Source organism: Cryobacterium sp. Sr8, from assembly GCF_004403225.1.
In the GTDB taxonomy this organism is placed as follows: Bacteria; Actinomycetota; Actinomycetes; order Actinomycetales; family Microbacteriaceae; genus Cryobacterium; species Cryobacterium psychrotolerans.
In genome coordinates this window covers 1-115,343 of sequence record NZ_SOHO01000051.1, presented here as the reverse complement: position 1 = coordinate 115,343, position 115,343 = coordinate 1, and the positions used below count along the sequence as shown (strand labels likewise).

The window sequence follows — 115,343 nt, the reverse complement described above, 5'->3', positions numbered from 1 at the left end:
CGGCAAGTGGACCACCTGGTACTTCGGCCCGTACATCATGATCTGGGGCTTCGTCTACGGCGCCACGGCGATGTCTTCGGCCGCGCTGCCCCTGGCCGCCCTGTTCCCCGCGGTGCCGCTGACCGTCTGGGCCGTCATCATGGGCGTGCTCGGATTCGTCATGGTCTGGTTCGGCCGGTACAGCTTCTTCGAGAAGATCACCGCCGTGCTGGTCGGCCTCATGTTCGTGACGGTCGTCGGCCTCGCGATCATCGCGGCGCCGAACATCCCGGAGATGGTCACCGGCCTGGTCCCGATGATCCCGGACGGCGGCATCCTCTACACCCTGGCGCTCGCCGGCGGCGTGGGCGGCACGATCACCCTGGCCGCGTACGGCTACTGGTTGCGCGAGAAGGGCTGGTACACGCCCAAGTGGATGAAGGTCATGCGGATCGACAACTCCATGGCCTACGTGCTGACCGGCATCTTCGTCATCGCGATGCTGATCGTGGGCGCGGAGGTCGTTCGCGCCGCCGGAATCTCCCTCAGCGCCGACGACACCGGCCTGCTCGAGCTGACGACCGTGCTGCGCGAGAAGTACGGTGACGTGGTCGGCGTCGGCTTCCTGGTCGGCTTCTGGGCCGCATCCTTCTCCTCGATCATCGGGGTGTGGAACGGCGTCTCGCTCATGTTCGCCGACTTCTGGGGCAACATGCGCGGCAAGGCATCCGGACACCCGGACACCCGCATCGGCGGCAAGTACTTCCGGTTCTACGTGCTCTGGCTGACCTTCCCGCCGATGCTCCTGCTGCTCCTCGGCAAGCCGATCGGCCTGATCCTGGCCTACGGCGTGCTCGGCTCGCTGTTCATGCCGTTCCTGGCGATCACCCTGCTGGGACTGCTGAACGGCAAGCGCATCTCGGCCCAGTGGGCCAACAAGCTGCCGACCAACATCGCGCTCGGCGTCTGCGCGCTGCTGTTCGGCATCCTCGGCGTGCAGCAGCTGGTTGTGGCGATCGCCCCGGCGTTCGCGGGGTAGTCCTAGAGTGTGGGCATGACCAGGCCCGCTGGCAGAGAATCGTCGAAGGACCGCTGAACCTGGCGGCGCTGGTCTTCTTGATCGCCTACTCCTGGCGCGTGATCGGGAACCTGCAGGGGGCCGGAGCGGCCATCGCGAACGCGGTCATCTTCGCCACCTGGCTGGCCTTCCTGACGAACTACCTGGCCAATCTCGCCCTCACAACCGATCGCAAACGCTGGTTCGGCAGCCATATTTTCGAACTGCTGGTTGTCGCCCTGCCCGTGCTCCGTCCGTTGCGCCTGCTCAGGTACCTGCGCCTGCGACGGTTCGAGCGCACGGTGGGCGGCGCCTTCCGTTCCCGGAATCGGTCTACCTGGCCGCGTCGATCGTGCTCTTGGTCTACATGGCCACGCTGTCGGTGCTGGACATGGAGCGAGCGGCCACCGATGCGACCATCACCACCTTCGGGCCCGACTAGCTCGACCCGGATCAGTGCTCGACCGGATCAGTGCTCGACCCGCATCAGTCTCGGTGCGAGCGCGTCTTGCAGGGCGGGGTTGGGCTTCGCCGCGGGGAGCACCTCGATGATGTCGGCGAGCGCCTGCTCCAGCGGAATCCGGCAGTGCCGCGAGGCGTAGAGCGCCGCAACGGCGGGCGTGCGACTGATCGCCTGAACACAGTGCACAAACACGATGTGCCCCTCCGCACGCAGCGCTGCGATCTCGTCGACGGTGTCCACGAGCACGAAGTCCAGGTTGGGGTTCATCTCGGGGCGCGGGTCGTCGACGAGCCACACCGCGATGTGGTCGCGGATGCGGGCGGGCACCTGCGCCGTGCCCACGCGGCAGAGTGAGACGACGGCGTCAACCTGGGCCGGGAGTCGGTCCAGCGCTCCCACCCCGCCGAGCCACACACCACTGTCGTGCGGATGCCGCACCAGCGCCGCGGTACCGCCGTACCTCTCGTACTCGATGCGCTGGTCGCTCGGCCAGCCGTGTGCGTCGGGCGCGCCTTTTCGGGCAGCGAGCACGGCGAGCCGCACGAGGTCGGGGGCGCGGAGTCCCGGGCGGCCGTGCAGGATGCGCCGCCACTCTGCGGGCACGGCCGACGCGCCCCAGCGGGCGCCGGCCAGCGCGCCGGTGATCGCGGCCACGTGGGTGGCCCCGCGGCCGGCGCGAACCGCGTTCTCGATCGACTGGCGGAGGAAGTCGGCATCCGTCTGTCCGATCTCGGCGATCACGACCAGGTGCGCGAGGGAGGACCAGGCTCCCTGCAGCGCCTCCACGACCCCGTTGTTGCGGTCGAAGGCCGACGGCGGAAGGCGGTCCGCATCGTCCAGCCGTCGCCACCACGGCGTTTGACGCTCCCGGGGCAGGGCGGTGAGCCCGACACGCACGTTCAGTGCGCCGTGCAGGACGGCATGGCGCACGGCCAGCGCCCAGAGCACGCAGGCGTCCTGGGCATCCGTCTGGTCGTGGGTGAGTGCGCTGATCGCCCGTGCGGCCTCGGCGAGCGCCACCGGATCGTCGAGGTAGGCGAGCGCGACGCCGGCGCTGCGCAGGAGCGAGCTGTTGTCGACGCGGCCGGAGCGCTGCTCGCTGTGCTTGTGCACGGCGGCGCCCGGCTGCGGGACGAGCCCGCGCTGGACGCCCTCGTTCCGAAGGTCCTCGGCCGCGGCCGCGGCTCCGACGACGTCGATCGCCGCCGCGGTGTCGTCAGACCACTCGCCGGGGGCAAGGCCGAGGCTCGCCATGCCCCCCATGGTCACGAACGCGGCGTCCGGCATGGGCTCGAGGCAGTCGTAGCCGGCGCCCAGCGCGTCGCCGCAGGCAAGACCGAGCAGCGTTCCCGCTGCTCTGTCGTGTTGAGCGGAGGTGAGATTCATCTGCGGACTCCTTCGGGTTGAGTACACGGTGTTGCGCGCCCCTCGAAAAGGGACGAAAAACGGAAAGTGCCGGGGGTAAGTCGTCACTGCCGTGGCGAGCCATAGGGGCTCGCAATGTTTCAGCACCTCGTTTCGGAGCATCGTGCGCGGCGTCGGAGCTGCAACCGGGGCCCCTGCGGGCGACCAGTGAAGACAGACTTGTCCCATCGGGACGCGCACGTAACCCCCAGTTGAGGGGCATTGCGCCCTGCACCGGCCCGTGTCGGAGAGGGAAAGCGGACCGGTCATCGGCAGCCCGCATCTCTTTGTTCGTCTGGTAAGGCGTGACACACAAAAGAAAAGCGCAGCTACAGTCGTTGGAGCGCAGAGCCAGCACCTGCATCACTCAGCCGAAGACTCCGCCCTCTTCCCCGGCTGGATTCCCACCCCGGATGCTTCGCCCCAAGAATCGAGGACGTTCCATGCAGGTCTTCCCAGGAGTCGGCGTCAGCCCCGGCCGGATCATCGGATCCGTCCGGCAGATGCCCAAACCGGTCGGCGAGCCCGCCCAGGGCGAACGACTGGCCGAGTCGAGCACGCCGGACGACGCCTCGGCGCTGCTGCTCACCGCCTCGAAGGCCGTGCACGCCGAGCTGAAACGCCGCTCGGAGGGAGCGCAGGGCGCCGGCAAGGCCGTGTTGGAGTCGACGGCCCTGATGGCGACCGACCCACTGCTGATCGAGGGCGCGGTCACGCTCATCAACGCCGGCACCTCGGCGGAGCGGGCGATCTGGGATTCCGGGGCATCCGTGGCGGAAATGCTGCACAACCTCGGCGGCTACATGGCCGAACGGGCCGCGGACGTCCTGGACGTGCGCGCTCGGATCGTGGCCGAGCTGCGCGGGGTACCGGCGCCCGGGATCCCACACTCCGACACCCCGTTCATCCTCGTGGGCGAAGATCTTGCACCGGCCGACACGGCGACGCTCGACCCGTCGACGGTGATGGCGCTGGTGACCTCGCTCGGGGGCCCACAGTCGCACACGGCCATCCTCGCGAGGGCGCTCGGCCTGCCGGCCGTGGTCGCGGCGGTCGGCGTCGACGAACTCGACGACGGCACGGAGGTCTATGTCGACGGGGTCGCCGGGACCCTCACGGTGGGCCCCGGCCCGGCCGAGGTCGCCGCGGCAGAGGCGTGGGTGGCCCTGGCTGCCACGCTCACCGTCTTCGACGGCAACGGCGGCACCGCGGACGGCCACCAGGTTCCCCTGCTGGCCAACGTGGGCGGCGCCGGCGACGCGGTCGCCGCGGCCGACGCCGGCGCCGAGGGCGTCGGCCTGCTGCGCACCGAGTTCTGCTTCCTCGGCCGCGACACCGAGCCCTCCATTGATGAGCAGGTGGCCGCCTACCGCGGCGTCTTCGACGCCTTCCCCGGCAAGAAGGTCGTCGTGCGCACGCTCGACGCCGGCGCCGACAAGTCGTTGCCCTTCCTGACCGACGCCACCGGACCCACTCCCGCCCTCGGCGTGCGCGGGTACCGCACGGACACGTCCAGCCCGGGAGTGCTGGAGCGCCAGCTGGCAGCCATCCTTGCCGCGGCGGAATTTTCCGCGGCCGAGGTGTGGGTCATGGCCCCGATGATCGCCACGGCCGAGGAGGCCCGGCGCTTCGCCGCCCAGTGCGCCGCCGCCGGGTTGAAGACGCCCGGCGTGATGGTGGAGGTACCGTCGGCCGCTCTGACCGCCGAGGCGATCCTGAGAGAAGTGGACTTCGTCAGCCTGGGCACCAACGACCTCACCCAGTACGCGATGGCCGCCGACCGCCAGCTCGGCCCCCTCGCCGCGCTGAACAACCCGTGGCAGCCTGCCGTGCTCCAGCTGATCCGGCTCACCGTCGTCGGCGCCCGGGCCGAGGGACACCACACCGGCCGGGTCAAACCGGTCGGCGTGTGCGGTGAGGCCGCAGCCGACCCGGCCCTGGCCGTCGTGTTGGTGGGCCTCGGCGTCTCCACCCTGTCGATGACCGCCCGGTCGTTGTCGGCCGTCCATGCGGTGCTGAGCCGGGTCACGCTCGACCAGGCGAGGGAGCTGGCCCAGCTCGCCCTCTCCGCATCCAGCGCGACGGATGCCCGGGCCGCCGTCCGCGCCCACCTGCCCATACTCGAAGACCTCGGCCTGTAACCGCACTCACACCGCGAGCCCGCCCATACCCAGGAGCAAACACCATCCACGAACGCAAAGCCGTCATCGCCAGCCGCGTCGGCCTGCACGCCCGCCCCGCCGGCATCTTCGCGGAGGCGGTGGGCGAATTGACCATCGAGGTTCCCATCGCCCTGGAAGACGACGCGGCCGAAGACGCCATGGATGCCTCGAGCATCCTGTCGCTGATGAGCCTGGGTGCCGCCAACAGCGACATCGTCATCCTGCGCGCCGAGGGCGAGGGCGCGGTTGCGGCGCTTGAGGCGCTCATCACGCTGCTCGAAACCGACCTCGACGCCGAGTAGTCGGAGCCCCGGGACGGGCCCTTCCCCTCAGCAGGTAGCTTGGCTACTCTGGCCACAACACACGGGCACTGACTGGGAGGAGACATCGTGGCTGAAGAGCAGGACACCGCAACCACAGCGAGCGGACCGGAGGGCCGGAGCATTCGCGACTGGACGGATCTCGGCAAGGAGATGTGGTCGTACCTGACCGGCAGGAGCGCGGTCATCGATTACAGCTTCGTCGACATGACCGTTGAGGTGCCCCGCGATATCGGTCCGGATGCGCCGCGGGCGACCTGGAAGCTGAACGGCACGCTCCGGGTGACCACGAGCGAGGGCCAGCCCACCGTCACCGACACGCCCCGCAGCTAGTCATGACAGCGCTCACCCGGCTGGACATCGACCTGACCTTCTCGCTGACCGAGCCGGGCACGCCCGATTCGGCCGCCGAGGCGATGCAGGGCACGATCAGAGCCAGCGGAACCGAGGTGGAGATTTTCACCAGCAACTCCGACCTGCTCGTGCAGGGCAGTGCGGCGATGCTCCGGCATGTGCGCGAAATCGCGGCCGAGCTCGCCGAGCGCGGGCTCACCGTGTCGCTGTCCGGACCGGAGGGCCTGATCGTGCGTATCGGCGCGGTCAGCGCGCCGCTCGTCCAGCGAATCGTGACCCGCTCGCCGAACATCTCGCTGGGCAGCAGCGCCGTGCTGGCCCCGCTGCTGCTGCTGCGTCGCAATCGGCTCTCGGCCCCGCCGGCGCTGCCGCTGCCGCCGCCGACCCTGTTTCCGCTGGTTCCGACCTTCAACCGCAGGATCAAGCGCCGCGTCACCACAACTCACTACGCGCCGGGTGCCGGCCGGCCGCGGCTCATCTTCGTCATCGGCTCAGAGAACTGGCATGGGCAAATGCCCCGCGAATTCGATCTGCTGCCCACCGTCACGACCATCGGAGGCGCTCCCACGGCGGACCTCCACCTGGATGGCCTGCGGCTGCAGCACGCCGAGATCCGCCACGACGAGAACGACGAGTATGTCCTGTACCCGCTCGGACCCGTTGGCGGGATTATCCGTCCGGGCAGCGCGCCCGGGCAGCCCGCCGCCGGGACCGTGCTGCGAACCGGGGCACGGATAGAAATGGGACCCTGGCGGATGGCGTTCTTCCGTGAGGAATACGCCGATCACGGTCGGCCGTTCGGTGGCCGCGCCGGCGGCGAGCTGGCCCATCAGAAGCCGCAGCCGAGCCGCCGCACCGGGCAGCTCGAGGGCCGGGACTGAGCTGAGACGAAGCGGCGACCGAGCCGAGACCGCGCTCGAGCTACCGCGTCTCGCCGGTCGTGGCGGGCTCCGCTCGCGAGGCGGAACGCACGCGGAGCACCACGGTGACGGCGACGACGACCAGGACGGCGACGATCGCCGCGATCGCGGTGGGCGTGGAGAACAACTCGCCGCTCAGCCGGGCGACGGCCACCCAGGCCAGGCCCCAGCACAGCGACGCGGCGGGGGCGAGCCGACCGCAGCCGGCGACCGCGAGCAGCACGCCGACGAGCCCGGCCACGGCGATCACGCCAACCGCCCAGACATCGCGGTCGATGCCGAACCCGTCGAAGCCGGCGTCGACGAGCACCGCGGTCACATTGGCGGCTGTCGCGACGCAGACCCAGCCGAGGTACAGGCCGATCGTGCCGTCGACGACGACCGTTTCGGACAGGCTCCTCGGCCGTGATGCGAGGCTGATCCGGAACGCCCGGACGAGCACGGCGAGCAGCAGCACGATCAGGGGAACGCTCAGCCAGAGGAGGTCGAACTGGACGCTGAGGATCCACGCGGCATTCAGCAGCAGGGATGCGGCCACCGGGTAGCCGAGGCGGCGCTGGCGGGCATCCGTCTTCTGCGCCGGCAAAAACTGCCAGATCGCGTACGCGACGAGGCCGAGGTAGATGACCGTCCAGATGCCGAAGGCCGGCCCGGCCGGGGCGATCGGCGTCGCGTCGGCGGACAGCGCCCCGCCGGAGGCCATCTGGATGGGCGTGCCGCCGGCCGCCCCCGACCCGATGAACGACCCGATGATGGCGATGACGGCGCTCCCCGCCACGACGGCCTGGCGCAGCGAATCACGGTGCTCTGTCACGAGAATCTCCTCATCCTGCGCGCCGAGGGCGAGGGCGGGCGCCGTCTGCCGTCTCCCGCAAGGCGAGTTGCGGAGAAAGGCGTTTCCGCGACCCGCTCCTCGAGCCACTCGCCGGCCTCCGTCGTGAGGGGCACCGACACGAGCGCCGCGAGGGCGATGAGCGGCGTCACGATGCCGAGCCTGCAGCGGCCGGCCATGCCACGGCCAGCAGGGCGCACAGTGCGGCGAGGGGCACGACGATCACCACGAAGTGGATCAGCAGCACATGCGCCGGCAGGCCATTGATCTCGCCCATTTTCTTCTCCATCCCGGGCGGCCGAGGGCTCGCCGTCGGCTCCCAGAATAGGCCAACCCGCGCCATTGAGTTGCGGAAAAAGTCCCTTCCCAGCCCCCGGGGAGGGACTTTTTCCGCAACTCGACCGCCAGAAACGGCGCGTCACGCGGCCCCGCGTCGACCGCTGGTAGGCTCGGCGAACCGGGGGTAATGACGAGGGCAGAGGGGGCGTTGCGTGGAACGACCTTTTCGCACACCCGAGCTGCTCACTCCCGTCCGCACGGCGAGCCCGCGCCTTTCCTGGTCGCTGTGGGGCATGGGGCTGTTGCTCGGCGCCTACCTCATCGGCTTGTCCCTCCACGGCACCGGGTTCAGTCTTCTGGTTGACGGATGGCTGGGGCTGGCGACGCAGTACGCTCCGGCAGTCGTGTGCTGGATTGTCGCGGTCCGCACCCGATTCAGACGGGGCACGGTGGTCCTGGCTGCGGTCGCGGTCACCTCCTTCGCCCTGGGCAACACCTACTACATCGTCGCGTCCGCGGCAGGGGCCACGGAGGTCCCGTTCCCCTCCCTCGCCGATGTCGGCTACCTGCTGTTCTATCCGCTGATGCTGGTCGCCCTCGCTGTGCTCATCCGTGGCCGCCTGCGTGCCCTCAGCTGGCCGGTGCTGCTCGACAGCGCCGTGGGCGCCCTGGGCGCGGCCGCGGTGCTGGCGGTCCTGCTCAGCCCGGTCCTCGATTCGGCCGTCGCCGATCCGCTCTCACTCGGCACCATCGTGGCAGTCGCCTATCCACTCTTCGATCTGCTGCTGGTCGCGACCGTGATCGGCATTGCCGCCACCCGGATCTTCCAGAGCGGCCGTCGCTGGGTGCTGTTGACGTTCGGGCTGCTCGTGCTCGCCGCCTTCGACGTCGTCTATGCGCTGCGCGTGTCGGCGGGCACCTACGAGGTCGGCACCCCCCTGGACGCCGGCTGGGCCATCGGTCTCGCCCTGGTGGCGGTCTGGGTCGACGGCGCCGAGCGCTCCCCCGCCGGGGCCGAGCGGTCGCAGGCCGGCGCGTGGACCCTGGTGGTGCCCGCGGCCGCCACCGCGGCGGGGCTGACGGTGCTGATCCTGAGCAGCCGGATACAGGAATCCGTGCTCGCGGTCGCCCTGGCCGCCCTCACCCTGATTTTCGCCGCGGTGCGCACACAGCTCGCCTTTCGCGAGCTGATGAAGATGAATGACCTGCGCCGGCAGGTCTTCACCGACGACCTGACCGGGTTGCCGAACCGGCGTGCCCTGTCCGCCTATATCCCCGATCGCCTGACGAATGCCGCGGGCGGGAGAAGCGCGCTCCTGCTGCTTGACCTCGACCGGTTCAAGGAGGTCAACGACAGCCTCGGCCACGATATCGGGGACCGGCTGCTGGTACAGGTCGGTCAGCGGTTGTCCGGGCACCTGGGCACCGGGGACCTGCTGGCGAGGCTGGGCGGAGACGAGTTCGCCATCCTTCTCGACGACGCAGGCTCCGACCGGGCGGTCGCCGTCGCCACCACTCTCCACGGGCTTCTCGCTGCGCCCTTCACCCTCGCCGGCATCGCGGTTCAGACGGACGTGAGCATCGGGATCGCGCTGTATCCCGACCAGGGCAAGGATGTCCGCGCGCTGCTGCGCAGGGCGGACATGGCCATGTACAAGGCGAAGGGAGCGCGCACCGGGCACCACGTGTTCGTCAGCGCGGACGATCGCCACGGAGACGACCGGCTGCGCACGCTGCAGGAGCTGCGAACCGCCCTGTCCCGCGATGAGCTGGTGCTGCACTACCAGCCCAAGGTCGACCTCGACACCGGCGAGGTGCACGGCGTCGAGGCGCTCGTGCGCTGGCATCACCCGGTGCGCGGCCTGCTCTATCCCGACGCGTTCCTCGAGCTCGTCGAAGAGGCCGGGCTCATGCGCGAGATGACGAACCTCGTGCTGCGAAAGGCCCTAGACCAGGCAGCGATATGGCAGGTCCGGGAGACGCCCCTGACCGTCGCCGTGAACCTCTCCGCCAGTTCGCTGATGGACGCCGACCTGCCCGAACGGGTTGCCTCCATGGTCGACGAGCGCGGCCTGGACACCTCCGCCCTGGCGCTGGAGATCACCGAGGACTTCCTGATGGCCGACCGAGGCCGGGGCAAGGCGATCCTGACCAGGCTGCGAGACGCCGGCATCCAGATCGCCATCGACGATTTCGGCACCGGCTACAGCTCGCTGGCCTACCTGCGCGACCTGCCCATCGACGAGCTGAAGCTCGACCGCTCCTTCGTCATGCCGATGGCCGGCGATCCCCGGGCCGCCGCCCTGGTCGCCTCGACAATCCACCTCGCCCACAGCCTCGGCCTGCGCATGGTGGCCGAAGGCGTTGAGGATGCCGCAACCTACGACCGACTGGTCGGTTTCGGTTGCGACCACGCCCAGGGTTTCCACCTGTCCCGACCCATCCCCGCCGCCGATCTGGAGCGCTGGCTGGCTGGCCGCGTCGAGGCCGCGCTCGCCATCTAGCCGCGATCCGGTTTGTCCGATATTCGCCGATTCCCGCACGGTGTCGCGCCCCGGTTCCGCCCTCAAGCCGAGATAGGCTCGGGCGAACCAGGGGGCTGGACGCGGGGCGTAACACAAGGATCTTCAGTGCTCTCTACCTTCCGCCTCACCCACCCCCGCGCACGGGCACGCGCTGCCGCCCACGTGAACACCGGGCTGGTCTGGGCCATGGGCATCTTGCTCGGGGCGTACCTCGGCGGACTCGTGCTGCACGGCGGGGGATTCAACTTTCTCGTCGACGGCGTTCTGGCGTTGCTCACCCAGTGGGTGCCCGTTGCCATCTTCTGGCTGGCCTCGCTCCGCACCCGATTCCGGCGGCCGGAGATCCTCCTCGCCGCGGCGGCCGTCACCTCGTCGGCGCTCGGCGAGACGTATTACGTGCTCGCGCTCGACGGCGCCGCAGCGGCCCCGTTCCCCTCCTGGGCCGATGTCGGCTACCTGCTGTTCTACCCGCTGATGTTGGCCGCCCTGGCCTCGCTGGTGCGGCGTGAGGCACGCGGGCTGGCGTGGCCGGTCGTCCTGGACGGAGCCGTCGGTTCTCTCGGCGCGGCCGCGGTGCTGGCCGTGCTGCTTGGCCCGATCCTGGATTCCGCCGCGGCCGGCCCGTCTGCCCTGGCCGTCGCCGTCGCGGTCGCCTATCCCCTGTTCGACCTGCTCCTCGTGGCCGCGGTCGTCGGGATTGCCGCGACCCACGCCTTGGATATCGGCCGCCGGTGGGGCCTCCTGGTGTTGGGCCTGTTCGTCTACGCGGCCGCCGACGTCGCCTATGCCCTCCTCGAGCTCGAGGGGCGCTACGCCGTCGGGACCCTGCTGGACGCAAGCTGGCCGATCGGGCTCGCGCTGATCACCCTGTGGGTGGAGGGCACGGTTCGCCGGGGAAGCCACGGCCGCACGACCGCATCCACCCCGGCCCTCGCCGTGCCCGCCGTCGCGGTGCTCGCCGCACTGGGCGTTCTCATCCTGGGCAGCCGAATCCCCCTGTCGGTGCTCGCCCTGGTGCTGGCCAGCGGCACGATGGGCCTGGCTGCGGTGCCGCTGATCTTCCGGCAACGGCTGTTGCGGCGTCAGGCCGGAACCGACGAGCTGACCGGGCTGCCGAACCGACGCCGGCTCTATGCGGAGGTGCCGGTACGCCTGGCCGCGGCACCGGACCGTCCCCGCGCGCTGCTGCTGCTGGACCTCGACCGGTTCAAGGAGGTCAACGACAGCCTCGGCCACGACGTCGGCGACGAGCTGCTCGTGCAGGTCGGCCAGCGGTTGTCCAGCCACCTGCGCGGCAGCGACCTGCTCGCGCGCCTGGGCGGAGACGAGTTTGCGATCCTGCTCGACGACACCGGGTACCTCCGCTCGGTGGCCGTCGCCGTCGGGCTGCAGGAGGCGCTCGCGGAGCCGTTCACCCTCGCCGGAATCGCCCTCACCGTCGACGTCAGCATCGGGGTTGCCCTGTTCCCCGACCAGGGCACCGATCTCGGCACCCTGCTGCGCCGGGCCGACCTGGCGATGTACCGAGCCAAGGATGCCCGCAGCGGGCACCACGTCTACGTCAGCGACGATGACACCCACGGCGACAACCGGCTGCGCACCCTCGAGGACCTGCGCACCGCCCTGAGCACCGACGAACTGATCCTGCACTACCAGCCCAAGGTCGACCTCGCCACCGGCGCCGTGCACGGCGCCGAGGCCCTCGTGCGGTGGAACCACCCCACCCGCGGTCTGCTCTACCCGGATGCTTTCCTCGGCCTGGTCGAGGAGGCCGGGCTCATGCCCGAGCTGACCTGCCTCGTGCTCGGGCAGGCACTGGACCAGGCCGCACGCTGGCAGGAACAGGGCACCCCGCTCACGGTCTCGGTCAACCTCTCCGCCAGCTCCCTGAAAAACGCCGAGCTCCCCGAGCGGATCATCGCGATGGTCGAGGCGCGCGCCCTGCCGCCGCAAGCCCTGATGCTCGAGATCACCGAGGAGTTCCTCATGGCCGACCGGGACAAGGCCCGCACGATCCTGACCAGGCTTCGAGGCGGCGGCATCCGGATCGCCATCGACGATTTCGGCACCGGCTACAGCTCGCTGGCCTACCTGCGGGAACTTCCGATCGACGAGCTCAAGCTCGACCGGTCCTTCGTCATGCCGATGTCCGGCGATCCCCGGGCCGCCGCCCTGGTCGCCGGGGCGATCAACCTCGCCCACAGCCTCGGCCTGCGCATGGTCGCGGAGGGGGTCGAGGATGCCGCCGCCTACGACGAGCTGGTCGGCTACGGTTGCGACCACGCCCAGGGCTTCCACCTGTCGAGGCCGGCGCCCGCGGCCGAACTCGACCTCTGGCTGGCCGGGCGCCCGGTGCCGGCTACTGCGCTCCGGGCTGCGGAGGGCGCCGGGCGCTGATTGCCCGCCTTGTGCGGCGCTCGTGCCGGGGCCAGACTGCGATTGAGGGGTCGGGACGCAATCGATTGGGGACCTGATGAGACTCGGTTGTGCCCACCGTTCGGCAGGCCGCGCCGCCCAGGCGGCGCCCCGCCGGCTGGCACCGCTGGTGCTGCTGCCGCTGGTTTTCCTCGTCACCGCCTGCACGACGCCGGCGCCGATTCCCGGGCAGAGCACCTCCCCATCGACGGCCACCGCCACCCCGTCGCCTTCGCCTTCGCCGTCCCCGTCCCCGTCGGGCTCGTCCGCGCCGACGCCGACGACCACTCCCCCGCCGGACGACGAGCCGGCGCCTCCGAACTCGGGCGACCGCGTGATCAGCTCACGCATCGTGCAGGACTGGGGCTGGCCCGGTCCCGGCGAGCCCTACCGGGTGGAGCACGAGTTCCCGGTGCCGATCGCGGGGCCGCCCGCGCCGCCGCTGCCGTACCTGTATTCGATCGCCGCGGGCACGCATCCGTCGGACAACCCGCCGTATGACCAAATGAGTTTCCGGTTCCAGAGCGGCTTCCCGAGCTACGACATCGAGTACGTGCCGAAGCTCATCGCCGACGGCAGCGGGGCGAACATCCCGATGCCGGGCACCCAGTCGATCCTCCGGGTGGTCTTCCGGACGGCCCAGGCCCACCTCGAAAACGGCGCCTCGAGCATCGTCTCGGCGCCGGCGCCCGTCATCGGTTACCCGGCGATCACCCGGTACGCCTCGGCCGGCGACTTCGAGGGATACGTCAGCTACGGCATCGGCGTCGGCAGGCCGGCCGACACGAACCCGCAGACCCGGGTGCGGGTGTACGAGGTGGAGAAGATCGAGCTTGGCCGGCACCTCTACGTCGTGGCGATCCAGGTCGACGCGACGCCCTGGCGGTAGCAGCCCGACACCCCCGTGGGCCTCGGCGACGTACGCTGGGGCTCATGAACATTCCTCCTGCCGCCGCGAAAAAGCCCCAGCCGCGTACCCACCACAATGACGTGTACGTGGACAACTACGAGTGGCTGCGCGAGAAGGAGAGCCCGGAGGTGGTGGCGCACCTCGAGTCGGAGAATGCCTTCACGGATGCCCGCACCGCTCACCTCGCACTGCTGCAGGAGCAGATCTTCGAGGAGATCAAGGGCCGCACGCTGGAAACCGACCTCAGCGTTCCCGTGCGCCGCGGCGACTGGTGGTACTACACGCGCACGGTGGAGGGGCAGGAGTACGGCATCCACTGCCGGGCGCCGATCTCGAACCCGGACGACTGGGCTCCGCCGGTGCTGGCGGGGGTCGGGGCAAGCTCGGGCGGCATGGTTGGCTCGGCCGGCGACGTTGGCTCGGGCGGCGAGGCGGGCTCGGCCGGCGTGGTTGGCTCGGCCGGGGCGGGGCTGCCCGGCGAGCAGGTGCTCCTCGACGACAACGTGGAGGCGGCCGGCCACGACTTCTTCGCGATCGGCAGCTTCGACATCAGCACCGACGGCACCCTGCTGCTCTACGCCGTCGACACCGAGGGCGACGAGCGGTACACGATCCGGGTGCGGGCGATCGCCGCGGGGGCGGCGGGCGGCGCCGCGACGGGCGAGACCGCGGTGGGCGCGAACCTGCCCGACGAGATCCCGAACACGTCAGAGGGCGCCATGTTCGACCCGAGCGGGCGCTACCTGTTCTACACGACGGTCGACGATGCCTGGCGGCCGGACACGGTGTGGCGGCACGAGCTCGGCACCGCGGCATCCGCCGACGTGAACGTCTTCCATGAGCCCGACGAGCGCTTCTGGGTGGGCGTCGGGCGCACCCGCAGCCGCAAGTATCTCGTCATCGAAGCCGGCTCGAGCGTGACCAGCGAGACCCGGCTGCTCGACGCCGCCGACCCGACCGGCGAGTTCGTCGTGGTCTGGCCGCGGCAGGAGGGCGTCGAATACGACGTGGAGCACGCAGTGCTCGGCGGCACCGACCGGCTGCTGATCGTGCACAACGACGGCCCGGAAGGTCACAAGGCGGTCAACTTCGAACTCGTCAGCGTCGCGGCATCCGACCCGCAGGGGGCGAGGAGGGTGGTGCTTCCGCACAGCGAGCGGATCCGCCTCGAGGGCGTCGACGCGTTCCGCGATTTCATCGTGATCGAGTACCGCAAGGAGGGGCTCGCCCGGGTGGCGGTTGCCCGGCACGACGAGCACGACCACGACGACGGCGGCCTGACCGAGCTCAAGTTCACCGAGCCGCTGTACACGGTGGGCGTGGCCGGCAACCCGGAGTGGGACCAGCCGACGATCCGCCTGGTCTACACGAGCTTCGTGACGCCGTCGACGGTGTACGACCACGTCGTCGCCACGGGCGAGCTGCGCCTGCTCAAGCAGCAGCCGGTGCTCGGACTCTACGACCCGACCCTGTTCGAGCAACGCCGGGAGTGGGCCGTCGCGGACGACGGCACGCGCATCCCGATCTCCCTCGTCTACCGCAAGGACCTCGTGACCCCGGGCGAACCGGCGCCGACGGTGCTCTACGGCTACGGCTCGTACGAGCACAGCATCGACCCCGGCTTCAGCATCTCCCGGCTCAGCCTCCTCGACCGCGGGATGATCTTCGCGGTCGCCCATGTGCGCGGCGGCGGTGAGCTCGGCCGGCTCTGGTACGAGCACGGCAAGAAGCTGCGCAAGCGCAACTCCTTCACGGACTTTATCGAGTGCGCGACGCACCTGATCGACTGCGGGTACAGCTCGCCCGACCGGCTCGTCGCCGAGGGCCACAGCGCGGGCGGCCTGCTGATGGGCGCGGTGGCGAACATGGCGCCGAAACTGTTTTCGGGCATCCTCGCCGGCGTGCCGTTCGTCGACCCGGTCACGTCGATCCTCGACCCGTCGCTGCCGCTGACGGTGATCGAATGGGACGAGTGGGGCGACCCGCTGCACGACCCGGAGGTATATGCCTATATGGGCACGTATTCCCCGGTGGAGAACGTGCACGCGACGCACTACCCGCGCATCCTCGCCGTCACCAGCCTCAACGACACGAGGGTGCTCTACGTCGAGCCCGCTAAGTGGGTGGCCAGGCTGCGCGAGGTGGGGGCGGATGCCCTGCTCAAGACCGAGATGTCGGCGGGGCACGGCGGCGTCTCCGGGCGGTACAATGCCTGGCGCGAGGCCGCGTTCAACTACGCCTGGATGATCGACGCGGCCGGCGCGCATCCGTCGGGGGAAGGCGCGCTGCCCGACGAAGCCGCTGGGGCTGCTGGGGCTGCCGGGTAGCCTCAGCTGCTCCTGGCGCCCCGCTGCGCCGCTGCGCCCGCTGAGTTGCGGACAAAGTACCTTCAATTCGAAAACGAAGGTATTTTCTCCGCGACTCAGTGCGGACTCGAGCGTGCGCGCTGGTCAGAGCCTGCGTGCGGGTCAGAACGTGCGGGCAAGCCGCACGATTCGGCGCACCGAAGCGTCAAGGTCCGCGGACGGCGCGCCGAGCTCCCTCGACGAGCGCGCGGTGAGCATCCCGTAGACGAAGGTCTCCTCGCCCGCCTCGTTGGCGCTCGCGGAGGCGAACTCGAGCTGCCCCGCGAAGAGCACCAGGTCGTGCCGCTCGCCGAGGGACGTCTCGATCGGCTTGGCCGCGGCCGAGATACGGCGGAGGGCGCGGCGTTTCTTCGCGCCGAGCACGGCGGCCGCCTCGGGCCGGATTGCATCGACGGCATTACGCAGGCGCCGCACGGCCTTGCGCACGTCGTGCAGGGCTGCTTCACGGTCGACCGGCCCGGCCGCCGCTGCCCTCCGCGCTCGGGCGCGCAGCCGGGCGATGTCCCGGCGCAGCTGCCGCCGGAGTTCCTTGACCGCGGGATGGGACGCCCGCGTGGTCACCGGCGGGCGCGCGGCGAAGTCGTCGAGGGCGTCGAGCAGCCGGTAGTACCCCGGGCTCGACATCAGCCGGCGCACGCGCTGGTGCGCCTCGGTGTATTCGCGGCGGGCATCGGCCACGAGGCGGGCCTGCACGGCGGCGTCGGAGGGGTGCGCCGGGACGGCGTCAAGTTCCCGCACGGCCCGCTTGCCGCTCACCTCGGCGTCGCGCGCCTCCCCGAGCGAGCCGCCGAGCCAGGCGAGGCCGCCCCGCAGCGCCCGGACCGCCTCACCGTCGAACAGGCGGCTGTTGCCGGCCAGCACGCTACGGAGCCGGCGCACGGCCCGGCGCATCTGGTGCACGGCATCGGGCTGGTCCGCACGCACGGCGGGATCGGCGATCTCGAGCGCGGCGGTCAGCCCGCGCACGGCGGCGACGACGACGGATGCCGCGGTCCCGGCAATTGCGTCGGCCACCGCGCCGACCCCGGGCACGACGTCGGTGAGCGACTCGACCCCGAGTGCCTGCGCGACCTTGGCGACGCTGGACGAGGGGGTCGCCCCGGCCTCGAGCAGGACCCGTTCGATCGCGTCGAGGAGCCTGCTGCGTGCCTTCTTCGTATCGGGGGCGGCCGGGAGCAGTTCCACCTCCCACTCGCGCCAACTGCGGAGCGTCCCGCCGCGGGCATCCGACGCCGACACGACGTCATCGGCCAGCTCGGCCACGGCCTCGCCCCGCTCGTTCAGCAGGTGCACTGCGGTGCGCACGGTGCTGATGCGTGCCAGCGGGGACAGCACCCGGTCGCGCACGATGGCGCGCACGGGTTCGAGCACCTCGTCGGGGATGGCAGTGCCGGCAGCCTTGCCTGCAGGGCGGCCGGCGGCGGCCTTACCGCGAGAGTTCCCGGCCGTGCCGCTGCCCAGCGGCCAGTGCAGCTCGGTGCGGCCCTCCTTCGCGGGCTTCTTGATGTGCCAGCCCTCGTCGGGGCCGCCCTCACGCCGGCGCAGGATCATCCGGTGCGCGGCCAGGTCGAGGTTCGCGGTGTCGAAGTACACCGCCGTGAGCGTGACCGGTTCGAGGTGACGGGCCGCGGCGATGCCGTCCGCGGCGGTCAGGTCGGGCACGGAGGCCGCGGCATCCACGTCGTATTTTCGCTCGATCTCCGCCTGTGTGTGCGCAGCCATGGCATCCCTGCCTCGTCGCCGGTTTGAGTTGCGGAGAAAGTACGTTCATTCTCGAAACGAAGGTACGTTGTCCGCAATTCACCCCTGTGGGAAGTCTTGCATGAGAGCAGTCGACGTCGAGCTCTGCCAGAGTGGGCCTGTGACCTACACTCCCGCGAACTCCTTCACCACCCGTCCAACCCTGCAGGGCACGTTCGGCATGACCGCCTCAACCCACTGGCTGGCGACGGCCTCGGCGCAGGCCGTGCTCGAGCGCGGCGGCAACGCCTTCGACGCGGCGGTCGCCGGAGCGTTCGTGCTGCACGTCGTCGAGCCGCACCTGAACGGACCGGGCGGCGATATGACCGGGATCTTTGCGACCGCCGAGCATCCGGATGCCCCGATCGTGCTGATGGGGCAGGGCCCGGCCCCCTCCGCCGCGACCCCGGAGCACTACCTGGCGGAGGGCCTCGAACTGGTTCCCGGGGCGGGGGCGCTGGCCGCCGCTGTTCCGGCGGCCGTCGACGCCTGGCTGCTCCTGCTGCGCGACCACGGCACCTGGGAACTCGAGCCGGTGCTGGAGTTCGCCATCGGCTACGCCCGGCGGGGGCATCCGATGCTGCCCCGCGTCTCGGCCACAATCGGCGCTGTCGCCGAACTGTTCACCGAGCACTGGCCGAGCTCCGCCGAGCGGTGGATGCCGGGCGGGCGCGTGCCGGCGGCGGGCGAGCTGGTCAGGAACGAGGCGTGGGCGCGCACCCTCGAGCGACTCGTCGCGGCAGCGGCGGCCGGCGCTGCCGGCGGGTCGGCTGACCCTGCGGCGGGCACTGCGACGGGCACCCCGGCGGGCTCCGCGGGCGGCTCCCGCGAGGCCCGGATCGACGCGGCGCGCACCGAGTGGAGCGAGGGGTTCGTCGCCCGGGCGATCGTGGACTTCATCCGGACGCCGCACCGGCACTCCTCCGGAACCGACCACGCCGGGGTGATGACCGGGCAGGACCTGGCCGGCTTCGCGGCATCCGTCGAGCCGGCCGTCACGGCGACCTTCCGCGGCTTCACGATCGCCAAGACCGGGGCCTGGGGCCAGGGGCCGGCCCTGCTGCAGATGCTCGCCATCCTCGACGGGTTCGACGACCCGCACCTCGACCCGTCGACCGCGCTCGGCGCGCACACGATCCTCGAGGCCGAGAAGCTGGCGCTGGCCGACCGCGAGGCCTGGTACGGCGACGCGGATGTCCCCCTCGACTACCTGCTCTCGGCGGAGTACGCGGCCGAGCGGCGGGCGTTGATCGCCGAGACGGCCTCGCACGAGTTCCGGCCGGGGGCGGTGCCGGGACGCGAGCCATTCCTGCCGCCGCTCCGCACCGAATACGCCCCGCCCGTGCCCGGCGGGCACGCCGCCGACGCGGTCGGGGCCGGCGCCGGGAACCGGGCCTTCGCGGGCGTGGGCGAACCGACCGTCGCGCCGCCGCGTGCGGGCGAGCCGGCCGCGCCCCGGGACGCGGGCGAGCCCACCGTCGCGCCCACCGGCGAGACGCGCGGCGACACCTGCCACATCGACGTCGTCGACCGGTGGGGCAACATGGTCTCGGCCACCCCCTCCGGCGGCTGGCTGCAGTCCTCCCCCACCATTCCGGAACTCGGCTTCTGCCTCGGCACCCGGCTGCAGATGACCTGGCTCGAAGCCGGGGCACCGTCGACGCTGGCCCCGGGCAAGCGCCCGCGCACGACCCTGACCCCCACCCTCGTGCTCCGGGACGGAAAGCCCGTCGCGGCCGTCGGGTCCCCCGGCGGAGACCAGCAGGACCAGTGGCAGCTGCTGTACCTGCTGCGCACGATCGTCGGAGGCTACTCGCCGCAGCAGGCAATCGATGCGCCCGCGTTCCACACGACATCCATGCCGGAGTCGTTCTGGCCGCGCACCTGGACTCCCGGCGGCGCCGTGGTCGAGGACCGCCTCGGCGACGAGATCATCGCCGACCTCGAGCGACGCGGTCACCGCGTCACCCGGGCCGGCGACTGGTCGCTCGGCCGCCTGTCCGCGGTCACCAGCGACCCATACACGGGCCTGCTCGGTGCCGCCGCCAACCCGCGCGGCGCGCAGGGCTATGCGGCCGGCCGGTAGCGTGGCATCCGTGACCTCAATCCTGCTGACCGGGTTCGAGCCGTTCGACGGCGAGACCGTCAACCCCTCCTGGCAGGCGGTGCTGCGCGCGCAGGCGCTCTGGGACGGGCCCGAAGACGTGCACATCGCCGAGATCCCGGTCGACTTCGAGGCCTGCGACCGGGCACTGACGGATGCGCTCGACCGGTTCCGGCCCGACCTCGTGATCGCGGTCGGCCAGGCCGGCGGGCGCCCCGGGATCTCGGTCGAACGCGTCGCCATCAACGTCGACGACGCCCGGATCCCCGACAACGCCGGCTTCCAGCCCGTCGACGCCCCGATCGTGCCGGACGGGCCCGCCGCGTACTTCAGCACGCTGCCGATCAAGGCCTGCGTCGAGGCACTCACCCAGGCGGGCATCCCGGCATCCGTGTCCCAGACCGCGGGCACCTACACCTGCAACCACGTCTTCTACCGGCTGATGCACACGCTGCAGGCCGACCGCCCGGATGCCCGGGGCGGCTTCGTGCACATCCCCTACGCCCCCGAGCAGGCTGCCGCCCGCGACCAGCCGAGCATGTCCGTGGAGATGGCGGCCCTCGCGCTGCTGGCCATCGTGCGCACCAGCCTCGATGTGGCAGTGGACACGCGCGCGCCCGGCGGGGCGCTGCACTGACCCTGGTCTGCCCTGCCCTGCCCTGCCCTGCCCTGCCCTGCCCACACCACGCCTGGGTTGAGTCGCGGACAAAGTACCTTCCCGCGCGAAACGAAGGGTGTTTGTCCGCAACTCAGCGGCGCCGGCACGCGTGAGCCCGCGCGCGTGAGGCGGCACGCACGCCCCAGGGCTGCAGCGCCCGGCTCGCGAGTGCGACAGACTGATCTCATGGCCACGGACAAATCTCACTGAGCATGGGAGCAGAAACACCCGACTCCTCGCTCGCCGACCCCTCCCTCGCCGACGCCGACGACATCGCCCGCGGGCTCGAGGTCGACCCCGCCGTCGGCCTGAGCGACGCCGAGGCCGCCCGGCGCCTGGCCCGCGACGGCCCGAACGAGCTCCGCGGGATCCCGCCCGTGCCGACCTGGCGCAAGATCCTGGCCCAGTTCCACGACCCGCTGATCTACCTGCTGCTCGTGGCCGTCCTGGTCTCCATCGGCGCGTGGATCTTCGAGCGGGCCGCCGGATCCGACGCCTGGCCGATCGACGCGATCGTCATCGCCGCGATCGTTGTGCTGAACGCCGTGCTCGGCTTCGTGCAGGAGGCCCGCGCCGGCGACGCGGTCGCCGCCCTGTCGACGATGACCGCAGCATCCTCTACCGTGCTGCGCGCCGGCGAACTCGCCACCGTTCCGAGCGCCGACCTCGTGCGCGGCGATGTGCTCGCGCTCGGCGAGGGCGACCACGTGGGTGCGGATGCCCGGCTCCTGTCCGCGAGCGCGCTGCGGGTGGCCGAGGCCTCCCTGACCGGCGAAAGCGAGGCCGTGGGCAAGAGAGCCGACACCCTGCCCGCCGCGGCGCAGCTGGCCGACCGGCTGAACATGGTCTTCAAGGGAACGGCCGTCGTGGAGGGCGTCGGCCGGGCCGTCGTGACCGGCACCGGCATGGACACCGAGGTCGGCGCCATCGCCACCATGCTCGACGCCACGCCCGCCCACGTGACGCCGCTGCAGAAGGAGATCGAGCGCATCAGCCGCACCCTCGGGGCGATCGTCATCGGAATCGCCCTCGTCGTGATGCTGACGATCGTGCTCGTGCAGGGCGTCTCCACCCCCGCCGACTACGTGACCGTGTTCCTGCTCGGCATCTCCCTCGCCGTCGCGGCCGTGCCCGAGGGCCTGCCGGCCATCCTGTCGGTCGTGCTCTCGATCGGGGTGCAGCGGATGGCCAGGCGCAACGCGGTCGTCAAGAACCTCAAGTCCGTGGAGACGCTGGGGTCGGCATCCGTCATCTGCGCCGACAAGACAGGCACGCTGACGAAGAACGAGATGACGATCGAACGGGTGCTGACAGCGTCCGGCGCGGCCCGGGTGACCGGCGTGGGCTACCGGCCCGAGGGCGCGGTGCTGGATGCCGACAGCCGGCCACTCGAGGACCCGCGCCTGCACGCCGAGGTGCTGCGGACGCTCGGCATCGGGTCGCTGGCCGGGAACGCCCAGCTGCTCGAGCACGACAACACGTGGGAGATCCAGGGGGATCCCACCGAGGCCGCGTTCCTCGTCGCCGCGGGCAAGCTCGTCGGCACGAACGGCCACGTCGCCCGGTTCGACCGCCTGGACGAGGTGCCGTTCACCTCCGACCGCAAGATGATGTCGACCCTGCACGAGGAGAAGGCGGACGGCAGCCTCCGGATCTTCAGCAAGGGCGCGCCCGATGTGCTGCTCGAGCGTTGCAACCGCATCCAGCTCGGCGAGGAGGTCGTCCCCCTCGACGAGGAGCGCCGGCGGCGAGCACAGGAGGACGTGCGGGCGCTTTCCGCGCAGGCGTTCCGCACCCTCGGCGTCGCGTACAGCCACGTCGATCCGGACAGCACACCGATCGACGAGTCCCACGAGCACGACCTGATCTACACGGGCGTCGTCGGCATTATCGACCCGCCGCGCGACGAGGCCACCGCCGCGATCGCCGAGGCCCACCGCGCCGGCGTGCGCGTGATCATGATCACGGGCGACCACCCGGGCACGGCCGCACGCATCGCGAGCGACCTCGGCATCGTGCCGCCCGGATCGACGGCCATCTCGGGGCTGGAACTCGACCGCCTCGACGAGCCGGCGCTGGCGGATGCCGTGCTCCGGGCATCCGTCTTCGCCCGCGTTTCGCCACGGCACAAGCTGCGCATCGTCGACGCCCTGCAGTCGAACGGGCAGATCGTAGCGATGACCGGGGACGGAGTGAATGATGCCCCGGCGCTGAAATCGGCGGACATCGGCGTCGCCATGGGGATCACCGGCACGGCGGTGACCAGGGAGGCCGCCACGATGATCCTCGCCGACGACAACTTCGCCACGATCGTCATGGCCGTGCGACAGGGCCGGGTGATCTTCGACAACATCCGGAAGTTCCTGCGCTACCTGCTCTCCTCGAACATGGGCGAGGTGCTGACCGTGTTCCTCGGCGTGCTGTTCGCCGGGGTGCTCGGCCTGTCCGGCGCGAGCAACGAGGCCGTGGTGCTGCCACTTCTGGTCACCCAGATCCTCTGGATCAACCTCGTCACCGACTCGGGCCCGGCACTGGCGATGGGCATCGACCCGGAGATCGACGATGTGATGGCACGCCCGCCCCGGGCGCTCACCGACCGGGCCGTCGACCGGCGCATGTGGTTCGGCATCCTGTCGACCGGCATCGTGATGGCCGTCGTGACGCTCGCGACGATCGACCTGTTCCTGCCCGGCGGGCTGCTGCCGGGAGAGGACACGCTCGACGTGGCCCGCACGGCCGGCTTCACCACCCTCGTCTTCGCGCAGCTCTTCAACGCGTTCAACGCGCGCTCCGAAACGAGCAGCGCGTTCCGCCGCCTCTTCGTCAACCGGTGGCTGTGGGGCGCAATCGCGCTGACCGTGCTGCTCCAGGTGGCCGTGGTGCAGCTCCCGTTCCTGCAGGTCGCGTTCGGCACCGCGCCCCTGGATGCCGAGCACTGGCTGATCTGCGTCGCCCTGGCATCCGGCGTCCTCTGGGTTGAGGAGTTGCGGAAGGTCGTGCTGCGCGCGCTGGATCGGGCCTGAGGGTGTGTGGCCCGGGTTGACTTGCGGAGAAAGTACCTTCGTGCGCGCGAGGAAGGTACTTTCTCCGCAACTCAACCGGGGCTGAGCGACTACGCGGCGGGCTCGACCAGAGTGATGAACGCGCTGAGCTCCGCGACGCCGGCCGGGGTCACCGGCAGGTAGTCGGTGAGCGCCGGCGAATAGACGAGGAAGGCCGCCCACTTGGCCCGCGAAATCGCGACGTTCAGCCGGTTCTTCATGATCAGGAAGGACATCCCGCGGGGCACGTCGTTGGCCGAGGATGCCGCCAGGGTCACGATCGCGATCGCCGCCTCCTTGCCCTGGAACTTGTCCACGGTGCCCACGCGCACGTGCGAGTAGCCGGCCGCCGCGAGGGCGTTCCGCACGGTGCCGAGCTGCGCGTTGTACGGGGTCACGACGATCATGTCGTCCTCGCAGAGGGGCTCGCCGAAGCGGTCCTTGGTCGGGTCGGTCCAGCTCGTGCCGAGCAGCCGGCGGACCAGCGAGACCACTTCGGCGGCTTCCTCCGGAGATTCGACCGCGTTGCCGACGTGCCGCACCGGCAGCACGTGCAGGCCCGGCTCCACGCCCGCCAGCGAGCGCGTGGCGGCGACCGGATGCGACCGCAATCGTCCCTCATAGGACAGGCGCGACACCGGCGCGGTTACCGCGGGGTGCATCCGGCGGCTCTCGGCGAGGAAGTAGCCCAGCTCCTCGGGCAGCACGTCGTGCCCGGCGCTCACCCAGCCGAGCGCGGACTGGTCGATCGGCTCGGGGTGCGTGCCCTGGCTGACCTGCGGCAGCTGCTGCGGGTCACCGAGCAGCATCAGGTTGCTCGCGCCGACGCTCGCTGCGATCGTCGAGGCGAGACTGAACTGGCCGGCCTCGTCGACGACGAGAAGGTCGAGGCTGCGGCGGGGAATCCGGGCCGGATTGCTCAGGTCCCAGGCCGTGCCGCCGACGACGAAGCCCGTGGCGGCGTTGTCCAGGCCGAAGTGGAGCTGTCCGTCCTTGGCCAGCACGGTGAAGGCGGCATCCGCGGCGGCGTCGGGCGAGCTGCCGACCTGGGCGACCTTGCCGACCAGGCTCGGGTCGAGGCCGGCCTTGACGATGGCGTCGAGCAGGGTTTCGACGACGGCGTGCGACTGGGCGACGACGCCGACCTTCCAGCGGTGCCTGCGCACGAGGTCGGCGATGACGTGCGCGCCGAGGTAGGTCTTGCCTGTGCCGGGCGGTCCCTGCACGGCGAGGTAGGACCGGTCGAGGTCGAGCAGGCTCCGCACGACCGCTTCGATCCGGTCCCGGCCGTGCTCATCGGACGGGGCCAGGGACGCCAGCGCGCCGGAACGGGTGCGCGGCGGGACACGGCGCAGGATGTCGACCATCGGGTCGTTCGGCCACCCCGGCTGGGCGTCGACGATGGCCTGGGCCCACTCGTCGATTGCGGGCTTCTGGCTGCCCGCTTTGGGCGGAGCGGACGGGGCGAGGGCCATCGGCCGGTGGGCATAGGGCGGGACGTCCTTGCCCAGGGTTTCCTCGACGAGCACGCTGCCGTCGTCGTCGACCGCGAGAATCTTGACCGGCTTGGCGCAGCGGGATCCCGCCTCGGCCTTCGGGTCGAGGAACGGCCCCGGGTAGTCGTAGAGCAGGTACGGCCCGGCCTGCTCGCCCGGTTTGACGCTGCTGCCCGGCGCCCACTGCCCGCGCAGCCACAGCTCGCGTCGGTCGACGCGCTGGCCGCCCTCCCGGTACCAGTCGCGTTCCAGGCGCACGTCGTGGATCTCGAGCACGTCCCGGGTGTCGCGCCAGACCTCGATCGGCTGCGCGAGGCGGGCGAAGTGGCCCCACCAGAAGCTCTTCTGTTCCCGGCGGTGGTAGTCGATCGCGGCGGCCGCGAACGCCGCCGCCGTCTGCTCGGGGCCGCGGTCCGGGTCGAGCGGGTCGCCGGCGAGCGCGAGCAGCGCCTCGCGGAGCGGAGACGGCTCGAGCTCCGCGACGTCCTTCTCGGGCTGCATCGCCCCGATCGGGATGCCGCGCTCGGCCGCCCGGGCGAGCAGCCAGTCGCGCAGGCGGAGCGTGGACACGCAGTCGTAACGGTTGTAGTCGGCAATGGCGTCGAGCATCCGTTGCCCCTCGGCGGCATCGCCGGTGACCTGCTCGTCGCGCGCGGCGACGTACGCGGTGATCGAGTCGGCCGCGTTCGTGACGCCCTCCTTGTCGCGGATTTCGTCGCCCATGTAGAGCGGCTCGAGCTTCTTGATCGAGTACGAGTGCGACCCCACGCGCATGGCCTTCTTCACGACCGGGTACAGGTCGACAAGCACATTGTCGCGCAGCAGCTGGTCGACCTCGTCTTCGCCGACGCCGTGCCGGGCGGCGATGGTCAGCAGGTGCGTGCGCTCGTAGGAGGCGTAGTGGTAGACGTGCATGCCCGGGAACTCGGCGCGGCGGGCGCCGAGGTAGTCGAGGAAGTCGCGAAGCGCCACCCGTTCCTCGGCCCAGGTATGAGCCCAGAAGGCGCGGAACGTTTCGTCGGGCTCGACGAGTCCGAACAGGTAGTCGAGGCCCCAGCTCTCGCCGGTGCCCTCGGTGTAGAGCGGGTCGCCCTCGAAGTCGAAGAAGATGTCGCCCGGGTTGGGTTCGGGCAGCACGGCCAGCGCCGACGGGTTGTAGAGCTCGACCGGCGGCGGCTGGTTCTCGACGGCGCTGACCTGCAGGCGCGCCTGGGCCCGCAGCGCGGCGAGCGTGCTGTCGGCGATGCCGGGGATCTCGCTCGTCGGGCTGGGCTGGTCGGGCTGGCTGGGCTGGTCGGGCGTGGCTGGGGTGGCTGGCGTGGCTGCTGTGCCTGTCGTGACTGCCGTGGCAGGCGTGTCTGCTGTGCCGAGCGTGGCGCCCGACGCCGCGAGCGCGTCGATCGTGAGGATCCCGGCCTCCGCGAGCCGCGCCCGCTGCGTCACGCGCATGCCGGCGACGAGCAGCACGTCGCGGTGACTCTGCACCTCCCCCTCGCACACAGCGCAGCGGCCGCAGACCGCGTAGCGCGCGTCGCCCCAGGCCACGGGCGCGGTATCCGCCATACGCTCGGCGATGATCTGCAGCAGTCGGGCCCGGCGTTTGCGGTACACGGGCAGGATGTCGACCAACCGGTGCTCGCTCACGGTTCCGTCGCCGAGCAGCAGCTGCACGGTGTCGGCGGTCTCGAAGCCCAGGGACTCGAGCTGGTCCGCGTAGGCGGCGAGCTGGAGCAGCGCGGTGACCCGGGCGCTGCGGGCGAGCTTAGTGTCCTGCACGAGGTACCGTCCGTCGGGCTGGCGCACGATGAAGTCGGCGAAGCCGAGGAAGTTGTCGCGGAAGAAGGTCGCCTGGAAGACGATGTCGGCACCGCCCCGGAAGGCCGCTTCGGTGGCCGCCACCGCTGCCTCCAGGGCGCCGTCCGCGCGGGTGTCGGGCCGTTCGATTTCGACGACTCCCTCGCCGAACCTGGCCCGGTAGCCCTCGAGCACGCGGAGTTCGTGTTCGTCGCCGAGCACGCCGGTGCGCTCGAGCATGGCGTCGGCCTTCTTTTCTGCCGCGGCGATCCGGCCGAGCTTCGCGTCGAGGGAGCGCAGGAAGGCAAACTCGCACTTGGATGCCGTGGTCAGGTCGCTCGCGCTGGTGACCACACCGCCGTTCAGCAGGTACATCGCTCCCCCTCCGGTCGCTCTCTGTCGAGAGTATCGGGAGGGTCTGACATCCGTTGCCCGGCCGTCTCGCTCTTGCCTGCGCTCCCTCCGTTGAGGTGCGGACAAAGTACCTTCCCGCCGCTCGGGAAGGTACTTTTTCCGCAACTCAGCGGGGTTGGTGGGCGAGCGAGCAGGCCGAGTCAGCGGGCCGAGTCAGCGAGGCGGACGTCGCGTTCCGGTCCACCCGCGGGCTCGCAATCGCAGCTCGATGAGCGCGATGAGCGCGGACGGATCCTGCAGGTCATCGTCGGTGAATTGCAGCATCTGCCAGCCGTGGTCCTCCAGGTTTCCGACCCGGCGGATGTCCCGGCGCCACTGCGCCCGATCCGTGCGGTGGTGATCTCCCTGATATTCGAGCAGCAGCCTGAACTCGGGGTAGGCGAGGTCTGCCCGGGCCAGGAGGCGCCCGCGCGGGTCGTAGATGTTGAGGTTGCATTCGGGTTCGGGCAGTCCGCCGAGCACAATCAGCACGCGCAGCTTCGTCTCGCGCCGCGACTCGGACCGGGTGCGGATGAGCGGGAGGGCCTCGCGCGGGAGGGCGAGGCCGCGGCGACTCGGGTAGCGGGCGACGGCATCCGCCAGCTCGTCCAGCGTGGCCAGCGGCTGCCGCAACTGCACGACGTGGTCGCCCGCCGCGACGAGGTCCACGAGGGCGAGCCGGGCCGCGAGGTCGAGCCAGGTGCGCGCGGGGCCGGTGAAGCGGAGGCCCCGCCAGAGCACGATCTCCTCCGGCCGGATGCGCATGCTGTGCCCGACCACGCCCCGCGCGTCCATGGCCCGGGCGGGCGCGGCGATCCCGACGTGCACCGGGGGCGCCGACTCGAACGCCCGCGGCAGCGGAAGCCGCAGCAGCCGGGCCGCGGTTTCGTGCGTGAAGAAGGCGTGCGGGGGCATCCGCAGGGCGAGCGCCCGGCAGAGCGCCTCGAGAGCGGTGAGGCCGGCGGAGGATGCGGCGGCGTGGGCTGCGGGCGCGGGCGCATCGGCTGCGTCGCCGGGCGGGGCCGGTGAACGGATGCCCCAGAACGGCCGATGCAGGTCGGCTCCCCTCAGCCGCGACGCGCCAACCCCGGCGCTTCGGGCAGCTGCGATGAGGAAGGGGCGATCGGCGAAATCGTCGGGGAGCGGAACCCGTGCTGTCATGTCATGGAGGATGCCGTTTTCGCGCCCCCGGCGTGCGAATTGTCCACAGGCCACGCGCCCACCCGGTTGAGATGCGGAGAAAGTACCTTCCCGCGCCCGACGAAGGGTCTTTGTCCGCAACTCAAACTCGGATCGGGGAGGGTCGTCGAAGGCTGATGTGGTGCTGATGGATTCGCCACGCCGGCGCTCGCCAGGCCCGCGAGGCCCGCCAGTCCCGCCACGCCAGCCAGGCCCGCCACGCCCGCCACGCCCGCCACGCCCGCCACGCCCGCGAAGCCCACGAAGCCCACGAAGCCCGCGAAGCCCGCTGAGTGCGCCACTCCCGCCGAGTACGTACGCTGAAGCCATGGCCCACGAATTCGCGCACGAACCGGATGACCGTCGCTACACCCTGCGCGTTGACGGCCAGCTGGCGTGCATCGTCGACTACGCCATCAACGGCAACATCATCGCACTCACGCGCACCTACACGCAGCCGCCCCAGCGAGGGCACGGCTACGCAGCCGAGCTCGTGGAATTCGCCGTGACCGACATCGAGGCCACGACGGACTATCGAATCGTGTCGAGCTGCTGGTACGTCAGCGCATGGTTCGAACGGCACCCCGAACGCACCGGGCTCCTGGCCCGATAGCGCGCGCCGCGGGCCCACGAGCCCGCGACATCCGCCGCGCGGCGCTGAGTTGCGGACAAAGTACCTTCCCGCGCCCGACGAAGGTTGTTTGCCCGCAATTCAGTTGGAAGCTGCCGCGCGTGGGAGGAGCTGCCGCGCGAACTACTCCGCGGACTCTTCCGCGGGCTGGAACCACGGCGGGTACACGGCGACCTTCGGCCGGTGCGACGACGCCGCGAGGATGGGCTTGACCAGGTCGCGAACCTTGTCGTTGGCCACGCCGATGAGCGTCACCAGCTCGAACGGGAACGTCTCCTCGATGAGGAACTCTGCCTCGAGGATCGCCGGGGACTCCGGGTCGGCGCGCAGCTTGCGCAGCACACCCTCGGTATCCGCTCGGGTCGTGCCGAACCGGGTCAGCACGCCCGCGGCGTCGCCGTCGGCGGCAACCACGCCGGCCGAGGCGGCGACGGCTGCCGACTCGGGAGCCGATGCTGCCGATTCCGCAGCCGACCCAGGCGCCGACTCAGCGGCTGCGGCCTGCGCGTCGAGCGCCTTCCTGACCGTGCTCACGAGGATGACGAAGTCGAAGGGGGCCGAGCCGTGGGGATCGAGCGCGAGGCGCGGGTCGTCGCTGCGCGCACGGATGCTGTCCCAGACGCTGGCGTCCGGCGAGAGGAAGAACGGCACGTACTTCGCGACGCTCAGGCTGCCCTGGCCCGACACGAGGATGGACCGGCGTGATTCGCGGGTCTCGGCCGAGGAGATGTCGACGGCCGGACGGCCTTCCCAGGCCTTGCTGGCATCGGCCAGGAGGGCGCCGCTGCTCAGGACGCCGGTCAGGTTGCTGATGTGAGTGACGTGGTAGATCCGCTGCTCACCGACGTCGGCCGGCATTTTGGCGGATGCCCGCGGCACGGCAGCAGTCTTCGTCGCCCGGGTGGGCTTCGGCTCGGCCCGCGGGGTGCGCAGCGCCGTGGGAGCGGATGCTTCGCGTGCGCGGCTGGCCCGCTTGGAGACCCCGGAGGCCGAGGAGGCCCGCGAAACGGGTGCCGAAACGGAAGCCGTGGGGGCCGCCTTCGGGAAGCACTGATCGCAGAGGTTGCCTTCGAGCCCGTGAATGCATTCGTCGTTCAAGTAATGACCTTTCGTAGCGTGGCGCCCCTGCCCCACCTGTCAACGTTACGTTCATTTCGAGCTCAGCGGGGACAGAACGTGGTCAGAACGACCCGACCTGGCGGCCCGGGGGGAGCAAATAGTTCGGTGGATGACGCTGAGGGCGGCGCGCCGGACACTGCGCCACCGGAGGTCGGCGCAGGGGCGTGGACTGGCTTTCGTCCCCTTTCGACCGCCCCGGGCGCGGACTACATTGGCCACCGTCGGCCTCGCTCGGGGCCAGGCATCCGCTATCGCAGCCAGGGAGCCAGAATGAATGCCGAGAAAGTCGATCTCGAGCCGCGCACCATGATGGGGGTGCACGAGGTCATTCCGATCACCGCCATGGTCGACTACTTCGGCCGGGCATTCACGACGTCGGCGGCGGAACTGGGCAAGCAGGGCGCGTATCCGGCCGGGCCGGCGATTGCCCTGTACCACGGCAAACCCACGGACATCGTGGATGTGACCGCGGGTTTCCCGGTCGAGCAGCCGGTCACGAGCACGCCGGAGGCGAGCGTCGTCACTCTGCCCGGCGGTCCGGCGATCCAGACCGTGCACACCGGGTCGTACGACAGTATGACCGGCACCTACGACGAGCTGATGGCCTGGGTGACGGAGAAGGACCTGACGATGTCGGAGGACATGTGGGAGGAATACCTCACCGGCCCCGAGAGCGATCCCGACCCGTCGACCTGGACCACCCGCATCGTCCGGCCGCTGGCATGAAGGCCGAACGAGTCGAACTCGAGCCGCGCACCATCCTGNCCCCCCCCCCCCCCCCCCCCCCCCCCCCCCCCCCCCCCCCCCCCCCCCCCCCCCCCCCCCCCCCCCCCCCCCCCCCCCCCCCCCCCCCCCCCCCCCCCCCCCCCCCCCCCCCCCCCCGCTCGCGCTGTACCACGGCATGCCGACCGACACGGTCGACGTGACCGTGGGATTCCCGGTTGCCGAGCCCGTCACAAGCACCGCGGATGTCGTCGTCGTCACGCTCCCCGGCGGTCCGGCGATCCAGACCATCCACACCGGGTCGTACGACGGCCTGGCCGGCACCTACGGGGAGCTGATGGCCTGGGTGGCGGAGCAGAAGCTCGAGCTGGGCGAGGACATGTGGGAGGAATACCTGACCGACCCGGACAGCAGCCCGGACCCGTCCACCTGGCAGACGCGGATCGTCTGGCCGCTGGCCTGAGCGGCGTTCGCCCGGATGCCGCCCGGGCCCGATCCCCGGGCCGGAACCCGGGGCGACCGGCGAGCCGTAATTGGGCGAGAATGGTGCACTCCGCGGAACGCGCCCTCGGTTGCACCAACTGCGCCCCCGTACTCGCCAACCAGTCAGGTCAGGAAATCATGTCCATCGTTGTCACAGCCGTATTCACCCCCAAAGCCGGCGCCTTCGACCAGGTCGTCGCCGCCCTGGCCCCGGCCATCGCCGAGGTCCACGAGGAGCCCGGCTGCCTGCTCTACGCGATCCACGAGGCCCCGAACGGCCAGGTCATCATGATCGAGTCCTGGGAATCCGCCGAGCTGCTCGACGCCCACGGCGCGGGCGACGCGGTCAAGCGCCTGAACGCAGCGCTCGTCGGGCTACTCGAGGGCCCCGTCGAGGTCACCCGCCTGGCGCCGATCCCCGCGGGGAACGAGCTCCAGGGCGCGCTCTGAATTAGTCGCCCGGTCTCGATCGGCTCGACCAGCGGGGCGGGGCTCGACCAGCGGGGCGGGGCTCGACCAGCGGGGCGGGGCGCGGCCATCGGGGTCACCGGTGCCGGGCCAGGACCCGGTCCAGGCGGCGCCCGACCACTGTTCCGTCGGCCCAGGACGCGGCCAGGTCGATCAGCTCGTCGACGATGTCCGGCACCGACCGGTTCAGGCAGCACGGGCACCAGCCTTGGGCTTCGAAGCAGGACCGAAGCGCCATCTCGTAGTCGCCGCGGCTGAAACCCGGGATGTCGCGCACCACGGCCGTCGTCGTGTACCCGTCGGTGCTCATCCCGGAGAACGAGCGCCCGCAGCCGCACGGGCCGTCCGGATGGCGCCTGCTCAACGGGCAGGGGTCGATCATCCAGACGAGTTCCCCGTCGATGCAGTGGCTGAAATCGCTCGGGCGCTTGCCCTGGGTCACCCTCGTGGCCACAAATGCCTTCATCATCTCTCCTTCGTCTCGTGGCACGAGCGTTAGCGAGTAGATGCTGGTGACGATATCGGCAGCCACCGACACTCCTAGACTCGTCGCATGACACGCACTAACACCGTCTCCCTGATCCGGCACGGGCAGACCCTGTGGAGCGTCACCGGCCAGCACACCGGACGCACGAACATCCCCCTGACCGAGCTCGGACGCCGACAGGCGGATGCCCTCGGCGAGATGCTCGACGGCCAGGCGTTCTCCCTCGTGCTGTCGAGCCCGCTCGCGCGCGCGTGGGAGACCATGGAACGGGCAGGGTACGCCGGGCAGGGCGTCGCGAGCGACGACATCCTGGAGTGGGACTACGGCGTGTACGAGGGGCGCACGACCGACGACATCCGCCGGGACATCCCGGGCTGGTCAATTTGGACCCACCCGGTCGAGGCGGGCGAATCCGTGGACGAGGTGGCCGCACGCGCCGACCGCACCATCGAGGCCTGCCTGGCCGCCGACGGACCGGTGGCCGTCTTCGCACACGGGCATTTCCTGCGCATCATGGCCGCCCGCTGGATGGGCCTGCCGCCGACGGCCGGCCGGAACCTGAGCCTCGGCACCGCGACCGTGTCAACCCTCGGCTGGGAGCGCGAGAACCGGGTGCTGCGGATGTGGAACGACGCCTGTCACCTCGACTCGATGGATCCCGTGCTCTAAGGGCGGACCTGGTTGCGCCCGGAGCGCGGGCGTGCGGGCTGGGGCGCTGGGCTCGAGCGTGGGCTGGTGCGTGGGCTGGTGCGTGGGCTGGACCCCTTGGCCACCTATTTGAGTTGCGGACAAAGTACCTTCCCCACGCGCGCGAAGGTACTTTGTCCGCAACTCAACCCGGGCCGGCGGCTGGGGCCACGACCGGCCCGCGGGCGTCAGTCAGTTGCACGGTCACGTCGGCGCGAGACCCGGATGCTCCGCCCCGGCGCCGCCCCCGGCGCAATGTCCTGCGCATCGAGGAAGCCGAGCACGTCCGAGACGAGGTCGCGGCTCGTCGACGTGCCCATGTGGCTCTGGCCTTCGTAGAGGAGCAACTGGCTATTCGGGATCAGCGCGGCGGTCTGCGTGAACAGGTGCTCACTGTAGAACGCGTCGCGTTCCCCGCCGATGACCAGGGTCGGGGCGGAGATCTCGTGCAGCCGATCCCTGAGGTCCAGCTGGTCTTCGGCGCGGATGGTGGCGATCATGTCGGGCGTGGCCTTGCCGTACATCGAGCGGCCGAGCAGCCAGCCCAGCACCCCCAGCAGCCTCCGCGACGCGGGCCCGGCTCCGAGCATCGCGAACGCCGCGGCGCCTGCCCGCCTCGGCCGCTCCGCCTGCACCTCCTGGGCGACGCGTCGCTGCGCATTCCTCCCCCGCTCACCGAGCCGGTAGGCGGCCGAGACGATGATGAGCCGTTTGACCACGTCGGGGTGGTCCACCGCCAGCTGCAGCGCGACGCTGCCGCCGGTTGACATTCCCAGCACGTCGACCGGACGACCGAACTGGCGACGCAGCGCGCCGGCGAGTTCGCCGGCCAGGTCGGCGATCGTGGCATCCGGCGCGAGCCCGGGCCGTCGGTTCACCCACCAGACACGACGACTGTGGGCATAGGGCTCCAGCATCAGTGCCTGCGCCCAGCGCTCCATGCCGACGGGGCCCTCGTTGTGCGCCCCGATCCCCGGCAGGAAGACCAGCGGCTCACCCGCCCCGAGGCTGAGGAAGGGCAGCCCGCCGGGCAGTCTGCCGTACATGCGCGTGCCCGGGGCCCGCTTGCCGTTGCGGGCGCCGAATGGGCCGGATCGCGTGTTGCTGGCTGTGTGGTCGAACATCGGATCACCCATTCGCTCGGCGTGACGGTTCCGGATGCCGCGCGCGGCTCCGAGAGGAATCGAGGGGGACAATACCCGCGGCCCGATCCCCCCGCAAAGGGATGGACGACGACGTTCCCCGGGGCCCGGGATGCGCCGTCGACTCCGGGCAGGGCCGCGCACGCCGAGCCGCCCAGTCGCCACGCCCCGTCGCCCAGTCGCCCGGCCCGTCGCCGGGTCGCCCGGAAGGCCGCCTCCCGCGGTCTTACCCGCCCGCCCGGTCCGCTCACGGAGCCAGGCCAACCAGGCGCAGCCAGGCGCCGAGCTGGTCCTGGTCCACGTCTGCGGCGCGGAATCCGACGTAGCCGTCCGGCCGGATCACGGCCACGCCGCGTCCCGGACGGTCGCTCAGCCGGTGCACGTGGGTCATCGGGCCGAGCAGCCCGGTGTCGATCACGGCAGCATCCTTCTGCAGCAGGATGTGCACGCCGGGCTTGGCGATCAGCTCATGCAGCCGAACCCGCCGGCCCTCGCACCGCACGAGCGCATCCGGCAGGCGCGAGCCGACGCGCGCGCGACGGACCGACCCCGGCCGCGATCCGGGTGCGGCAACGCCCTCGACCGACAGCCGGCTGCCCCGATAGTGCAGCCCGAACTGGGACATCAGGCGGGCGCCCTCGGCCACCAGCCGCCGTCGTCGCATCAGCCACGGAGCGAGGGGCGCGCCGAGCGGCACGACGACCGAGCGCAGGAGCTGCGCGAGCGGATGCAGGCTGGCCTCGGCCCAGAAGATGACGTGCGTCACCCGGAGCACGCGCCGATCCGCCGGACGCCGCTCCCGCTCGTAGGAGGCGAGCAACTCGGTGCGCGGGGCCGCACCGGAGGCGTCGGCCCCGGCCGCGAAGGCAAGTTTCCAGCCGAGGTTGAGGGCATCCTGGATGCCGGTGTTCATGCCCTGCCCCGCGGCCGGGGAGTGCACGTGCGCGGCGTCGCCGGCGATGAAGAGTGCGCCGCGGCGAAAGTGCGTGGCGAGGCGGTACTGCAGCCGCACCTGCGCCGACCAGGCCACCTCGGTGATCCGCGCGGGGAGGCCGGCGTCATCGACGAGCGCCTGGAGTTGGTCGCGCGGAACGGGCGGACCGGGCTGGCCGAACGGATGCCGCGACTCCCCCGCCGCGCGCGTGGCGAGCATCCGCCAGGTGGCGCGTTCGCCGATCGCGAAGAGGAACAGCAGCCCGCGCCGGCCGGCCACGACGTGTGCGACGCCCGGCTCGAGGTCGCCGGCGGGGGCGTCGGCTGCGGCGCGGTCGGCGGCGTGGGCGCGGGAGCGGTCGCCGGCGGGGGCGTCGGCTGCGGCGCGGTCGGCGGACGTGCCGGTGCCGCTCAGCTCCAGGTCGGCGAGCACGACTTCCTCGGCGTAGTCGCCGCCGTGCCAGGCGCCGATCCGGTCCCGCACGACGCTCGCCGCACCATCGCAGCCAGCGAGGTACCGATATGGAACTTCCTCGAGTTCCTCGTCGTGATCGTTGTGCCGGAGGATCGCCCGGTGGCTCTTGCCCGGGCGGATGCCCACCAGCTCGGCGCCGCGCTCGACCGTGACCCCGCGTGCGGTGAGCGCCTCGACCAGCACCGCCTCCACGTCGGCCTGGCGGATCAGCAGCAGGTGCGGGAAGGCGGTGCGGGGAAGGTCGAGCCGCTCGATCCCGACCGGCACCACCCGGGAGCCCACGTGCAGACGGACGGCGGCGGCCGTGTCCCCTCTCGCGAGGAGGGCATCCGTCACCCCCAGCGGCCGGAGCAGCTCGAGCGTGCGCGGGTGCATGATCATCGCCCGCGACGGGCGGAACAGGTCGAGCCGGCGCTCCACGATACGCACGTGCGCTCCGTGGTCGTGCGCCTGCAGGGCCAGGGCGAGGCCGGTCGTGCCGGCCCCGACCACCAGGACGTCGACGGGCGGGGTGGTCACGTGCGCGCCGGCCCCGGCGTGGTCTGCTGCGGCGCTGCCGGTCCCGGCTCGGTCGCCCCTGTCGCCCCTGTCGCCCCCGTCGCCCCCGGCACGGTCGGCCCCGGCACGGTCGGCCCCGGCACGGTCGGACCCGGCACGGCCGGCACGGCCTCGCTCAACACGGGCTGGGCAGGCAGCCACCAGGCTCGGTCGCCGGCTGCTCCCACGGCCTCGGCCACGGCATCCGGGTTGCGCAGGAAGTCGTCGCGTCGGATCCCGGGCAGCACCCGGTAGTGGATCGAGCCGCGCACGCAGACGAGCGCCAGGACCCGCCAGAGGGTGCGCGCGTAATTCTCGGCCAGCGCCGGGCCGTCCCATTCGTAGATGCCGCGGTAGGTGCCGCGGGAGTCGTGCGTCATCCACAGCTTCGACACGTACCCCGGGAACCCGACGAACAGCGGGGTGTTGAGGATGCTCTCCAACCGGAACAGGGCGTGCCCCCTGCCGCGCACGAGCACGAGCCGGAAGCAGACCACGAGTACGGCGGGGTCACCCGTCGGGCCACGGTCGACCACGGTTTCGCGGTAGACGGATGCCGTGGTCCCGTCGGCGAAGCGGATCCGTCGGCCGGTCATCGCCCGGGGCAGGTGGATGCGGCGTTGCGCGAGCAGCACTGCGGTCGTGACGGCGCAGGTGGCGAGCGATTTCGCGGCGGGCCAGACGGCGGCCGGCGGTTTCTCGATCACGATGTTGTCCATGACTGACCTCCCGAAACGAGGTAGCGTGCTGCTGAGCTGGTGGTGCGAATCGTTGCCAGCCTAGGCAGGCGGTGGTCGCCTGCCAAGGCCCTCCGGCGATCGAGCCACCCCGGTCGTGAGGGGTCGCAAATCGACCTTCAATCGACCAACGAAGGTCGATATGCGACCCCTCACGCGGAGGAGGCGGTCGACCCAGACCGGCGGCGAGCCTGTCGAGACCGGGATCTCGACAGGCTCGGCCGCCTACTCGCGCTGCCTACTCGCGCCGCCTCAGAGCACGCTCTTCGGAAGGCGGTGCACCGTGACCGCACCGACGGCCGTAAACGGATGCAGCGGGTCGGGCGCCGTGGAGCCGGTGGGCCCACCGAGGCGTGAGTGCCCGACGGCGCTCATGACGGCGAAGGCATCCCCTTCGTCCCACCCGTGGTCGTCGACCAGGAAGTGGAACATGTCCTCGTAGCCGCGGGTGATGCTCTCCTGCACGGGATCTCCCAGGCCGACGAAGATCCACTCCTCCGCCGTCTCGACGCGTGGAGCCCGCAGGGTCATGCCCTTGACCAGATCGATGCTGACCACGGCAATGCCTTCCGCCTCGATCGCGATGAAGGATGACTCGCCCTCCGCCATGATCGCGTGGATGTCGCCGATCGACAGGTAGGCACCGTCGATCATGACCGGAAGGTACACCGTCGAGCCCGGGCGGCAATCCGTGACGTCCATGTTCCCGCCCTGTGGGTAGGACGGCATGATCGTCGAATTCGTTCCCACGGCTGGTGCCGTGCCAATGCACCCGATCATCGGGAGCGGTTGGAACACGTGGCGATCCGTGACATGCACGCCGGCCGCGTCGATGGGCACCCGCCGGGTGAACATTTCCTCGCCCATGACGTTCTGCAAGGCGCCGGAGCCGGGGAGGCTCACCGACCAGCCGCAGTCCTTCAGCCGGATCTCGTGGATGGTGACGGCGAGCGCATCGCCCGGTTCGGCGCCTTCGACGTAGACCGGACCGGTGACCGGGTTGATCTGCGCCGTCAGCTTGCCCATGTCGTGGTGCTCGTGCAGTTGCGCGTACACCTCGTCGCTGGTTTCGAATCCGATCCGCTCTCCCGTACCGGGAACAATGCGGAGGGCCGGGGCGCTATCGGCCGAGAAGCCGGGCTGGCCGTGGCTTTTGTCCAGGAAGTGGTCCATGGTCTAGAGGCCGGCCCGCTCTCCGGTCGCCGGAACCGCGAGCGGCTGCTCGAGGTCCTCGCCGGACAGTGCGGTCTTTCGACCGGTGACGCGGTAGTACAGGAAGACTCCGGCGCCGAGCACGAGCCAGACCAGACCGCCGATCTTGGCCAGGTCGCTGGCGTTGAGAAGGACGTAGCCGATGATGAGGAACCCGACGACCGGCACGATGAGGTGCAGCAGGTAGTTCGTCGACTTCTTGCGCACGATGTAGAACACGATGACCGACAGGTGCAGGAGCATGAACCCGAAGAGCGCGCCGAAGTTGACCAGGGCCGCAATCAGGTCGATCTGGCCGACGAAGAAGAGCACGAGTACGGCGGAGAGCGCCGACACCAGGAGGATCGCATTCTTCGGCACCTGGCGGGTGCTGATCTTGCTCAGGAACTTCGGCAACTGACGGTCCCGGCTCATCGAGAAGAGCAGCCTGGATGTGGCGGCCTGCGCTGCCATGGCGTTTGCGATTCCGATCGCCAGGACGTTGACCACGAAGAACGTGGTCGCCCAACCGCTGTTGGATGCGGCTTCGACGACGGTGAAGAAGGCATTGCCCACCTCATTGTCGCTGAATGTGCCGCGTCCAGCGGAAAGCGCGCTGGCGAGCCAGGTCTGCAGGATGAAGAAGAAGGCCACGATGAACAGGGCGATGATCATTGCCTTGCCGGCGGAGTTGCGGCCGCCGGTGGATTCTTCGGCCATGGTGGAAATGCCATCGAAACCGAGGAAGCTCAGGACGGCGATGGAGAGCGCTGCTGCGATCAGCGGCCCGGATACCTTGCTTGCGTCCCAGAGCGGGGTGATCGTGAACTCCGCACCGGGCACCGAGCCGCTGGCCAGCGCGTTGACCGCGATGATCACGAAGATGACGACAAAGACCAGCTCGATGGCGAGGAAGACCCGGTTCATCAGCTTGATCGACGTGATTCCCAGCAGGTTGATCGCGGTGTTGATCGCCACGAAGATGAGCGCCCACATCCACCGCGGGGAATCGGGGAAGATGCCGATCATCGACTCCGCTGCGAACACGTAGAGCAGCGTCGGCACGAGGAGGTAGTCGAGCAGGATGGCCCAGCCGGCGAAGAATCCGGCCGTGGGGTGGATGCCTCGGCCGACGTAGGAGAAGACGGAGCCGGCCAGGGGAATCGACTTCGCCATCTGCGCGTAGGCGAGGGCCGTGAAGATCATGGCGATGAGGCCGATCAGGTAGACCAGTGGAACCATGCCCTCGGCAGCGTTGTACACGGTGCCGAAGATGGCCCACGGGGCAATGGGGACCATGAAGATCAGCCCGTAGATGAGCAGATCCGTGGTGGAGACGGAACGCTTCAGTTCCTGCTTGTAGCCGAAGGACTCAAGCTGCTGCTGCGCGTTGAGCTCCGGCGAACTCGGTGATGCGGTCATCGGTGTGTTCTTTCGTTAGTGGTGTGGGTGATGGCGCGGTTCAGGAATCATGGCGAGCAAGGAAGTCGCCAATGACGGCCCGAAACGCCTGGGGGTGTTCCAGGTGCACACAGTGGCTCGCGTCGGGGAAGACGTGACTGGTCACTGTGGGAATGTGGTCGACGAAGGGCTGCCAGGTGCCGGCAGTTGCTTCGTCGAATTCGCCGGCCGCCACGAGCGTCGGCGCCTCGATCAGGTCGAGCCGGTCGATGACGCTCCAGGAGCGCAGGGTGCCGACGACATGGAACTCGTTCGGCCCGTTCATCGTGTGGTAGACGGTGGGTTCCGCCTCCATCTGGGCGACGCTCTCCTGGAAGTCGTCCGGGGTCGGCACAGTGCGGCAGACATGGCGCTCGTAGAAGACGTCGGCCGCCCGCAGGTAGTCCGGATGCGTGATCGCGCCGGTGAGTTCGTGCCGGGTCAGGGTCTCCTGCACGTCGTCAGGCAATTCGGCCCGGAGCTCGGCGGCGCCCTCGGCCCACAACGCCATGGATGCGGGCGAATTGCAGATGGCCAGGCTGCGGAGGCCGGCGGGGCGGCGCGTGGCGATCTCGGCGCCCAGCATTCCGCCCCAGGACTGGCCGAGCAGGTGGTAGTCGGACAGGCCCAGCTCTGCAACCAGGTTGGTGAACTCGTCCACGAAGAGCTGGGGATTCCAGAACTCGTCCGGAGCGTCAGGCAGATGGGTGCTGTTGCCGCAGCCGAGCTGGTCGTAATGGATCACGGTACGTCCGGTGTCGGCGAGTTCGCCGAGGTTGCGCACATAGTTGTGGGCCATGCCCGGACCGCCGTGGAGCACGATCAGGGGAAGCGCACCAGCTCGGGCGTCATCCGGCTCGGTGATGCGAACCCACGTCTGCCAGGCCCGGAAGGGAATGGTCCTCGTGGTTACTGTGGGCACTGCACTCCCTTGTGTGATCGCTTGTGTGATTGGCCGTGTGATCGCTTGTGTGATTGGACCGACGAACCGTGAGAATCAGCATGACGCAAGAATGGTCTCGTGACAAGACCAATCTTTCGGGTTTAATATGGCGTAGTACCCGCAGCACCTGCCTGCGAGGCCAACCGCAGATGGAGGATGCCGATGACCGGCAGTGTTCGCTCGCGGCTGGAGCCGGTTGGCGCTCCGTCCGTGGACTCCGCGGGCACCCTGGGCACGCTGCTGGCACCCGTGTCACGCGCGGATGAGATCACGGATCGCCTCATTACCGCGATCGCCATCGGCGAGTACCTTCCCGGGTCAAAGCTGCCTGCCGAACGCGAACTGGCGGCATCCCTCGGAGTGGGCCGCATGACGGTTCGGTCGGCGATCGCGCGGCTTGTGGAACAGGGCCTGCTTGAAACCCAGCGAGGTCGCGGCGGCGGCTCGTTCGTGCGCGAGCAGTGGACCTCGACATCCAACGCCTCTGTGCGCCGCACGCTGTCTGTTCGCTGGGAGAGCATCCGCGACACCTGCGACGCGGTCAGTCGCCTGCAGGGTGCGATCGCGGGGGCGGCCGCGGAGAAGCGCACCGAGGCGGACGCCACCCTGTTGCGCGAGCGCCTCGAAGCCTTCCGCACGGCCGATTCGGGACCCCAGTCGCAGCGCGCGGACGAGCTGCTGCATCTCGCCATCTGCGCGGCAGCGCACAACGAAACGCTTCAGTCCGTGCTGTTCGAGCTTGAATCCCAGGTCAGCATCGCGGCTCCTGCTCACCTGTGGGGGTCGACGACGGGAATGCGGGCCATGGAACTGCGCGCCCTGGCCGACCACGACAGGCTCGTGAATGCGATCTGTGACCAGCGGGCCTCTGACGCGAGCGAGATCGCACTCGAGCACGCCCGAATCGACCTGGAATTGCTTGAGGAAGCACTGCACCGGGCCGGTGCACCCGAGGCCTAGGCGATCCAGCTCTGGCCGTGAGGGGTCGCAAATCGACCTTCAATCGGCCAACGAAGGTCGATATGCGACCCCTCACGCGGAGGAGGTTCTTGCGTTCCGATGTCGTCGGGGTCAGGGTGGGCTGTAGCTGCGCGCCGACGATGACGCGTACAGTTTTGCGCCGAGAGTGACGCGCGTACAGTTTCGTGCTGACAGTGACGCGCGTACAGTGTCGTGCCGAGAGGGACGCGCGTACAGTTTCGCGCCGACGATGCCGGCGATGCCGACGATGAGGGAGCCGCAGATGACCGAGACCGTGCGATCAGCCGACGGAAGCACCATCGCCTACGTGACGAGGGGCACGGGTCCTGCCCTGATCCTCGTGGGCGGCGCCTTCAGCACGCGACAGTCGGCCGGCGCGATCGCCTCCCTGCTCGCCGCCAACTACCGCGTCTACGCCTACGACCGGCGCGGCCGGGGCGACAGCACCGACATCCAGCCGTATGCCATCGAGCGCGAGATCGAGGACCTCGCCGCGCTCATCGAGGCGGCCGGCGGCTCGGCGTTCGTCTATGGTCACTCCTCCGGAGCCGTGCTCGCCCTCGAGGCGGCGGCGGCCGGCCTGCCGATCACGAAGCTCGCCGCCTACGAGCCGCCGTACACCTCCGCGGAGCCCGGAAGTCCCACCCTCGACGGCTGGGGCCACAGCGTTCAGGCCGCTCTGGATGCCGGCGATCGCGATCGCGCCGCCGTGCTGTTCATGCGGGGAACGGGCGCCGACCCCGCCGTAGTCGAGGGCATGACGCAGCTAGCCTTTTGGCCGGGCATGCTGGCCATTGCCCACACGTTGCCGTACGACCTCGCCCTGGTCGGCAGCGGTTCGGTTCCTACCGAACGCTTCCATCGAATCGCCGCGCCCACCCTGCTCCTGCACGGCGGGAACAGTCCGGCGTGGGCGGGGATCGCGACGTCCGTGATCGCGGAGGCGATCCCGGGCGCCCGGCACGTCACCGTCGAGGGCCAGGATCACGCCGCAGACCCCGCCGTGCTCGCCCCGGTGCTGGTGGAGTTCTTCGGCGCCCCGTGATCGACGGCCCCGTGTTCGACGCCCCGCGAGCGACTGCCCCGCGGTGATCGAGCTTGTCGAGCCCGGGGTCCCCGCCCAGAGTCGCCGTTCCCGTCCAGAGTCGCCGTTCCTGCCGAGAGTCGCCGTTGCATCGGCGATTCTCGGGGCATTCGGCGACTCTCGGCGGGCGGGCATCCGGGCCTCGGCTGAGGATCTCGACAGGATCGACGACCGGGGCCGGGGTCGAGCCCCGGGCGTGACGAACGGGCCGCGACATCCGTCTCAGTAGTGAGTTCGATAGAATTCCCTCACCCAAACCCGGACGGACGGACGGCCCCATGACGATCACCGAAAAGCCCGCAGCCGCGACCCCGGCAGACTCCGCTCCGCGCAAGGGCCTCGCCGCCGTCGTCTACAACCCGATCAAGGTCGACCTCGACATGCTCAAGCGGCTCGTCGGCGGCGAGCAGACCGCGGCCGGCTGGCCGGAGACGCTCTGGCTCGAGACCTCGGAGGACGACCCCGGACAGGGGCAGGCCAGGGAGGCCATCGAGGCCGGGGCATCCGTCATTCTCGTGGCGGGCGGCGACGGAACGGTGCGCGCGGTCGGCGAGGTCGTGCACGGCACGGACTGCGCGCTGGCCCTACTGCCGTCGGGCACCGGCAACCTGCTCGCCCGCAACCTCAAGTTGGTGCTCGACGACCTCGAGCTCTCCGTCCGCTCGGCGTTCACCGGCCGCGACCGCACCATCGACGTCGTGCTGATCGACATCGAGCGCGAGGACAAGTCGGTCGACCGGCACACCTACCTCGTGATGGCCGGGCTCGGCCTCGACGCCAAGATGCTCGCCAACACCGACGACGACCTCAAGAAGAAGGCCGGCTGGCTGGCCTACGTCAAGGCGCTGCTCGCGGTCGGCAAGGACAGCCGGGACCTGCATTTCCGGTACCGCCTGAACAAGAAGCCCGAACAGTCCCTGCGCGCGCACACCATCATGATCGGCAACTGCGGCTCGCTGCCGGCGAAGATCGAGCTGCTGCCGGACGCGGCGCTCGACGACGGCCTCTTCGACATCGTAGTGCTCAAGCCGAAGGGCGTCTGGGGCTGGCTTCAGATCCTGAGCAAGGTGATCTGGGAGAACGGGGTGCTTAGCCGAATCCGGCACGGTCACAAGCTCCGCACCCGGGAGGTCGACGCGCTCAACTACGCCACCGGCACCGAGCTCGTGCTGCGCCTGCACCACCCCGAGGAGATCGAACTCGACGGCGACGGCTTCGGCAAGGCCATCGCCCTGAAGGCCTGGATCGAGCCCGGAAGCCTGATCATCCGCGTTCCGCAGGACGCGTAGCCCAGCGGATGCCTGCGCCCACGCCCCGCACGCCCGCGGCCGCCGGCCGGCAGTCGCGAACCGCCTCGGGGCGGGGTTCCGGAGCACGCAGCTCCGGCCCCGGCACCTACCTCGCGATCCTGGCGTTCCTGATCGGCTTCATCGCGATCAGCCTGACCTGGCCACTCCCGTACTGGGTTGCCGGGCTCTACCTGGCCGTGAGCATCCTGTGCTTCATCGTGTACGCGGTCGATAAGTCCGCTGCCGGCGCGGGCCGCCGTCGCGTGCCGGAACGCACGCTTCTGCTGCTTGGCTTCGCCGGCGGCTGGCCGGGCGCGGTCGTCGCCCAGCAGGTGCTCCGCCACAAGACCCAGAAGGCGAGCTTCCGCAGGGCGTTCTGGGTGAGCGTGCTGGCGAATGTCGCCGTCTTCGTCGCGCTGGCTACGCCGCTGGTCGCCGAGCTCGCGTCGTTCGTGGCCTGAACCACGCGCGCGCTGTCGTGAGGGGTCGCAAATCGACCTTCCCGAGGCCCGGGAAGGTCGATTTGCGACCCCTCACGGAGGAAGGATGCGGCACTAGCACCGGACACCCCCCAGCGAGAGGGACGCTCCGGCGACCCCTCAGCGCGCGAGAGCGCGCGAGGGACGCGGGTTTAGTACCAGTTGTTTGCCTCCGAGTGCGACCAGGCGGCGCACGGAGTCCCGTACGACGACGCGCTGATGTACTCGAGGCCCCAGGCGATCTGCGTGGTCGCGTTGGTCGCCCAGTCGGAACCGGCCGTGGCCATCTTGCTGCCCGGCAGCGATTGCGGGATGCCGGTGGCACCGCTGGGGTTATAGGCCTGGTAGTTCCAGCCCGACTCCTTCTCCCAGAGCTGGCTGAGGCAGGAGAACTCGCCGCTCCCCCAGCCGTACTTCGACTGTGCCATCGCCCGGGCGGTCGCCTTCGCGCCTTCCGGAGTGTTGGATGTCGCCAGCGACTTTGCGACCTCGGCGGCGGCGGCCTGGGCGGCAGCGACCTTGGCGGCAGCGGCAGCAGCCGCGGCGCGGTCGGCCTCGGCGGCAGCCAGGGTCACGGACGCGGTCTCGGCCTTCGTCTCGGCGGTCAGCGAGACGACCTTGTCGAGGGGCATGGTCTCGAAGCTGGCCAGCGAGCTGGCGACCTCGGTGAGGTCGGACGCATCCACCTTGTGCTTGTTGGCTGCGATGACCTTGTTGGCGGCGGCGAGGGCGACAGAGGCATCCTGCTCGGTGTGCGCCTTGGCGACGCCGGCGTAGGAGCCGAGCTGGGCGCGGTCGAAGCCGGTGCTTTCGGCCAGCGCCGTGGTCGCTGCGACGCGTTCCTGCGTCGCAGCCGACGACTGGGCCGCGAAGGCGCCGCCGGTGACGAGGCCGACGATCGCGAGGGACGCGGCGCCGAACATAATGATGCGGTGTGATCGTTCCTTGCGGGTCTTCTTGCTCTGCCTGCGGGTGGTTTCGGGTGTTTCTGAGCGCATAAATGTATTCCAGATTGCGTGCCCGCGCATCGTGGCGTCGGGCTCGCTGAGCATCGGGCCTGCACGCTCGGGATCGGCGCAGGCGAAACCGCTACCATGCCAGCGGTTTCTGACCGGACGATCTGTTTAACCTCCGAAAGTCCTGTGCAGAGGTCGCTGAGGCGTGTTGTGGCGCGGATTTCGCGCGTGGCGAACGGTCAGGCCGTTTCGCCCCGAGGCGTCCTCAGCCCCCAACCGGATCAGCGCAATCCCCGTGGCGATGAACCAGGCCCAGAGGAGCACCCCGTAGCCCAGGTAGCGTGATCCGTGAGGGGTCGCATATCGACCTTCCCGAGGCCCCGGAAGGTCGATTTGCGACCCCTCACGCCGGCAGTGCAGCAGGGGTGGTGCCAGGTGGTGCTAAACGGTGCGTGTTGCCGTGCTGTCCTCGACTGAGACCGTCTCCGGCACCTTGTAGTCGTGGTGGGCCTGCGCCACGGCGGCGTCGAACTCGGCGTCGATCTCAGCGGACGGCTTGTACGTCAGCAGCGAGACCACGACGGCAACCAGCAGGCTGGCGATGAAGCCGGGGACGATCTCGTACATGGTGTCGCTCAGCGGGGAGTTGCCCCAGACGAAGACGACGACGGCACCGGTGACCATCGAGGCCAGCGCACCCCAGGTGGAGAGCTTCTTCCAGTACAGGGAGAGCAGCACCACGGGTCCGAAGGCAGCGCCGAAACCGGCCCAGGCGAAGCCGACCAGTTCCAGGATGGTCGCATCGCGGTTGAGCGCGATCACTCCGGCGACGATCGCGACGAGCAGCACACCGAGTCGTCCGAGCATGATCATCTGCTTGGGCGAGGCATCCTTCTTGCCCACGATCTTGTACAGGTCCTCAACCAGCGCCGAGGAGCAGACGATCAGCTGCGAGGAGATGGTGCTCATGATGGCGGCGAGCACGGCCGCCAGCACCAGGCCGGCGACGAACGGGTGGAACAGGATCTGCGAGAGCAGCAGGAAGACCGTTTCCGGGTTCTCCAGGGTCACCTCGGGGTGCTGCTGGAAGTAGGCGATGCCGATCAGCCCGGTGGCGACGGCGCCGCCGGCGGTGGCGATCATCCAGCCGATGCCGATCCGGCGTCCGGCCCTGGCGTCCTGCGGGGTGCGCAGGGCCATGAAACGCACGATGATGTGCGGCTGGCCCACGTAGCCCAGGCCCCAGGCCGCGGCCGAGATGACGCCCAGCACGGATCCGCCGGCGGTCAGGGAGAGCAGGTCGGGGTTCACCTCGCGAAGGGAGTCGAGGGTTGCGGTGATGCCGCCGGTGGCGTTGAGGGCCACCACGGGGACGACGACGAGCGCGACGAGCATGAGGATGCCCTGGGCCACGTCGGTGAGGGTGGCGCCGAGGAACCCGCCGAACAGCGTGTACAGCAGGGTGACTCCGGCGACGATCAGCATGCCGGTCAGGAAGGTGGAGCCGAACGAGTTCTCGAAGAACACGCCGCCGGCAACCATGCCGGACGACACATAGAAGGTGAAGAACACCAGGATGATCAGGCCCGAGACAATGCGCAGCAGTCGGGTCGTGTCCTTGAGCCGGTTCTCGAAGAAGCTCGGGATGGTGATGGAGTCGTTGGCGACGTGCGTGTAAGAGCGCAGCCGCGGGGCCACGAACTTCCAGTTCAGCCAGGCTCCGATGGTCAGGCCGATGGCGATCCACGCCTCCACCAGGCCCGACACGTAGATCGCGCCGGGGAGGCCCAGCAGGAGCCAGCCGGACATGTCTGACGCGCCCGCGCTCAGCGCCGCGACGCCGGGCTTCAGGCCGCGGCCGGCAAGCATGTAGTCGTCGAGATCGTTGGTCTGCCGGTAGGCAAACCAGCCGATCGCGAGCATGGCGGCGAGATACAAAGCAATGGCTACGAGCTGAAAGAACTGATCCGTCACTGGATTCCTTTATTCGGATGCCCGGCATTCGGGCATTCGGATGCCCGGAGTACGGGCGAGAGCAAACCTCCAGTCTCTCAGAAATACGCGGGCTCCCTAATCGAACGCGGTCTTGCGCAACACTTTAGCAAGTGCTTTACTTTAGTACATGCTTAAGGAATCACCCGACCTCAACCTCATGTTCCAGGCGCTGGCCGACCCCACCCGACGCGCGATGGTCGACCGGATGACGCGCGGGCCGGCATCCGTCTCTGACCTGGCCCGGCCGTTCGCGATGACGCTGGCCGCCGTGATGCAGCACCTCAAGGTGCTCGAGCAGAGCGGGCTCGTGCGCACGCAGAAGGAGGGCCGGGTGCGCACCTGCCGGATCGACCCGGTCGCGCTGCGCACCGCCGAGGACTGGATCGCCAAGCGCCGCACGACCTGGGAGAGCCGGCTCGACCGGCTCGGGGCGCTGCTCGACGAGGACTGACCGACAATCGCAACACACGACAAGGAGAGAAAAATGACCATGCCATCCGAACGCGCCGTGACCGAGCGCAAGCTGACCCACTCGACCTTCGAACTCGAGCGCGAGTACAGGGCGCCTGTCGCGAAGGTGTTCCAGGCCTTCGCCGACCCGGCGATCAAGGCGAAGTGGTTCGACGGGCCCGAGCCGTGGCGTCTGATCGGCTCGGCGCTGGACATCCGAGAGGGAGGCCGCGAGTTCAACGAGGGCTAGTTCGGCGAGGGAGGCCCGGTTTCCCGCTTTGACGGCACCTACCACGAGATCGTTGAGAACCTGCGGCTCGTGTACAGCTACGAGATGCGCGTCGACGGCGCCCGGCTGTCGGTGTCGCTCACCTCGATCGTGCTGACGCCGACGGATGCCGGCACCCGCCTCACCCTCACCGAGCAGGGCGTCTACTTCGACGACCTAGAAGACCCCGAGCTGCGGATCGAGGGGATGCGGGAGGCGCTGGAGTTGATCGCGCCGGTGGTGGAGTAGCCGCCGGTCGAGCCCGCGAAACCGCAGTTGTGCGCGCTAAAACGCCCGAATGACGCGCACAACTGCGGTTTCGCGGGCTAGAGCGAGACGTCGATCAGCACCTTCCCGACGGCGGCGCTCTCGACCAGGGCATGGGCATCCGCCGTGTGCGCCAGGTCCACCCGGTGCAGGGGCAGCCCCGCCTCCTCCCCCACGGTCAGGGCACCATCGCGGAGGGCAGCGTTGATGTCCTCGGCCGCAGCCCGGATCACGTCGGCGCCCACCGTGTAGAGCAGCAGGAACTGGTAGCGCACGTTGAGGCTGAAGTGCTTGCGCACGTCGAGCGTCATTTGGTCGCCGCCGTTGTTGGCGTAGACGGCGATGGACCCGCGATTGCGGATGACGGCGAGGTCGAGCTGCGAATTCTGGGCGGGGGCGACTTCGACAACGAGATCAACGCCATCCGGGGCAATCTGCCGGATCTGGGCGACGATGTCCGAGTCGGTGTAGTTCAGAACGTGCTGCGCGCCGGCGGCCGTGGCGAGCGCCGCCTTCGCCGGTCCGCTCACGGTCGTGATGACGGATGCCCCCGCCCACCGGGCGAGCTGGATCGCGGCGTGCCCGACCGCGCCTGCCCCGCCGGCCACGAGCACGACCTTGCCGGCCAGGGCGCCCGGGTGAAGCCGGCGCGAACCGTCCTCGGCCACGGTCAACGCGCGGTACGCCGTGATCGCCGGCACACCGAGGCTCGCGCCCTGGTCGAAGCTCGCATTCGCCGGCAGCGCGAAGACCCGGTCGGCGGGAAGCACCGCGAACTCCTGGGCCGTGCCGCTGTGCGCGCGCTGGTACGCGGCGAGCGCCAGCCAGACCCGGTCGCCCACCGTGACGTGCTGCACTCCGGCGCCGACCGCCTCCACGATGCCGGCGCCGTCCTGGCCGGGCACGACCTCGTCGAACGGCAAGGCCTCGCCCGGCGCTAAGCCTCGGCGCGACTTCCAGTCGGTGGGGTTCACGCCGCTGACCACCATCCGCACCCGCACCTCGCCGGCTCCGGGTTCGGTCACCGGCCGATCGACGAGTTCAAGCACGGACGGGTCACCGGTCTGGCTGTACACAATGGCTTTCATGTCAGGGTCAACGCGCACAGGGGTGGAATGTTCCCAGAACTCCAGCAAGTGCAAGGGAGTCCCCCGGGGATCAGGCGAGGAGCAACCGCGAAAGCGCGAACTCCCAGGCGATCCGCTCCTGCTCGAGCCGGATGTTTCCCTCCGAACGGATGCGGTCCAGCGTCTGCTGCTCCCCCGCGGTCAGCGTCGAGTAGGTGCCGGCGGCGGCCTTCGGCTCTGGCACCCAGAGGTCGCGATACGCCAGGAGCGTCTCCTCGTCCATGAGCACGCTCGTCACGTCCGCGCAGCTTGAGCGCAGCGCGTGCAGGATCGCGAAGCCGTCCGAGTCGAGGTCGCCCCAGTAGACGACGCGGCCGGTCTGGATCCAGGGGATCGCGCCGAGCCGTGGGGCCGCGTAGCCGCCGCCGTGCACGACGACGGCGCCGGGAAGGTCGGGCATCGCGAACATGGTTTCGAGGTTCTCGAACACGAACACGACGCTCGGCGAGACATCCAGCGTCGCCAGCTCCTCGACCGGCGCGATCACGTCGCACAGCCCCCCGGGCCGCAGCGCCGGATCGAGAAATCGCACGCGCACCAGGTTCGGCGCGCCCTGCAGCCCGAGGGACACCCTCCCGCTGACCGCGGCGTGCAGGCTCTCGACGACCGGGCGGTGCCGTTCGAGCCATTTGGTGTCGATCCCGCGAATCGGCAACTGACGAATGCGCCAGCCTGATGCCGGATGCTCGGCCAACCACGCGACCACCAGCAGCAGGGTCGTGAAGTCGGCCTCGGCCAGCAGCTGAAGCGTGCGCCCGTGCGTGCGGATCGCCGCGGCGAGGGCGTCCGCGGATGAGGCCTGTTCAGCGAATGCGTCACGGAGATGCACCGCACGATCGCGCATGAGCCGCCACTCGCGCCCGGGTGCCGCGCCGGCGAACGCCGCGATCGCATCCGCTCCCCGGAGCACGCACCGCTCCGGCACCGATTGCGCCCCGAGGCGCGACCACTGGCGCCCGCCCCAGGTGACCTCGACCGTGGAGTCGGCGGCATCCGCCGCCTGCCAGGCGCGCACCCAGGCGATCGCGGCTGACTGGTCGTCGAGGGCGGCCCGCTCGGTCGGCGGGTGCAGCACGATCTCGAGCACGGCACCCTCACCGCCGACGGCAGCCCAGCCGCGTTGGTCGGCAGCGACCCGCTTCAGAGCGCGCGCCCGCACCTCGGCGACGGTCACCATGCCGCGCGGCAACGCCATCAGGCCTTCTCGTCGACTCGGAAGGTCACGCCGGCGGTGCGCGAGTCCTTCCGGGAGGCGTTGGTGATCGACGTGATCCCGCCCACGTACGGCTCGATCGTCTGCAGCAGCTTCTCCGGCGTGGCCAGGATCATGTGGAAACCGAACTCGATGAAGACATCCATCGCCATCCGGGTGTACCGGCTGTCGGCCTTGTCGAACGCCTCATCGAGGATGATCGTCGCGTACGAGGGCAGCTCGTCCTCGTCGGCGGCGAGCTGGTAGCGCAGCGCCGCGGCCAGGCAGAATATCACCAGCTTCTGCCGCTGCCCGCCGGAGAGCCCGGCGCTCGAATCGTGCACGTTGACCGTGCGCCCGGCGGGGTCGACCTCGTGTGCCATGAACGTGACGTGCTCGCGAGTGTCGAGGCAGCGCCGCTGCCACGCCCGGTCGGCATGGTCGCTGGACGCGAGGCGTTTCATGATCTGGTTCAGCACGGCGAAGCGCCGTTCGGCCGCGGCGAGGTCCTCGTCGCTCCACGCTCCGTCGACCACGGTCTTCAGGTCGGCCATGAACTGCATGACCTCGGGGGTGCGCCGGGTCTTCACCTCGATGCGCAGGTACCGCTCCACATCAAAGCGCGAGCGGCCCAGCGACGCATTGACGGGATCGATGCGGTCCACGACCAGTTTCGGCGCATCGCGGATGTCCGAGGCCAGGTGTCCGATCAGGTCGCGTGACTTGTCCCGCAGCAGCTTGAGGAAGTTCGTCTCGTGCTCGGGCAGACCACGGGCGACGATTCCCTCGAGCAGCGCCCGGTAGCCGGCCCGGTCCTCGATGGTCGCGGTCAGGTCGCCGGATGCCGCGGGCCACTTGGCCCGGAACAGCTCGGCGGCCGAGACGAACGACGATTGCGCCGCACGGAGCAGCGCCTGCGCGGCGCTGGATTCCCGGTGCAGGGCGTCGCTGACCTTGCGGCCGACCTCTCCGATGTTGCCGCGATCGATCTTGCGCAGCACGGCGCGGTACCTGGATTCGAGCAAGGTTGCGTCGGCATCCGTCAGCACGGCCTGCCGTCCCTGCGTGCGCGCCTGCAGTTCGGCGATAAGAGCGTCGACGACGGCCAGGGTCGCGGTGACCTGGCGGAGGTTCAGCGCGGCTTCCCGCGCTCGGGAATCCGCCGCCCGGTGCGCCTCGCCGGCCTGCCTCTCGGCGGCGATGGCGTCCTGGAGTTCGGCGTTGCCGGTGGTCAGCGCGTCTAGCTGCCGGCGGCGGGCGCGCACGAGTTCGTCGGCCGCGGCGCGATCGAGTTCGGACCAGTCCAGGCTGAGCACGCGTTCGAGCACGGTGCGGCGCCGGGTGGCGGCGTCCCGCTCGGATTGCGCCTGATGCAGCCGGGCGCCGGCCTCGCCCTTACGGCGCTCGGCGTCGCGGAGCTGCGCGAGCAGCAGTTCGATCTTGGCGTCGTTGTCGGCTCCGAGGATCCACTGGCTGCGGTCGTCGACCTCGTGCCGGTCGTTCTTCTCGTAGCGGCGGGCTGACTTCTTCACCTGCCCGCCGAGGGTGACACCCCGGTCGACGTCGTCGAGTTCATCGGGGTGGTCGACGCAGGCGAAGTCGAATTCGGCGGCCGTGCGGGTCTGCAGCCAGTCGTGGAAGGGTCCGTCGCTCACCCGGATTCGGTGGAGCAGGGACCGGCCGGTACGGGCCGCCTTGGGCGGCCCGGTGATGGCCGGCACCGCTTCGAAGACGAGCCGGGCGCCCAGGTTGCGGGCCTCCACGCGGCGGCGCACCTCGGGCAGGTATTCGTCGCGCACGAGCAGGGCGCTGGCGAGCGGGAAGAGCACCCGTTCGATCGCGCCGCTCCACGCGGCGAATTCCGGGAGCACCTCGATCAGTTCGCCTGCGAACGGCAACGCGGCTTCGGTGACGCCGAGCTCCTGGGCAAGTCGCTTGCGAGCGAGCAGGAGCGCGGCCGGCAGGTTGCTCTTGCGGGTGCGCAGCTCCCTCAGCTCGCGGTCGATCGTGGCGAGTTCCCTGGTGGCGGTGAAGTACTCCTCGTTGTCGTCGTGATCGTGCGCCGCGGCCGGGGCGGACTCTTCGAGTGCCCGGCGGGATGACTCGAGCAGCTCGGCGAATTCCTCGCCGTTCCGCGGAGCATTCTCGACGTCCACGCTGGTGAGCTCCTCGGCGAACCGGGTCCAGCGCACGGCGGTGGCCGCGGCATCCTTCACCGCGTCGCCCACGCGCTCCTGCATTTGCGCGGCGTCCGACCCACCGAGCTGCAGGGCCTGTCGTTCGGCGGTGCGCAGCAGTTCGGCGGTTTCGGCCAGCGCGGCATCCGTTTTGCGGGCATCTTCTGCGGCTCGCGCCTGTTGGGAGCGCAGCAGGCCGCGCTCGTCACCGGCGAGGCGCAGGGTGAGCTGGTCCTGGAAGGGGTCGATCAGATCGCTGAGCCGGTCGGCCTTCGCGCCCGCCGTCGCGGCACTCTCATACGCGACGATCGACGTTTCGAGTCGCTGGAGATGCTCGGCCTGCCGGCGCAACTCGACCACGTGCTGGTGGGCCTGGTTGAGCTCGCCGAACTGTTCGACGGCGGTCTTCGCCCGGGCGAAGGTGGGCGGCTCGTCGAGCATGAACGTGCGGAACAGCTGGTCGAGGCTGCCGAGATTCTTCGCCGACTGGGTCTTGTGCAGCAGGTGCAGGGCGTTCGGGTTGCTGATGCCGAGCAGCCGGCCCAGCCGCGAATAGAACCTCGCGTGGGATCCGGTGGTCGTGATGATCGCGTCGGGCCAGGCCTTCTGCATCCGGCGGGCATCGATGCCGGATGCCACGAACTCGCGGAAGTCGAGCAGGCCCACGTCGACCCGGTCGATGAAACAGGCGTCCTTGAGGTCGCCCTTGTCGACGCTGGACCCGCGCAGGTGGAACATTCGCGCCAGGGTGACCGGGGCATCCCGTTCGTTCTCGAAGCGCAGCAGGATGCCGCTCCAGGTCGCGCCCTTGCGCAGGTAGGTGCTCACCGCACGATCGAGGCCCTCGTCGGCCTCCTTGCTCCACGCCCCGCGCACGTAGCTGACCAGGCTGCGGTCGTCGTTGCGGGCAGTGGCTTCCTGGGCGGCCGAGTTGAAGCGCAACCATTTGTCTGGCGTGAGCACGGTCGCGATCGCGTCGAGCAGCGAGGACTTGCCCGAGCCGGACGCACCGGTGAAAAGCTGGCCCTTGCGGGCGACATCGATGGAGTGGTGCCCGTCGAAGGTGCCCCAGTTGAGCAGCTCGACCCGGGCCAGGCGCCACTGGCCCACGTGGATGGGGCCGGTCTGGCCCGGCTCACCCTTGGTGCCCGGCGCGTCGTCGAGGCCGGTCATCTCGAGCATCGTCATGAGGTCCTCTCCTCGGTGCCGTCGGTGGTGCCGGTGCCGTCGGTGGTGCCGGTGCCGTCGGTGTCGCTGTCGCTGGCCTCAGTATCGACGGCACCACCGACATCCGCCCCGACATCCGCCCCGCCGCCCTCGGCGATGCGCCGGTACTCGGCGCCGATCGCCTGGATCTGCTCGGCGTCGACGATCAGCCGCAGCACGGGCGAGATCTCGGCGCGGTCCTCGGCGCCGGCCTGGTGAATCACGCGCAGGGTGTTCTTCATCTTCAGCCAGGTGGAGCTGAGCCGCTTGTTGAAGTCGGCCTCGTCGCGATCGGCCGTGCGGTACACGCGCAGCTGTTCGAAGACGTCCTCCTGCCCCACGATCACCCGGCCGTCGCCCTCCCCGGCGAGCAGCATCTGGCGCAGCACCAGCAGCATCGCGGTGTCGAGGAACGTCAGGGAGGCCGTGCGCACGGTGCTCGGCACCTTGAGCTCGGCGGTGCTCACATTGCGCACGAACGCGAACTCGCCCTCCCGGTCGACGACCAGCTCCAGGAACAGTTCGTGCAGGCGCGAACGGATGCCGGCCTCGTCGGCCAGCAGCGCCGACCACAGGGCGGGCGCCTTCACGCCCGACAGGTAGGGACCCTTGATCAGTTCGAGCATGGCGCGGCGGGGCTGCTCGCCGAGCACGCCGGTGTCTCCCGGCCAGAGGGCGGTCGCCGGTGCGGCATCCGTCTCGGGAATGTCGGTCGTGAAGTCGGACTCGTCGGTCACAGCAGTCTCCCCGTGAAGCGGTAAATCGGAATGTCGGCGGCGCGCGCCAGCTCGTCGGCGCCCTGCCACCGCACGGTTTCGATGCCGTCGGCGGTGGTGCCCTGGTTCGCGGCGAGGGTGAGCAGCCCCACGACGCTCGCCACGCCTTGGCTGGCCGGATGCCGCTCGAGCACCTCGCGCACGGTGCACTGCTCCACCTGGGAGAGCACGTCGTTCACGTTGTCTACGAGCTCGGCAAAGTCGATCTCTGTCGCGCGGGCGAGGGCGCGCAGGGCCTCGAGGTCGGCGGTGCCGGCCACGTGTTCGGTGATCGGCGCGCTGGCATCGAGGTCAGCTGGGTCGTGCAGACGGATGGCGCCGACGCTGCTGAGCGCCACCGCCGAGAGCTCGAGCTGCAGCGCCGTCGGCTGGTACGGCTTGCTCTTCGTTGACGTCTCGACCCCGGCGGCCAGCGCCGTGCGGAGCAGGCCGCGGAGCACGCGGTCGCGCTGGTAGTCCTGGGACTGAACGTAGCGGCGCAGCCCGCGGGCGAAGGCGGTGATGACCTCGTGGATCTCGCCGCTGTGTTCCTTCAGGGTGCCGATGAAGCGGCGCAGATAGCGGCGCTGGGCAGGGCTGAGGTCGCCGGCGAAATCGCGGGCCAGCACCCGCGCGATGTCGTCATCGAAGGCGCTGCCGACCGCGGGGTCGAGCACGAGAGCGGAGAAGCCGGCGAAACTGCGGCCCTCGTCGGACTCGCCAATGAGGTCGACGCCGCGGAACACCTCGTCGAGCACGGTGCGCTGGGTATCGTCGGACTCGACGATACGGGCCCGCAGGTCCCGGTTGAGGGTCTCGAATTCGGCGCGCACGCGGGCGAAGTCGGAGGGGATTTCTTCGGCCTGGGCGAGGATGTCCCGCACCCGTTCGAGCGCCCGGGCCGCGTCGAGCGTGTCGAGGTCGCCGGCGTGGATGCGCTCGATCTGCCCGTCGATGCGGTCGCGTTGGGCGTGCAGCTGCTCGAGTCGCCGGGTCGCATCCGGGTCGGTCTCGATCGCCAGTTGCCCCAGCTGCACGCCGATGCTGGCCAGCCGGGATTCCGTGACGGTCTGCCGGGGAGCGGCGAGCTGCTCCAGGAACCGGATCGCGCCCAGCGCCCCCGGCGCAAGCTCGAAGGTCTCGCCGCGCGCTTCCTCGGCGGGGCGGCGCGTGAGGAATCCGGCCTTGCGCCACTCTGCGCAGTAGCCCTGCCCGCTCAGCGGCAGGATGAGTCCGTGCGCGCGCAGCGCGTCGAGGTCGTGGTCGATGCGCTCGTGCAGTTCGTCGGTGGGCAGGCGCCGGTCTTCGCCGCCGAGATGCTCGCTGAGCAGGGCCGCGATGACGGGGGCGTTGTCGGCCCGCAGGAGCCGCCAGGTGGCATCCGTTTCGACCAGGTGGGCGAGCGCATGCGTCTGACTGAGAGCGGACACGCGGCTGGGCCTCCTTCGGCTCGGTGTGGGGACGGCGCAGGAAACGAAGCCCCCCGATAAATCATGCCGCATGGGCCTGACAACGGTGAGCGGATCGCTCCCTTCCGCCCGGCCAGCGCGGTCCATGCTTATTTGTGTCCTACACAAATTCGTCCATAGAGCGCACACTTGAATAGTCGGTCTCATCTGGGCGACGTCGGCAGCCAAACATGGCGTCGCCCGAGAGGATGCCCTACACGCGATGCTGAATGCCGTCGACGTTGTGGAGTCCTTCGACGAGCCGAGAATGCCAAAACACAGTCGCCCCGATCTGTACATCGGCCCGTTGCGAGATCGGAGCCGAATGCTCGAAGTGATGGTGGAGGTCACACCTCCGTCGGATGTGTCGGTCTTCCACGTGATGGAAGCCCGGAGAAAGATCTTGAATCTAGTTGAGGAGTCGAGAGGGAAATGACCAAGAGAGACGAACGCAGCGACTGGGCCGAGGGCATCGAGTCATTTGGCCCCGATGCGCACCTCACCTCCGGGGATGATGCTGCCGCCAAGGGACGTGCAACCCTCGAGGCCGCGCTCGGCGGCCCAGCGGAGGTCGAGAAGGCCCTCCGCGGCCGACCGACCCTCACTTCTGGACAAAAAGCCCGTGGCTATCAATCGCCCAAGCGGTCATTCCGCTTGACGGAACAACTCGACCAACAACTGGTGACGTTCATCACCGTGCAGAAGAGGCCCCAGAGCGAAGTGATGCGGGCTGCCCTCGCAGAGTACTTCGAGCGCCACAGGGTCTAGCCGGCCCTACAGCGCTTCGCACTCGTTTTTGGAGCCACACACTCGTACTGGCCATAGCGAGGGCCGCCGCCGGTTAACCGCGACCAGCTACGCCTAACCTGCGAGCGGACGAACCTCCGGCCGTGGCTTCTGCCGTTCATTCCACAGATCGTAAGCACCCTGCATTCCCAGCCAGAGTTCCGCGCTCGTTCCCAGAAGCAAGCTCAGGCGCACCGCCATGTCCGCCGTCACGGCAGAGTGGCCGTGGCGGATGCGAGACAGCGTCGCCCGGGTAACGCCGAGGCGCCGTGCGGCCTCGGCCAGGCTAACCTCCCCGAGATAATCCTCAAGGAGCAGACCCGGGTGCGAAGGGTTGTGCATTCCGGTCATTCTCGTGATCATCGACCCAGCGTAACTTCCGGATATACGTATAGCCAGAGCATACGGTGCGCGAGAGCACCTTCGTTCGACAAGACGGCGTGGACCTGCCGCGTGAGGGGTCGCATATCGACCCTCCCGTCGCTCAGGAAGGTCGATATGCGACCCCTCAGGGCAACCTCAACGCGGCCAGAGACCCTCGACGCCAACGGACCGCAACGGCGAGGAACGGCTCGTACTCTACTGATAGCGGAGCTTCTACTCTGCCGATAGCAGGATCGTCGCCGCCTTACGCCCGCCAGGCCTCCACATCCACCTGCCGCAGCCACGCCACAAACTGGCGGTTACGCAGGGCCGCCGACCCCCGGCGCCCCCCTCAAGCGTGTGGGTGGCCATCGGGATGTCCTTTCGCCAAATGCGCACTGGATCAGCAGCACGTCTGCGCCAGCTCCCGGTTTCACTCGATCTTGCTGTGCCCCTGGTCGGTGACGACGATGCTGAGCTTGGCCGGGATCTGCTCCTTCATCGAGTCGACGTGGCTGATCAGGCCGATCGTTCGGCCACCGGCGCGGAGCGTGTCCAGCGTGCTCATCGCCGTCTCGAGGGTCTCGCTGTCGAGGGAGCCGAAGCCCTCGTCGACGAAGAGGGTGTCCAGGGTGATGCCGCCGGCCTGGCTCGTGACCACCTCGGCCAGACCGAGCGCGAGGGCAAGGGAGGCCAGGAACGTCTCACCTCCGGAGAGGGAGTTGGTCGCCCGAGCGCGGCCTGTGAACTCGTCAGAAATGACGAGGCCGAGGCCCGACTGGGCGCCGCGGAACTCCGCCGAGTCGTCGTGCTTGAGCGTGTACCGCCCGCTCGTCATCGTGCGCAGGCGGGTGTTCGCGGCGGCGACGATTTCTTCGAGTTGGGCGGCGAGCACGTAGGTTTCCAGCCGGATCCGTTTCGTGTTCGGCTCGTCGCCGTGCACGACGTCGGCGAGCTGGCGCACCTGCGTCTGCGTCAGCAGCAGCGCAGCGGATGCCGCGAACTGCGCGGTGACCTCCGTCACGAGGGCACTGAGCTGGGTGACCCGCTCCCCCACCGAGCTACGGGCGCTGATGGCATCGTCACGCGCCGCGCTCGCAAGGTCGAAGGCCTCGCGCGCCGGTTCCCGGTCGACCGGATCGGCGGGCAGGTCGGCGAGCTCCGGATCGACCAAGGCTGACCGCGCCGAGGCGATCTGGTCGTCGTGGGTGCGCAGGGCCGATTCCCGACGCTGGGCGTCGGCATCGCCAACACGCGCCGCTTCGGCGGTCGCCTCGTCGGCGAAGTCCTCTTGCAACAGCTGCATGGTCATGGCTGCGATCGCGGCGACGCGCACGGTGCCGCGCTCCCGGCTGACGCCCAGGGCTTCGTCGAGGGCACGTGCGGCCTCGAGCTCTTCATTCAGTCGGTCAACGTGTTCGGTGACCGAGTCGAAGTCGCCGCTCTGGGCTGCCACGCGCTGGACGAGTGCTTCGCGGTGAGCGGCCCGTTCGGTGTGCTCGGCGGCAGATGCATCGCGAGTCGCACGGAAACCGATGAGACCTGTGTTCGCGTCTGCCAGCTCCCGACGCAGGTTGACCAGATCCTGCGCCAGTCGGGCCAGGAGCCCGGCTGCGGATTCGGAGTCCTCGAGTGCAGTTCGGGCGGTTGCTCGCTCGGCCGTGAGGTCCTCGACGGAGCGGTTCCCGGCCCGGGCCTCGGCCTGCGCCAGGCGCGTACGTGCGTCCTGCACGGCGGTGCCGCCATCGGCCAACGCCTGCTGCCGCAGGGTCACGGCCTTCCGTGCGGAGGTCACGTCGGCCTCGGTGACCGGATCGGCCTCGCCGACGCTGGGGGCGGGGTGGCTCTCCGAACCGCAGACGGAGCACGGGGCACCCTCGACCAACTGGGACGCGAGCTCGGCGGCGTAGCCGGCGAAGCGCCGGTTCAGAAGAGCGTCAAGGTGGGCCGCGGCGGCGGCATTCTCTCCGCTCGCGACGAGTTCAGCCTGGGAAGCTTCGAGCACCTCAGCAGCGTGAACCACGACGGATTCCGCGGCCAACAGAGCACTCTCGACACGCTCGAGGGCTGCGGCGGCCTCGTCCTTCCGCGCGGCACCGAGGACGGCCGTGGCATGCTCGACACCGACGGACTCGATCTGCTGCGGGAGGGCATCGATCACGAGCTGGGCATCGTCCAGAGCCGTCGAATGCTCCTCGACCAGGCCCCGCAGCCGGGCTATCTCGAGGTCGAGTCCGGGGAGCTTCTGTTCGTCGCCGAGCGCATCGGCGAGGGTGCCGAGTCGACCGAGCAGCGCTTCAGTGACGAGCTTGAGCGACGTGTGGGTCTCGGGCTCGGCGCCGGCCGGGCGGAAGTGCTGCCAAGCGGCGCGGGCATCCGTTTCGTCGGTCAGTGCGCTCTCGAGGGCGACGGTCGCCTGCTGCCCGGCGCGGATCTGCGGCCAGACGCGGGCGGCCCGGGCAGCGGCGTACAGGGCCGTTCGCTCGGCGGCTATGGTCTCTTCGCGATTGGCCAGCGCGGCAAGCTGGGCCGCGGCGGCGTCCCGCCGGGCCTGTCGTCGCGCGACCTCGCCCAGCGCCCGATGATGGTCGGCCGCTGCGGTGAATTCGACGGCGGCCTCCTCGGCGCGCGACGTCGCCGAGGCGAGCTGTCGCTCGAGGTCGGCCAGGCCGGAGGTGAACCAGTCGAGGCCCGGGTTCTGGGGCACGTCGTCGTCGCCCAGCCGCAGCTGGTTCGCCGCGATGCGGGCCCGGTCGGTGATGGCTCGCTGCACGTCGCCGAGCCGGGAGTCCAGCTCCTTGCGTCGCGCGATCAGGGATTGTTCGACCTGGTCGAAGCGGGAGGTGCCGAAGAGCGTGCGCAGCACGGCACGACGTTCGTCGGTCTTGGCGAGCAGAAACTTCTGGAACCGGTTCTGCGCCAGCAGGATGACCTGGAGGAACTGGTCCTCCTTCAACGGGAAGATGCGGGCCAGCTCGTGGGCGACATCCACAGGCTTCGCCGCGACGCCCTCCCAGTCGTTGCCGTTTTTCATCAACAGCCTGGCCTCGGGCAGCGACGTGGTGGCGCCCTGGCCGCGTTTCTTCGGGCGTTCGAACTTGGGCGTACGGTAGATGCGGTAGTCGCGCTCATTCATGCTGAAGTCGAGCTCGACGAAGCTCGGGTCATCCGGTTCGCAATGATCGCTGCGCAGTTGCAGCTCGCTGCCGTCGTAGCGCGGCACATGGCCGTAGAGGGCGAAGCAGATGGCGTCGAGGATGCTCGACTTGCCGGCGCCGGTCTTGCCGGTGATCAGGAAGATGCCGTCGCCGTCGAACTTCTCGAAGTCGATCTCCTGCTTGTTCTTGTAGGGCCCGAAGCCGGCCAGTGTGAGGCGTTTGATCTTCATACGTTGGCCTGCCGGATTCCCTGTTCGTTCAGAACTTCGGCGATGAGTTCGCGCTCGAACTCGGTGGGGCCTTCCCCGTTGCGCACGTATTCGAGGAAGCCGGCGATGATGTCGGGATCGCTCTTCGCCTTGATGCGCTCGGCGTAGGTGGCGACGCCCGCGTCGACGACGATGGCCGGCCGGTGCTCGAGCATCACGCAGTGCGGGAAACGGCCCTGCAGCTTCTTCATGCTGTCGAGCGGGCGCACCTGGTCGGTCACGATGGCCTTCACCCAGTCGCCCTCGTTCTGGGCGAAGCGCTCGTCGTCGAGCAGCTCGGCCATCTCGCCCTTGAGCTCGCTCAGCCGCCGCGGCACGGGGAGGTCGATCCACTCGAGCGGGCCGAGCCCGGCGGCATCCAGCTCCACGAGCCACCCTCCCCGGGGCTTGCCGGCCTCGCCGAACGAGTAGTGCAGCGGCGCGCCGGAGTAGCGGGCGCGCTCGGACAGCGTCGACCGGCCGTGGATGTGCCCGAGGGCGACGTAGTCCGGCCCTTCGAACACGCTGAGCGGGACGACGTCGAGGCCGCCGGCGGTGATGTCCCGTTCCACGTCAGTGGCCTCGGCGGCCGGGGCGATGCCGGCGGCGAAGCAGTGGGAGAGCACGACGCTCCGCCCGCCGCGGGCGGCCAGGTCCTCCCGCACCTGGTCCATCACGAAACCGAGCACCTGCTCGTGCGTCTTCAGCATCACGTCGGGGTAGTGGTGACGGATGAGCACCGGCTCCAGGTACGGGATGCCGTAGAAGTGAACCGGGCCATGGGCATCCGTTAGCGTGACCGGCTCGCGGTACTGGTCGTGCCGGGTGATGACGTGGATGCCGGCGAGGCTCGCCCACTCGGCCTGGAAGCCGAGACGCGCGGCCGAGTCGTGGTTGCCGCTGGTCATCACGACCGCGGCGCCCGCGGCCTTGATGTCTCGCAGCGTCGACGCCAGCAGGGTGAAGGCCTCCTTGGACGGCATGGCCGAGTCGAAGACGTCCCCGGCGACGGCGACGACGTCGATCTGGCGCTCCCGCACGACCTCGACGAGCGCGGCGAGAACCTGGCCGAGGTGCTCCAGCGTCGAGTGCGTGTGGAACGTGCGCCCGATGTGCCAGTCCGAGGTGTGCAGGATCTTCATGTCTTCACGGTAGTGGGGACCGGTGACAGGGCGTCCACCGAGCGCAATCTGACCCGTCTGGTCGATAGTTCGCAGCTGTGGGGCATCGCAACCCCCCGGGTCCGACGGATGCCGCCACCGCTGGGAATTGTCGGCCGAACATTCGCGCACGCCGGCCGCCTCGGCGGAGGGTGAGACAGGGCATCAGTGCAGCCGAATCCTTGACACACTGGTGTCAATAATGACACCATGAGTGATGGCTTCGGTTAAGGACCTGGTCGACCAGATGCGGTCGAATCCAAAGAACGTTGGCTATGCGGACGTGCGCAAGGTGTGCGAACACTACTTTGGCTCGGCCCGCCAGTCCGTCACCAGCCACGCGGTCTTCAAGATGCCCTGGCACGGAGACCCTCGCGTGAACATCCAAAATGATCACGGCAAAGCAAAGGCCTACCAGGTGCGGCAGGTTCTGCAGGCGATTGACAAGCAAAAAGGAGACGAGCGATGAACAACGTTGATCACTACACCTATCGAGTGACCTGGTCGGCCGAGGACAGCGAATTCGTCGGCCTTGTCGCAGAGTTCCCGTCGTTGTCGTGGTTGGCCGCCGTACAGGTCGACGCGCTGTTGGGCATCCGAAACCTGACGGCCGATGTCGTGGCCGACCTCGAGTCATCGGGCGAGCGCGTACCCACCCCCCTCGCCGACCGGACCTACAGCGGGGAATTCAAGCTGCGCATCCCGCCTGAGCTTCACCGCGCACTTGCGATCGAAGCTGCGGAGGAAAAGGTCAGCCTGAACCGGCTCGTGAGCTCGAGGCTCTCCCGATAGCCCGCACGGATTCGGGGCGAAGGCGAGGCGCCCTCTGCATGCGGCAAGCCGAGGCTCACCGGGCCTCCCGCCTCCCTCTGTCGACTACCGTCGGTGGGCTTCCAGGATCCCCGCCAGGGTCGTGTCGAGCAGCCGTGCCGACTCCTCGTACTTCGCCGTGAGCCTGAGACAATGGGACCAATCAGGAAGACCCTCCTCAACGTTATCTGGCTCGTGCTTTCGGGCTTCTGGCTCCTCCGGGCTACACGCTGGCGGCGCTCATCATGTTCGCGCTCATCATCACGATCCCCTCGGAAATCGCGGCGGCGCGGATCGGCATCTACGCGCTCCGGCCGTTCGGCAAGGCCGTGGCTGCCACGCCGAACGCGGGCGTCGGGTCCTTCCTCGGCAACGTCGTCTGGGTGGTGCTGGCCGGCTGGTGGATCGCCTTCGAGCACCTCCTCTCGAGCACCTCCTCTCGGGCATCGCGCATCGCGCATCGCGCATCGCCCAGTACCGGGCCGGCACCGCGACGGCACGTCCACTCGCCGAGTGATCATCGCCTTCAGCGACGCCGGCTGGAGCGACTACCAGTACTGGGTGCCACCGACCGGGCCATGGTGAAACGCATCAACAAGCTCATCGCCGACGTGCAGCGAACCCCGTTCACCGGCATCGGCAAACCCGAGGCGCTCGAGCACCAGCTCACCGGCTACTTGTCCCGCCGCATCACCGACTGATCTACGTCGTCGAGGAGAACCAACTCGTCATCATCGCCGCCAGATACCACTACTAAGTGAGGCTGCGGCCGCGGCCGTCCGCATCCTGAACCGGAGCCGTCGATGCCGTGGAATTGCGCCCGCGGAAGCAAAGCCGAAACTGACCGCCAGGGGGACGCGAGCCCCGTCGCCCCCGCGCGTCTCAGAACGCAAGCCCGTGCCGCTCCACCAGTGAGTGGGTGGCCTCGACGTCGACCTCGCAGCCATACTCGGCCGCCAGCGTCGGAAGCGCATCCGCGTCGTACTCGCCACCCGGTTCGGCCAGCCGGTGCAAGAGCTGCTCGATTCCGCCCGGTGCGATCAGCTCCAGGACCCGAACCGGTTCGTCTCCAGCATTCTAGAAGGTGTGCCAGTGGCCTCTCGGTTTGAACACCAGCTGACCCGGCTCGGCGACGACCTCGTCGCCGTCCTGGACGACGCCGAGCCGCCCGTCAAGCACGAGACTGTATTCGTCTTCCCTGCTGTGCTTGTGGATCGGGGCCGCGAGGACACGCGGCGCCAGTGCGTGTTCGACCACCGCGATCAGTCCACCGGAGTCGCTGCTGTCAATGACGTAGCGGTCCACCGCCGTGGGGTCTCCGGTGGCCTCGACATCGCGGACAGTTATCACGCGAATGCCGGGCATCTTGGCTGGGTTCGTGCTCATTGTTCCTCCTCCGAGCCTGGACAGCGAGCATGACCCGACAGTATGCCGACCCCAGACGCTTTGGAATGCCCGGCCCCGCGCCAGCGCGAAGGGCGCCCGCGCAGCCGCCCGGCATGCCCTGAGACCGCTGGAGAGCATCCGTCGCGTCGATAATTCCCAGCTGTGGGGCATCGCAACCCTTCGGTGGGCGACGGATGCCGCCACAGCTGGGAATTATCGCCCGGCAGTGCGCGCGGGGCCGCCTCGTTCGAGGGGGCCCCGCGGCATCCGGTGCAGCCGAATCCTTGACACTTTGGTGTCAATAGTGACACCATTGATTATGGCTTCGGTTAAGGATCTGGTCGAGCAGATGCGGTCGAATCCAAAGAACGTTGGCTATACGGAAAGGAGATCAGCGATGAAGAACGTGGATCACTACACCTATCGAGTGACCTGGTCAGCAGAAGACGACGAGTTCGTTGGACTCGTCGCCGAGTTCCCTTCCTTGTCGTGGCTGGCCGCCGCGCAGGTCGACGCTCTGCTGGGCATCCGAAATCTGGTTTCCGATGTCGTGGCCGACCTCGAGTCATCAGGCGAGCGCGTACCCACCCCAATCGCCGACCGGACCTACAGCGGCGAGTTTAAGCTCCGCATCCCGCCCGAGCTTCATCGCGCCCTCGCGATCGAAGAGGCCGAGGAGAAGGTCAGCCTGAACCGCCTGGTGAGCTCGAGGCTCTCTCGATAAAGCCGGCCCAGCAGCGGCGGGTGCGGCAGAATTGTCGGAGACAATGGTGAGCATGGATTCCCGCAACCTCGTCGATCGCGCCGCCACTCTCAAGAGCGAGCTGGTGGGCTACGCGGTCGGGCCGGAATTCAAACCCCAGCTGGGCGTGGCGGTGTCGGCGGCGTTTGAGCACACCGACGATGACTACGATGCGGTGGTATATGCCGTTGAGAGCATCCTGTTTGAACGCGCGGAACCGGGCGGCGCGACCGTGCTTGAAACCTATCTCCTGGCCGAAACGCACCTCGCGCCGGCAGACCGCGAGGTCTTGGAGAGCTGGCGCGATCGCGCCGTTTTCGGAGTCTTCCAGGTGGTCTCGAGAAAAGGCGACACGCTGACGCTCGTCAACCTCGTCGATGGCCTCACCTACGTCACGTACTCCACCATGGGGGCGGCCGCGATTCGATCGGCGACGCGGGGGAGCTACGTTGTGTCGCGCGTGGTCCCGATCGGTGACGACTGGGTCCTCAGCGGCATCCAGCAGCTCTACCCCAAAAGGGACCGCCTGGTCGTCGGGGCGATTGTCGCCCGGTTGATCCAGAGCGATCCCACCGGGCCATACCGCAGCCCGGCGAAGCGCCGGCGCGCACTCGAGATCGTGGGCAACTATCACGACGTCTTCCTGTCGCTCTTCGGTTCCGATGCCGTCGCGGGCACCGGACAGGAGATCGCGAGCGCCTACCGTCGCTACCTGCGGGACTGCGCCGCCCTGGCGCTGGTCGCGTCGCCCGGAGCGACGAATCCGGCCGAGATCGACGCGGTCGCGGAACGCGCCTACCAGACGTTCCCGGCCGAGCTCCTCGACGCCGACGATGTGGCGCTGCTGCACCACCCGGTCAAGGGCGCCTCCTTCTACCGCGAGCATGGCCTGGTCGAGGATGCCCACCGCAGGCCGCCCGCCCGCGCCAGCGCGAAGGGTGTGATCGTCGTGCGCGACTATCTTGCCGACGAGTCGATACCGGCTTTCGTGCTGTCACGTCTCGCATCCGCGTACCCGGACACGGTCGACCGCCTCTACCGTCTCGTGCTGAAGCGGCCGGCGTTTCGGTGGGCAACGGATGGCGACGCCCTTCTGAGCGCGCGCAAGCCGCTGTGGTTCGCGACGGCCGACCTGCCCGACCTGACGCTGATGCCCCGGATCGCCATCGACGCGATGAAGCGCGCGACGACGTCGTGATCGCGGAACAGACACGTCCGTCCGGGGCCTTTCTGGAGGTGCGGCGTCCTGCTGCCGCGGCGGACGGATCCGCTACTTGCCGGTGAGGATGTATCGCTCGGTTCCAAAGGTGGCCTCGATCGTGAGTTCGCCGCCGAGGGCCTCGATGTATCTGCGAAGTGTTTCAACTTGAGTTCGGTCGATGTCGCCGCGCTCGATACGCGACACGCGATTCTGGCTGACATGCAGCTGCTGGGCCAGGGCCGTCTGGGTGATGGCGTGCGCGCTGCGTATCTCTTTGAGGCGCGCCGTGCGCACCGCCTGGCGGAGCTCGCCTGCGATCACAGATACGCGGGTCTCGTCTACCGGGCGGCGCTTCAGCTGCTCTTCACGAGTTCTACTCATGTCGCAAGTCCTTCCAGGTGCTCGGCGTATCGCGCGTCTGCGACTGATCAGTCTAAACCCTGTGTGTTCTAAACCTCACGTGGCTTTCTGGTCACGGACCTGCTGGGGCAAGCGACCGGGCCATGGCATCCGTCGCTTCGCCGCCGAGGTTACGGCACTTCCGGACCGGACCGTTTCGGGGCAGGTGCTGCGGGCGATGGCGTGCCCAATCTGGGCATGAGGATCGGGGGCATCGGGGTGTCGAGGCGCGCCGGCTTTCCCGCTGCCAGATTCTGCGCCTGGCCGCGAATGTGGCCCGGGACGTGTGTCGAGATCGACTCATGTGCGGGAAGCTGCCTCGTCGCTTCGATCACGGCATTCAGGGTCTGGGCAATGACCTCGCGGGCCCGCGATGACTCGACACCCCAGGTGCGGGCCTCGTCGACGAGGTGATCGACGGTGACCCGCGTGATGAAGCGTTCGCCGCTGATCGACATGGCCAGGTCCAGCGGCGCCTCAAAACCGAGGGCGAGCGGTGCGGCATCGTAGAAAGGCGCCAGCCGTGAACGGCCATCGTCGAATCGGAGAAGGGAGAAATTCTTCGCATGGGCGTCGGTGTTTCCCGCTGCGACATTGAGCACCGTGTATCGAAGCAGCTTCTCGCGGTCCGGCTCGCCGCGGTCGAAAATACTGCGGTCGCGATCGAGGGCGGCGGCAACCGCCGCCAGGCTGGCTCCGGGGTTGCCTCGTTCGAACTTGTCGTCCCCGCCCCAGGGAAGCGCAAGCGCCTGCGCCAGATCCTCCTGGTGAATGCGTTCAATGCCCGTAGCCGTCACGCGCCGGTCGTATCGCTCGATGACCAGCACCGGCGACCTGCCGATGGTCTCCACCCACGAATCGAAGTGGAGGAGCCGCAGCGAGCGAGCGATGCCCAGCACGTAATTCTCACCCTCGACGAGATGGCGATCCGCTTCGGCGACAGGCTTGAGGATATGGGTCGACGCCAGCGTTCCGTTCCCCGCGATCCAGCCGCCGGCGGCATGCGTCAAGGTGAGTTTTCGCTGGGAGCCGGGCAGTGCGGAGCCACCCCCGCCGAGGACGTACCCAGCCGCCTGGCTGAGCAACTCCACGAGTTCGGCTTCGCCGAGCATCCGGGGTTCGCCGGCCGTGCGGCCCGCACCTATCGTCAGTGCGCCGGCGAGGTCGGCCCCGACTGCGTCGAAAATGCCGACCAGGTCGTTACTCCCAACGTGCAGGGCGTTGGCCAGTCGGTCGAGCCATCGGCCCTCAGGCAGCAAGGCGCCGAAGAACGACTCCGTGGTTTCGACGCTCGAGGTGCCGACCGGGAGGGACGCCGACAGGGGCGTCGATCGCAGGGGCCAGCGTGCAATGGCATCGTTGCTCCAGGCGAACAGTGCCCGCCCCCGGGATGCACGCGTGAGTTCGCCCACGTGGGTGCCATAGAGCTCGACGCGCAGCGCGGGATCAGTCATGGTCGCCTGGCGACGTCGACTCCGCCGTGAGGGCAATTCCGAGCCGTGCCAGAATCTCGAAGTACCGCTCGTCGGCTCTCTTGGGCCTTCCGGCTTCGAGTTCTGAGACGTACCGCTGGGTCGTGCCGAGCGCCGCCGCCAGCTGTTCCTGCGTCATGCCGTGCTGAAGACGGATGCGGCGAATGAAGTCGCCGAGGTCGGCCGCCGACCTGATTTGAGCGATCATCGCGCCTCCCGTCGTTATTACCGAACGGTAGTAGCCTAGCGTACTATTACCGAAAGGTAATGAGCGATACCGGATTACCCTGCGGTAATAGCTCCTTGCACCGCGGATACGCCCACAATCCAGGAACGACCTGGCAGCGGCGCCCGGAGTCACCACGATTCCGCCCCGTATTGGGGCCCTGACCGGGAGGCCCGTTGGCCTGTAGCGCTGCGCTGCGCGCCTAGGTTTGAGACGCACGCCGTGTCAGCCAGAGGAGCCCCTTGCCCAACCCCGCATCGCCCCGTGATTCAGCCAGCCCTCACCGCTTCCGACCACGCCCGGGCACCGTGATTGTCATCTCCATCATCGCGTTCTTCGTTCTTGTTGGCAGCGCCTCCGCAGGCTTCCCCGGGATGCTGATGATGGCCGGTCTGGCCGGCCTCGGCACAGCCCTGTATTCACTGGTCACCGGTCGCAAGTCCTGGGCGAGGATCCCGTCCCGGGGCATCGCCGCGGCCGCACTGGTCGTCGCCCTCGTCACGACGAGCATTGGCGCCTCCGCCTACGACGCTCCCGTTGACCTCGCCGGCAGTGACGCTGACGCGACAACGTCCCTCACTTTGCAGAGCGCCCCCAAGCCGACGGCGACGAAGAAACCGGGACCTCAGGCCGCGTTCACGCTCGAAGCGCCGGTCGATCCGGACGTCACTGCGGCATCCGCCCAGCCGGCATCCGTCGTCATCACCGATCGCACCGCCACCCGCACAACCGCGCAGGCCTTGCTCGCGACACTCCTGGTGAAAGGCAGAGCCCCCAAGACGGGCTACGCGCGGACGGCCCAATTCGGCAGCGCGTGGCTGGACGTCGACCGCAACGGATGCGACACCCGCAACGACATCCTCACCCGCGACCTGACCAGGACCCTTCGCTCCGACCCCTGCAAGGTGCTGAGCGGCGCCCTCGCCGAGCCGTACACGGGCAAGGCCATCAGCTTCGTGCGCGGGAACACGACCTCGATGCTGGTGCAGATCGACCACGTCGTCGCGCTCTCGAACGCATGGCAGACCGGCGCGCAGCGCCTCACCCCCGCGCAACGCATCTCGCTCGCGAACGATCCCCTCAACCTTCTCGCCGTTGACGGCAGGACGAACGCCCAGAAGGGCGACGGGGACGCGGCCACGTGGCTGCCCCCGGTCAAGTCCTATCGCTGCCAGTACGTCGCGCGACAGATCTCGGTCAAGGCAACGTATGGCCTGTGGGTCGTCCCAGCCGAATTCGCCGCCATGACGCGCATCCTGTCGACCTGCCCGAATCAGCCGGCGCTGACGTCGGGATTCGCGCCTGCGCCCAAGCCGGTGGCCAAGCCCGCGCCCAAGCCGGTCGCGACGGTTGCCCCTGCGCCGGTCGTGGTAGTCCCCGTGCCGGTTCCGGTGCCGGCTCCGGCCCCGAAGCCCGTCGCACCGGCCCCAGCGCCTGCGCCTGCTCCGGCTCCCGCCCCGGCGCCCGCGCCCAATGTCGTCCACCCCGGGGCATTCTGCGCGCCGGCAGGCGCAACCGGTGTGACGTCCATCGGGACGCCCATGATCTGCGGCACCACTGCGAATAGCCCGGACCGGGCTCGCTGGCACAAGCGGTAGCGCTGAGGGAAAGCGCCAGGGCCGCGCGCCGTGGTACGACTGCTCCGGCGAGGATCAGCTGGCCGGAGATGCGCCCACGATCGGCTTGGTGCGGCGACTCGAACGCGAGGTCTCGGAAGCGGCGTGTGGCCAACTCAGGAGAATCCGTGGGAACCCGCGCGACCACCCGCAGGATTCCGCGGCCGCGGCAGCCGCCGACACCAGATCTCCTGAGTACGCCACAGGGCGGCACCGGCGCGCGCTCCGCACGGGGCTGCGCGGATGCCTGCGGCCGCCGGCCCGCCGCCGCTGAGCGCCCGCCGCCGGCCGCGACCTGAGAGAATAGGAGTAATTATGAAGACCATCCTCAACGTCATCTGGCTCCTGCTCTCGGGCATCTGGCTCTTCCTCGGCTACATGCTGGCGGCGCTGATCATGTTCGCGCTCATCATCACCATTCCCTGGGGAATCGCGGCGGCGCGGATCGGCGTCTACGCACTCTGGCCGTTCGGCAAGACCGTGGTCGACAAGCGAAGCGCCGGCGTCGGCTCCCTCCTCGGCAACGTCGTCTGGGTGGTGCTGGCCGGCTGGTGGATCGCCCTCGGGCACCTCGTCTCGGGCATCGCGCTCTGCATCACGATCATCGGCATCCCGTTCGGGATCGCCAACTTCAAGCTAATCCCGGTCGCGCTCATGCCGCTCGGCAAGCAGATCGTGGACATGCCGTAAGCGATCGGCCGGATGCCTCCCGTGGGCGGGCGGCGCCGGCGCGTTCTGGTTCAGCCGGAAGAAGTTCTCCGGGTCGCAGGTGCGCTCGGATCAACCGGCGTTGGACGCACTCCGCCGGCCCCGGCGCCGCGTGGCAGGTGCATCAGCACCAGCACCAGCACCAGCACCAGCACCAGCACCAGCACCAGCATCAGCACCAGCACCAGGCGCAATAGGAGCAGTTGCAGTGCCAGCCGGCCTCTTCCGCAGCTGCACGCCGAGCATGACGAACCAGAACGGCCAGGCGAGCCAGACTCCGCCGGCGATGAAGACGCCGAGGCCGAGGGTCAGCACCTGAGGCACGGTCAACCACGGAAACAGCGCGCTGACGCCCACGATGAGCAGCCCGATCAACAGTCCGGCTCCCACCAGCTCACCGCACCGGCTGAGCAGCCTGGTGAAGATTCCCAGTTGGTACAGGCTCGTGTTCGCCCACAGCATCCAGACAGCCTGGAGGAGGAGCGCGATGATCGCGATGACGGTGGGGGCCTCGAACGCGAGCAGGCCGAGGGCGAGCATGACCGAGGAGACCGCCGCGACGACCGACGCGGCAGCGACGAGGCGCACGAAGACGCGTGACCCCAGCGAGCCCTCGGCCGGCCGACTCACGTGCCACACCAGCACCGCGACCATGACGTTGCCGACCGCGGAGAGAGCGTCGTTGACTCTGCCGTAGTTGTAGGGCCCGGTGAAGGGCACCTCGACGACGAACATGGCGATGAAAAACGCACCGGCTGTGAGGGTGACGACCGCCGTCGCGAACGCGACCCAGGACATCCGTGCATTCGTTTCCGTGGTGCTCATGCTCAAGGGTCTCACCCCGAAGCTGGCAAAGGCGCGATGTTCTGGTTGAGCCGGAAGAAGTTATCCGGGTCCCAGGTGCGCTTGAGAGCGCGGAGCCGCGTGTATTTCGCCTCGCCATAGGCCTGCCGCACGCGCTCCTCGCCTTCGTCCATCAGGAAGTTCACGTAGACGCCGGTGTGGAACGGAGCGAGGTCTGACCAGAAACTGCGCACCCAGTCGCGTTCCCGCTCGAAGCCGTCGGCGCCCTCGGTGGCGGCGGTGATGTTGAACGTATGGCCGGCCGCGCGCCCGTGGAAGGCGGTGTCGTCTTCGCCCACCCTCGCCGCCGCTCCCCCGCCGTGCCAGATCGGGAATGCGGTCAGCGGGGACGTGATCCGTGCCGCGTGTTCGGCGGTGATGTCGATGACCTCGTCGGTGAGTTCGGCGACATCGCAGGAGCGCATGTAGTACCACCAGCCGGGCGGGTAGCCGGGGTCGAACATGGCCTGGTGCTCCAGAAACGGCTTCGGCCGGCACAGGTCCAGCACCGGGGACCCGAACGCCTTCAGCGGCCGGATCACCTTTTCGCCGTCATCCACCGGCCCCGCGTAGCAGCTGACCACGGCGACCACGGGCTGCCCGCGCAGCTCGGCCGGAATATAGGAGACATCGGCAGCGCGGCGGTGCACGACCATCGTCATCAGCTCGTCGGGCGCATCGGCAATCCAGTCGCGGTAGAAACGCAGCACCTTCGCCGAATCGGCCCCGGGCCAGAAGACCGGCCCGGCCATCACGATCGGGCCGACCCGGCTCAGCGCGAACTCGAACTCGGTGACGATGCCGAAGTTGCCGCCGCCCCCGCGTACTCCCCAGAACAGCTCCGGGTTCTCGGTGGCACTCGCCCGCACGAACCCACCGTCGGCGGTGACCATCTCCACCGACAGCAGCTGGTCGATGGACAGTCCGTACTTGCGCATCAGCCAGCCCAGCCCGCCGCCGAGGGTCAGCCCGGCGACACCGGTGTGCGTCACGATCCCCGACGGCGCGGCGAGCCCGAACTCCTGCGTGGCGCGGTCCAGATCGCCGAGCAGCGCGCCGGCCTCCACGCGCGCCGTGCGCGTTTCGGGATCAACCCGGATGCCGTTCATCGGCGACAGGTCGATGACCAGTCCGTCGTCGCAGGCGGAGTATCCGGGAAAACTATGCCCGCCGCCGCGCACGGCGACCAGGACATTGCTGCTCCGTGCGAAGCGAACCGCCGCGATCACGTCCTCCCGCGAAGCACAGCGCGCGATCAGGCCCGGGAACCGGCTGATCGAGCCGTTCCACACCCGTCGAGCCTGATCGTAGGCCGCGTCGCCCGGTCGAACCAGCTCGCCGTTCAGGTGCGTCGACAGGTCGGCGACCGCGCGCTCATCGACGTCGACGCGGCCGCTGCTGATGGTCGCCAACATGGTCATGGAGTCCTCATCCTCGCGTCCCCGTGACCATGGTAGAACCGAGCTGGGCCCCGCAACAGGGGCCGGGTGCGAAAGACCGCGCGCGGATGCCTCAGCCGGGCTGGTCCGCCGAGTCGCCCGCGGGCTGGTCCGCCGAGTCGTCGCCGCCATCCTCCTGCGCCATCGCCCGCGCCGACGCTTCGGGCATCCACTTCACGTCGCCGAGGTCGGCATTGGCCCCTCGGGCCAGCACGAAAAGAAGTGACGACAGCCGGTTCAGGTACGCTGCCCCCAGCGGGTTGACGGACGTCGGGTGCTCCTCGACGGCCGCCCAGACCCCACGCTCCGCCCGGCGCACGACGCCCCGCGCCTGGTAGAGCAGCGCGGCGGCGACCGTGCCCCCCGGCAGCACGAAGCCGCTCAAGTCGGCGGCCTGCTGCGCAAAGTGATCGACGGCACGCTCGAGCCGGGCGAGGTGCGACTCGCGGATGCGCGCAGCCGCCGACTCGGGGTCGTCGAGCGGAACCGACAGGTCGGCCACCAGATCGAATAGGTCGTTCTGCACGCTGGCGAGGGTCGACGTCACCTCGAGGGGCAGACCACCGACCGCCATGGCGACGCCCACTGCCGCGTTGGCCTCGTCGCAGTCTTCGTAGGCGGCGACCCGTGCGCCGGTCTTGGCAACGTCACCGTGCCGGCCGAAGCTGGTGCGGCCGGAATCGCCCTTGCCGGTGTATGAGGCCGGTTGAGCCGGTTCGAATTCATCGAGGTCAGCCATAGCGCCACTATAGTAATCTCCCCGGCATCCGCGTAGCGTCTCGCGTAGAGATCAAGGAAGAGTTTTCGTTCAGCGAGGAGCGATATGTCCAGGGTTCCATCGGGCGGCGGCATCGAGTCCGCACTCGGGGACGCGGTGAGTGAACCGCGCCGAACGGGCTGGGCCACCGTCGACAAAACGGTCTTCTTCGTTTCCGCCGGCATTATTCTGGTGATCTGCCTGCTCGGGGTGCTGTTCACCGAGACGGTGGGCGAGGTTTCGACATCCGTTCTCGGCTGGGTCACCGGCAACGTCGGCTGGCTGTTCATTCTCGCGGCGTCGGGCTTCGTCATCTTCGCCCTGGTGCTGGCGTTCGGGAGGTACGGGAGCATTCCGCTCTCCCGCGAGGGGCAGGGCACCGAGTTCTCGACGCTCTCGTGGGTGTCGATGATGTTCAGCGCCGGCATGGGGATCGGGCTGATGTTCTTCGGCGTTTACGAGCCGGTCACCCACCTGGCGACGCCGCCCCCGTTCGTCGACGCGGCGTCGAACAGTCCGGAGGCCGCCAACGCGGCGATGGCGTACACGTTCTTCCACTGGGGACTTCATCCGTGGGCGATCTACTCGGTGGTCGGCCTCGCCCTGGCCTACTCGACCTACCGAATGGGCCGCGGCAACCTCATGAGCGCCCCGTTCCAGGCCTTGTTCGGCAAGGAGCGGATCGAGGGCAAGGGCTGGGGCAAGCCGATCGACATGCTGGCGATCATTTGCACCCAGTTCGGTTCGGCTACCTCGCTCGGGCTCGGCGCACTGCAGATCGCGGCGGGTGTGTCGCTGCTGCGCACGGGGCAATTCGAGGAAGAGCCCGCGGCGGCCCTGCCGATCATCATTATCTGCGTGCTCACCGTGGGCGTCGTGTTCTCCGCGGCGAGCGGCGTCGCGAAAGGCATCAAGTGGCTGAGCAACACGAACATGGTGCTGTCTGCCGTGCTCGTGGTGTTCGTCTTCGTGGTCGGCCCGACGGTGTTCATCCTGAACCTGCTGCCGTCGTCGATCGGGGCGTACCTGACCGATATCGTTCCGATGAGCTTCCACTCCGCGGTATTCGGCGGCGGCGACTGGCTGGCGAGCTGGACCATCTTCTACTGGGCGTGGTGGATCTCCTGGACCCCGTTCGTGGGCACCTTCATCGCCCGGATCTCCCGCGGCCGCACCATTCGCGAGTTCGTGCTCGGCGTGCTGCTGGTGCCAACGGCGGTCAGCATCCTGTGGTTCGTCGTCTTCGGCGGCATGGGCCTGGATCTGCAGCTGAACGGCACCGACATCGCCGGCACGGGCAGCGCGGCGGCCGGGTTCTTCGCGGCGTTGCAGCAGTATCCGTTCTTCATCGGCTCGGCCCTGGTGGTGATGGTGCTGACGGCCGTCTTCTTCGTCAGCGGGGCGGATGCCGGCGCGCTCGTGCTCGGGACGCTGTCGAGTCGCGGCCGCAAGGAGCCGTGGAAGCCGCTCGTGATCTTCTGGGCCGTGCTCTCCGGCGCCGTCGCCGCGGTGCTGCTGTTCGTAGGCGGGTTGCCTGCGCTGCAGACGTTCACCATCCTGGCGGCGACCCCGTTCGTGCTGATCATCATCGGCCTGTGTGTGTCGCTCTACGTCGACCTGCGCCGCGACCCGTTGCGCCAGCGCACCATGGGGCCGGTGCGCACCTCCTCGGAGGCGCTCGGCACGGTCCCGTTCACGAATCCGGCCGCGGAGAGCGCCGACGTCGAGGCGCCACCGGAGGCCGCGTCCCCCCTCGACACCGAGCCTCCCCGGCATTCTGAGGGCACGTAGGCGATCGGCTCCCAGCCGACCCGACATCAATCCGACCCAGGGCGCCTACTCAGTTCTCCCCGGGCGACCGCGGTCACGGATGCTCCGCTCCAGCGCATCCAGGATCGCCACCTGCCCCCGCACCACGTTCGCCCTCGCCTCCTCGACCGGGAACCACCGGGCGTCATCGACCTCCGGGAAGTCGCGCCTCGTGCCGGATCCCTTCGGCCACTCCAGCGAGAACGTGTTGCTCTCGATGTGCTCCGGACGGAAGTCGGACTCGGCCGCGAAGACCGTCACGATCTTGCCCGCAGACTGCCGGAACGAGCCCAGGCCGACCATCGGGACGTCGGGGGCGGGAACGCCCACTTCCTCCTCGAACTCCCGGCGGGCAACGGCCAGGATGTCCTCACCCTTGTCGTACTCGCCCTTCGGCACGGTCCAGGCGCCCGCGCCCTTCCGCGCCCAGAACGGTCCGCCCATGTGGACGAGCCAGACCTCCAGGGCCGGGGCGCCCGGGGCCGGAACATCGTCGGTCACGACATCCGCAGCCCCGGCATCCGCCACCGAGGCGACCGGGACCGGGGCATCCGCGAATCGATAGAGCAGGATTCCCGCGCTCTGTTTGGGCATCCGCTACCTCCGTTCGTCACCGCCGTCACGCCCAGTTTGCCCATTCCGGTCGAGTTTGGCAGGCACACCAGGCAAACTCGACCGCAACCGGCAATCTCGGCGCACGGGACAGTTACGCGGGGGCCAGGCTGACGCGGTCGCGACCGGTGCGCTTGGCCTCGTAGAGTGCGGCATCCGATCGGGCGAGCCATTCCGACACGACCTCGAACGGCTTGAGCTGGGACACGCCGGCGCTCACCGTGCAGGTCAGCCCGGGCGCGATGGTCTCCCACGGGTAGGTGCGCACCGAGGCGAGCAGCCGCTCGCAGACGAGCTCGGCCTGCTCGAGGCTGGTGTGCGCGAAGATGAGCAGGAACTCCTCGCCGCCCACCCGCACGGCCAGGTCGGTGTCGCGGGTGACCGCGCGCAGCAGGTTGGACATCGCGGTCAGCACCTGGTCGCCCGTGGCGTGGCCGTACTCGTCATTGACCCGCTTGAAGCGGTCCAGGTCGATCATCGCCGCACAGAGCGGCTTCGCGCGCTCGTCGCCCATCAGCGGCGGCAGCTCGCGGTCGAGGGCTCGCCGGTTGGGCAGTCGGGTGAGCGGGTCGGTGTGCGCCTCGTGGTCCAGCTCCTCGGCACGGATGCGTTCCATCTGCGCTTCGATCCGCGACCGCTCCGCCTCGTGGTGGGCGTGTTCGATCTCGATGGTGTTGATCAGCATCTGGGACTGCAGCCCGGCCGTCTGGATGGTCATGTCGAGCATCCGGGCATCCATTTGCTCGTGATGCGCGAGCGCCTGCTCGAAACGCCCGCTCGCCTTGTGCATCTCGAACAGCGACTTGTGCAGCTCGATGATCAGGGCCGGGTTCTGCTCGGCGTCCGGGTCCGCCAGCTGGGCCTCCATCATGGTCACGGCCTCATCGAGGTTGCCCTCGGCCCGGACGATTTCGGCCAGCTGGGCGTCGTTGCTCAGCTCCATGTAGCGGGAACTTTGGCTCTGGGCCAGGCCCTTGACCAGGCCGGCGTGCTCGCGGGCCTCCACGTAGCGTTTGAGCTCGATCAGGATGCTGACCATGTTGGTGCGCGCGATCATCTCCCAGAAGGAGTGGGTTTGCTCGTGGGCCATCTGCACCGACTCCTCCACGAGCGTCAGCGCTTCCTGCAGAGCCGCCGACGCGCTCTGGCCCAGGGCGGCCTGGGCCCTGGCCACGGTCAGGCAGGCGTCGCCGAGGTTGTTCAGCCCGGCGAAGCGCGCCTCGGGGTCATCGAGTGTGCGGGCCAGGACGAGTGCCTGGCGGCCGAGCTCGAGTCCGTACTGGGGGTCGCCCAGCGCCTCGTGCACCATGCCGGCGCGGCTCAGCGCCCAAAACTCCAGGGTCGCGCTGTCGCAGGCCCGCGCCGCCTCGAGCGCGGAGACCGCGTGGCGGAGCGCGGTCTCGTTCAGGTTCGTCTCGGTGAACGCCAGCGCGAGGATGCAGTGCAGCTTCGACTGCCTGACCAGGTCGCCGCTGGCGGTGAGGAACTCCAGCGCGAGCAGGCCCTCCTTCACCGACGCTTCGTGCTCGCCGAGGCGCAGCCGGTGCAGCGACAAGAGGTGCCGGGCGTACGCCTGCTCGGTGGGGGTGACGCCGGGCCTGAGCAGCACTTCCTCGGCCTGTTCTGCGCCTTCGCGGTGCCGGCCGTCCACACTGGCCACCTCACAGGCGGCGAGCAGTTCGTCGATGCTCGGCTTCGGGGCGAGGGCGACGGATGCCGCGGCATCCGCCGGGTTCGACTCGGGGTTCATGATGGTGCAACCTCTCCCCAGCTGACCTGGTCACGTCCGCCGTGCTTGGCCGCGTAGAGGGCGGCGTCGGCGCGCGCGAGCCAGGTCGAGACGCTTTCGGAGGGTTCGAGTTCGGCCAGGCCCGCGCTGACCGTGCAGGTCAGGCCGGGGGCCAGGGTGTCCCAGGGGTGGCTACGCACCGAGGCCAGCAGGCGCTCGCAGACCACCGCCGCGCCTTCCAGGGTGGTGTCGCCGAAGACGAGGAGGAACTCCTCGCCGCCGACGCGGACGGCCAGGTCGCTGTCGCGGGTGACGGCGCGCAGCATGGTGGCCATCACGGTCAGCACCTCGTCGCCCTTCGCGTGGCCGTGCACGTCGTTGATCCGCTTGAAGTGGTCGAAGTCGATCATCGCCGCGCAGAGGGGCTTCACGCTGTCGTGGGCGCGTCCCATCATCGGCGGCAGCTGGCGGTCGAGGGCGCGCCGGTTGGGCAGCCGGGTGAGCGAGTCGGTGTGCGCCTGCAGGTCCATTTCCTCGGCGCGGAGGCGCTCCATCTGCACCTCGAGCTGGGACCGCTCGGCCTCGTGGTGGGCCTGCTCGATCTCGATGGTGTTGATCAGCATCTGCGACTGCAGGCCGGCCGTCTGCACGGTCGAGCGCAGCGCCAGGGCGTGCAGCTCCTCGTGGTGCAGCAGGGCCTGCTCGAACCGCCCGCGTTCCTTGTGCATCTCGAACAGCGCCTTGTGCAGCCGGGTGAGCAGGGCAGGGTCGTCCTCGACGTCGTGGTTGGTCAGCTGCGAGGTCATCATCGTGGTCGCCTCTTCGAGGCGACCCTCGGCCCGGACCACATCGGCCAGCTGGGCGTCGATGTCGACCTCGAGGTTGCGGAATCCGTGGGTCTTGGCCAGGGCCTTGGCCAGCCAGCCCTGCTCGCGCGCCTCGCCGTGCTGCCCGAGCCCGATCAGCACGCTGACGAGGTTGGTGCGGGCGATCGTCTCGTAGAAGTAGTGCCCCTGCGCCGCGGCGACGGCCACGGATTCGCGCACGAGGACGAGCGCCTCTTCCAACGCAGCCGTCGCATCCAGGCCCTGCGCGAGCTGGCCCCGGGCGATCTGCAGGAAGCTATCGCCGAGGTTGTTCAGCCCGACGAAGGCGGACTCGGGGTCGTCCAGTGTCTGCGCGAGGGCGAGCGCCTGCCGGCCCAGGTCAATGTCGCGCGTCCAGTCGCCCATGGCGCCGTGCACCATGGAGGAGCGGCTGAGCGCCCAGAATTCCGCGACCGGATCCCCGGATTCTCGCGCCGCCGAGAGCGCCCCGAGCACGTGGTGGAGCGCGGTCTCGTGCAGGGCGGTATCGGCGAACGCCAGCGCGAGGGTGCAGTGCACCCTCGACTGGCTCAGGAAATCGCCGCTGGCCGTGAGGTATTCCAGCGCGAGGAGGCCCTGCGCGACGGATGCTTCGAAGTCGCCCAGCCGCAGCCGGTGCAGGGACAGGAGCCGGCGGGCATGGGCCCGCTGCCGGGGCGTCACGTCCGGCCTGGTCAGGATTTCTTCGGCCTGCTCGGCGCCCTGGCGGTGCCGCCCGCCACTGTTCGAGAGTTCAGAGTCCGCGAGCAGATCGTCGATGGTGGGCATGGCCGCGGCGATCACCACATCATGTGCGTTCACGGTTGAGCCCCCCGGCTGCTATCTGTACGTAGAACCTAGCAGCGGTTTTGCGGGGTCGTCCGCAACCACGCAGCCTGGCCGCACCCCCGTGCAAGGGGTGGACAGGCTGACGCGAAATCGGCTCGGGGACGGGGACGGGGACGGGGACTGTGGCTGCGTTCGCGGCCTCGGTGGCCCGGGAAGATCCGGATTTGTCCGGCGGCGCTCCCAGGGAAACAGTAAATGCATACACATAAGATCGATGCATGACCGATCTCGCCGCCCCCGCTGTCCCCGCTGCATCCGCCGAGCGCATCACCCTGTTCGGTGCGGAGTGGTGCGGCGACTGCCGCCGCTCGAAGCGACTGCTCGACACGCTCGGCGTCGACTACGACTACGTCGACCTCCTGGCGGTCGAGGACGGCGCAGACCGTGCCGCCGCGATCAGCGGCCGCACCCAGATCCCCGTTGTCGTGTTCCCGGACGGAACCCACGTCGTGGAGCCGAGCGACGCGACCCTGCACGCGAAGCTGACGGAGCTCGGCACGATTTAGAGCCTCCTCCGGGAGATCGCCCGCCCGGACCGGCGGCTACCGGCTGCTCGTGCGCATGTGCTGCCGACCGGATGCGCGGCCCGGGCCGAGGGCTAACGTGAAGCCATGGAGACTCCCGCGGCACCGATCACCTTCGTTCCCGACGTTCGCGCCGGCACCACCATCGGCCCGAGCGGCCTCGGCCACTCGACCGTGCTCACCTCACCGGACGTGCGCGTGGTCGTGCTCACGTTCGACGCCGGGCACGTGATGAAGGAGCACAGGGCGCCGAAGACCCTGCTCCTGCAGGCGCTCGACGGACACCTGCGAATCACCGCCGGCGGCGAGGTCACCGAACTGGTGCCCGGGTCGCTGCTCCGGCTGGAGCCGGCACTCACGCACGAGGTCGAGGCGCTCGAGGCATCCCGGCTGATGCTCACCCTGATCGGCTAGCGCGGGCTCGGCGTCACGCCGACCTTGACACTTGCGGTCGAGTTTGCCCGGCACACCCGGGCAACTCGACCGGAACGGCCAAACTCGGCGAGCATCCGCGCACTACGACAGCCGCTGCAGCGACTCCTCGCCCACCAACGACTGCTCGCTCACCGCCGGCGTCCCCGCCCCTGCGCCCTCGGCCGCGAGCAGCGCGGCGCGGAAGCTCTCGATCGGGTGCGCATGCGGGAGCACCCGCTGGATCTCGGCCAGAGCCTCGTCCGCCGGAACGCCCAGGTGCCGCACGGCGTACAGCGCGCCGACCGCGGGGGTGCGGCTGATCGCCTGCACACAGTGAAGCAGCACGGTCTTGCCCTCGGCGCGGAGCGCGGCCACGGCATCCGCCGCGTCGGCGAGCACGAAGTCGAGATTGGGGTTGTCGCCGTCGCGGTCGACCAGCCGCACCTCGATGTGGTCCGAGGGCGGGATCGCGGCGGCCGGAGCGCCGACCCGGCAGAGCGACACGACCGCGTCGATGCCGTCGGGCAGCCTCTCAAAGCGTGCGACCCCGCCGAGCCAGACGCCCGGATCGCGCGGGTGGGCGGCGAGCGGGCTCACATCACCGTGTGCGGAGTAGTCGACCACGGGCGCGGCCGGCCAGCCGGAGGCATCCGATCGGCCGCCCGCCACGGCCAGCGCGGCCAGGCGCACCAGCTCGCCGGACCGCTCGCCCGGCCAGCCGTGCATCACGCGGCGCCAGCGCGCCGGCACGGCGGATGCTCCCCAGCGCGCCCCGAGGAGCCCGCCGGCGATCGCCGCCACGGTGTCGGTGTCGCGTCCGCCGCGCACCGCGGCCTCCAGGGCGGCCGCGAAGTGGCCGCACGGGTACTGGTCGATGACCGGGTCCAGCTCGGGAACGGGCGTGCGGGTGATCGCCGACCAGGCGCCCTGCAGCGCCTCGACCACCCAGCCGTTGTGGTTGAAGCGGGTCGGCGGGTTCCGTTCGGCCTCGTCGAGCCGCTCGGCCCAGACGGCGGCGCGGTCGGCGGGCAGGCGGCCCAGGGCCGCGCGCACGCCGTCGAATGTGCCGTGCAGCACCGCGTGACGGATGCCGAGGCTCCAGATCACGCAGGCCTCCACGGCATCCGGATGCGTGTGGGTGAGCTGCGAGAGCGCCGTCGCGGCCTCGACCAGGGCGTCGGGGTCGTCGAGGTAGGCGAGGGCGACCGGGGCGACGCGCATGAGCGACCCGTTGCCGGAGGAGCGGTGGCTGCGGGCGCTGTAGGCGACGGCGGCCTCGCGGAGGCCCGCGGCGGTGGGCGAGGACGCGCGCCGGATCACGGCGCCAATCTGGATGCCGACGTCTTTCGCGTCGTAGGCCCAGTCGGCCCAGGTCGCGGCGATCCGGTCGAGCACGGCCTCGTCGCGGAGGTCGAGGCCGGCTGCGGCGGCGCGGGCGATCGGGATGGCCATGGCCGTGTCGTCGGTCCACTCGCCCGGTTCCCAGCCGAGCTGGCCGCCGCCGAACATGCCCACCGCGATCTCGTCGGGAAGCGGCGGCTGGAACTCGTAGCGCGCGCCGAGCGCGTCCCCCGTGGCCAGGCCCAACAGAATCCCGGTCGCGCGATCGTTCTGTGCGGACGTGAGTTTCATGTCGACCTCCTTGAGGGTGTGCCAGTGCGACCGGGTCGGGTACCAGGGGGCCGTTGGCACTACTCCTGCTTTTCGACACTATGCGTGCTGCGAAGAAGTTTCTCGGCCGCTTTCGGGGGTCAGCGGGCGTGGTTGGGGGGCGTGCGTGGGGGCGTGCTCGAGACGCGAGAGTGCGCGGGGCGCGAGGGCCGCACTGAGTTGCGGAAAAGGAACCTTCCCGCGCGAATTGAAGGTACTTTGTCCGCAACTCAATGTGATTGGCTTCTGGGGCGTGCGCGGGGGCGCGAGGGCAAGGACGTAAGGACGTAAGGACGTAAGGGCGCAAGAGGGCGAGGGCGGCGCTGAGTTGCGGAAAAGGAACCTTCCCGCGCGAATTGAAGGTACTTTGTCCGCAACTCAATGTGATCTGCCGCCCATTGTGGGGCGCGGTGGTCGTTCGTAGCCTGAACGTATGAGCAATCACAGCGACCCCAAGGACAGGGACCCGAAGAGCGCCGACCCAAAGGACACGGAACCGAAGGGCGCCGAACCGAAGGGCGCAGACCCGAAGGGCGCCGCCCCGAAGCCGCCCGTCCGCCAGCTGCGCCTGGTCGTGGAGGCGGCCGATTACGACGCCGCGGTGCGCTTCTACCGCGATGCGCTCGGCCTCACCGAGGAGGAGTCGTTCGACGACGACGACGACGAGGGCGAGGGCAGGACCCGCGGGATGGTCCTCGACGCCGGCCGGGCGACCCTGGAACTGCACAACCCGGCGCAGCGGCGGATGATCGACGGGCTTGAGACCGACGGCGTTCCGAGCGGGCACATCCGTGTGGCGTTCGAGGTCGCCGACGCCGCCGAGACGACCCAGGCGCTGACGGATGCCGGCGCCGCGCTGATCGCGGCCCCGCGGGTGACCCCGTGGCAGTCGCTCAACTCCCGCCTCGAGGCTCCGGCGGGCCTCACCGTGACCCTGTTCCAGGAGCTCGCGACGGGCGAGCGCACCCCCACCGACCTCGAGGGATCGGACTACGAGATCTGAGCCCTACGAAACCTGACCCCTGCGAAATCTGAGCCCGACGCAATCTGACCCCTGCCAAATCTGAGCCCGGCGCAATCTGACCCCTACGAGCTCTGGCCCGACGAAATCTGAGCCCAGGTCTGACCCCAACGCAATCTGGCCCCCTACGAACTCTGACCCCGGCGCAATCTGAGTCCCAGGTCTGACCCCAACGCAATCTGGCCCTACGCGATCTGAGCCCTACGAAGCCCGGCCCACGAAATCTGGCCCTACGAAACCTGAGCCGCGGGCCCTGAACTGCGGGCGCTGAACCGCGGACCCTGAGCCGCGCTGCACGCAACCCTCGAGATGGCTCCGCCGCCGACGTGGGGCGAGGCCGACGAGACGGTGAATATGCGGCAACGCGTGCGCTCGATCGTGCCCCGCTGACCGGGGGAAATGGATTTCGCACCTCCATCGCTCAGCGCGTCGAAAGTTGACGCGACGTCCGGTCACGCCTACTCTTTCATAAGACAGAAGATCCCTTCCATATTGTGGAATATCCGACGATCGCAACCGAAGGACGCACATGCCGTACACCGTGAACTGCTCGATCCTCCTGACGGAACTGCCCCTGCTTGAGCGCCCGGCCGCCGCCAAAGCCGCCGGCTTCGACGCCGTGGAATTCTGGTGGCCTTTCCCCACCGCCGTGCCGAGCGACGTCGAGGTCGACGCGTTCGAGAAGGCGATCACGGATGCCGGCGTGCAGCTGAGCGGACTGAACTTCGCCGCCGGGGACATGCCTGCCGGCGACCGGGGCCTGGTGTCCTGGCCGGCCCGGTCCGACGAGTTCCGCGACAACCTCGCGGTCGTCGCCGGCATCGGCGGGCGCCTCGGCTGCACGGCATTCAACGCCCTCTACGGCAACCGGGTCGACGGCGTCACCCCCGAGGAGCAGGACGACCTCGCCGTCCTGAACCTCTCCCTGGCCGCGCAGGCCGTGGCTCCGATCGGCGGCGTCGTGCTGCTCGAGCCGGTCAGCGGCGCACCCCTCTACCCGCTGCTCACCGCCGACGACGTGCTGGGCGTCATCAGAACCGTCACGGCCCGCCACGGCGACACGAACATCAGACTTCTGGCCGACTTCTACCACCTCGCCGTCAACGGCGACGACGTGGCGGCCGTCATCGAGCTGCACGCCCGCGAGTTCGGCCACATCCAGATCGCGGATGCCCCGGGCCGCGGCGAACCCGGAACGGGCGCCCTGCCCATCGACACCTGGCTCGATCGGAGCTGGGAACTCGGCTACGAGGGCTACGTGGGCCTCGAATACAAGTCGGCGGCCGAGCATCCGTTCGCCTGGCTGGCCAGCGCCCAGCCGGCCAGCGCACCGACCACCACCGCATCGGCCACCACAGAATCGGCCACCACCGCACCGACCACCAACACCGAGGAGATCACCAAATGAGCACCGTTGCCGTCATCGGCCTGGGCATCATGGGCCTGCCCATGGCCTCCAACCTGAGCAAGGCCGGCCACGACGTGATCGGCTTCAACCGCAGTCAGGGCCGGATCGACCAGCTCGTCGCCAACGGCGGCCGCGGCGCGACGAGCGTCGCCGACGCCGTCAGGGACGCCGACGTGATCATCACCATGCTGCCGGACTCCCCCGACGTCGAGAGCGTCGCCGGCGGTGACGACGGACTGATCGCCAACGCGAAGTCCGGCGCCATCTGGGTCGACGCCAGCACGATCCGCCCGGATGTCGCCATCCGGCTGGCCCAGGCGGCGAGCGCCCGCGGAATCCGCCCGGTCGACGCCCCCGTCTCGGGCGGCGAGCAGGGCGCCATCGAGGCGGCCCTCTCGATCATGGTCGGCGGTGAGGCCGCCGACGTCGAGGCCGCCCGCCCCGTGCTCGAGGCGGTCGGCAAGACGATCGTGCACGTGGGCCCGTCCGGCTCCGGCCAGACCGTGAAGGCCGCGAACCAGCTGATCGTCGCCGGCACGATCCAGCTCGTCGCCGAGGCGCTCGTGTTCCTCGAGGCGCACGAGGTCGACACCGAATCGGCCATCACCGTGCTCGCCGGCGGGCTGGCCGGCAACCGCATCCTCGACCGCAAGGCGGCCGCGATGGCCGCACGCACGTTCGAGCCGGGGTTCCGCGTCGACCTGCACCACAAGGACCTGGGCATCGTCACCGCCGCCGCCCGCGAGGCCGGCGTCGCCATCCCGCTGGGCGCGATGACCGCCCAGCTGATGGGCTCGCTCCGCGCGCAGGGCCACGGCTCGCTCGACCACTCCGCGCTGCTGCTCATCGTCGAGCAGCTGTCCGGCCGCTCGCGCGACTAACCAACAGCGCGACTCACCAACAGCGCGACTCACCACCAGCGCAGCTCACCACCAGCGCCAAGCAACCAGCCCCGCCAGGCACCAGAACCACTAGGAGAATCATGCCCAAGATGCGAGCCGTCGATGTCGCCGTCGCCATCCTCGAGCGCGAAGGCGCCACCCAGGCCTTCGGCCTGCCCGGGGCTGCGATCAACCCGTTCTACTCGGCCATGCGCGCCCACGGCGGGATCCGCCACGTGCTCGCTCGCCACGTCGAGGGCGCCGCGCACATGGCGGAGGGGTACACCCGCACCGCACCGGACAACATCGGCGTCTGCATCGGAACCTCCGGCCCGGCCGGCACCGACATGATCACCGGGCTCTACTCGGCCTGGGCCGACTCGATCCCGATCCTCTGCATCACCGGGCAGGCGCCCGTGAACCGCCTCCACAAGGAGGACTTCCAGGCCGTCGACATCGCGTCCATCGCGGCCCCGGTCACGAAGATGGCGGTCACCGTGATGGAGGCCGGCCAGGTGCCCGGCGTCTTCCAGAAGGCGTTCTACCTGATGCGCACCGGGCGCCCCGGCCCCGTGCTGATCGACCTCCCGATCGACGTGCAGCTGACCGAGATAGAGTTCGACATCGACACCTACCAGCCGCTCGAGGCGCCCAAGCCCGTCGCCTCCCGCGCCCAGCTGGCCAGGGCGCTGGACATGCTCGCCGCCGCAGAGCGCCCGCTGATCGTCGCCGGCGGCGGCATCATCAACGCGGATGCCTCGGCCGAGCTCGTCGAGCTCGCCGAGCTGCTGAACATCCCGGTGATCCCCACCCTGATGGGCTGGGGCGCCATCCCGGATGACCACCGGCTGATGGCCGGCATGGCCGGGCTGCAGACCTCGCACCGCTACGGCAACGCGACGATGCTCGAATCCGACTTCGTGATCGGCATCGGAAACCGCTGGGCCAACCGCCACACCGGGGGCCTCGACACGTACACGCAGGGCCGCACGTTCATCCACATCGACATCGAGCCGACCCAGATCGGGCGGGTCTTCTCCCCCGACTTCGGCATCGTCTCCGACGCCCGCGCCGCCCTGGCCGGGCTGGTCGAACTCGCCCGGGAGCGGAAGGCCGCCGGCCTCCTGCCGGACTGGGAAAGCTGGGTGGAGAGCTGCGCCGTGCGCAAGGCCACCCTGCAGCGCAAGACCCACTTCGACAACGTGCCGATGAAGCCGCAGCGCGTCTACGAGGAGATGAACAAGGCCTTCGGCCCGGACACCCGCTACGTGTCCACGATCGGGCTGTCCCAGATTGCCGGCGCGCAGTTCCTGCACGTGTACCGCCCGCGCCACTGGATCAACGCCGGCCAGGCCGGCCCGCTGGGCTGGACCATGCCGGCGGCGCTCGGCGTGGCCGTGGCCGATCCGGAGGCCACCGTCGTCGCGCTCTCGGGCGACTACGACTTCCAGTTCATGATCGAAGAGCTCGCCGTCGGCGCCCAGTTCAAGATCCCGTACATCCACGTCGTCGTGAACAACTCCTACCTGGGCCTGATCCGGCAGGCGCAGCGCGGGTTCAACATGGACTACGAGGTCTCCCTCGCCTTCGACAACGTCAATTCCCCCGAGCTGGAGGGCTACGGCGTCGACCACCTCAAGGTCGCTGAGGGCCTCGGCTGCAAGGCCATCCGGGTGCGCGAGGCCGGCGACATGCAGGGCGCCTTCGAGGAGGCGCGCGACCTCATGCTCGAGTTCAACGTGCCGGTCGTGGTGGAGGTCATCCTGGAAAAGGTCACCAACATCGCCATGGGCGCCGCGAACATCGACGCGGTCACCGAGTTCGAAGAGCTGGCTACCTGCGAGGCGGATGCTCCCACCTCGATCTCCCTGATGTCGATGATGGCCTAGGCATGCGCATCGTTGTCGCTCCCGATAAGTTCCGGGGCTCGCTGAGCGCACCGGATGTCGTCGCCTTCCTCGAAGCCGGCCTGCACTCGGTCGACCCGGGTCTCGAAATCGACCGGGCGCCGGTGGCGGACGGCGGCGAGGGAACCCTCGACGCCGCCGTCGGCTCCGGCTTCACCCCTCAGGTCGCCACCGTGACCGGGCCGACCGGACTGCCCCTGCAGGCGGCCTTCGCCGTGCGCGGCGAGGAGGCCGTGATCGAGATGGCCACGGCATCCGGGCTCGCCGCCCTGCCCGACGGCGTGCCGGATGCCCTCCGCGCGACCAGCCGCGGCACCGGCGAGCTCATCGCCGCCGCCCTGGCCCAGGGCTGCACCCACATCATCCTCGGCATCGGCGGCAGCGCCGGAACCGACGGCGGGGCCGGCCTGCTCTCCGGCCTCGGCGCCCGGCTGCTCGACGACGCCGGGGCCGTTCTGCCCGACGGCGGCGGCGCCCTGGCTCGCCTGGCGAAGGTCGACCTGTCCGGCCTCGACCCGCGCCTCGCCTCCGCGCGGATCACGCTCGCCAGCGACGTGGACAATCCCCTGCTCGGCGCGACGGGCGCCGCTGCCGTCTTCGCACCCCAGAAGGGCGCCGGGCCGGCCGACGTCGAGCTGCTGGAGTCGGCCCTGATGAACTACTCGCGCGTGCTGGCCGCCGAAATCGGCGCTGTCGCCCTGACCGCCACCGAGGCGCCCGGCTCCGGTGCCGCCGGCGGCGTCGGCTACGCCGTGCTGGCCGTGCTGGGCGGGGAACGCCGCGCGGGCATCGACGTTGTGCTCGAGTTCACCGGCATGCAGACGCGCGTAGCCGGGGCGACCCTGGTGATCACCGGCGAGGGATGCCTCGACCACCAGAGCCTCGGCGGCAAGGCCCCCGTCGGCGTGGCCCAGGCCGCGGCCCGGGCGGGCGTTCCCACCATCGCCGTCTGCGGTCAGTCCACGCTCACGCCGGAAGAACTCATCGACGCGGGGTTCGACCGCACCTATGCGCTCACCGATCTGGAACCGGACACGGATCGGTGCATGAGCGAACCCGGCCCCCTGCTCACCCGCATCGGCGCGCTCATCGCCACGAGGCTGGGCGACGACCGCTAGCTCGCCGCCGCCACACTTTTTCGCTCGAAACAAAGGAGTTTCCGTGACTACCACCCAAGATCTGCTCGGCACCACTCGGCCCAGCAGCGCACCGGCCGACACGCTCGCCGACGACGTGCTCGCATCGCTCCGCGCGGCCGTGGCCGACCCGGCCCGGGTGAAGACCCGCGCGCTGGACCTGCACGCCAACGCCCACGACGCCTCGCACTTCCTCCTGATTCCGCGCGCCGTCGTGGTCGCCCGCGACGCCGCCGAGGTGGGCCGGCTGCTGCAGGCCAGCGCGGCCCAGGGCATCCCGCTCACCTTCCGCTCCGGCGGCACCAGCCTGAGCGGCCAGGCCATCTCCGACGGCGTGCTGGTAGATGTGCGCCGCCACTTCAAGCAGATCGAGGTGCTCGACGGCGGGGCCCGCGTGCGGGTGCAGCCCGGCGTCATCGTGCGGGCCCTGAACGCCCGGCTGGCGAAGTACGGCCGCAAGTTCGGGCCGGACCCGGCCAGCGAATCGGCCGCCACGATCGGCGGCGTCGTGGCCAACAATTCCTCCGGCATGGCCTGCGGCACGGTGGACAACGCCTACCAGACGCTCGAATCGGTGACCGTCGTGCTCCCGAGCGGCACGGTCGTCGACACCGGGGCAGCGGATGCCGACGAGCGGCTGCGCGAGCGGGAGCCCGACCTCTACGAGGGGCTGCTGCGGCTCGCCAGGCGAACCCGCGAGAATCCGGCATCCGTCGCCACCATCAGGCAGCAGTACTCGATGAAGAACACCATGGGCTACGGGGTGAACTCCCTGCTGGACTACGAGCGGCCGGCGGACATCCTGGCGCACCTGATCGTGGGCAGCGAGGGCACGCTCGGGTTCGTGGCCGAGGCCGTCTTCCGCACGGTGCCCCGGCTGCCGCACGTGACGACCGCCCTGCTGATCTTCCCCGGCCTGGAGCCGGCCACCGCCGCGCTGCCGGCGCTGGTGGCGACCGGCGCGGCGACCCTCGAGCTGATGGACGCCCTGTCGCTGAAGGTCGGGCAATCGATGCCCGGCACGCCCGACATCGTGCGCGACCTGGTCGTCGAGGACCACGCGGCCCTGCTGGTGGAGTACCACGCCGAATCCCCCGAAAGCCTCGCCGAACTGCTGCGGACCGGGCTCGAGGTCGTCGACGGGCTGGGGCTCACCCTGCCGGCCGACTTCACGACCGACGCCGGCATCCGCGGCCAGCTGTGGCACCTGCGCAAGGGAATCATCCCCGCGGTGGGCGGCACGCGGCCGCAGGGCACCAACGCGCTGCTCGAGGACATCGCCGTGCCGGTGCCGGCGCTGGCGCGCACCTGCGTGGAACTCATGGGCCTCTTCGACAAGTACGAGTACCAGAACGGCATGATCTTCGGCCATGCCAAAGACGGCAACGTGCACTTCATGCTCATCGACGACTTCGCCAGCCCCGAGGGCACGGCCCGCTTCAGCGCGTTCACCGAGGACCTCGTCGAGCTGGTGCTCCGCGAGGGCGGCTCGCTCAAGGCCGAGCACGGCACCGGCCGGGTGATGGCGCCGTATGTGCGCCCGCAGTTCGGCGACGAACTCTACGACGTGATGTGCCGGATCAAGCTGCTCTTCGACCCGACCGGCATGCTCAACCCCGGCGTGCTCATCAACCCCGACCCCGAGGCGCACCTGAAAGACCTCAAGGCCGTGCCGGCGGTGGCCGCCGAAGTGGACCGCTGCACCGAGTGCGGCTGGTGCGAACCGGTCTGCCCGAGCCGGGACCTGACGCTGACCCCGCGGCAGCGGATCGTCAGCCTGCGCGCCATCGAACAGGCCAGGCAGGACGGAAACCTCGCCCTGGTCGCCGAAATGGAGAAGGACTACGAGTACGACGCCGTGCAGACCTGCGCCGTCGACGGCATGTGCCAGACCGCCTGCCCGGTGAACATCAACACCGGCAGCCTGGTCAAGAGGCTCCGCGAAGACGCAGCCGGACCGGTCGACAAGGGCATCTGGAACGTCGCGGCGAAGAACTGGGGCGCGGTCACGAGCGGCGCCGGCCTGGCGCTTCGCGTCGTGAAGCACGTGCCGGCCGGGGTCCTGGCCGGGCCCAACAAGCTGGCGCGCAAGGTGCTGGGCACGGATGCCGTGCCGCTGTACTCCGCGGAGCTCCCCGGCGGCGGCCCCAGGCGCAAGCGCCCGGCGCCGACCTCCGCGGCGCAGGCCGTGTACTTCCCCGCCTGCGTGCAGACCATGTTCGGGCCGGCCACCGACGCCACCCCCGGGGTTCAGCTCAGCTTCGAGCAGCTCTGCGAGCGTGCCGGAGTCACCCTGCTGGTTCCGCCGGAAATCGACGGGCTGTGCTGCGGCACCCCCTGGTCATCCAAGGGCCTGGTCGACGGGCAGGCAGCCATGCGTCAGAAGACCCTGGCCGCCCTGCACGCCGCCACCAACGACGGCGAACTGACCATCATCTGCGACGCCTCCTCGTGCACGGAGGGGCTGCGGCAGACCATCGAGAGCGACACGAGCGCCAACCGCCTGCGGGTCGTGGACGCGGTCGAGTTCGCGGCCACGAGCATCCTGCCGCAGTTGCCCGAGTACGAGAAGATCGAGTCGCTTGCGCTGCACCCGACGTGCTCCTCCACCCGGATGGGCATCAACGGCGCCCTCGACACCCTCGCCGCGGGCGTGGCCGAGAAGGTGCAGGTGCCGGAGAACTGGGGATGCTGCGGCTTCGCCGGCGACCGCGGCCTGCTGCACCCCGAACTCACCGAATCCGCCACCCGGGCCCAGGCGGCAGACGTCGTCGGCATGGACGCCACGGCGTTCGCCTCCTGCAACCGCACCTGCGAACTCGGGATGACCCGGGCCACGGGCAAGGACTACCGCCACGTGCTCGAACTGCTGGAGGAGGTGACCCGGCCCTCGCCCGACAAGGCGGCCCCCTCGAGTCACTAAGCGACTTTCCTCACCTTTTTGCGTTCCACACTCTCGAAAACAAAGGAGTTTTTGTGATTTCCACCGATGTGCCTTTCCAGCAGATCACCGACCCGATCCTCGGGTCCCTGGTCTTCTCGGCGATACTCGCCGCGCTACCCCTCATCCTTCTGTTCGTGCTCCTCGGCGTGTTCAAGGTGAAGGCGCCCAAGGCGGCACTGGCCAGCCTGCTGCTGTCCGTCGTGCTGGCCATCGTCGGCTGGCAGATGCCGATCGGCCAGACGCTCAGCGCCGCAGCGGCGGGGGCCGTCTACGGGCTGTTCCCGATCCTGTGGATCCTGGTGAACGCGCTCTGGATCTTCAAGCTGACCGTCGCGACGCCCTGGTTCGAGGTGCTCGGCCGCACCATCCGCTCGATCAGCAATGACCTGCGGATCCTCGCGATCCTGATCGCGTTCTCGTTCGGCGCGCTGCTCGAGGCCCTGGCCGGGTTCGGCGCACCGGTGGCCATCTCGGCCGCGATGCTCATGGCAGCGGGCATGAAGCCGCTGAAATCGGCCATGGTGTCGCTGCTGGCCAACACGGCCCCGGTTGCGTTCGGCGCGATGGCGGCACCCATCGTCGCCCTGAGCGGTGTGACGGGCCTGCCGATGCAGGACCTGTCCTCGATGGCCGGACGGCAGACCCCGTTCATCGCAGTGCTGGTTCCGCTCATCCTCGTCTTCATCGTCGACGGCAAGCGCGGCCTGAAGCAGACCTGGCCGGTGGCCCTCGTGGCCGGCGCAGTCTTCGGCCTGGCCCAGTTCGTCACCTCGAACTTCATCGCCGCCGAACTGACCGACGTCGTCGCCGCCGTCGCAACCGTGGCTGCCGTTCTGTTCATGCTGCGCTTCTGGCAGCCGGCCGAAGTCGTGAGCACGGACCACGCCGCGGATGCCGCCGAAACCGCGCTGCTCGCGGGGTCGGCCGGCGCAGGGCGCGGCGCCGCTGGTTCGTCCGCCGCATCCTCTGTCGGCTCGTCTTCTGGTTCTGGTTCTGGTTCTGGTTCTGGTTCTGGTTCCGGTTCTGGTTCTGGTTCCGGTTCTGGTTCCGGTTCTGGTTCCGCGGGCGTCGGTGCGACCGGAGGGGGCACGGCCACCGCGCTGCTCGACAACGAGCCGCCGGTCACGTCTCGCCCGCCGGCCCGTCAGGTGCTGACCTCGGTCGCGCCGTACCTGATCATCATGGTGATCTTCTCGATCGCGCAGATCCCGGCCATCAAGGCCTGGCTTGCCGTCGTCGGTAGTGTCACGTTCCAGTGGCCCGGCCTGAACGTCACCGACGCGGCCGGCAACGCGGTTGCCGCGCAGACGTTCAAGCTCGACCACATCAAGGCCACCGGAACCCTGCTGCTCTTCTCCGGCCTGGCCACGATGCTCTTCTACAAGGTTTCGGCACGTGAAGGCCTGCGCATCTACTGGGCCACCCTGGTGCAGCTGCGCTGGACGATCGTCACGGTCACCGCCGTGCTCGCGCTGTCGTTCGTGATGAACCTGTCCGGCCAGACCAACTCGCTGGGCGTCGCGCTCGCCACCACGGGCGGCTTCTTCGCCCTCATCTCCCCGCTGCTCGGCTGGATCGGTGTGGCCCTGACCGGGTCGGACACCTCGTCCAACTCGCTCTTCGGGCAGCTGCAGGTGACCGCCGCGGCAGAGACCGGCCTCTCGCCGGTGCTGATGGCCGCAGCCAACTCGTCGGCCGGGGTGCTGGGCAAGATGCTCTCGCTGCAGAACCTCGCCGTGGCCGCTGCCGCCGTCGGAATGGAAGGCGCCGAGAGCACCCTGTTCCGCAAGCTCATCGGCTGGAGCCTCGGACTGCTCGTGCTGGTCACGATCCTGATCGGCCTGCAGAGCACCCCGGTGCTCGGCTGGATGGTTCCCTAACCGGCTGTCCGGCCGCCGGCCACGTCGGCCAAGTCGGCGCGAGGGCCCCCATCGTACGCAAGATGGGGGCCCTCGCGCGATCCCGGCAGGGCGTTCGCGGCATCCGTTCGCGGCATCCGTTCGCGGCATCCGTTCGCGGCATCCGTTCGCGGCATCCGTTCGCGGCATCCGTTCGCGGCAGAGCGTTCGCGGCAGAGCGTTCGCTCCAGGGCGTTCGCACAGTCGGAGATTCTGCCGCTCTGGCGGTGACTCCCAGCCCAGACGCACCGCACGCCCCCGGGAGCAACGGATGCCGCCACAGCTGGGAGTTATCGCCACCCTGCCGCAACTTTTGCCGCAGATAGGCGCGACCAGACCGAGCCGCTCTTACGGCAGCAGCTTGAGCGACTCCCCCACCGCCTCGGCAGAGCGGTGCAGCAGCGCGACCTCCACGTCATCCATCGGCACGTCGACCACGCGCTCCACGCCCCGGGCACCCACGATCGAGGGAACGCTCAGGGCGATGCCGTCGATGCCGCGGTATCCGTGCAGCACGCTCGACACCGGCAGGATCGCGCGCTCGTTGCGCAGCACCGCCTCGACGATGCGGGCGCCGGAGAGCCCGATCGCGTAGTTCGTCGCACCCTTGCCGGCGATGATCTTGTAGGCGGCGTGCACGACATCGTCGGTCAGCGACTCCAGCCGCTCGCGGGGGAACAGCCGCGTGCCGGCCTCGTCGGTCCAGTCGCGCAGCGGCGTCTGGCCGATCGTCGCATCCGACCAGAGCGGGAACTCGCTGTCACCGTGCTCGCCGACGATGAGCGCGTGCACATTCTGGGACGCGATCCCGGCCGCCTCGGCAATCAGCCAGCGCAGCCGGGCCGAATCCAGCACGGTGCCGGAGGAGAAGACCCGGCCGGGCGGAAGATCGACGAGCCCCTCGGCGACCACCGTGAGCACGTCGCAGGGGTTGGTGACGAGCACGAACACGGCGTTCGGGGCGAGGGCGACGAGGCGCGGCATGAGCTGCTCGAGGATGCGCGCATTGGTCCCGGCGAGCGCCGGACGCGTCTGTCCCGGCTCCTGTTTGGCGCCCGCGGTGATGACCACGACATCCGAATCGGCGACGAGTTCGATGTCACTGCCGCCGCTGATTCGGGATGCCCCGGTGAACGGGGTCCCGTGCGCCAGGTCGAGCACCTCCGCCTCTGCTTTGGCCTGGTTCACGTCGTACAGCACCACCCGCTGGGCCGAGTTGCGGATCAGCGCGGCGTAGGCGAGGGAGGACCCCACGCTCCCGGCGCCGATGACGGACAGTTTGGTCTCGCGCACGAAGCTCATGGCTCCATTGTTGCGGCTGCTCCGGCCTCCGCACGAGCCTCCGTCCCGGATCTCGCGCCCGATCCCCCGACCCGGCGCCCGAGTCCCGGCCGCGCCCTGTGGCCAACTCAGGAGAATCGGGAGATTGCGGGGGCGGGCCCGCGGAATCACGCGGCCGCGGTCTGCGACATGACGGAATCTCCTGAGTTAGCCACAGTGCGCGGGGCCGACGACGGATGCCGGAGCCGATCTCGGCAGGCTCGATCTCCGGGTCGCGACAGGTGCCCTGTGGCCAACTCAGGAGAATCGGGAGATTGTGCGTTCGGGCCCGCGGAATCACGCGGCCGCGGTCGGCGACCCAACGGAATCTCCTGAGTTAGCCACCGGGCGGGGCGAGCACTCGGGCGGCGGGATCCCGACGGGCTCGATCACCGGGCCCTCGCCCAGCGCAATTGGGTAGTGTGAAGGGAATCCCACACGGTCCTGCCCGGGCCCCAACCGGAGGAGTTTCATGCCCATCACCGTTCAAGGCGTCATCGTTCGTTCGAAGGGTGCCCCGGTGGAACTCACCGACATCGTGATCCCCGACCCCGGACCCGGCGAGGTCGTCGTCGACATCGAGACCTGCGGCGTCTGCCACACCGACTTCCACTACAAGGAGGGCGGCATCGGCGACGACTTCCCCTACCTCCTCGGCCACGAGGCCGCCGGCCGGGTCAGCGTGCTCGGCGAGGGCGTCACCCACGTCGCCGTCGGCGACTTCGTCGTGCTCAACTGGCGCGCGGTCTGCGGCGACTGCCGCGCCTGCAAGCGCGCCGAGCCCTGGTACTGCTTCAACACCTTCAACGCGAGCCAGAAGATGACCCTCGCCGACGGCACCGAGCTCAGCCCGGCCCTCGGCATCGGCGCCTTCGCCGAGAAGACCCTCGTGCACGAGAAGCAGTGCACCAGGGTGGACGCGAGCGCCGACCCCGCAGCGGTCGGGCTCCTCGGCTGCGGCATCATGGCCGGCATCGGCGCGGCCATGAACACGGGCAACGTGAGCCACGGTGACTCGGTCGCCGTGATCGGATGCGGCGGCGTCGGCAACGCGGCGGTGGTCGGGTCGAAGCTGGCAGGGGCATCCGTCATCATCGCCATCGACCGCGACGCGAAGAAGCTGCACAAGGCCGAGCAGCTCGGCGCCACGCACACGATCGACTCGTCGGGCCTCGACGAGGCCGGCGTCGTCGCGGCCGTGCAGGCCCTGACCGGCGGTTTCGGCGCGGATGTCGTCATCGACGCGGTCGGACGTCCCGAGACCTGGCGCCAGGCGTTCTACGCCCGCGACCTCGCCGGCACGGTCGTGCTGGTCGGCGTGCCGACGCCCGAGATGATGCTCGAGATCCCGCTGCTCGACGTGTTCGGGCGCGGCGGCTCGCTCAAGTCGTCCTGGTACGGCGACTGCCTGCCCGAGCGCGACTTCCCGATGCTCACCGACCTGTATCTGCAGGGCCGGCTGCCGCTCGAGCAGTTCGTCAGCGAGCGCATCGGCATCGGCCACATCGAGGAGGCCTTCGAGAAGATGGCCCGCGGCGAGGTCTTGCGCTCCGTGGTGGTGCTCTGATGGGCGCGCGCATCGAGCACCTCGTCACGTCGGGGACCTTCAGCCTCGACGGCGGTACCTGGGCCGTCGACAACAACGTCTGGATCGTCGGCGACGATGCCGAGTGCGTCGTGATCGACGCCGCCCACGACGCCGACGCCATCCTCGCCGCCGTAGGTAGCCGCAAGCTGCTCGGCATCCTCTGCACGCACGCGCACGACGACCACATCGGCGCCGTGGGCGAGGTGCTGGCGGCGCGCGATGCCCCCGTTTTTCTGCACCCGCGCGACGCGATGCTGTGGGACTCGATGTACCCGGATGCCCCGCCGCACCCCCTCGCCGATGGCCAGCGGATCGCGGTGGCCGGCCTCGAGCTCGAGGTGCTGCACACCCCCGGCCACTCCCCCGGCGCGGTCTGCTTCTACGCGCCGGCGCTCGGCGCATCGGGCACGCTGTTCAGCGGCGACACGCTGTTCCACGGCGGCCCCGGCGCGACCGGCCGCTCGTTCAGCGACTTCCCGACGATCGTCGAGTCGATCACGAGCAAGCTGCTGACCCTTCCCGCCGAGACGGTCGTGCTCACGGGGCACGGCGAGTCAACGACGATCGGCAACGAGGCCGGGCACCTGGAGGAGTGGATCGCCCGCGGCCACTAGCGCCGGCCGGTTGTCCGGCAGGACGGGTAGGCCGGTTTTTTGCTGCGGGCTAAGATCCCCTGCCGGCGCCGCTCACCGGTGGCCGCGCTGACGCGTGGCCAACTCAGGAGATTCCGTTGTCGCGCCGCACGCAACCCCGTGTTTCCGGGCCCGGATGACACTGCGTACCCGATTCTCCTGAATTTGCCACCATGGGAGGCGATGCCCAGCCGGGGCCGTGGTGGCCGCGCCGGCCCGTGGCTAACTCAGGAGATTCCGTCGTCGCGCCAGGCGCGACCGCGTGTTTCCGCGGCCGGAAACCGCGGCGCACCCGATTCTCCTGAGTTGGCCACCGTTCGGGGCGGGTAATCCAGGGTGGGCGGGGGCGTGCAGGGGCTGCGGCGGGTCAGCGGCGCACGACGGAGCGCATCAGGCGCAGGGCGACCGAGAGGGATGCCATGTCGTCGCGGCCGAGGGCGTTGACTTCCTCGAACACGCTCCGTGACCGGCTCAGCTGCTCCGCGTTGAGGGCCTCCCAGGCGAGCATGCGTTCCTCCGCGGTGCCGGCAGCCGTGGATTCCAGCACGCGCGTGGTCATGTCGGCCACCGTCGAATAGAGGTCGTCGCGCAGGGCCGCGCGGGCCAGCGCCTGCCAGCGGTCCTTGCGCGGCAGCGCCGTGATGCGCTCGAGCAGGTTGTCCACCCGGAAGCGGTCGTAGACCGTGTAGTACACCGCGGCCACATCCTGCATCGGCGCCTTGGCCTGGGTGGCGATCTTGGCCACGTCCAGAAGCGCGAAAGCCTCGAAGAGCTCGATCCACCGGCGTCCGAGATCCTCCGGAACGCCCCAGTCCTTCGCCGTCTGCAGCAGGGAGTGCATGCGCTTGAGGTCCTCGCCCTGCACGTAGTCCACGAGGTGTGCGCGCATGACGTCGGTCTGCGGCTTGTACTGGGCGACGACCTCCGCCACGGCGGGCGACCCGCCCTGGTTGACCTGCCAGCGCACGGCACGGTCGAGCAGGCGACGGATGTCGAGGTGGATCGCCGACCAGTGTTCGGTCGGGAACGACGACGGCAGCGCGTTGAGCTCGCCGACCATGATGTCCAGCTCGAAGACCTCGCGCAGGGCGACGAACGCCCGCGCAATCGTGGCCGGGTTCGCGGAGGTCTCCTCCATCGTGCGGAAGGCGAAGGTCACGCCGCCGAGGTTGATCATGTCGTTGGCCACGACCGTGGCGATGATCTCGCGGCGCAGCGGATGCGTGTCGATTTCGGCGTCGAAACGATCCGACAGCTGCTTGGGGAAGTAGCGTCGCAGGGTCTTGCCGAACCACGGGTCGTCGGCCAGGTCGCTGTCCCGCAGCGCCGTGGCCAGCTCGATCTTGGCGTAGGCGGCCAGCACGGACAGCTCCGGCGAGGTCAGGCCCTGCCCCTGCTCCAGCCGTTCCCGCAGCGTCGCCGTCGTCGGCAGCGCCTCCAGGTCGCGCTTGAGATCGCCGGATGCCTCCAGCCAGTCCATCAGCCGTTCGTAGCTGGGGCTCCAGTTGACGACCTTCACCCGGTCGTTGAGCAGCAGGATGTTCTGGTCGACGTTGTCCACCAGCACCAGCCGCCCGACCTCGTCGGTCATCGAGGCGAGGAACTCGGTGCGGTGCGCGGCGTCGAGTTTGCCCGCCGCGACCATCCGGTCGACGAAGATCTTGATGTTGACCTCGTGGTCGGAGCAGTCCACGCCGGCCGAGTTGTCGATCGCGTCGGTGTTGAGGATGACGCCGTTCAGGGCCGCTTCGATCCGGCCGAGCTGGGTCATCCCGAGGTTTCCGCCCTCGCCGACGACCTTCACGCGCAGCTCCCGGCCATCCACACGGATGGCGTCGTTCGCCTTGTCGCCGACCTGCGCGGCCGTCTCACTGCTCGCCTTGACGTAGGTTCCGATACCGCCGTTGTAGAGCAGGTCCGCCGGCGCCGTGAGGATGGCGCGGAGCAGTTCCGGCGGGCTGATCTTCGTCGTGCCGCCCGGCAGCCCGAGCGCCACCTGCACCTCGGCGGAGATCGGGACGGCCTTGGCGTGGCGCGGATAGACCCCGCCGCCGGGGCTGATCAGGGCCTCGTTGTAGTCCGCCCAGGAGGAACGCGGCAGGTCGAAGAGCCGCCGGCGTTCGGCGAAGGAGGCCGCGGCATCCGGGTTCGGGTCCAGGAAGATGTGCCGGTGATCGAAGGCCGCGATGAGACGGATGTGCTCCGACAGCAGCATGCCGTTCCCGAACACGTCGCCGGACATGTCGCCCACCCCGACGACGGTGAAGTCCTCGGTCTGGGTGTCGACGCCGAGCTCGCTGAAGTGGCGCTTGACCGACTCCCACGCGCCGCGGGCCGTGATGCCCATGGCCTTGTGGTCGTAGCCGACCGAGCCGCCCGAGGCGAAGGCGTCGCCGAGCCAGAAGCCGTAGTCCGCGGCCAGCCCGTTGGCGATGTCGGAGAAGGATGCCGTTCCCTTGTCGGCGGCGACCACCAGGTACGAGTCGTCGTCGTCGTGGCGCACGACCCTGGCCGGCGGCACGACCTGTTCACCGTCGGCCGTGGCGACCAGGTTGTCGGTGAGGTCCAGCAGCCCGCTGATGAAGGTCTTGTAGCTCTCGACGCCCTCGGCCATCCAGGCCGAGCGGTCGACGGCGGGGTCGGGGAGCTTCTTGGCGAAGAATCCGCCCTTGGCGCCGGTGGGCACGATGACGGCGTTCTTGACCGTCTGCGCCTTGACCAGGCCGAGGATTTCGGTGCGAAAGTCCTCCCGGCGGTCCGACCAGCGCAGGCCGCCGCGGGCGACCTTGCCGAAGCGCAGGTGCACGCCCTCGACGCGCGGCGAGTACACCCAGATCTCGTACTTCGGCCGAGGGAAGGGCAGCGAATCGATCAGGGTCGGGTCGAGCTTGATGCTCAGGTACGGCTTCTGCTGGAAGAAGTTGGTGCGCAGCGACGCTTCGATCAGGTCGATGAAGGTGCGCAGCACGCGGTCGGCGTCGAGGGTCGCGACCTGCTCCATGGCGGCGGTGAGCTCGGCGCGCACGTGCGCCAGGCCGACGGTGCGTTCGTCGTCGGTCAGCTTGGGGTCGAACCGCGCCTCGAAGAGCGACACCAGGCCGCCGGCGACGGCCGGGTTGGCGAGCAGGGTGTCGGCGACGAACTCGTAGGAGTTCGTGTTGCCCATCTGGCGCATGTACTTGGCGTAGCTGCGCAGGATGACGACCCGGTGCCAGGCCATGCCCTCCCGGAGCACCAGGCGGTCGAGGCCGTCCGATTCGACGGCGCCGCGCACTGCGGCGCCGAAGGAGTCGGCCAGGAGCCGGCCGGTCGCGACCGGGTCGACGCCGGCCGGGTAGTTCAGGCCCAGGTCGTAGAGGAAGAAGTCGCGCCCGTCGGAGGTCTCGATCTCGAAGGGGACCTCGTCGAGAACCTCGAGGCCGAGGTTCTGGAAGTACGGCAGGATCTGGCTGAGGCTCTGCGACTCCATCATGTAGAGCTTGACCCGGGCGTCTTCCGCCTCGGGTTCGTCACGCGACGCATCCGGCAGATAGACGTACAGCCCCGGCGCCGCGGGCCCGTCGCCGGATGCCGCGGCCGCGGTGGCCGCGGTGGCGCACGCCTCGAACCTGCCGATGTCCTCGAGCGCATCCTCGATCTCGTAGTCGACCCGGTAGCTGTCGGGGAACGCCTCGGCCCAGAGGGCGGACAGGTGCTCCGCCTCATCGAGCGAGCGGTGTTCGCGGAGTTCCTCGGTGATGCCCTCCGACCAGGCACGCACGGCCATGACCAGGCGGCGCTCGAGCGCGACGGCGTCGACGCCCGCGACCTGGGCATCCTTCGGCAGGCGGATGCGGAAGAACAGGCGGGCCAGGGCGGATTCGGTCATCCGGGCCTCGAAGTCGAGGGACTCCGCGTGGAAGGTCTCGCGCAGTTCCTTCTCGATGCGCAGACGCACGGCCGTGGTGTACCGGTCGCGGGGCAGGAAGACCATCGCGGACATGAAGCGGCCGTAGATGTCCGGGCGCAGGAAGAGGCGGGTGCGGCGGCGTTCCTGCAGGCGCTGGATGGCGAGGGCCGTGGTGACCAGGGCGTCGACATCCATCTGGAACAGCTCGTCGCGCGGGTAGGTTTCGAGGATGCCGAGGAGGTCTTTGTCGCTGTGCGAGCCGACCGGGAAGCCGATCTTGGCCATCACGGCGTCGACCTTCTCACGCAGGATCGGCACGGCCCGCACGGAGCTCGTGTAGGCGCTGGCGGCGAAGAGGCCGATGAAGCGCTGCTCGCCGTTGACGTTGCCGTTCTCGTCGAAGCTCTTGATGCCGATGTAGTCGAAGTAGGCGGGGCGGTGCACGCTGGAGCGCGAGTTCGCCTTCGTGATCACCAGGGCGCGTCGCTCGCGCGCCATCAGGCGGCCGGCTTCGGTGAGGTGCTGGATCTGGTGGCCGTCTTCGGAGGAGCGCAGCAGGCCGAGGCCGCTGCCGTCACGGATGGTGAGCACGTCTTCGCCGTCAACGGTGCCCAGGTCGTACTCCCGGTAGCCGAGGAAGGTGAAGTTGTCCCGGTCGAGCCAGCGCAGCAGTTCCTGGGTCTGGTTGAGGTCCGGGATGCCCTCGGCGTGGGCGACCTTGCCGAGCGCGTCGGCGATCAGCACGGACTTCGCGCGCATCGGCTGCCAGTCGTCCACCGCGGCCCGCACGTCGCTGAGCACCCGGGTGAGGCCGGCGATGAGCTTGCCCTGCTGCTCGTCGGTGGCGCGGTCGATCTCGATCGCGATCCAGGACTCGAGGTGCGGGGCGTCGTCGTCGTTGCCGAGCAGGTGGGAGATGTCGGGCATCGCGGAGGTGTCGCCGCTGGAAATGCCGACGCTGGACGGAATCCGGTTGACGTCGATGAGGTCGTTGGCGACCCGGTTGCGGGTGACCGCGAGGAGAGGGTGCACGACCAGGTGGATGGCCGAGTGCTGGCGCACGAGTTCGGCGTTGACCGAGTCGACGAGGAAGGGCATGTCGTCGGTGACGATGTAGACGACGCTGCGGCCGGATTCGTTGCGGATCTCGACGTTCGCGGTCTTCGGCCGCCGGTTGCGCGCGACCTGCCAGTGGTAGCTGGCGCGCGCGCGCAAAACGTTCACGTCGTAGGCCTGGGCGTCTTCACCCGCAAGGTGCTCGTAGTAGTCGGCGATGAAGGCCTCGAGCTCGCTACCCGTCGGGGACTGACCCGTGCGGGTGGATTCTGACGACATGAAAAGAAACGCCTCCATTAAGTGCTCTGATCTTCGCTGATCGGGCCTGCCGATCCGGCGGTAAACGTGGAGGCCCCTTGCTCAACCCATCGTAGTTTCACTGAGCAGGATGCGCACATCGAACCACCGCAGGGTCTGCGATTTCGCCGCGGTCGGATGCCGGTGGATCCCGGTCGATGATTCGCAGCGCTGAGGTCTTCCGCACTCCCGGGAGCGATGGGCGGTCTCAGGGCTGGGACTTGTCGCCGCACGTCTAGTCGAGATCGAGCGGATGCGTCCCGTACTCGGTCATCCAGACCGGTCCAGTCCTGTTCTTCGACTTCCTCGCCGCGACTGCTGCTGCTGCCTTGCGACGGCCAGAGCGCTTCTTCCAAGCGAGGAACAACGCCGCAAGGACCGCGAAGACTCCAAGGAACAGGATGAACGTGAGATCAGTCGGCATGCGTTGACCGTACCGGTGCGGGCCGCCCGGCCGCCAGCCGCCAGTTCGGGGAGCGACAAGCGCGCCCGCCCCCAAGTGGTTATCGGCCGTGACCCAAGGGCGTCAGGCCGCAGCGCATCAGATAGTCATAGGTGTCGTCGTAGTAGCTCGGGGGACGAGTTGGATCGAGCGCATCGCCGGCGGGTACAAAAATGACCATTCCCTGCCGCGCCCTCGTGAGAAGAACTCGATAGGCGTTTTCGAGAAACTTGCGGCTCTCCATCTGTCCTCGTTGCTGCCATTTCGTTCCTTTGAACTGCCAGTGTTCAAAACGAGATCCGTTGTGCCTCAGATCCCCATCCCAGCCGACCAAACACCAATCGAGCTCGAGGCCCTGGACATCAAACTCGGTAGCGATAACCTCCAGCAGATGGCTCGAACGAATGTCGTACGGGCCATCGAGGAACCAGTGCTCGGGTTCGAGTTCATTCTTGACGTGAATCCCGTAGGGGCGGAGTCGCATCCCGCCCGACGAGGCCAACATCCCTCGAGTCTCCGATCCGCGGTCCTTGGAGACCAACCAGTCACGCGCTTCCTGGATGTCACGCGAGACAAAGATTTCGTATTTACTGCGAAACTTCTCGTACTCCGATAGCGCCAAATCAGGTTCGTTCTGGATCAGGTAGTGCACCAAATGCGACAGATGATCCGCGCGAAACGACCGCATCGACGTGGAGAGGTGAAGCCCTGGGTGTGACTCCGACACTCGATGCTTAGAGGCCAGGGCACCGAAGTCAACGTCGCCTCCGTCGTACGCCGGCTGCGAGATCTGACCCGAGTAGTAGACGTCCCACTCTGCGAATCGCTCGTCCAACGCACTGAACCATCCGCCAAGCCCAGTTTCGCCGGTGTTCAGTTCCTGCCCGCCACCGACCAAGGCGACGATGACACACCAATCCTCATGACGATCCATGACACTCATGAGGAACTCAGGCTCGGACATGTCGAACCCATCAATGCCCTTCTTGGCCGACATGAACTTCGCGGTCTGGCGCAGGTCCCACGCCCGTTGCGCTTCGTCGAAGACCGCAACCTTCTCGACAGGGGCCCGATCGTCTCGCAGGGTCTCATCTCGAAAATGATGCACGTTCTGGATGAACCTCTCGGTTCGCCTCCGCGCATCCGTGATCGACTGCGTCTCGTCCCTCCCCTTGGAATCTCGAGCCAAAGCTTCACGCAAGACAGCGACGAGCGGGCCGTTACCCGAGAGAAAGACAGCCAGATCTGGATCTGACTGCGGTCCCTCATAGTCGAGCACGGTCGCTATGTTCAGCCCCGCCAGAGTCTTGCCGGAGCCAGGAACACCGGTCACGAAACAGATACTCTTGCGCGATCGTGCGCGCGAGCTCGACACGATTTCTTGGATAGTCCGCGTGGTCAGCGAAAGGTTCTCGGCAGCGGCCCCGCTTTGGGCAATCGCAGCGACGCTGTGGTTCGCGTACAGGTATTGAGCGGCCTCGACAATGGTCGGTGTTGGCCGGTACGAACCCCTCGCCCACTCGTCTGCATCCACGACCTCATGATCGGGATCATTCGCGACGTTGGCCAAGATCCAGCCCAGGTTGGAACCGTTCGACAGAAGCGGAAGTGCGACTCCGTCTGGAGCGAACTGGCATTGGATGGTTCGCGTGTCGGCGGCAGTGCAGACGAGCACGGGCACCAGGGCCACTGATTCACTGGCGCCGTGGAAGTTCTTGAGGTCGACCGCGTACCCGTGCGCTTGCCGAATATCGAGACTCCCGTAGTTGCTCGATCCGACTTTGAATTCCACAACGAAGACGGCAGCGTCCTTGACCAGCACGACGTCTGCTCTTCGGCCCACTCGAGGGATCGCGAATTCAAAGTGCACGTCGCCTCGGGGATCCGACGCGAGTTGATCCCTCAGGATTGTGATTTGCCGCTGCCAGGCAACGCGCTGTGTCTGATCAACGTCGATCGCGTTGGACACCAGAGTTCCGAGAACCGCGGCGGGATCCTCCCGAAGGAAGTCCTGGACGCGCGCGGAGTAGTAAGCCCTCTTGATTTCCCCGGCCAAATATTCCCCCGTCAACGGCGCTCTGATGTGAAGAGTATCCAGTCGAGGCGACACGTGTCCGAGCAACTCACCGGGCGACCATCGATTGGGTCGACGCGGTAACGTCAGGATTCGTTGGGGAGCAAGCCCTGGGCGCGAGAAGCCCCGGCTGTCCCTCGAAATGGCGCCAGCCACCCCATACCTCGCGCCATTGCTGGTCGATAGTCTGGCGGCGGGGGCACACGTGGAGAGATTCTTTGGAACACCTGACGGAGTCAGGGTCGGTCGGCTCTTCGTCAATCGTCGGGAACTGCACGAAGCTTTCGTGCATCGCCCGACCCAGGCGGGGATCAGCGGCACGAAATCTGAAGGCGCCGACTCAATCGTTGTCTCGGGCGGTTACATCGACGATGAAGACCACGGCGATTACATCCTCTATACCGGCCATGGCGGCAAAGACCTCAACAGCACGCGGCAAACCAAGGATCAGTCTCCAGATGCTCCCGGCAATGCAGGGCTGATCACCAGCCTCGCCCAGGCCCTGCCGGTACGCGTGATCCGAGGTAAGCACACAGGGTCACCGTTTGCGCCTCCTGCCGGTTACCTCTACTCCGGGTTGTACCTCGTCACTCAATGGTGGATGGAGGAAGGGCAGAACGGCTTCCAGATCGTGCGATTCCGCCTCGAGCGAATTGACGAGCAGACGCCCCTCGAACCTCAGAGCCTTAACATCCCCGACCCTGAATTCGCGGACACCATCGTGTCTAGGCGCATTCGAGACTCGCAGCTGGCCCGAGAGGTGAAGCGCCTATACGACTTCCAGTGCCAGATTTGTGAAACGGCGGTGGCCACAGTCAACGGAGGCTCCTACGCCGAGGGAGCTCATGTGCGGGCACTCGGCCGACCGCATCTCGGCCGCGACGAATTGAGCAATATCCTCTGTCTCTGCCCCAATCACCATGCTCAGTTCGACCTAGGGGGAATGGTGCTCACGGACAAGATGGTGGCAGTCGAGACTCGGACAATGACGCCGGTCGCGGGTCTGAACTTTCGGAAGCGACACGTGGTTGACGTGCTGAACGCTCGCTACCACCGCTCGCTGTGGACTCAGTCGTCGGGCTTTCCGAGCGGCGCCGAGCAGCTCCTCGCCAGCGCGTAGCGACGGGTAATCGATCTGTGCCACCACCACCAGGACCTCGGGATTGGTCCCCATCGCCCGATCCAACCCCCCGCGCTTCGAACCGTTCCGCGAATCGGCCAGCGGCCCGCCCGTTCCGTCCCGCGAACCAGCTTTGGGACGCACCGTCAGCTGGCCCGTCAATTCGCCGCAGGACCCCAACGAGAACAAGACAGGCACAAGTGAGAGACAACAGATCCGGCAATGCTGCCGGATGGGCATCGCTTCTCCTTGGGACGGTGGCCCTGCTCATGGCGGTGTTTCAACCCGTCAACGACTCAACCCAGCGTGGATTCTTGGCTTCTACCGTAGGAGTCACAGCCATCGCCTATGGGCTTCACGCCCTCGGGAAACGGCGAGCGGGCCGCGCAACGAGCTCCGTGGCACCCAGGTTGGGCATTCTCTTCGGTACCGTCGGAACGGCCGTCATGGTTTACAGTCTCGCCGCGTTCCTGCTCGTTCTCCCGAGTAACCCAATGATCAACTTCGTGGCGGGCCTCCACCTTCCTGGTGTGGCGGCACAGACCGAACCGGCATCGGCGGCCCAGCCACCTCTCCCCGTGCTGGAGCAGCCCGCCGCGGCCGTTGTGCAGCCGCCCGCGCCTCAACCCGAATCGATACCTGCAGCCACGCAGCAGGAGGAGTGGGGCACGGTGGTCCAAACCGCAGGAACACTGGCTTATGTGATGAACCGCATCACGCCGGCTGGCCATCCTTGGCCCGCATCGCTCGCCGTGACCACCGACAATCGAAGGGTCATGACCCCGACCGGAGAGGTACTCGGTATGGTCCCGCGCGGGGCAGAGCTGAGCTATCAGCCATCTGCCGATCTGAGTGGGTACACCTTGACGGTCACCGGCTCCACTTTCGGAGTCATCGCTGAGTTCAGCAGCTACACCGGAGAGGTCACGACACGCTGATTGAGGTCTCGACAGGCTCGACCACCGGCGGGGCGAGCGGTCCGACTTCGATCAACCGTTCATTTCGACCGACCCGTGAGCCAAGTGAGCAGTTTTTATGCACATTTCTTGCGTAAGTGCGCAGTGTGTGGCACAGTCATTTCACTTGACAGCATCGTCATGGGTCGGTTACCAGCGGTGAGCGCCTTTCCGCGCTTTCCAGGAACGGAAGGTTTGAAATGGCTTCACTGCGTAAATACACACGGACGGGCGCAGTCCTGGCGAGTGTGGCGATCCTGGGCCTCGGCCTCTCCGGCTGCGCGCCTGCAGCGAACAAGTCTTCCTCAGAGACCAAGGGCGTGACGATCACCGTCGCCCTGTTCACGGCCCCGCCGCCCAAGGCCGCTCTTGCCGAGTTCACCAAGGACACGGGCATCAAGGTCAAGTGGTCGACCATCGACTGGGACAGCCTCCAGACCAAGATCGCTGCCTCATCGGCCGCCAAGACGTACTTCGCCGACGCCACCGACGTGGACTGGTCGCGGGTCGGCCAGCTGGGCACGCTGAAGTGGTTCGAACCCCTGGAGGACTACCTGGACACGGACTCCTACAAGAAGGACATGCCGCAGCTGGACTCCTTCGTGTCGGACGGGCACGTTGTCGGCATCCCCTTCGACGCATCCTTCCTCACCACGACGGTGAACACGGAGCTGTTCGAGAAGGCCGGGATCACGACGATGCCGACCACCATCGCGGAATACACCGCGGACCTGGAGAAGCTGAAGTCGAGCGGCGTAGCCGAGTACCCCCTGAACATCCCCTTCGCCGCGGCGGAAGGGCTGTCCACCTACTGGTACCAGACCACCGCGGCCTTCGGCGGAACCGTCCTCGACGGCGACGGCAAGCCGCAGTTCTCTGACCCCGACTCCGCCGGCTACAAGGCGGCCGAGTGGATGGTCAACGGCGTCAAGTCCGGGCTCGTTCCCCCGGGAAACATCAACGTGAGCGACACGCAGGGCCAGCAGACCCTCATGGCCAAGGGCGGCGTCGCATCCACGTTCGCTGACTACTCCGGAAACGTCGGCAGCCTCTACGACATCCCCGACACGTCCAGCGTCGTCGGCAAGGTCGCCTACCTGCCCACGCCCGGCGTCGACGGTGTCGGACCGAACGTCAGCAACCCGGATGGCATCGGGATTCCCGTCACCGCCAAGTACAAGGAGGCGGCCGCCAAGTTCATCGAGTGGTTCACCTCCCAGAAGGCCCAGTACGGATTCGCCGGCGGCGAAGGCCCCGACAACGTCTTCCCTGGCTACTTCCTCCCCTCTCGCCTGAGCGCCATCGAGCAGCTCACCGCGGACGGCAAGCTGGCCGGCGGAGACGTGCTGACCTCGATCCTGAAGGACAGCGCCCGGCCGGTCTTCCCCGAGGGCGCGCCTGCCTGGTACCCCGAGTTCTCCCGAGCGGTCAACACGAACCTGCACGCTGCCGCAGCGGGCTCCATCAGCGTCAAGGATGCGATGAAGGCGATCTCCGACACCGCTGACAAGCTCTCAAGCGGCTCGTGACCCGAACCCGACGCGCAACCCGACCTGAAACGCAACGGTGAACTCTGATACCCGGATCAAGAACGTCCCAGTCGTAGGCCCTGGGGGACGCGCGAAGCTCGCGTCCCCCAGGGCCAAACGGCGCGGCCGATTCGACATCCTGCCCTACGCGCTCGTCACCCCGCTCGCACTCTTCATCATCAGCCTCGCCCTGATCCCCGCGCTCTTCACGATCGTGGCCTCGTTCTTCAAGGACCAGGCGCTGAATCCGCCCGTGCGGTTCAACGGCTTTGAAAACTTCGTCAACCTGTTCAACGACGCCGGCGTGCTCTCGAGCATGGGCAACACGGTGATCTACGTGCTCGTCGGCGTCATCCTGTCGACGGTGCTCGCGGTGTTCTTCGCGGTCATCCTGCGCAAGAAGTTCCTCGGTCGCTCCCTGCTCATCGCCGTGCTGATTCTGCCCTGGGCCCTCCCGGGCGTCGTCAACGGGATCATCTGGAGCAACATCTGGGACAGCAATACCGGCCTGGTCAACAGCCTGCTGACGTCCATGCACCTGATCGACACGTACCAGGTCTTCCTCGGCCAGAACAAATTCATGACGATCCTGGCCATCGAGATGGTGCAGGTCTGGCAGATCACCCCGCTCTCCACCCTGCTCGTGCTGGCCTCAATGCAGAACATCCCCGATGAACTCTATGAAGCCGCGAGCCTGGACGGCGGGTCGCCGTGGAAGGTGTTCTGGTCGGTCACCCTGCCGCTCACCGCGCCCGGCATCACCATCGCGATGGTGCAGGCGGTGATCGCGACCCTCAACATCTTCGACCAGCCCTACATTCTCAACGGCGCTGCCAGCACCGGAGCATCCCTCACCATGCAGACCTACTTCATCAGCTTCCAAAACCTTGACTTCGGGCAGGGGTACGCGCTGTCGCTCATCATCACGATCGTCACGCTGGTGCTGTCGCTCGGAATTCTCAAGCTCGTCTACCGCCCTGTGGAGTACTGATGAATCGCCGTCCGCACTGGTTCCGATGGTTCGGAGTCGCCTTCATCGTGATCTGGTCCCTCGTCCCCGTGTACTGGGCGCTGAACACCAGCCTCCAAACGGATGCCCAGGTGAGCTCGAAGCCGTCGAACTACGTTCCGCCCACCCCGACGTTGTCCAACTACCTGGCGCTGCTCACCGGCGAGGGTGAGACCGCAGCGGCGATTCGCCAGTCCTCCATCAACATCCTGATCGAGTGCACGCTGGCCACCGTGATCACCGTCGTGCTGGCGACGCTCGCGGCGTACGCATTCGCCCGGATGAAGTTCCGGGGCGGGAAGATCCTGTTCTACGCCGTGCTCGCCACGATGGCATTCCCGGCGTACACGACCCTGATCCCGATCTACCGCATCCTGAGCACATTCGGCCTCGTGAACACGTATACAGGCATCGTGCTCGTGTACGTCTCGGGGTTCCTCCCGCTCGCGACCTGGATTCTCTACAACTACATGAAGAGTCTTCCGTTAGCCATTGAGGAAGCCGGAACCATGGATGGCGCCAGCCGGATGAAGATCCTGTGGCACATCGTGATTCCCCTGGCCCTGCCCGGAATCATCTCCACCGCGATCATCACGTTCCTGTTCGCGTGGGGCCAGTTCCTGTTCCCGCTCGTGCTGTCGAGCGACCTGTCGACGCAGCCTCTGACTGTCGTCATCGCCGCGCTGCAGGGCAGGCACGTCGTGCCCTTCTCGCTGCTCAGCGCCGCCGGAATCATCGCCATCGCCGTTCCCGCGGCCATTGCCCTGATCCTGAACAAGTACATCGTCAGCGGGCTGCTCGCCGGAAGCGTGAAGTAGCCGGGGGCGGTCAAGCGTCCGGGGAGGCGGCCTTCGCCTGCTTGGGACGTGACGGCCGCGCCCCGGTGAGATCGACGACGTGCACCTGCACGCCGGCGTCGGCGATGCGCTCCAGCTCGACCGGGTCTGCATTCGAGTCGGTGATCAAGTCGCTGATCTGGGACAGATCCGCCATCTTCGCCAGCGTCACCCGCCCGACCTTCGAACCGTCGGCCACCACGATCACTCGCTGGGCGCTGGCGACCATCGCGTTGTTCGTGCGGGCCTCGGTGTCATCGTGCGTCGTCACCCCGCCGGCGGCCGTGATGCCGTCGGTACCGAGGATGGCCGTGCCCACGTTGATCGCCTTGAACGTGTTCTCCGACAGCGACCCGACCGCCTCGAACGAACTCAACCGCACGACCCCGCCGGTGATGATCACCTTGAGCTGGGGCCGCGCCGCGCACTCCAGGGCGGTCGTGAGCGAGTTGGTCACGATCGTCAACTCCGTGCGATTGCCGAGGGCCCTGGCCACTTCCGCCGTGGTGGTGCCGCCACTGATCGCCACGGCGTACGGCCCGGAGGGGATCATTTCGACCGCGCGCCGGGCGATGCGTTGTTTGGCTTCCCTGAACTGGGTGTCGCGAAGCCGGACCGGGATCTCACTGTGGGAGTCCAATGCGCGGGCGCCCCCGTGGGTTCGCACGAGCAGGCCCTGCTCGTCGAGGTCGGCCAGATCGCGCCGGAGGGTCGCGGCAGACACCCCGAGTTCGCTGGCGAGAGAGGCCAGGGACACCGCGTTCTGCTCATGAAGCGCGGACAGGATCGATCGCATCCGGTCGGAGCGCTTGGCCGATACTGCGCGAGGATGGGCTTCGAAGTAGCCGTCAGTGGACATGATTCGCTTTCTTGTCTCAAATGCGCATTGTTTGTGCCCACTTTAGCGCCAAAACGCTCGTGATATTGCGTGAACCACGCAGTATGTCGCAGTATTTACTAATGACTAGTCCGCTCACCTCACCCGGCGTCCTCACCCCCGGCCCCGGCTCTGTAGCCACGGTCCGCGAGATCCTCCAGCAGCCCGAGGTCTGGGGCGAGGCCGCATCCGCGATTGCGGCACTGCGCCAGGATCTGGATGCGTTCCTCGCGCCGCTGCTGGCCCGCCCCGACCTGCGAATCGTGCTGACCGGGGCCGGCACGTCCGCCTTCGTCGGGCAGATCGCGGCTCCGGCCCTCTCCCGGCTTCTCGACCGTCGCGTCGACGCCCTCGCGACCACAGACATCGTCTCGAACCCGCGGGACGCTCTCGCGGAGGATCTGCCCACACTGCTCATCTCCTTTGCTCGATCGGGCAACAGCCCGGAGAGCATCGCCGCGACCCGCCTGGCCGACGAATGCCTCACCGACGTGAGCCACCTGGTGCTGACCTGCGACCGGGTCGGCGGCCTCTACCGGGAGCACGAGGGTCGCGAGAAGTCCATGACCGTGCTGATGCCCGAGCGCTCCAACGACGAGGGGTTCGCGATGACCTCGAGCTTCACGTCGATGCTGCTGTCGTGCCTGCTCATCCTGGGGGGCGAGAATGACGCAGCAGTCAGCGCCCTCGCCGCCGCCGCGACGCAGGTCATCCAGTCCCGGCAGCAGGCGATCCGCCAGCTCGCCGCGGGCGGATACGACCGGATCGTGTACCTGGGAAGCGGCCCGCTGACCGGCCTGGCTCGCGAATCGGCCCTGAAGCTCCTGGAGCTCACCGCGGGCCGGGTCGTCACCTACTTCGACTCCGCATTGGGCTTTCGCCACGGCCCCAAGGCCGTGCTCGACGACCGCACGCTCGTGCTCGTCTACGTGTCATCGGACCCGTACACCCGCCAGTACGACCTGGACATCATCGCCGAGCTCCGCTCAACCCAGAAGCCGGAAAGCGTCATCGTGATCGCCTCAGAGCCGCTGCCTTCGTCGCTCGGCGAATCGTGGGTTCTCGAGGGGCTGGCCGGCCTGAACGACGCGTACCTTGCCGTAGGCTACGTCGTCGTGGCACAGATCCTGGGTTTGTCGTTCGCCCTGCAGCTCGGCACGACAGCAGACAACCCGTTCCCCGGAGGCGACGTCAACCGCGTTGTGCAGGGCGTCACCATCCACCCGTTGCTTCCTGCCGCGGGCGCAGCCGCGGGCGCAGCCGCGGGCGCAGCCGCGGGCGCGAGCGCCCGGCCGTGACGCTGTTCCTGGGCGTCGACGGTGGCGGCTCAAAGACCGCCTTCGTGCTCCTCGACGACTCGGGACAGATCCTGGCCGAGGCACAAACGCAGAGCTGCTACTACTTCACCGAGGGAATCGAGCTCGTCGAACGGGTGCTCGCTGACGGTGTCGGCCAGGTGTGCCGCGCTGCGGGCGTCGAACCAGCGGACATCCGTCAGGCCTTCTTCAGCCTGCCCGGCTACGGCGAGGCGAGCGGCGACGTGGAAACCCTGAACGCGCTTCCCCGTAACGTTCTCGGCCACGACCGGTACTCCTGCGACAACGACATGGTCTGCGGCTGGGCCGGGTCACTGGGCGGCATCGACGGCATCAACGTCATCAGCGGAACCGGCTCCATGACCTATGGAGAGCGTGACGGCCTGGGCTATCGAGCCGGCGGATGGGGCGAACTGTTCGGCGACGAGGGCTCTGCATACTGGATCGCCATCCGAGGCTTGAACGCGTTCACTCGGATGAGTGATGGCCGACTCCCCCGCGGCCCCCTGTACGACGCGATCAAATCGCGGGTCGGCGTGACAAGCGACCTCGACCTGATCCACATCGTGGTCGACCGCTGGCAGGGCCGGCGAAGCGCCATCGCCGACCTGTCCAGGACGGTCGTCGAAGCGGAGTTGCAGGGTGACGCCGTTGCCGCCGGCATTCTGACCGACGCGTGCGTTGAACTGGCCACGATCGTCGAAACCACGCGGGTCGAACTCGGCTTCGGCGTGGACGACCTTGTCCCCGTGTCGTACTCGGGCGGGATGTTCAACGCGGAGTTCATTCGCCGGGGCTTCGAAGACGCCCTGGTCGCGGACAATCCGAACTACGACCTGCGCCCACCCCTGTTCAGCCCCGTCGTGGGCGCCGCGCTCTATGCGGCAAAGCGAGCCGGCAGCCCGCTGTCGGAGAAGGCACTCGCGGTTCTTCGCTTTCGGTGAGGGGTGTCCGGTGAACCTGGGTCGACCACCGAGGGCTCGACCACCGAGGGCTCGACCACCGGGGTGAACGTCAGGAGAACACGCCTCCGGGCTTCACGCTGGGCAGCCGGGGCACCCCTACTGTTGGGGTAGACAGATTCGATTCGTTGGAATCGGTCCCGTGGGGCGTGCACACAAGAGTGCGTGGTGGACGCCCGTTGATCGTGGGACCGGGGGCTCTCTTTCTTTGGGTGAATCAGGCCAGGGGCGCAGGTGGCCAACGCCCAGAAACCCGATGTGCAGCATCGGAGACCGCGCCCACCGCGGCCCTGCCCAATCCGCATCCTGCGGGTCCATTGAGAGGGAGAGCACCATGACAAAATTCCAGCACCTATCCACTCCGCGTAAACGACTTCTGGCCGCCCTGTTGGCCGTCGCAGTGGTCGGAGTCGGCAGCGCCGGCTTCGGTGGAGCAGCCGTCGCGGAACCGCTCCCCCAGGCACCCGTCGCCCTCGGCGTTGCCGGCACCTTCGCAATCCTGTCGCAGACCGGGGTGACGGATGTCCCCTCATCCGCGGTCACAGGCAACGTCGGGTCGAGCCCGATCACCGGCGCGGCTATCCTGCTGACCTGCCCGGAGGTGACCGGCACGATCTACTCCGTCGACGCCGCTGGCCCGGCCTGCAAGGTCACGGATTCCACGCTGCTCACGAGCGCAGTCGGCGACATGGGTATCGCGTACACCGATGCGGCCGGGCGCGTGAATCCGGACTTCGTCAACCTCGGCGCCGGAGAGATCGGCGGACGCACCCTCGTCCCGGGCCTCTACAAGTGGAGCACCGACGTTTCGATCTCCAACGACGTCAAACTCTCCGGGGGTCCGGACGACGTCTTCGTCTTCCAGGTCTCCGGCAACATCGACCAGGCGCCGGCCAAGAACGTCACCCTCGTGGGCGGCGTTCAGGCCAAGAACGTGTTCTGGCAGGCCGCCGGGGCCGTGACCCTCGGCACGACCGCCCATTTCGAAGGCACGATCCTGAGCAAGACCATGATCGCCATGAACACCGGCGCATCGATCAACGGCCGCCTGCTGGCGCAGACGGCGGTCACCCTGCAGAGCAACACAGTCACCGAACCGGCGAACTAGCTACTACTTCGCAGGCCAGGAGCTGGGGCCGGGGAGACGACGTTCGTCGTTTCGCCGGCCCTTCGCGATTCGGCCAGCGTCGCGGCGGGTCTCGACCGGCTCGACCACCGGTGCGACTCGACGACCGCGAGTGGGGCGCTCGTAGGATGAGCGCATGCGCGCAATCCTCGTGAACGCCCCCGGCGGGCCCGAAGCCCTTTCCCTCGCCACAGTGGACGACCTGCCTGTCGGCGCCAGGGACATCCGGATTCAGGTGGCCGCGGCGGGCGCCAACCGCGCGGACGTTGCGCAGCGGCAGGGGCGTTACCCGTCGCCGGCCGGGGCGCCGCAGTGGCCGGGGCTCGAGGTGTCGGGCGTGGTGACCGAGGTCGGGGCCGAGGCCGCGCAATTCGCGGTCGGCGACCGGGTGTGCGCGCTGCTCGCCGGCGGCGGCTACGCCTCCGAGGCGGTGGTGCACGAGGACCTCGCGCTGCCGGTTCCGGACTCGCTCGACCTCGTCGAGGCGGCCGGGCTGCCCGAGGCGCTGGCGACCGTGTGGTCGAACGTGTTCATGAGCGCGGGCCTGGCCGCCGGCGAGACGCTGCTCGTGCACGGCGGCGCCAGCGGGATCGGCACGACGGCGATCCAGCTGGGCGTGCTGTCCGGCGCGCGGGTGGCGGTGACGGCCGGATCGGCTTCGAAACTCGAGGTGTGCCGGAGCCTCGGGGCGGAGATCCTGATCAACTACCGCGAGCAGGACTTCCCGGCCGAGATTGCTGCCGCGACCGACGGGCACGGGGCCGACGTGATCCTCGACATCATCGGCGGCTCGTACGCGGCGCGCAATGTCGCGGCGCTGGCGATGGGCGGACGCATCATGGTGATCGCCAACCAGAGCGGCGAGAACGCGAGCTTCAACCCGTTCCACCTCATGCAGAAGCGCGGCCGGTACTGGGGCACCACCCTCCGCTCGCGCCCGTTCGAGGAGAAGGTCGCGATCATGCGCGGCATCCGAACGGATGTCTGGCCGTGGGTCGAATCCGGAGCCTCCCGCCCGGTGATCGACAGCCGGTTCCCGTTCTCGTCGGCGGCGGATGCGCACCGGCGGATGGAGTCGTCGGCGCACGTGGGGAAGATCCTGCTGGTGCCCTGAGGGGGGTGGTGACGGAGCGGACTGGTGCCGGAGTCGGCGGCTGCCCTTCCTCCACAGGCGCCAACCCGTCGAAGTTATCCACCGAAAACGCAGCTGACCGGCCCTTTGTCGGTAGGAATGTCGGTGGTTCGGCGGAGACTTAACGCATGGACACCCCCACCGAAACCCCGCAGGCGCCCGCCGGATCGGTCCCCGCCG

At 68.9% G+C, this 115,343-nt stretch carries 93 protein-coding genes and 1 pseudogene (1 of these 94 running past the window's edge); 53 read left to right on the top strand and 41 right to left on the bottom strand.

The genetic code is table 11. The features are described from left to right. A protein-coding gene (locus tag E3T54_RS11345) for an Nramp family divalent metal transporter (RefSeq protein WP_134475764.1) crosses the window boundary here: on the top strand, positions 1-1,018 show its 3' portion. It extends 290 nt beyond the left edge of the window; 1,018 of the gene's 1,308 nt are visible here — the last part of the coding sequence; the start codon falls outside the window, past its left edge; the stop codon is at positions 1,016-1,018. 487 nt (positions 1,019-1,505) lie between these two features. On the opposite strand, the gene E3T54_RS11340 is transcribed toward E3T54_RS11345, so the two are convergent. Further along, positions 1,506-2,885 carry an ADP-ribosylglycohydrolase family protein gene (locus E3T54_RS11340; protein WP_134475763.1) on the bottom strand — a complete coding sequence of 460 codons (1,380 nt, stop codon included), beginning with the start codon at positions 2,883-2,885 and terminating at the stop codon, positions 1,506-1,508. A gap of 461 nt (positions 2,886-3,346) precedes the next feature. On the opposite strand from E3T54_RS11340, the gene ptsP reads away from it, so the two are divergent. The 4 genes from ptsP (at position 3,347) to E3T54_RS11320 (ending at position 6,620) form a co-directional block, all read left to right on the top strand. Then, a complete protein-coding gene (ptsP, locus tag E3T54_RS11335; protein ID WP_134475762.1) occupies positions 3,347-5,044 on the top strand; it encodes a phosphoenolpyruvate--protein phosphotransferase in 1,698 nt (565 codons plus the stop codon). 44 nt (positions 5,045-5,088) lie between these two features. Then, positions 5,089-5,367: an HPr family phosphocarrier protein gene (locus E3T54_RS11330; protein WP_134475761.1), complete on the top strand. Its 279-nt coding sequence runs from the start codon at positions 5,089-5,091 to the stop codon at positions 5,365-5,367. Positions 5,368-5,454: 87 nt separating this feature from the next. Next, positions 5,455-5,718 carry a hypothetical protein gene (locus tag E3T54_RS11325; protein ID WP_134475760.1) on the top strand — a complete coding sequence of 88 codons (264 nt, stop codon included), beginning with the start codon at positions 5,455-5,457 and terminating at the stop codon, positions 5,716-5,718. Positions 5,719-5,720: 2 nt separating this feature from the next. After that, positions 5,721-6,620 (top strand): FHA domain-containing protein, encoded by a 900-nt coding sequence (locus tag E3T54_RS11320; protein ID WP_134475759.1) that lies wholly within the window; start codon positions 5,721-5,723, stop codon positions 6,618-6,620. A 40-nt stretch (positions 6,621-6,660) separates the two neighbouring features. Here E3T54_RS11320 and E3T54_RS11315 read toward each other — a convergent pair whose 3' ends face one another. Both E3T54_RS11315 and E3T54_RS17575 read right to left on the bottom strand, forming a co-directional pair. After that, positions 6,661-7,473, bottom strand: a complete 813-nt coding sequence (locus E3T54_RS11315; protein WP_134475758.1) for a tryptophan-rich sensory protein — start codon at positions 7,471-7,473, stop codon at positions 6,661-6,663. A 166-nt stretch (positions 7,474-7,639) separates the two neighbouring features. Next, entirely contained in the window at positions 7,640-7,768 is a 129-nt protein-coding gene (locus E3T54_RS17575; protein WP_255452867.1) for a hypothetical protein, read from the bottom strand. A gap of 214 nt (positions 7,769-7,982) precedes the next feature. Between E3T54_RS17575 and E3T54_RS11305 the strand changes: the two genes are divergently transcribed. The 4 genes from E3T54_RS11305 to E3T54_RS11290 all read left to right on the top strand — a co-directional run bounded on the left by E3T54_RS11305 (position 7,983) and on the right by E3T54_RS11290 (position 15,947). Continuing rightward, a complete protein-coding gene (locus tag E3T54_RS11305; protein ID WP_134475757.1) occupies positions 7,983-10,274 on the top strand; it encodes a bifunctional diguanylate cyclase/phosphodiesterase in 2,292 nt (763 codons plus the stop codon). A 126-nt stretch (positions 10,275-10,400) separates the two neighbouring features. Next, positions 10,401-12,692 carry a bifunctional diguanylate cyclase/phosphodiesterase gene (locus E3T54_RS11300; protein ID WP_134475756.1) on the top strand — a complete coding sequence of 764 codons (2,292 nt, stop codon included), beginning with the start codon at positions 10,401-10,403 and terminating at the stop codon, positions 12,690-12,692. A 76-nt stretch (positions 12,693-12,768) separates the two neighbouring features. Continuing rightward, positions 12,769-13,599, top strand: a complete 831-nt coding sequence (locus tag E3T54_RS11295; RefSeq protein WP_134475755.1) for a hypothetical protein — start codon at positions 12,769-12,771, stop codon at positions 13,597-13,599. A 44-nt stretch (positions 13,600-13,643) separates the two neighbouring features. Next, positions 13,644-15,947 carry a S9 family peptidase gene (locus E3T54_RS11290; RefSeq protein WP_134475754.1) on the top strand — a complete coding sequence of 768 codons (2,304 nt, stop codon included), beginning with the start codon at positions 13,644-13,646 and terminating at the stop codon, positions 15,945-15,947. Positions 15,948-16,088: 141 nt separating this feature from the next. Here E3T54_RS11290 and E3T54_RS11285 read toward each other — a convergent pair whose 3' ends face one another. Further along, positions 16,089-17,708, bottom strand: coding sequence for a CYTH and CHAD domain-containing protein (locus E3T54_RS11285; RefSeq protein ID WP_134475753.1), 1,620 nt, complete (start codon positions 17,706-17,708; stop codon positions 16,089-16,091). A 139-nt stretch (positions 17,709-17,847) separates the two neighbouring features. On the opposite strand from E3T54_RS11285, the gene E3T54_RS11280 reads away from it, so the two are divergent. The 3 genes from E3T54_RS11280 to E3T54_RS11270 all read left to right on the top strand — a co-directional run bounded on the left by E3T54_RS11280 (position 17,848) and on the right by E3T54_RS11270 (position 23,511). Continuing rightward, on the top strand, positions 17,848-19,812 hold the full coding sequence (locus tag E3T54_RS11280; protein ID WP_134475752.1) for a gamma-glutamyltransferase family protein: 1,965 nt from the start codon (positions 17,848-17,850) through the stop codon (positions 19,810-19,812). Positions 19,813-19,822: 10 nt separating this feature from the next. Beyond that, entirely contained in the window at positions 19,823-20,467 is a 645-nt protein-coding gene (pcp, locus tag E3T54_RS11275; protein WP_134475751.1) for a pyroglutamyl-peptidase I, read from the top strand. Between the two features lie 233 nt (positions 20,468-20,700). Continuing rightward, positions 20,701-23,511 (top strand): cation-translocating P-type ATPase, encoded by a 2,811-nt coding sequence (locus E3T54_RS11270; protein WP_134475750.1) that lies wholly within the window; start codon positions 20,701-20,703, stop codon positions 23,509-23,511. 89 nt (positions 23,512-23,600) lie between these two features. On the opposite strand, the gene E3T54_RS11265 is transcribed toward E3T54_RS11270, so the two are convergent. Continuing rightward, positions 23,601-27,194: a bifunctional RecB family nuclease/DEAD/DEAH box helicase gene (locus E3T54_RS11265; RefSeq protein ID WP_134475749.1), complete on the bottom strand. Its 3,594-nt coding sequence runs from the start codon at positions 27,192-27,194 to the stop codon at positions 23,601-23,603. A 192-nt stretch (positions 27,195-27,386) separates the two neighbouring features. Next, positions 27,387-28,373 (bottom strand): hypothetical protein, encoded by a 987-nt coding sequence (locus E3T54_RS11260; RefSeq protein WP_134475748.1) that lies wholly within the window; start codon positions 28,371-28,373, stop codon positions 27,387-27,389. Between the two features lie 166 nt (positions 28,374-28,539). On the opposite strand from E3T54_RS11260, the gene E3T54_RS17715 reads away from it, so the two are divergent. Further along, a complete protein-coding gene (locus E3T54_RS17715; RefSeq protein ID WP_370255450.1) occupies positions 28,540-29,004 on the top strand; it encodes a GNAT family N-acetyltransferase in 465 nt (154 codons plus the stop codon). A 141-nt stretch (positions 29,005-29,145) separates the two neighbouring features. On the opposite strand, the gene E3T54_RS11245 is transcribed toward E3T54_RS17715, so the two are convergent. Then, positions 29,146-30,120 (bottom strand): DarT ssDNA thymidine ADP-ribosyltransferase family protein, encoded by a 975-nt coding sequence (locus E3T54_RS11245; RefSeq protein ID WP_134475745.1) that lies wholly within the window; start codon positions 30,118-30,120, stop codon positions 29,146-29,148. Positions 30,121-30,411: 291 nt separating this feature from the next. On the opposite strand from E3T54_RS11245, the gene E3T54_RS16830 reads away from it, so the two are divergent. From E3T54_RS16830 to E3T54_RS11230, 3 genes are all read left to right on the top strand, one after another. Further along, the gene (locus E3T54_RS16830; RefSeq protein WP_166804901.1) at positions 30,412-30,867 is read left to right on the top strand and encodes a GyrI-like domain-containing protein; all 456 of its coding nucleotides are present in this window, start codon (positions 30,412-30,414) and stop codon (positions 30,865-30,867) included. 175 nt (positions 30,868-31,042) lie between these two features. After that, the gene (locus E3T54_RS11235) at positions 31,043-31,327 is read left to right on the top strand and encodes a GyrI-like domain-containing protein (RefSeq protein ID WP_174844415.1); all 285 of its coding nucleotides are present in this window, start codon (positions 31,043-31,045) and stop codon (positions 31,325-31,327) included. A 158-nt stretch (positions 31,328-31,485) separates the two neighbouring features. After that, the gene (locus tag E3T54_RS11230; RefSeq protein WP_134475743.1) at positions 31,486-31,797 is read left to right on the top strand and encodes a putative quinol monooxygenase; all 312 of its coding nucleotides are present in this window, start codon (positions 31,486-31,488) and stop codon (positions 31,795-31,797) included. A 94-nt stretch (positions 31,798-31,891) separates the two neighbouring features. Here the strand turns inward: E3T54_RS11230 and E3T54_RS11225 are convergent, their stop codons facing one another. Next, positions 31,892-32,347 (bottom strand): hypothetical protein, encoded by a 456-nt coding sequence (locus tag E3T54_RS11225; protein ID WP_198414474.1) that lies wholly within the window; start codon positions 32,345-32,347, stop codon positions 31,892-31,894. A 21-nt stretch (positions 32,348-32,368) separates the two neighbouring features. On the opposite strand from E3T54_RS11225, the gene E3T54_RS11220 reads away from it, so the two are divergent. Next, positions 32,369-32,971 (top strand): histidine phosphatase family protein, encoded by a 603-nt coding sequence (locus tag E3T54_RS11220; RefSeq protein ID WP_134475742.1) that lies wholly within the window; start codon positions 32,369-32,371, stop codon positions 32,969-32,971. Positions 32,972-33,177: 206 nt separating this feature from the next. On the opposite strand, the gene E3T54_RS11215 is transcribed toward E3T54_RS11220, so the two are convergent. The 6 genes from E3T54_RS11215 to E3T54_RS11190 all read right to left on the bottom strand — a co-directional run bounded on the left by E3T54_RS11215 (position 33,178) and on the right by E3T54_RS11190 (position 40,366). After that, positions 33,178-34,113, bottom strand: coding sequence for an alpha/beta fold hydrolase (locus tag E3T54_RS11215; RefSeq protein WP_166804900.1), 936 nt, complete (start codon positions 34,111-34,113; stop codon positions 33,178-33,180). Positions 34,114-34,378: 265 nt separating this feature from the next. Beyond that, a complete protein-coding gene (locus E3T54_RS11210) occupies positions 34,379-36,058 on the bottom strand; it encodes an FAD-dependent monooxygenase (RefSeq protein ID WP_134475740.1) in 1,680 nt (559 codons plus the stop codon). Further along, on the bottom strand, positions 36,055-36,795 hold the full coding sequence (locus tag E3T54_RS11205) for a hypothetical protein (RefSeq protein WP_198414473.1): 741 nt from the start codon (positions 36,793-36,795) through the stop codon (positions 36,055-36,057). The genes E3T54_RS11210 and E3T54_RS11205 overlap by 4 nt, the downstream gene beginning before the upstream one ends. A gap of 270 nt (positions 36,796-37,065) precedes the next feature. After that, a complete protein-coding gene (locus E3T54_RS11200) occupies positions 37,066-37,986 on the bottom strand; it encodes an acetamidase/formamidase family protein (protein WP_134475739.1) in 921 nt (306 codons plus the stop codon). A 3-nt stretch (positions 37,987-37,989) separates the two neighbouring features. After that, entirely contained in the window at positions 37,990-39,426 is a 1,437-nt protein-coding gene (locus E3T54_RS11195; RefSeq protein WP_134475738.1) for an APC family permease, read from the bottom strand. 40 nt (positions 39,427-39,466) lie between these two features. Then, positions 39,467-40,366, bottom strand: coding sequence for a proline iminopeptidase-family hydrolase (locus E3T54_RS11190; protein ID WP_241977181.1), 900 nt, complete (start codon positions 40,364-40,366; stop codon positions 39,467-39,469). 183 nt (positions 40,367-40,549) lie between these two features. On the opposite strand from E3T54_RS11190, the gene E3T54_RS11185 reads away from it, so the two are divergent. From E3T54_RS11185 to E3T54_RS11170, 4 genes are all read left to right on the top strand, one after another. Further along, positions 40,550-41,347, top strand: a complete 798-nt coding sequence (locus tag E3T54_RS11185) for a FadR/GntR family transcriptional regulator (protein WP_134475736.1) — start codon at positions 40,550-40,552, stop codon at positions 41,345-41,347. Between the two features lie 283 nt (positions 41,348-41,630). Then, positions 41,631-42,413, top strand: a complete 783-nt coding sequence (locus E3T54_RS11180; protein ID WP_134475735.1) for an alpha/beta fold hydrolase — start codon at positions 41,631-41,633, stop codon at positions 42,411-42,413. A 317-nt stretch (positions 42,414-42,730) separates the two neighbouring features. Next, positions 42,731-43,741, top strand: a complete 1,011-nt coding sequence (locus E3T54_RS11175; RefSeq protein WP_134475734.1) for a diacylglycerol kinase family protein — start codon at positions 42,731-42,733, stop codon at positions 43,739-43,741. Between the two features lie 8 nt (positions 43,742-43,749). Further along, on the top strand, positions 43,750-44,202 hold the full coding sequence (locus E3T54_RS11170; RefSeq protein ID WP_134475733.1) for a DUF1294 domain-containing protein: 453 nt from the start codon (positions 43,750-43,752) through the stop codon (positions 44,200-44,202). A 170-nt stretch (positions 44,203-44,372) separates the two neighbouring features. On the opposite strand, the gene E3T54_RS11165 is transcribed toward E3T54_RS11170, so the two are convergent. Then, positions 44,373-45,218, bottom strand: coding sequence for a hypothetical protein (locus tag E3T54_RS11165; protein WP_134475732.1), 846 nt, complete (start codon positions 45,216-45,218; stop codon positions 44,373-44,375). A 399-nt stretch (positions 45,219-45,617) separates the two neighbouring features. After that, positions 45,618-47,150: a sodium/proline symporter PutP gene (gene putP, locus E3T54_RS11160; protein WP_134475731.1), complete on the bottom strand. Its 1,533-nt coding sequence runs from the start codon at positions 47,148-47,150 to the stop codon at positions 45,618-45,620. A gap of 148 nt (positions 47,151-47,298) precedes the next feature. On the opposite strand from putP, the gene E3T54_RS11155 reads away from it, so the two are divergent. The 3 genes and pseudogenes from E3T54_RS11155 to E3T54_RS11145 form a co-directional block, all read left to right on the top strand. Continuing rightward, the gene (locus tag E3T54_RS11155) at positions 47,299-47,622 is read left to right on the top strand and encodes a helix-turn-helix transcriptional regulator (RefSeq protein WP_166804899.1); all 324 of its coding nucleotides are present in this window, start codon (positions 47,299-47,301) and stop codon (positions 47,620-47,622) included. A 33-nt stretch (positions 47,623-47,655) separates the two neighbouring features. After that, entirely contained in the window at positions 47,656-47,871 is a 216-nt protein-coding gene (locus tag E3T54_RS11150; protein WP_134475730.1) for an SRPBCC domain-containing protein, read from the top strand. A 24-nt stretch (positions 47,872-47,895) separates the two neighbouring features. Further along, a pseudogene (locus E3T54_RS11145) lies at positions 47,896-48,138 on the top strand (SRPBCC domain-containing protein); the annotation flags it as partial. 77 nt (positions 48,139-48,215) lie between these two features. Here E3T54_RS11145 and E3T54_RS11140 read toward each other — a convergent pair. The 5 genes from E3T54_RS11140 to E3T54_RS11120 all read right to left on the bottom strand — a co-directional run bounded on the left by E3T54_RS11140 (position 48,216) and on the right by E3T54_RS11120 (position 56,043). Continuing rightward, positions 48,216-49,244, bottom strand: coding sequence for an NADPH:quinone reductase (locus E3T54_RS11140; RefSeq protein WP_134475728.1), 1,029 nt, complete (start codon positions 49,242-49,244; stop codon positions 48,216-48,218). 70 nt (positions 49,245-49,314) lie between these two features. After that, on the bottom strand, positions 49,315-50,478 hold the full coding sequence (locus E3T54_RS11135; RefSeq protein ID WP_134475727.1) for a Wadjet anti-phage system protein JetD domain-containing protein: 1,164 nt from the start codon (positions 50,476-50,478) through the stop codon (positions 49,315-49,317). Then, positions 50,478-53,840, bottom strand: a complete 3,363-nt coding sequence (locus E3T54_RS11130) for an ATP-binding protein (RefSeq protein WP_134475726.1) — start codon at positions 53,838-53,840, stop codon at positions 50,478-50,480. The genes E3T54_RS11135 and E3T54_RS11130 overlap by 1 nt, the downstream gene beginning before the upstream one ends. Then, positions 53,837-54,595 carry a DUF4194 domain-containing protein gene (locus E3T54_RS11125; protein WP_241977179.1) on the bottom strand — a complete coding sequence of 253 codons (759 nt, stop codon included), beginning with the start codon at positions 54,593-54,595 and terminating at the stop codon, positions 53,837-53,839. Before E3T54_RS11125 ends, E3T54_RS11130 begins: the two co-directional genes overlap by 4 nt. Further along, the gene (locus E3T54_RS11120) at positions 54,592-56,043 is read right to left on the bottom strand and encodes a DUF3375 domain-containing protein (protein ID WP_134475725.1); all 1,452 of its coding nucleotides are present in this window, start codon (positions 56,041-56,043) and stop codon (positions 54,592-54,594) included. The genes E3T54_RS11125 and E3T54_RS11120 overlap by 4 nt, the downstream gene beginning before the upstream one ends. Before the next feature lie 450 nt (positions 56,044-56,493). On the opposite strand from E3T54_RS11120, the gene E3T54_RS11110 reads away from it, so the two are divergent. Beyond that, positions 56,494-56,829, top strand: coding sequence for a hypothetical protein (locus E3T54_RS11110; RefSeq protein WP_134475724.1), 336 nt, complete (start codon positions 56,494-56,496; stop codon positions 56,827-56,829). A 93-nt stretch (positions 56,830-56,922) separates the two neighbouring features. On the opposite strand, the gene E3T54_RS11105 is transcribed toward E3T54_RS11110, so the two are convergent. The 3 genes from E3T54_RS11105 to E3T54_RS11095 form a co-directional block, all read right to left on the bottom strand. Then, positions 56,923-57,210 carry a HigA family addiction module antitoxin gene (locus tag E3T54_RS11105; protein WP_241977178.1) on the bottom strand — a complete coding sequence of 96 codons (288 nt, stop codon included), beginning with the start codon at positions 57,208-57,210 and terminating at the stop codon, positions 56,923-56,925. Between the two features lie 433 nt (positions 57,211-57,643). Then, positions 57,644-60,598, bottom strand: coding sequence for an AAA family ATPase (locus E3T54_RS11100; RefSeq protein WP_134475723.1), 2,955 nt, complete (start codon positions 60,596-60,598; stop codon positions 57,644-57,646). Beyond that, positions 60,595-61,758 (bottom strand): exonuclease SbcCD subunit D, encoded by a 1,164-nt coding sequence (locus E3T54_RS11095; RefSeq protein WP_134475722.1) that lies wholly within the window; start codon positions 61,756-61,758, stop codon positions 60,595-60,597. Before E3T54_RS11095 ends, E3T54_RS11100 begins: the two co-directional genes overlap by 4 nt. Positions 61,759-61,993: 235 nt before the next feature. Between E3T54_RS11095 and E3T54_RS11090 the strand changes: the two genes are divergently transcribed. From E3T54_RS11090 to E3T54_RS17355, 3 genes are all read left to right on the top strand, one after another. Then, positions 61,994-62,245 (top strand): toxin HicA, encoded by a 252-nt coding sequence (locus E3T54_RS11090; protein WP_134475721.1) that lies wholly within the window; start codon positions 61,994-61,996, stop codon positions 62,243-62,245. Further along, positions 62,242-62,568: a type II toxin-antitoxin system HicB family antitoxin gene (locus E3T54_RS11085; protein ID WP_134475720.1), complete on the top strand. Its 327-nt coding sequence runs from the start codon at positions 62,242-62,244 to the stop codon at positions 62,566-62,568. The genes E3T54_RS11090 and E3T54_RS11085 overlap by 4 nt, the downstream gene beginning before the upstream one ends. A 263-nt stretch (positions 62,569-62,831) precedes the next feature. Next, positions 62,832-63,287: a type II toxin-antitoxin system YoeB family toxin gene (locus E3T54_RS17355; RefSeq protein ID WP_241977177.1), complete on the top strand. Its 456-nt coding sequence runs from the start codon at positions 62,832-62,834 to the stop codon at positions 63,285-63,287. 181 nt (positions 63,288-63,468) lie between these two features. On the opposite strand, the gene E3T54_RS17570 is transcribed toward E3T54_RS17355, so the two are convergent. Both E3T54_RS17570 and E3T54_RS17100 read right to left on the bottom strand, forming a co-directional pair. After that, positions 63,469-63,600, bottom strand: a complete 132-nt coding sequence (locus tag E3T54_RS17570) for a hypothetical protein (RefSeq protein WP_255452866.1) — start codon at positions 63,598-63,600, stop codon at positions 63,469-63,471. 63 nt (positions 63,601-63,663) lie between these two features. Next, positions 63,664-63,972: a cupin domain-containing protein gene (locus E3T54_RS17100; protein WP_198414472.1), complete on the bottom strand. Its 309-nt coding sequence runs from the start codon at positions 63,970-63,972 to the stop codon at positions 63,664-63,666. A 397-nt stretch (positions 63,973-64,369) separates the two neighbouring features. Between E3T54_RS17100 and E3T54_RS11065 the strand changes: the two genes are divergently transcribed. After that, positions 64,370-64,696, top strand: coding sequence for a type II toxin-antitoxin system HicB family antitoxin (locus E3T54_RS11065; protein WP_134475719.1), 327 nt, complete (start codon positions 64,370-64,372; stop codon positions 64,694-64,696). A gap of 52 nt (positions 64,697-64,748) precedes the next feature. Further along, a complete protein-coding gene (locus tag E3T54_RS11060) occupies positions 64,749-65,912 on the top strand; it encodes a hypothetical protein (RefSeq protein ID WP_134475718.1) in 1,164 nt (387 codons plus the stop codon). Between the two features lie 72 nt (positions 65,913-65,984). On the opposite strand, the gene E3T54_RS11055 is transcribed toward E3T54_RS11060, so the two are convergent. The 3 genes from E3T54_RS11055 to E3T54_RS11045 form a co-directional block, all read right to left on the bottom strand. Next, positions 65,985-66,296: a helix-turn-helix domain-containing protein gene (locus E3T54_RS11055; RefSeq protein WP_134475717.1), complete on the bottom strand. Its 312-nt coding sequence runs from the start codon at positions 66,294-66,296 to the stop codon at positions 65,985-65,987. A 149-nt stretch (positions 66,297-66,445) separates the two neighbouring features. Then, positions 66,446-67,768 carry a type II toxin-antitoxin system HipA family toxin gene (locus tag E3T54_RS11050; protein ID WP_134475716.1) on the bottom strand — a complete coding sequence of 441 codons (1,323 nt, stop codon included), beginning with the start codon at positions 67,766-67,768 and terminating at the stop codon, positions 66,446-66,448. Further along, positions 67,761-67,994: a helix-turn-helix transcriptional regulator gene (locus tag E3T54_RS11045; protein WP_134475715.1), complete on the bottom strand. Its 234-nt coding sequence runs from the start codon at positions 67,992-67,994 to the stop codon at positions 67,761-67,763. The genes E3T54_RS11050 and E3T54_RS11045 overlap by 8 nt, the downstream gene beginning before the upstream one ends. A 326-nt stretch (positions 67,995-68,320) precedes the next feature. Here E3T54_RS11045 and E3T54_RS17025 point away from each other — a divergent pair, with 326 nt between their 5' ends. Then, entirely contained in the window at positions 68,321-69,610 is a 1,290-nt protein-coding gene (locus E3T54_RS17025) for an HNH endonuclease family protein (protein WP_241977176.1), read from the top strand. Positions 69,611-69,943: 333 nt separating this feature from the next. Continuing rightward, positions 69,944-70,318 carry a YccF domain-containing protein gene (locus E3T54_RS11035; protein WP_134475714.1) on the top strand — a complete coding sequence of 125 codons (375 nt, stop codon included), beginning with the start codon at positions 69,944-69,946 and terminating at the stop codon, positions 70,316-70,318. A 90-nt stretch (positions 70,319-70,408) separates the two neighbouring features. On the opposite strand, the gene E3T54_RS17020 is transcribed toward E3T54_RS11035, so the two are convergent. The 3 genes from E3T54_RS17020 to E3T54_RS11015 form a co-directional block, all read right to left on the bottom strand. Then, positions 70,409-71,161, bottom strand: a complete 753-nt coding sequence (locus E3T54_RS17020) for a hypothetical protein (RefSeq protein WP_194088199.1) — start codon at positions 71,159-71,161, stop codon at positions 70,409-70,411. Positions 71,162-71,172: 11 nt separating this feature from the next. After that, positions 71,173-72,600, bottom strand: coding sequence for an FAD-binding oxidoreductase (locus E3T54_RS11020; protein WP_198414471.1), 1,428 nt, complete (start codon positions 72,598-72,600; stop codon positions 71,173-71,175). Between the two features lie 91 nt (positions 72,601-72,691). Continuing rightward, entirely contained in the window at positions 72,692-73,357 is a 666-nt protein-coding gene (locus E3T54_RS11015) for a cob(I)yrinic acid a,c-diamide adenosyltransferase (RefSeq protein WP_134475711.1), read from the bottom strand. A gap of 84 nt (positions 73,358-73,441) precedes the next feature. Between E3T54_RS11015 and E3T54_RS11010 the strand changes: the two genes are divergently transcribed. Continuing rightward, a complete protein-coding gene (locus tag E3T54_RS11010; RefSeq protein ID WP_134475710.1) occupies positions 73,442-75,166 on the top strand; it encodes a BCCT family transporter in 1,725 nt (574 codons plus the stop codon). 45 nt (positions 75,167-75,211) lie between these two features. Here E3T54_RS11010 and E3T54_RS11005 read toward each other — a convergent pair whose 3' ends face one another. The 3 genes from E3T54_RS11005 to E3T54_RS10995 all read right to left on the bottom strand — a co-directional run bounded on the left by E3T54_RS11005 (position 75,212) and on the right by E3T54_RS10995 (position 79,192). After that, entirely contained in the window at positions 75,212-75,778 is a 567-nt protein-coding gene (locus tag E3T54_RS11005) for an NUDIX domain-containing protein (protein ID WP_134475709.1), read from the bottom strand. A 112-nt stretch (positions 75,779-75,890) separates the two neighbouring features. Continuing rightward, positions 75,891-77,546 (bottom strand): GGDEF domain-containing protein, encoded by a 1,656-nt coding sequence (locus E3T54_RS11000; protein ID WP_134475708.1) that lies wholly within the window; start codon positions 77,544-77,546, stop codon positions 75,891-75,893. Further along, entirely contained in the window at positions 77,543-79,192 is a 1,650-nt protein-coding gene (locus E3T54_RS10995; RefSeq protein WP_134475707.1) for a GGDEF domain-containing protein, read from the bottom strand. Before E3T54_RS10995 ends, E3T54_RS11000 begins: the two co-directional genes overlap by 4 nt. A gap of 245 nt (positions 79,193-79,437) precedes the next feature. On the opposite strand from E3T54_RS10995, the gene E3T54_RS10990 reads away from it, so the two are divergent. Then, positions 79,438-79,725, top strand: coding sequence for a glutaredoxin domain-containing protein (locus E3T54_RS10990; RefSeq protein WP_134475706.1), 288 nt, complete (start codon positions 79,438-79,440; stop codon positions 79,723-79,725). Positions 79,726-79,830: 105 nt separating this feature from the next. Continuing rightward, positions 79,831-80,157, top strand: a complete 327-nt coding sequence (locus tag E3T54_RS10985; RefSeq protein ID WP_092321112.1) for a cupin domain-containing protein — start codon at positions 79,831-79,833, stop codon at positions 80,155-80,157. Between the two features lie 102 nt (positions 80,158-80,259). On the opposite strand, the gene E3T54_RS10980 is transcribed toward E3T54_RS10985, so the two are convergent. After that, positions 80,260-81,789, bottom strand: a complete 1,530-nt coding sequence (locus tag E3T54_RS10980; RefSeq protein WP_134475705.1) for an ADP-ribosylglycohydrolase family protein — start codon at positions 81,787-81,789, stop codon at positions 80,260-80,262. Between the two features lie 451 nt (positions 81,790-82,240). Between E3T54_RS10980 and E3T54_RS10975 the strand changes: the two genes are divergently transcribed. The 7 genes from E3T54_RS10975 to E3T54_RS10945 all read left to right on the top strand — a co-directional run bounded on the left by E3T54_RS10975 (position 82,241) and on the right by E3T54_RS10945 (position 92,984). Continuing rightward, positions 82,241-82,810: a VOC family protein gene (locus E3T54_RS10975; protein ID WP_134475704.1), complete on the top strand. Its 570-nt coding sequence runs from the start codon at positions 82,241-82,243 to the stop codon at positions 82,808-82,810. Positions 82,811-83,357: 547 nt separating this feature from the next. Next, complete coding sequence (locus E3T54_RS10970) at positions 83,358-84,236, top strand: hydroxypyruvate isomerase family protein (protein WP_134475703.1); 879 nt, start codon at positions 83,358-83,360, stop codon at positions 84,234-84,236. After that, positions 84,233-85,117 (top strand): 2-hydroxy-3-oxopropionate reductase, encoded by an 885-nt coding sequence (locus tag E3T54_RS10965; protein WP_134475702.1) that lies wholly within the window; start codon positions 84,233-84,235, stop codon positions 85,115-85,117. Before E3T54_RS10970 ends, E3T54_RS10965 begins: the two co-directional genes overlap by 4 nt. A gap of 101 nt (positions 85,118-85,218) precedes the next feature. Continuing rightward, positions 85,219-87,006: a glyoxylate carboligase gene (gene gcl, locus E3T54_RS10960; RefSeq protein WP_134475701.1), complete on the top strand. Its 1,788-nt coding sequence runs from the start codon at positions 85,219-85,221 to the stop codon at positions 87,004-87,006. A 2-nt stretch (positions 87,007-87,008) separates the two neighbouring features. Beyond that, complete coding sequence (locus tag E3T54_RS10955; protein ID WP_134475700.1) at positions 87,009-88,142, top strand: glycerate kinase; 1,134 nt, start codon at positions 87,009-87,011, stop codon at positions 88,140-88,142. Positions 88,143-88,257: 115 nt separating this feature from the next. Then, a complete protein-coding gene (locus E3T54_RS10950) occupies positions 88,258-91,083 on the top strand; it encodes an FAD-binding and (Fe-S)-binding domain-containing protein (protein ID WP_134475785.1) in 2,826 nt (941 codons plus the stop codon). Positions 91,084-91,136: 53 nt separating this feature from the next. Continuing rightward, on the top strand, positions 91,137-92,984 hold the full coding sequence (locus E3T54_RS10945) for an L-lactate permease (protein WP_370255427.1): 1,848 nt from the start codon (positions 91,137-91,139) through the stop codon (positions 92,982-92,984). Between the two features lie 366 nt (positions 92,985-93,350). Here the strand turns inward: E3T54_RS10945 and E3T54_RS10940 are convergent, their stop codons facing one another. Continuing rightward, complete coding sequence (locus tag E3T54_RS10940; RefSeq protein WP_134475699.1) at positions 93,351-94,304, bottom strand: L-lactate dehydrogenase; 954 nt, start codon at positions 94,302-94,304, stop codon at positions 93,351-93,353. A 490-nt stretch (positions 94,305-94,794) separates the two neighbouring features. Here E3T54_RS10940 and E3T54_RS10935 point away from each other — a divergent pair, with 490 nt between their 5' ends. Together E3T54_RS10935 and E3T54_RS10930 are read left to right on the top strand one after the other, a co-directional pair. Next, a complete protein-coding gene (locus E3T54_RS10935) occupies positions 94,795-95,889 on the top strand; it encodes an S-(hydroxymethyl)mycothiol dehydrogenase (protein ID WP_092321106.1) in 1,095 nt (364 codons plus the stop codon). Beyond that, entirely contained in the window at positions 95,889-96,524 is a 636-nt protein-coding gene (locus E3T54_RS10930) for an MBL fold metallo-hydrolase (RefSeq protein ID WP_134475698.1), read from the top strand. Before E3T54_RS10935 ends, E3T54_RS10930 begins: the two co-directional genes overlap by 1 nt. Positions 96,525-96,909: 385 nt before the next feature. Here E3T54_RS10930 and E3T54_RS10925 read toward each other — a convergent pair whose 3' ends face one another. From E3T54_RS10925 to E3T54_RS10915, 3 genes are all read right to left on the bottom strand, one after another. After that, a complete protein-coding gene (locus E3T54_RS10925; protein ID WP_134475697.1) occupies positions 96,910-101,766 on the bottom strand; it encodes an NAD-glutamate dehydrogenase in 4,857 nt (1,618 codons plus the stop codon). Positions 101,767-102,019: 253 nt separating this feature from the next. Continuing rightward, on the bottom strand, positions 102,020-102,208 hold the full coding sequence (locus E3T54_RS10920) for a Loki-CTERM sorting domain-containing protein (RefSeq protein WP_134475696.1): 189 nt from the start codon (positions 102,206-102,208) through the stop codon (positions 102,020-102,022). 79 nt (positions 102,209-102,287) lie between these two features. Beyond that, the gene (locus E3T54_RS10915; protein WP_198414470.1) at positions 102,288-104,195 is read right to left on the bottom strand and encodes a DUF2075 domain-containing protein; all 1,908 of its coding nucleotides are present in this window, start codon (positions 104,193-104,195) and stop codon (positions 102,288-102,290) included. Between the two features lie 247 nt (positions 104,196-104,442). Here E3T54_RS10915 and E3T54_RS10910 point away from each other — a divergent pair, with 247 nt between their 5' ends. From E3T54_RS10910 to E3T54_RS10890, 5 genes are all read left to right on the top strand, one after another. Continuing rightward, complete coding sequence (locus E3T54_RS10910; RefSeq protein ID WP_134475695.1) at positions 104,443-105,420, top strand: YDG/SRA domain-containing protein; 978 nt, start codon at positions 104,443-104,445, stop codon at positions 105,418-105,420. A gap of 494 nt (positions 105,421-105,914) precedes the next feature. After that, positions 105,915-106,358 carry a hypothetical protein gene (locus E3T54_RS10905; protein WP_134475694.1) on the top strand — a complete coding sequence of 148 codons (444 nt, stop codon included), beginning with the start codon at positions 105,915-105,917 and terminating at the stop codon, positions 106,356-106,358. A 218-nt stretch (positions 106,359-106,576) separates the two neighbouring features. After that, positions 106,577-107,905 (top strand): ABC transporter substrate-binding protein, encoded by a 1,329-nt coding sequence (locus E3T54_RS10900; RefSeq protein ID WP_134475693.1) that lies wholly within the window; start codon positions 106,577-106,579, stop codon positions 107,903-107,905. 37 nt (positions 107,906-107,942) lie between these two features. Next, positions 107,943-108,896: a carbohydrate ABC transporter permease gene (locus E3T54_RS10895; RefSeq protein ID WP_134475692.1), complete on the top strand. Its 954-nt coding sequence runs from the start codon at positions 107,943-107,945 to the stop codon at positions 108,894-108,896. Continuing rightward, positions 108,896-109,732 carry a carbohydrate ABC transporter permease gene (locus E3T54_RS10890; RefSeq protein ID WP_134475691.1) on the top strand — a complete coding sequence of 279 codons (837 nt, stop codon included), beginning with the start codon at positions 108,896-108,898 and terminating at the stop codon, positions 109,730-109,732. Before E3T54_RS10895 ends, E3T54_RS10890 begins: the two co-directional genes overlap by 1 nt. 10 nt (positions 109,733-109,742) lie before the next feature. On the opposite strand, the gene E3T54_RS10885 is transcribed toward E3T54_RS10890, so the two are convergent. Then, complete coding sequence (locus E3T54_RS10885; protein ID WP_134475690.1) at positions 109,743-110,609, bottom strand: DeoR/GlpR family DNA-binding transcription regulator; 867 nt, start codon at positions 110,607-110,609, stop codon at positions 109,743-109,745. A gap of 101 nt (positions 110,610-110,710) precedes the next feature. Between E3T54_RS10885 and E3T54_RS10880 the strand changes: the two genes are divergently transcribed. The 4 genes from E3T54_RS10880 to E3T54_RS10865 all read left to right on the top strand — a co-directional run bounded on the left by E3T54_RS10880 (position 110,711) and on the right by E3T54_RS10865 (position 115,145). Beyond that, the gene (locus E3T54_RS10880; protein WP_134475689.1) at positions 110,711-111,925 is read left to right on the top strand and encodes an SIS domain-containing protein; all 1,215 of its coding nucleotides are present in this window, start codon (positions 110,711-110,713) and stop codon (positions 111,923-111,925) included. Then, positions 111,922-112,887 (top strand): N-acetylglucosamine kinase, encoded by a 966-nt coding sequence (locus E3T54_RS10875; RefSeq protein WP_198414469.1) that lies wholly within the window; start codon positions 111,922-111,924, stop codon positions 112,885-112,887. Before E3T54_RS10880 ends, E3T54_RS10875 begins: the two co-directional genes overlap by 4 nt. A gap of 352 nt (positions 112,888-113,239) precedes the next feature. Next, on the top strand, positions 113,240-114,013 hold the full coding sequence (locus tag E3T54_RS10870; protein ID WP_134475688.1) for an ice-binding family protein: 774 nt from the start codon (positions 113,240-113,242) through the stop codon (positions 114,011-114,013). Between the two features lie 154 nt (positions 114,014-114,167). Beyond that, the gene (locus tag E3T54_RS10865) at positions 114,168-115,145 is read left to right on the top strand and encodes an NAD(P)H-quinone oxidoreductase (RefSeq protein ID WP_134475687.1); all 978 of its coding nucleotides are present in this window, start codon (positions 114,168-114,170) and stop codon (positions 115,143-115,145) included. Positions 115,146-115,343 lie beyond the last annotated feature (198 nt).

Coding starts and splice junctions, on each gene's coding strand:
- E3T54_RS11340 (WP_134475763.1), bottom strand. CDS start 2,885: ATGAATCTCACCTCCGCTCAACACGACAGAGCAGCGGGAACGCTGCTC.
- ptsP (WP_134475762.1), top strand. CDS start 3,347: ATGCAGGTCTTCCCAGGAGTCGGCGTCAGCCCCGGCCGGATCATCGGA.
- E3T54_RS11320 (WP_134475759.1), top strand. CDS start 5,721: ATGACAGCGCTCACCCGGCTGGACATCGACCTGACCTTCTCGCTGACC.
- E3T54_RS17575 (WP_255452867.1), bottom strand. CDS start 7,768: ATGGGCGAGATCAATGGCCTGCCGGCGCATGTGCTGCTGATCCACTTC.
- E3T54_RS11295 (WP_134475755.1), top strand. CDS start 12,769: ATGAGACTCGGTTGTGCCCACCGTTCGGCAGGCCGCGCCGCCCAGGCG.
- E3T54_RS11290 (WP_134475754.1), top strand. CDS start 13,644: ATGAACATTCCTCCTGCCGCCGCGAAAAAGCCCCAGCCGCGTACCCAC.
- E3T54_RS11285 (WP_134475753.1), bottom strand. CDS start 17,708: ATGGCTGCGCACACACAGGCGGAGATCGAGCGAAAATACGACGTGGAT.
- E3T54_RS11270 (WP_134475750.1), top strand. CDS start 20,701: ATGGGAGCAGAAACACCCGACTCCTCGCTCGCCGACCCCTCCCTCGCC.
- E3T54_RS11265 (WP_134475749.1), bottom strand. CDS start 27,194: ATGTACCTGCTGAACGGCGGTGTGGTCACCAGCGCGAGCGACCTGACC.
- E3T54_RS11260 (WP_134475748.1), bottom strand. CDS start 28,373: ATGACAGCACGGGTTCCGCTCCCCGACGATTTCGCCGATCGCCCCTTC.
- E3T54_RS17715 (WP_370255450.1), top strand. CDS start 28,540: ATGGATTCGCCACGCCGGCGCTCGCCAGGCCCGCGAGGCCCGCCAGTC.
- E3T54_RS16830 (WP_166804901.1), top strand. CDS start 30,412: ATGAATGCCGAGAAAGTCGATCTCGAGCCGCGCACCATGATGGGGGTG.
- E3T54_RS11235 (WP_174844415.1), top strand. CDS start 31,043: ATGCCGACCGACACGGTCGACGTGACCGTGGGATTCCCGGTTGCCGAG.
- E3T54_RS11230 (WP_134475743.1), top strand. CDS start 31,486: ATGTCCATCGTTGTCACAGCCGTATTCACCCCCAAAGCCGGCGCCTTC.
- E3T54_RS11220 (WP_134475742.1), top strand. CDS start 32,369: ATGACACGCACTAACACCGTCTCCCTGATCCGGCACGGGCAGACCCTG.
- E3T54_RS11215 (WP_166804900.1), bottom strand. CDS start 34,113: ATGTTCGACCACACAGCCAGCAACACGCGATCCGGCCCATTCGGCGCC.
- E3T54_RS11205 (WP_198414473.1), bottom strand. CDS start 36,795: ATGGACAACATCGTGATCGAGAAACCGCCGGCCGCCGTCTGGCCCGCC.
- E3T54_RS11200 (WP_134475739.1), bottom strand. CDS start 37,986: ATGGACCACTTCCTGGACAAAAGCCACGGCCAGCCCGGCTTCTCGGCC.
- E3T54_RS11195 (WP_134475738.1), bottom strand. CDS start 39,426: ATGACCGCATCACCGAGTTCGCCGGAGCTCAACGCGCAGCAGCAGCTT.
- E3T54_RS11185 (WP_134475736.1), top strand. CDS start 40,550: ATGACCGGCAGTGTTCGCTCGCGGCTGGAGCCGGTTGGCGCTCCGTCC.
- E3T54_RS11180 (WP_134475735.1), top strand. CDS start 41,631: ATGACCGAGACCGTGCGATCAGCCGACGGAAGCACCATCGCCTACGTG.
- E3T54_RS11175 (WP_134475734.1), top strand. CDS start 42,731: ATGACGATCACCGAAAAGCCCGCAGCCGCGACCCCGGCAGACTCCGCT.
- E3T54_RS11170 (WP_134475733.1), top strand. CDS start 43,750: ATGCCTGCGCCCACGCCCCGCACGCCCGCGGCCGCCGGCCGGCAGTCG.
- E3T54_RS11165 (WP_134475732.1), bottom strand. CDS start 45,218: ATGCGCTCAGAAACACCCGAAACCACCCGCAGGCAGAGCAAGAAGACC.
- E3T54_RS11155 (WP_166804899.1), top strand. CDS start 47,299: ATGCTTAAGGAATCACCCGACCTCAACCTCATGTTCCAGGCGCTGGCC.
- E3T54_RS11150 (WP_134475730.1), top strand. CDS start 47,656: ATGACCATGCCATCCGAACGCGCCGTGACCGAGCGCAAGCTGACCCAC.
- E3T54_RS11140 (WP_134475728.1), bottom strand. CDS start 49,244: ATGAAAGCCATTGTGTACAGCCAGACCGGTGACCCGTCCGTGCTTGAA.
- E3T54_RS11135 (WP_134475727.1), bottom strand. CDS start 50,478: ATGGCGTTGCCGCGCGGCATGGTGACCGTCGCCGAGGTGCGGGCGCGC.
- E3T54_RS11130 (WP_134475726.1), bottom strand. CDS start 53,840: ATGACGATGCTCGAGATGACCGGCCTCGACGACGCGCCGGGCACCAAG.
- E3T54_RS11110 (WP_134475724.1), top strand. CDS start 56,494: ATGACCAAGAGAGACGAACGCAGCGACTGGGCCGAGGGCATCGAGTCA.
- E3T54_RS11105 (WP_241977178.1), bottom strand. CDS start 57,210: ATGATCACGAGAATGACCGGAATGCACAACCCTTCGCACCCGGGTCTG.
- E3T54_RS11100 (WP_134475723.1), bottom strand. CDS start 60,598: ATGAAGATCAAACGCCTCACACTGGCCGGCTTCGGGCCCTACAAGAAC.
- E3T54_RS11095 (WP_134475722.1), bottom strand. CDS start 61,758: ATGAAGATCCTGCACACCTCGGACTGGCACATCGGGCGCACGTTCCAC.
- E3T54_RS11090 (WP_134475721.1), top strand. CDS start 61,994: ATGGCTTCGGTTAAGGACCTGGTCGACCAGATGCGGTCGAATCCAAAG.
- E3T54_RS11085 (WP_134475720.1), top strand. CDS start 62,242: ATGAACAACGTTGATCACTACACCTATCGAGTGACCTGGTCGGCCGAG.
- E3T54_RS17355 (WP_241977177.1), top strand. CDS start 62,832: ATGTTCGCGCTCATCATCACGATCCCCTCGGAAATCGCGGCGGCGCGG.
- E3T54_RS17100 (WP_198414472.1), bottom strand. CDS start 63,972: ATGAGCACGAACCCAGCCAAGATGCCCGGCATTCGCGTGATAACTGTC.
- E3T54_RS11065 (WP_134475719.1), top strand. CDS start 64,370: ATGAAGAACGTGGATCACTACACCTATCGAGTGACCTGGTCAGCAGAA.
- E3T54_RS11060 (WP_134475718.1), top strand. CDS start 64,749: ATGGATTCCCGCAACCTCGTCGATCGCGCCGCCACTCTCAAGAGCGAG.
- E3T54_RS11055 (WP_134475717.1), bottom strand. CDS start 66,296: ATGAGTAGAACTCGTGAAGAGCAGCTGAAGCGCCGCCCGGTAGACGAG.
- E3T54_RS11050 (WP_134475716.1), bottom strand. CDS start 67,768: ATGACTGATCCCGCGCTGCGCGTCGAGCTCTATGGCACCCACGTGGGC.
- E3T54_RS11045 (WP_134475715.1), bottom strand. CDS start 67,994: ATGATCGCTCAAATCAGGTCGGCGGCCGACCTCGGCGACTTCATTCGC.
- E3T54_RS11035 (WP_134475714.1), top strand. CDS start 69,944: ATGAAGACCATCCTCAACGTCATCTGGCTCCTGCTCTCGGGCATCTGG.
- E3T54_RS17020 (WP_194088199.1), bottom strand. CDS start 71,161: ATGAGCACCACGGAAACGAATGCACGGATGTCCTGGGTCGCGTTCGCG.
- E3T54_RS11020 (WP_198414471.1), bottom strand. CDS start 72,600: ATGACCATGTTGGCGACCATCAGCAGCGGCCGCGTCGACGTCGATGAG.
- E3T54_RS11015 (WP_134475711.1), bottom strand. CDS start 73,357: ATGGCTGACCTCGATGAATTCGAACCGGCTCAACCGGCCTCATACACC.
- E3T54_RS11010 (WP_134475710.1), top strand. CDS start 73,442: ATGTCCAGGGTTCCATCGGGCGGCGGCATCGAGTCCGCACTCGGGGAC.
- E3T54_RS11005 (WP_134475709.1), bottom strand. CDS start 75,778: ATGCCCAAACAGAGCGCGGGAATCCTGCTCTATCGATTCGCGGATGCC.
- E3T54_RS11000 (WP_134475708.1), bottom strand. CDS start 77,546: ATGAACCCCGAGTCGAACCCGGCGGATGCCGCGGCATCCGTCGCCCTC.
- E3T54_RS10990 (WP_134475706.1), top strand. CDS start 79,438: ATGACCGATCTCGCCGCCCCCGCTGTCCCCGCTGCATCCGCCGAGCGC.
- E3T54_RS10985 (WP_092321112.1), top strand. CDS start 79,831: ATGGAGACTCCCGCGGCACCGATCACCTTCGTTCCCGACGTTCGCGCC.
- E3T54_RS10980 (WP_134475705.1), bottom strand. CDS start 81,789: ATGAAACTCACGTCCGCACAGAACGATCGCGCGACCGGGATTCTGTTG.
- E3T54_RS10975 (WP_134475704.1), top strand. CDS start 82,241: ATGAGCAATCACAGCGACCCCAAGGACAGGGACCCGAAGAGCGCCGAC.
- E3T54_RS10970 (WP_134475703.1), top strand. CDS start 83,358: ATGCCGTACACCGTGAACTGCTCGATCCTCCTGACGGAACTGCCCCTG.
- E3T54_RS10965 (WP_134475702.1), top strand. CDS start 84,233: ATGAGCACCGTTGCCGTCATCGGCCTGGGCATCATGGGCCTGCCCATG.
- gcl (WP_134475701.1), top strand. CDS start 85,219: ATGCCCAAGATGCGAGCCGTCGATGTCGCCGTCGCCATCCTCGAGCGC.
- E3T54_RS10955 (WP_134475700.1), top strand. CDS start 87,009: ATGCGCATCGTTGTCGCTCCCGATAAGTTCCGGGGCTCGCTGAGCGCA.
- E3T54_RS10940 (WP_134475699.1), bottom strand. CDS start 94,304: ATGAGCTTCGTGCGCGAGACCAAACTGTCCGTCATCGGCGCCGGGAGC.
- E3T54_RS10935 (WP_092321106.1), top strand. CDS start 94,795: ATGCCCATCACCGTTCAAGGCGTCATCGTTCGTTCGAAGGGTGCCCCG.
- E3T54_RS10930 (WP_134475698.1), top strand. CDS start 95,889: ATGGGCGCGCGCATCGAGCACCTCGTCACGTCGGGGACCTTCAGCCTC.
- E3T54_RS10925 (WP_134475697.1), bottom strand. CDS start 101,766: ATGTCGTCAGAATCCACCCGCACGGGTCAGTCCCCGACGGGTAGCGAG.
- E3T54_RS10920 (WP_134475696.1), bottom strand. CDS start 102,208: ATGCCGACTGATCTCACGTTCATCCTGTTCCTTGGAGTCTTCGCGGTC.
- E3T54_RS10910 (WP_134475695.1), top strand. CDS start 104,443: ATGGCGCCAGCCACCCCATACCTCGCGCCATTGCTGGTCGATAGTCTG.
- E3T54_RS10905 (WP_134475694.1), top strand. CDS start 105,915: ATGATCAACTTCGTGGCGGGCCTCCACCTTCCTGGTGTGGCGGCACAG.
- E3T54_RS10900 (WP_134475693.1), top strand. CDS start 106,577: ATGGCTTCACTGCGTAAATACACACGGACGGGCGCAGTCCTGGCGAGT.
- E3T54_RS10890 (WP_134475691.1), top strand. CDS start 108,896: ATGAATCGCCGTCCGCACTGGTTCCGATGGTTCGGAGTCGCCTTCATC.
- E3T54_RS10885 (WP_134475690.1), bottom strand. CDS start 110,609: ATGTCCACTGACGGCTACTTCGAAGCCCATCCTCGCGCAGTATCGGCC.
- E3T54_RS10880 (WP_134475689.1), top strand. CDS start 110,711: ATGACTAGTCCGCTCACCTCACCCGGCGTCCTCACCCCCGGCCCCGGC.
- E3T54_RS10870 (WP_134475688.1), top strand. CDS start 113,240: ATGACAAAATTCCAGCACCTATCCACTCCGCGTAAACGACTTCTGGCC.
- E3T54_RS10865 (WP_134475687.1), top strand. CDS start 114,168: ATGCGCGCAATCCTCGTGAACGCCCCCGGCGGGCCCGAAGCCCTTTCC.